This window comes from Trichococcus shcherbakoviae, from assembly GCF_963666195.1.
GTDB classification, from domain to species: domain Bacteria; phylum Bacillota; class Bacilli; order Lactobacillales; family Aerococcaceae; genus Trichococcus; species Trichococcus shcherbakoviae.
The window spans coordinates 115,343-230,685 of sequence record NZ_OY762653.1 but is presented as its reverse complement, the minus strand read 5'-3'; the positions used below and the strand labels follow the sequence as shown (position 1 = coordinate 230,685).

Below are 115,343 nucleotides of genomic sequence, written 5' to 3'. Positions count from 1 at the left end.
AGCCAAGCGTCTTTATGGCGAAGAACTCCCTGACCTGGTCGAAAAAAGGCTGGAGAAAGAGCTCAACTCGATCATCGGCAACGGCTTCTCGGTCATCTATCTGATTTCCCAAAAATTGGTGCTGAAAAGCAACCAAGACGGTTACCTGGTAGGTTCCCGGGGCTCGGTTGGCTCAAGTTTCGTAGCCACCATGACCGGGATCACGGAAGTCAATCCTTTGCCGCCGCATTACCGCTGTCCGGAATGCAAATATTCCTATTTCTATGAAGACGGATCGATCGGTTCCGGCTACGATTTGGAAAAAAAGGACTGCCCGAAATGCGGGGCGGACATGGACCGCGACGGACACGACATCCCGTTCGAAACCTTCCTGGGCTTCTACGGAGATAAAGTACCCGATATCGATTTGAACTTCTCAGGTGAATATCAAGCCCAGGCCCATGCCTACACGAAGGAGCTCTTCGGTGAGGAATATGTTTACCGTGCCGGAACGATCGGTACGGTAGCGGACAAGACGGCCTTTGGCTATGTGAAAGCCTATGAGCGGGACCACAACTTCAGATTCTCCTCTGCTGAAATTGATCGGTTGGCAAAAGGCTGCACTGGCGTCAAACGGACGACCGGACAGCATCCAGGTGGCATCATCGTTATTCCGGACTATATGGATGTCTATGATTTTACACCTATCCAATTCCCTGCAGATGCCCAGGATTCTGAATGGAAAACGACCCACTTCGACTTCCACTCCATCCATGATAATGTGCTGAAATTGGACATACTTGGACACGATGATCCGACTGTTATCCGGATGCTCCAGGATCTATCCGGGATTGATCCGCAAACGATCCCGCCCAATGATCCGGATGTCATGAAGATATTCAGCGGTACCGAAGTGCTGGGTATCACGCCGGAACAGATATTCAGCAAAACCGGAACACTCGGAATTCCAGAATTTGGGACGCGCTTTGTCCGGGGGATGCTGGAGCAGACAAGTCCTAACACTTTTGCGGAATTACTGCAAATTTCGGGCCTTTCCCACGGGACGGATGTCTATCTGGGCAATGCCGAAACGCTCATCCGCGAGAACAACATCCCGTTGGCTGACGTTATCGGCTGTCGTGACGACATCATGGTATATCTGATCCATCACGGTATGGATGACGGTCTGGCCTTCAAAATCATGGAGAGTGTCCGTAAAGGGAAAGGGATCCCTGATGATTGGCAGGTGGAGATGCGTGCGAAGGAAATTCCTGAATGGTACATCCAATCGTGCCTGAAGATCAAATATATGTTCCCGAAAGCCCATGCTGCCGCGTACGTATTGATGGCATTGCGCGTCGCTTATTTCAAAGTGCATCAGCCGATCCGTTATTACTGTGCCTTCTTCTCCGTGCGCGCGCAGGATTTCGATTTGGTCGCGATGACGCAAGGGAAAGAAATGATCAAGACCCGCATGAAAGAAATCATGGATAAGGGTTTGGAAGCTTCGGTCAAGGAAAAAAGTTTGCTGACCGTATTGGAATTGGCGAACGAAATGGTCGAGCGCGGCTTCAACTTCAAGATGGTAGATCTCGATAAATCGCACGCCAATAATTTCGTGATCGAAGGGGATACGCTGATTGCGCCATTCCGGGCCATCCCGGGATTGGGCGGCAACGTGGCGAACCAGATCGTTCAAGCGAGGGAAGCCCAACCGTTCCTGTCCAAAGAGGACTTGGCAACGAGAGGGAAGGTTTCGAAGACGATCATCGATTACATGAATGAAAATGGTGTATTGAAAAACTTACCTGACGAAAATCAACTTTCTTTATTTGATTTTTAAGGGAAGGCTATTCCAAAGCCATTAGATTGGTAAGTCCTTGCAATTACTGACACAATGGTGTATGATTATATAAGAATAAGTCGTCGGATGGAGTGAGCGGAAACGCTCACTCTTTTTACGCAGTCAGCCAATGTATGACAGTGGTGTAGGATTGATAAAGGAGGATTTCTGTGAGTCGTGTAGTAGATGAAGTTCGAGTAGTGGTTCAACCAATAGTTGATGAACAGAATTTAGAATTAGTGGATATGGAGTTTTTGAAGGAAGGGAAAAACTGGTTTCTTAGAATCTATATAGATAAGCCAGGCGGCATCGATATCGAAGAGTGTGCACTGATCAGCGAAAAAGTCAGTGAAGCATTGGATGCCATCGACCCGGATCCGATCCCGCAAGCGTATTTCCTGGAGGTATCCTCACCAGGAGCAGAGCGTCCATTAAAGACTGAAGCAGATATGCAGAATGCCATCGGTAAATACGTGCATCTGTCCTTCTATCAGGCGATTGATGGTGAGAAATTCTACGAGGGAACGTTGAAGGAATTAAATGACGAATCCGTCGTATTGACGATCAGAATCAAAACCAGAACCAAAGATATCGAAATCGAAAGAAAACAGATCGCAAACGCAAGATTGGCTATCCAATTTTAATCATTTTTTGAGATAGGAGTGAGGAAGTAATATGAGCAAAGAAATGTTAAGTGCTCTTGAAGTGTTGGAAAAAGACAAAGGTATTTCAAAAGAGATTGTCATCAGTGCGTTGGAAGCTGCGCTTGTGTCTGCATACAAACGTAATTATGGTCAGGCCCAAAACGTTGAAGTGGAATTCGATACTAAAAAAGGGGACATCCATGTCTACGCAGTTAAAGAAGTAGTGGATATGGTGTTTGATTCGACTTTGGAAGTAAGTCTGGAGGATGCTCTGCAGATCAACAAAGCATACGAATTAGGCGATAAAATCCGTTTTGAGGTCACCCCTAAAGATTTTGGACGGATTGCCGCTCAAACAGCCAAGCAAGTCATCATGCAACGTATCCGTGAAGCGGAACGCAGCATCGTGTACAATCAATTCATCGCCTATGAGAATGATATTTTGACGGGTGTCGTCGAAAGAATGGACAGCCGTTATATCTACGTGAGCCTTGGAAAAATTGAAGCGGTATTGTCCAAGCAGGAGCAGATTCCGAATGAAACGTTCCAGCCGCACGATCGTATCAAAGTGTACGTCACAAAAGTCGAAAACACTTCAAAAGGGCCGCAAGTTTTTGTCAGCCGCAGTCATCCGGACTTGCTGAAGCGATTGTTTGAACAAGAAGTTCCTGAAATCTTTGATGGCGTTGTCGAAATCGTTTCGATCGCCCGGGAAGCCGGAGACCGCTCAAAAGTAGCCGTGCGCTCCCGCGATAAGAACGTCGACCCTGTCGGCACCTGCGTAGGACCAAGAGGCCAGCGTGTCCAAGCAATCGTAAACGAATTACGCGGAGAAAACATGGATATCGTTGAATGGAACGAAGATCCATCGATCTATATCGGAAATGCATTGAATCCAGCACAAGTCGTGAATGTGGATTTCCATCAAGCAGACGGTAGCTGCACAGTCATCGTTCCTGATTACCAGCTATCATTGGCCATCGGTAAAAAAGGTCAAAATGCTCGCTTAGCGGCCAAATTGACAGGCTATAAAATCGATATCAAGTCCGAAACGGAGTATAATAAGTTATTGATGGAATCCGGTGCTCAAAAAGTTGCATCCGATGAAGAAGATGCTGATACCCTTCATTCCTTCGCTGGCTTGGATAAGATTTTTACGGCTGAAGAAGTCGCTGAAGATATCGCTATTCCAGCGGACGAAACGGATTATACGGAAGAATACGAAAATGATGAAAAAATCCTTGATCCTGAAGATGTAGAACAACTGATCTCGGAAGTCGAGACAGATCCGGAACAAAGCTATGATGAATTAGCAGAGGACTTTCAAGACTAATCAGTGAGGTGAAGGTTTATGAAGACAAGAAAAGTTCCGATGAGGAAATGTGTCGTCTCGAATGAGATGAAACCAAAAAAAGAATTAGTCCGCATCGTAAAAAATCAAGCAGGTGAAATCGCCATTGACCCTACCGGCCGCATGAATGGCCGAGGAGCCTATGTCTCGCTGGAACCTGCGTTGGTGCAGAAGGCTTGGAAGCAACACATTTTGGAAAAACACCTTGAGACCGCAATCAGTGATGCGTTCTATCAGGAGTTATTCGATTATGTCGAACACCAAAAAGCAAGGAGCTTATTATGACACCTGAAGATAAGATGTTGAATTTGCTGGGATTGGCATTGCGCGCCGGCAAACTGATCACAGGTGAAGAGATGACCATCAAGTCCATCCAAAAAAATGAAGCGGTCTTTGTCCTCTGTGCGACGGACTGCAGCGATAACACCAAAGAAAAATTAGAAAACAAATGCCGCTATTATGAAGTCCCGTTCCTGGTGCATTTCACTTCGGAACAAATCAGTCAAGCAATAGGCAAGTCCCGTTCCATTTGCGCTTTGACCGATAGAGGATTCGCCAAAAGTTTCATGCGGCTGAAAGGAACAAAGTAATGAGATAAGGGAAGGTGATGACATGGAAAAAAAACGTGTCTACGAGTATGCAAACGAACACAAGGTATCAAGCAAAACGGTGTTGGATAAAGCAAAACAATTGGGGATCGATTATCATAGCCATATGTCAACCATGGAAGACGGAGACATCAAAAAGTTGAACCAAGCCATCTCTTCCCCTGCTGGAAATCAGGTTGCCAAGCCAAGTGCACCGCAATCCAATGCGCCACAGAAGAAGCAACCAGCAGACATCAAAAAGGCGCCTGCAACCGGAACACATAAAACTACTGATAAGAGTGAACTGAGGAAAAACACAGACATGAAAAATAAACCATCGAATCCTTCTCTGAATCAAAAAAACGGTTCCGAAAATAAAGGACAAACAAGAAATACTGCAGAAAAGAATACAAATCGGCCGGCGCAAGCCACAAGCCAAGCTGGACAAAATCGTCCAAATACTAAAATGAATCGAGTTGACTCTGTTTCGCCAAACAAATCAAATGACAAACCAGTGCAGAAAACTGCAAACACGAATACTACCACCAATGCGCCAGCCAAATCAAACCGTCCATCATACGGTCAAAATTCAGGCGGTTCCAATCCACGCAGTCAAGGAAATCAAGGGAGAGGCAACAATCCCTACAATAAAAACAAGCGCTCAAAATTCAAAAAAGGCACGACCAAGCAGGGACCGGCAGTTCCTCCACGCAAATTCCGCGAGTTACCGGAAACATTCGTCTATACAGACGGCATGAATGTAATGGAAGTTGCCAAAAAGCTTCACCGTGAGCCAGCTGAAATCATCAAAAAATTATTCCTGATGGGTATCATGGTCACGCAAAACCAAGCATTAGGAAAAGACGCCTTGGAATTGTTGGCTACTGATTATGGCATCGAAGCCGAAGAAAAAATCGTTCAGGATATTTCCGATTTGGACAGCTATTTCGAAATGGAAGAAAATCCGGAAGACTTAGTTGCAAGACCACCTGTTGTCACTATCATGGGTCACGTCGATCACGGTAAAACGACGCTTTTGGATTCACTGCGCAACACGAACGTAATCCAAACCGAAGCGGGCGGAATCACGCAGCATATCGGCGCTTATCAGGTCAAAATCGATGGCAAACCGATCACGTTCTTGGACACACCAGGACATGCTGCCTTTACGACGATGCGTGCCCGCGGAGCGGACGTCACAGATATCACGATCATTGTTGTCGCAGCTGACGACGGTGTGATGCCACAGACAATCGAAGCTATCAGCCACGCAAAAGCGGCTGATGTTCCCATCATCGTTGCCGTAAACAAAATCGACAAACCGACAGCCAATCCAGATCGCGTCATGCAAGAACTGTCCGATCAAGGTTTGGTTCCGGAAGCATGGGGCGGCGAAACGATTTTCGTCAACATCTCGGCTAAGTTCGGACAAGGAATCGATGAATTGTTGGAAATGATCCTGTTGGTAGCTGAAGTACAGGAATTGAAAGCTAATCCGAATCGTTTAGCGATCGGTTCCGTAATCGAAGCCCGTTTGGATAAATCAAAAGGACCGATTGCTACCGTCTTGGTGCAGTCAGGTACTTTGAAAATCGGCGATCCGATCGTAGTCGGTAATACGCATGGCCGTGTCCGCGTAATGACCAACGATCAAGGCAGACGCGTTAAAACGGCTGGACCTGCAATGCCAGTCGAAATAACAGGTTTGAACGCAGCACCGCAAGCCGGGGATCACTTTGTTGTCTTTGAAGATGAGAAGACAGCGCGTCAAGCCGGTGAAGAACGTGCGAAACGTGCCCTTATGGAGCAACGTTCAACGCAGAATCGCGTGACTTTGGACAACTTGTTCTCCAGCTTGAAAGACGGAGAACTTAAAGACGTCAATGTCATCATCAAGGCTGACGTGCAGGGTTCGGTTGAAGCCTTGGCTGCCAGCTTACAAAAAATCGAGGTCGAAGGTGTCCGCGTTAAGATCGTCCACTCGGCAGCAGGCGCAATCAACGAGAGTGACGTTACCTTGGCGGCAGCCAGCAACGCGATCATGATCGGATTCAACGTCCGTCCGACTCCTCAAGCGAAGATCCAAGCGGATAACGAAAATGTGGACATCCGTCTACACCGTATCATCTACAACGCCATCGATGAAATCGAAACAGCGATGAAGGGCATGCTGGATCCTGAATTCGAAGAGCAAGTAACTGGTCAAGCACTTATCCGTGAGACCTATAAAGTTTCTAAAGTTGGCACAATCGGTGGAGCGTTCGTAACCGATGGCTACATTGGAAGAAGCAGCAGTATCCGTATCATCCGCGACAATATCGTCATTTTCGACGGCAAACTTGCCAGCTTGAAGCGATTCAAGGATGATGCCAAAGAAGTTAAAAAAGGCTTCGAATGTGGTGTAATGATTGAAGATTACAACGATATCCGCATCGATGATGTCATCGAAGCGTACCATATGGTTGAAATCAAGAAATAAAACGCCACAGCAATCGAAGTAGTGAGAGGTGAACCGAAATGGCTAATTTCAGAGCAGGAAGAATCAAACAAGAAATACAACGCGAAGTGAATGATATCCTGGCTAAGCGTGTAAAAGATCCGCGTGTTGCGAATGTGAACATCACTGATGTGGAAATCACCGGTGACTTGCAGCAAGCAACCATCTATTACAGCACATTGTCGGAACTTGCCAGCGATCGTGAAAAAACGCAACTTGGATTGGATAAGGCTACTGGCCTTGTCCGCAAGGAACTTGGAACGCGTTTGACACTTTACAAGACACCGGAATTGATCTTTAAACGAGATGAATCGGTGGCTTACGGCAGCAAGATCGATGAATTGATTCGCAAGATGCATGAGGATGAAAAAAAATAAATTCCGCTAGTATTGAAACAAACAAAAGAATAGGGTTCCGGGATAAAACCGGAATCCTATTCTTTTGTCTGCATTTCCGCCTGTCGACTTTCTGGTCCTTTTGGCCGTAGGGATTGTTTATGTAAAGACTATCGGCGTCGTACCCGACAACCACAACGCTGTGCATGATGTAGCTGATGTTGACCGGGCCTGTCGGAGTTTGCCACACTTCCAACGCATCATCGGGCAGGAAAGTGGTCGTAGTGACGACCCAAACAGGAAAGCCTCGATCAAGGGCAGAAATGACAGAAGTGAAGTCCTGTCCGCTGACATCCTCCACGCGAGCGGATGGTATGTATTCGGATGCCAATGCCGCGATGGGGCCATGGTAGACGCAAAAACCGTAATCCGAACCGGTGACATCGCCTACAAAACCCTCGTTCGGGTTCCCTTGCAGTCCGTTTTCATAGTAGATGGGAACCACTGGAAGCTTGTCAGCGAGTTCGTTTTTCGTTACCGTTATCCCGTTGTACTGCAGGATCATTGCTAGCGAGGTGACTTCGCAGCCGAGCAGCAGGGCCGGCGGATCTAGCTGATTCAGGAGCGGAACATCCAGCCGGACAGCAACCGAAGGAACGGATCGCAGAATCATGCCGGATTCTGCGGTCGCTACTTCGGTTTCATCGGAATCCCTGCGAATGAGACTCAGCGGCATCAGACTGATTAAAATGCAAGAAAAAAGCGATATGTGGTTAATCCTGCCCTTTATCATTTGGATTCTCCTTATCCGGCTTGCTTGGCTGTGCTTTTCCAATCCTCTATGCGCTTACATTTTAGCATATTCCGCGGGACAGGCCGATTAAAATGCCCTGATGCGACAGCGTAACGGTAAAACATCTGGGCAATGAAATCACCGGATGGCAAAAGCAAAAAAAGATGATTTACATGCCTGAAAGGCTTGACCTACCCTATCTTTGTTGTCCATAATGATAGAAGTCGGATTGAAGAATAAATGGACAACAATAAAGTTGTCTGATGGAGGGTATTATGATCTGGAGTAAGATGAAGCCGCTGTTGGAGAATTTCCTTGCGCCTGCGTTGGCTGGCAGAGTGGGGTACCTATCCACCAGTTACCGGTATTCACCCGATAAAAACGGCCAGTGCTGCATAGCCGTGGACAATAAAAAAATCTTCAACATGAAGGACGGGACGACTGGGATGAAGTGGTACCAGTCGGAACAGGATATCAAAAATGATGCTGCCGTCGTGATTCCGCTCAGCGATGCTGAAATAGAGCATATCCGGAAAGAAACCGGCGGAAAAGTACCGGAAGAACGCTTGGCAGTGATCGCTGGGGACCGCAAACTGTTGGCTTACGCGAAGGAAACGATGGCCGCCCAGGTAGCCTTAAGCAAATCCGATTTCTACAAAACGGCAGACGTGTTTCTGAGCCAACCCATCGAAAACAGCCTTGCGAGCAAGGATATTTTGTTGAATTGCTTGGCTTTGCTGGACAGGCGTGTCGGCAAAAAAAGGATCATGGACATGGAACAATCAGTGAAAATGAAGCATCCGATTGTGCAATACTTCTATGCACTGAGACGTGGCGCTATGTAGGGTCAGCTGTATTCGACAGGATCCGTGAACGCCACCGGGAAAACGGCTTTCGGACGCAAAAGGAACCGCTTAGGCCAATTGCCCTAGCGGTTCCTTTTGCGTTTTCAAGTATAATCTACAGATTATCTTCAAGTAAAAATTGTGTTCGTTTCTTTTCGAATCTTTGATAGATGCTGCTGCCGAGAAGTCCGAAGAGAATCGGTCCGATGATCAGCAACAGCGCTTGGACATATTCTCCGGTATGGAACGGCTGATAGACTTGGAAGGTGATGGCGATCAAGGTAGCCGTGCAGACGCTCAGCGAGCAAAGGTACCCTTGCCAGTGCGAAGCAATCAATGAATGCTTCAACAGCACAGGGTTCTTGATGCGATAGAACGGATAACTTGCGGCTACAACGAAATACGGAATGGCGCGGGCTACATTTGTCATATAGGTCAATTGGTTGAATAATGCGCCTAGAATGGTACTATTTAAAGATAAGCCTATGATGCACACAGAAACAACCGCGGCTTGGATCCAAAGTGCTGTCTGCGGCATTTCTTTTTGATTGATTTTTGTCAGGAATTGCGGCCAGATTTCCTTTGGCGTGCCCTGGATCAAACTTTTTAAAGGTGTATAGGTGATGGACGACAACAACCCGATATAGGCTACGAACAAGGTAAAGGCAGTATAGCGGATGAACGCTTGATAAAGGAACGTTTGAGCAGCTGCGGACAGACCGAAGGAAACGCTGATGTTATTGGCTAGGCTACCCATCAAGCCGTACATCAGATTTCCAAGGTGGAACTGATTAGTTTCCCGCAGCACATTCAGGTTATTTGCGCCGCTCCAGAGCATGATGCCACCAAAATAGAGGACGACGATGATCACAGCGCTGATGATCAGCGCTTTCGGAAATTTCTTTCTTTGTTCGCCGGATTTATCCACCAGGCTGGCGATGGTATCGAGCCCGCCGAATGCAGTGATGGCGAAAATAAAGAAAGGCAACTGCGAAAGGAAAGAATCACTGGTTCCTTTGAAAAAACTCGGGGCAGTCAAGCTTTGCTGCATGTTCTGCAGGATCAGCTGCGGATTGTTCACCATCAGCAACAGATTGCCGATCCCAGATATGAGGAGCAGACCAACCATTGCGTAGCTACTCGTCTTCAGAAATGAAAAGACGGCCTGGTGTCCGCGGTTGATCACCCATGTCATGCAAAATACTGCGAAAAGTGAGAGCACCATGATCCAGTAGGACGTGTCGATTCCGAACCATTGCTCGGCGGAAGTCAAGTCCTGTCCGAAAAGCATGATGGTGAAAGGAATCAATAATTTCATGAACAGGCTGATGATCCAGGTAAAGTAACTGCAGTACCACAGGAAAGCGGTAATGAAGGCAATCCGCGGCGAGAAAGCGTCCTTCAGCCAATCATAGATGCCTCCGGTGCGATTCGAATAGCTGCGCGTATATTCTGATACAATAAGGGCATAAGGGATAAAATAGAAAAAGGCGCTGATCAAAAACCAAGGGAAGGCTTTCAGGCCCATCATGAAAAAAGAAGACGACATGCTTGAAAAAGAGTAGACTGTCATGACGATGATCAGGATCAGATTGAAAAATGATAGACTTTTGATTTGTTTCATAATAAACTCCTTATTAAATAATTTGCTGCCATCAATAGGTATCATCATAGTTACTTTTAAGATAAAGGGCAACAGAAATCCATAGATTTCGAAAAATATAGGGAATTGGAGTAGTGAACTATGTCACAAATAGATTTGTGGTTGGAAGAGAGAAGAAAGGAATGGCAGGCAGATTTTTTAGGCTTGGCCCAGGATGTTGCTCCACCATTCCAACAGACCGAATTGCGGTGGACGAATGTAGCCGGAAACACGAGCGATCACTATAGATCCATCCGCTTGCGGGTAGGCAAAGGCATCGCCGGCGAAGTGTGGCGCACGGGCCGGGAACAACGTGCAACTAAAATTCAATCAGACAGTCAAAATCTTTTGAAGTATCCAATCGCAAGGCTTGAGCAGCTCGATATGACAATCGGTATTCCGCTGATGAAGAACGGCATCATCCGTGCAGTTTTGTTGCTGGGATACCGCAAACCGATCGCTACTGATGTTGCAGACGTGACTGCTGTCTACGCAGCTTTGCCAGACCTATCAGTCCTATTGGAAGAAGGGGGGCATAAAGATGACTGATTCAGCATCCATACACCATATTTTTCCCCAACCGACTTGGCTTATGGATACTGACTATACAGTAATCGACAAGAATTCACAGGCAGAAAAGTTTGAGAAAGATTACCTCATTTCAATGGAATATGCGGTACAGGTAGCCAAGGGCACTTGCTGCGCTTTCCGTGCGGATAAACAGACCTGCAAGAACTGTCCGCTCGAGAATAAATGGGCAGCTTCAGATGGTTTTCCGATCACTTTTATGGGCCGTGACGGAGTCTCTTATGAATTTTTCGGAAAACTAGTGAAAAAAGAACAAAACTGGATGCTGGAGATCCGCTATATCGATATACCCTTTGAATCTGAAGGGAAAAGCATGCTGACCTACTTGAACGAAGCCCGTGAGAGCGAGCAGAAAAGGATTGCGCGTGAACTCCATGATGGGATTGCGCAGAGCATCTACAGCTTGATGCTTGAAACGAGAGGGCTGAAGTGGACACCGGTTGAGGAGCAACAACAGAAGCTTCAGGCGATCGATCGACATTTTGCGGACGTACTTTTGGAAATCAAGAGTTTGGCTACCGAATTGCGGCCGAGCATTCTGGATGATGTCGGGCTTATCCCAGCGATAAATCAGTTTGTCGAACAGACAATGGAAATGACAGGATTTATCATCCATGTTATCGTAGACGGGGACAGTATTGATCTAAGTAGCCGTGGGAATGTCGTTATCTACCGCAGCATCCAGGAGGCAATCTCGAATTCTCTGAAATATTCCGGAGAGAATGAAGCGTCCATCATCCTTGATTTTGGACAAAAGGAACTGCGCGTCACGATTGCGGACGAAGGCAAAGGGTTCATCTATGATCCTTACCATCTCGGATTCGGCCTGCTGAATTTGCGGGAACGTACCCACTCTGTAGGCGGTAAAATGGAAGTCGAGACAGGTATAGAAAAAGGGACACGCATCATATTGATCGTGCCATATAAGGAGGGCTTGACATGAAAATCATAATTGCAGACGACCATGCGCTGGTGCGCAACGCGCTGACCTTCATGTTGAATGCGCAACCAGATATGGAGGTCGTCGGTGACGCCGCTGACGGCAACGAAGTTTTCATGAAGCTGGAAAATACGCAGGCGGATCTGGTGTTGATGGACATCAGCATGCCTCCAGGGGAAAACGGTTTGCATACGACGCGCCGGATCAAAGAAACGCATCCGGAGATCAAAGTGATCGTGTTGACGATGCATGATGAAGAAAGCTACGTGAGGGAAGCGTTGAATGCAGGAGCAGATGGTTTCATCCTCAAAAGCACAACCGACGACATCTTGCTGGAAGGCATCCGGAAAGTCCATGCCAACCAACGTTATTACAGTGGTTATCCAACCGACAAGCTTGATGAGCTGGACACTTTTCAGGGCGACAGCCTCTATGCCAGTCTTTCGAAACGGGAAAAAGAGGTCCTGCCGCTCGTCGCTTTGGGATACAACAACAGGGACATAGCCGAAAAACTGTTCATTTCCGTCAAAACGGTAGAAGTTCATAAAGCAAACATTAGAAAAAAACTGAAGGTCGACAGCTATGCTGATCTTTTGCGTTATAGTGTGAAAAATCATTTGGTCGATTTCTAGGAGGAATATGATGAAAATCGGAATTATGTACGTGCTGCACGGCAGAAAGACAAGTATCCCGCAAAAACTTTATGATATCGTCAAAGATTTCAGTGACACCTTGGATTTGCCCCAAGCGATCGGTATGCTGGAAGGGCAACAGCATACGTTGGAGGATGCTGTCAGGGAGCTGGAAAAACAAAAGGTGGACAAAATAATTGTCGTTCCAGTGCTGCTTTTCCCGGCTACGCACGCTCGGGAGGACATCCCGCAACGCATGCAGGCGTGCGCTGGGGTTCCGTTTGAAATCTGCGAGACACTGGGGACAACGAAAGCTGTATACGACTGGCTGAAAGACCGGTTGCAGGAAGCTGCAGAGACACACCCGACGTTTCCGATCATGTTGGTCGCTCACGGAACGACCCATTATCCTGAACCTGGCGAACAACTGGAAAGGATTGCTGCTGCCTTGAGATCAGATTTGGGGAGGGATGTCTTCGCTACGAATCATCTGGGGGAACCGCATTATCAGGCGATTTCCGGAGAACTCCCCTACATTGTGCAACGGCTGTTCTTTACAGATGGTTACTTGGCAAAAAAAATAGGTTTTTGGTTCGAAAAAAACCGGCCTCAGGATGTGTTGCTGGAACAGTTGCTTGATGCAGAAGCCGTCCATAAAGCCCTTAAGGAACGGTTGGAGGATGCCGGATGTATCCGATGATGGTCGACATCAGCAAACGAAAAGTAGTGGTGGTCGGCGGCGGCAGGATCGCTACGCGGAAATTGCAGGAATTGATCCGTTGCGGTGCCCAGCCGACTGTCGTCGCGCCTGCCGTCAGTCCGGAAATTTTGGAGTGGGCTGAAAGCAGCAAAGTATTGCTGGACAGGCGGGCATACAAATCCGGCGATCTTGATGATGCAACCTTCATCTTCATCTGCACGGATGATCCGGCTACAAATAAAGCAGTAAGGTCGGAAATCGGACCGAATCAGTTCCTGAACGACACGACCGACCGCAACAACAGTGACTTTATCAATCTTGCTACGCTGCGCCAGCATGACTACCTGGTGGCCGTCTCCACTTACGGGAACGATCCCCGGAAAGCCAAACAGATACTTCATGAAATAGCCGAAATAATAAATCCGACTCAAGCCTAGTGCTTGAGTTTTTTTGTTGCGGGGGAGTTGCGGAGCGTGGATGACCAAGGGGAAAACAGGTGGTTCGATACCGGCACTCCGACGAGCGCCCGTTCGCCGGAGGTAACGGCGCTTATACGTGCTGTCCTCGGGCGAAGACAGCTTAATCGGAGCTGAGCATGGTGAACGCGACAGTACCTCCGGCCGGCTTGCCTTTGACCGGAGGTAGGCAGCTCTTACCGGAGCCGGATTCTCCTTTGCTTTCCACGTTGCACCCGCACTCAACATTCTTTGTCCAAATTATGGCATTCTTTAAAACATAGGCGTTTCCCTAATATTAAATGATTCACAAATCCTTTATTGTGAATTTTATAACAACGAATAGAAGAGGGTGCGCAAATGAGAGAACATTTGGTCTTGATCGGAAACGGTATGGCAGGGGTTCGTTTGGTTGAAGAAATTCTGGAAAGGGATCCGGAACGCTATGATATCACGATCATCGGGAAGGAATGCTACCCGAATTACAATCGTATCATGCTGTCCAATGTGCTACAGAATAAAATGACGGTGGATGAAATCATCACCAATCCATATACATGGTACGAAGAGAACAATATCACGTTGATCAATGAGGATCCGGCGGTCGGCGTCGATACAGCGAACAAAACCGTAACATGCGAAAAAGGGCTGAAGATCCCTTACGATAAATTGGTTTTTGCCACAGGTTCCCATCCATTCATTTTGCCGATACCCGGTTCGCAGAAACACGGCGTAGTCGCTTTCCGCACTATCGATGATACGGCTGAAATGATGGAAGCTGCAGGCAAACACAAGAAAGCTGTCGTCATCGGCGGCGGTTTGCTTGGGCTGGAAGCCGCGAAAGGCCTTCAGCTGCAGGGAATGGATGTCACCATAGTCCATTTGGCCAAATGGTTGATGGAAACGCAATTGGACGAAAGAGCAGGGAAATTGTTGCAGGGGGACCTGGAGGCACAGGGACTGAAATTCCTGCTGGAATACGCTACAACCGAAATATTGGGTGACGAGCGCGTCACCGGACTGCGCTTCAAGGACGGCACCACGATTGATACGGATCTTGTCGTCATGTCGATCGGAATCCGACCAGCTGCCGAATTGGCGCGCGAAGCCGGGCTGGAAGTAAACCGCGGGATTGTCGTGAATGACTTCATGGAAACCAATCTGCCGGAGATCTACGCAATCGGTGAATGTGTCGAGCATGACGGAAAAACCTACGGATTGGTTGCCCCCTTGTTTGAACAAGGGAAAGTATTGGCCGACGTATTGACCGGCATCGAAGCCAAACCATACCAGGGATCCAAGACGTTCACTTCCTTGAAAGTTTCCGGATGCGATCTGTATTCGGCAGGGAACATCATGGACACTGAAGGGATGCAGAGCATCGAAGCATTCGATGGCGTCAACAGAAACTACAAAAAAGTGTTCATCAAGGACAACCGCATCGAGGGGATCGTCCTCTACGGCGAAACAGCGGACGGAAACCGATACTACAACATGATGAAAAAAGGCCAGGAAATCGCTGATCTGCAATCAATCGCGATCCTGCAGGCCGCAGGTGAAGAAGCAGGAAGCGACGATGTCGTTTCTTGGGATGATGACGAGACCGTCTGCGGCTGCAACGGCGTCACGAAAGGCGACATCATCAGAGGCATCCGCGACAAAGGCTTGACAAATGTAGCTGAAGTCGGAAAAGTCACCAAAGCCGGAACCAGTTGCGGAAAATGCAAGCCGCAAGTCCAGACTTTGTTGGAACACGAGCTTGGCGAGGGCGTCACAGCTTCAACAGGCATCTGTTCCTGCACGGATTTGAACAGGGACCAAGTCATGACGCAGATCTATGCGAAGCATCTGACGACAAGTTCGGATGTATTCAGGGAACTTCACTTTTCAAATCCTGAGGGCTGCGCGAAATGCAGACCGGCAGTCAATTTCTATTTGAATGTCGCCTTCCCGACTGAACACAAAGATGAGCGCCAATCACGCTATGTGAACGAGCGCATGCATGCCAATATCCAAAAGGACGGAACGTTCTCGGTCATTCCGAGAATGAGGGGAGGCCAAACGAATCCACAACAATTGCTGCAGATTGCCAAAGTAGCCGAAAAATACAGCGTGCCATTAGTGAAAGTCACAGGCAGCCAACGGATCGGACTTTACGGTGTCAAGAAGCAGGACCTTCCGGCCATCTGGAAAGAATTGGACATGGTTTCAGCACAGGCTTATGCGAAAGCTTTCCGCTCTGTCAAAACTTGCGTAGGGAAGAACTTCTGCAGATTTGGTACCCAGGATTCGATGGGGCTTGGCATCAAGTTGGAAGAACGCTTTGAGTTCATCGACACACCGCACAAATTCAAAGTTGGCGTATCGGCTTGTCCGCGCAGCTGCGTAGAATCCGGCGTGAAGGATTTCGGCATCATCTGTGTGGAGAACGGCTATCAGATCTATATCGGCGGAAATGGCGGTACTGAAGTCAAGGAAGCGCAGTTGCTTACGACCGTGGAAACGGAAGAAGAAGTTATCGAATATTGTGGCGCTTTGCTGCAGTATTATCGCGAAACAGGCATTTATGCCGAAAGGACTGCTCCATGGGTTGAACGTCTAGGATTTGAAGCAGTCAAGCATATCCTGAGCGATGCTGCAAAACGGAAAGACTTGATTGAAGCATTGGATGTCGCAACAGCAGTGAAACGGAAAGATCCATGGCATGAAATTGTCGGCGACCGCGACATCCAAGAAAAATTGTATTCGATAGACAGAAGAGAACTTGTGACGGTGGGTGATTAAGATGACAAAAAAAATATTTTTGACCACAGCAGATGCTTTGCTTCCGCAGATTGGACGATCCGTATCGATCGGGAACCAAAAGATTGCCCTTTTCCAACTATCAGACGGCCGCATCACGGCCATCGAAGATTATTGCCCATTGACTGGCGGACCTGTCCTGGAAGGGACCGTATCAGGTGAATACCTCTACGAACCGCTGCGGGATTATAAAATATCCTTGCTTGATGGACGCATCCAGGACCCCGACGAAGGCCAATTGAAGGTATATGAGCTGTTGCTTGAAGACGGGGACATTTACCTGAAGGGCGCTTCAATATGATCCATTTCGTAGGTGCCGGACCGGGTGATCCGGAATTGATGACTGCAAAAGGTGTGCGACTGTTGCAGCACGCCGATGCGGTCATCTATGATCGGTTGGTAAATCCATTGCTGCTCTTTCATTGCAAGGAGGATTGCCTTTTCATCTATGTCGGCAAAACACCTGATCGGAAATCGATCAAGCAAACAGAAATCAATGCGAAACTGATCGAAACCGCCGCATCCCATGATTCTGTCGTACGTCTGAAAGGCGGCGATCCAGCCATCTTCGGGCGCATGACTGAAGAATTGGAGGCTTGCCAAGCGGCAGGGGTCAATTTCGACATCACGCCGGGAATCACTGCCGCCAGCGGAACAGCCAGCTACAGCGGGATTTCGCTGACTCAAAGAGGCATAGCCACTTCGGTGACTTTCACGACAGGCAGATTGATCGATAACGAGAAAAACACTTTCCAGCAATTATTGAATGGCCAGACCGTATGCCTTTATATGGGTGTGGAGGCGCTCGATCGCTTCGTGGAGGCTGCCTTGGAACAAGGGCTGAAAGCGGAAATGCCCATCCTGATAACCCAATGGGGTACATACGGAAGACAGTCGAAAATACAAGGAACGCTTGCAGACATCAGGCAAAAAATCAGCGAAACCAAAATCGAGAATCCGGCCATGATCATCCTGGGTGAAGTCGTCCACGCCGGGGAACGCTTCGATTGGTTTTCTGACTTGCCTGAAAAAGGCGACTCTAAGCTGTACGTCTCAACCCGGAAACCAGTTATGGCAGCCTTGCTTGAACAGACGCAAAAGGGCGCGGATGTCTGGTGGATGCAAGTAGGCGAAGGGCGCGACCGTCGCTTTGATGCTGTAAACATCCACTACTTGGCGGAACAGCATTTCGATACCATCATCTTTGATGATGCAGCAGCAAAAAATATATATGAAGCGGAAAAGGTGAAGCCATTATGGGAGCATTGAGCCCGAAAGAATTATTAGAAGAAGCCATTCTAAGAGGCAAACATAAAGCCGATTACAGTATCATGACGATGGCTGCATTGGGTATCATGGCCGGTGTCTTCATCGGACTGGCGGGTGTTGCCATGATCCGCACGATGGGATCGATGCCGGCTGAGTGGGGCACGCTCGTCAACTTATTGGGGGCGATGGTTTTTCCGGTCGGACTCATCTGCCTGCTGTTGGTGGGCGGTGAATTGGTGACGGGGAATATGTTGTCCGTATCACTTGCGTTGTTCGCAAAAGAAATATCCGGAAAATCATGGCTGAAGAACATGGCGGTCGTCACACTGTTCAACTTGATCGGAGCCCTTTTTGTAGCCTACTTCTTTGGATACCTGTCCGGAACGCTGCAAGGAGCGTTTATCGATAGGACGATTGCTGTCGCCAGAGGCCGTATCGACGTGGCACCCGTTCAATTGTTCTTCTCTTCGGTTGCCTGCAACATCTTGGTCTGCACGGGCGTTTACATGAACTATGCAGCCAAGGATTTCATCGGGAAAATCTTCGGCACTTTTCTGCCGATCATGGCTTTTGTGATTGCTGGTTATCAGCATGTCGTCGCAAACATGTTCTTGATTCCGGCAGGGATTTTTGCCGGTGGGGCGACTTGGGCGGAATTTATGCTGAACATCAGCATCGTCTGGATCGGAAACCTGGTAGGAGGCGGTTTCTTCATGGGCGGGCTTTATTTCATGGCATACAGAATCGGTATGCAGAAGTAAAGATATCCGTTTGATTACAAGCGAAAGTCCTCTATAATAGTGAAAGAAGGGAGGTCGCTGCATGAAGACACTAAGAGTAGGGACACGCAGCAGTGCGTTGGCCCTGAAACAAACCGAACTGGTCATTGAGGCTCTGAAAAGAGTGGATCCCGCGGTGAATGTCGAAGTGGTCGGCATCACCACAAAAGGGGACAGGCTGGTTCATGTGCCCTTGACGCAAATCGGCGGGAAAGGCGTATTCGTGAAGGAAGTTGAGGCCCAATTGTTGGACAAGACAATCGATTTTGCTGTGCACAGCCTCAAGGATGTGCCAGCCCGGTTACCGGAAGGATTGACGATCGTCGCGACACCCAAGCGGGCGAATCCGCTCGATTGCTTGATCTGGAACGACGACAAACCCTTTTCAGGGACAACAGCGCCTTTGGTGATAGGCACCAGCAGTGTGCGCCGGATCAACCAATTGAAGACTGCATTTCCTAACATGTCGTTTGTGCCGATCCGCGGCAATATCGAGACTCGTCTCCGCAAGATGAAGGAAGAAGGCTTGGACGGCATCGTCCTGGCAGCAGCCGGGCTTGAAAGGATGGACTATCTGAAGGGGCTGCATACGCTCATGCTTGAACCGGAAGTCTGTGTTCCAGCGATCGGACAAGGGATTATGGCTGTCCAATGCCGTGAGGAGGACAAGCAACTGATTGAGCTGCTTAGTGGCATCAATGATGAAGCTGCTTCATTGGCTTGTCTTACGGAGCGTTCCTTCCTGCATCGCGCCAATGGCAATTGCGACTTGCCGATAGGCGGCTATGCGCATCGATTGGATGATGGGAAATGGGAATTTTTGGCGTTCTTGGCTGGTTCCATCGACGAACCTGGAGTCACGAAACGTTACACCGGAGAAAATCCGCTGAAACTGGCGGAAACGGCAGCTGACGAATTGTTGCCATGACGAAAGCGATACTGTTGACAAGGCCGCTAGCCATGAATGCCGCAGATCAGATCCGGTTCCGTCCGCAAGGGTTCGGACGGTTTTACGAGATTCCCTTATGTGAAATCAAACAATTGCCGATTACGGAAACCATCAAAAACAAAATCAACGCGGCCGAGTGGCTTTTCTTTACGAGTCAAGCGCCTGTAGCAAGTGTCTTGGCCGTCATCGAAAAGGGCCGGCGCCCGTTGATTGCCGTGATCGGCAAGAAAACCGGAGAAGTGGTCCGATCTTGCGGATTTGAAGTGGCTTTCGTCAGCCCGCAGGAAACAAAAAAACAGTTTGTTTCCGCTTGGCAGGAAAAATTTCCAACGGGAACATCGATTTTTTACCCGAAGAGCCAGCTCGCCGATGATTATATCGAAGAACTTTTGGGGAGCGAAAACGATGTAACTGGTTCGGTTCTGTACCACAATGTCTTCCTGGAGGAACGCAAAGCGGAATTGACGGAGCTGCTCAAAATGGACGAACTGTCCGCTGTTTACTTCGCCAGCCCATCGGCGTGGAAAAGATTTCTTTCGGTCTACAACAAAACCGAAAAAAAAACGCTCGTATTCTTTGCCATCGGCGATACGACAAAAAAAGCCATCAATGACAGCGGCTACGAGGCTGTTCTGTTCCGACCATAAGCAAGCAGGCGCAAAGATCACCCCGATCTCCGCGCCTGCTTTTTTGTCGACTCAGCTCGATATACGGATACCCTACCTTGAAAAAGTCCTTCATGCTATACGATGCGGTGAGGAAGTTGTAGAATGTATATGAAAGCTATGTTAGGCACCGTAGAGAATACGTTCTGCAGAAGGGAGAATCGAGATGGGGAATCTGTACAAGGATAAATTAAGCGGCAGCCGGATCGGCATCGTTTTCGGAGCCTTCGCCCCTTGCCATATCGGACATTTGGAAGTCATCTTGGAGGCTAAGAAGGAGAATGACGGTTGCGTCGTAATCGTTTGCGGCCAGGAGGGCGATTTCGGCGAGCCTTTCGGCCTGGATGTCTACAGAAGATTCCGCTATATGCGCGAATTATTTGCGGATGATAACCAGATTTATGTCGTGATGGCAGCCGGCCAAGGCATCCCGCAAAAAGAAACCGACTGGGAGTCCTGGTTGCAAATCATCAACCTCAAGATAGCTGATTCGCTTCAGCACAGCGATGCGCAAAAAATATGGTATACCGGAAAAACAGCGCAGGCTGAGGCATTGGGAAACGAGTCCACCGATGAAGTCCATTTGGTGGACACCAGCTTGTACCCGGTCACCGGCCTGAATATCCGCAATGATGCTTTGCGCTATTTTAATGCCATCGCTTTGCCTTTCCGGCGCGCATTCACGAAAAAGGTGCTGGTTTTGGGCGCTCCGAGCGGGGGGAAAACGACGCTGGTCAAGGATTTGGCAAAACTGTATTCCTGTCCCTACAGTTTCGAATATTCACGCCAGTATCAAGAGGAATCGAATGTGAATGATTTCGAACTTGATGGCATGGATTACCAGCGGTTGGTCACCGGACAGTTCCAGCTGAATCGAGACACGATCGCGGATCCCGCCAGCCAAGGGATGGCAATATTGGACACTGATGTGATGGTCACAAAAGTCTACGCACGCCTTGGCGTTGAGGACGTGGATTATGCGATCACTCCGGAAGAATATGCAATCGTGGAACAGTCAGCCAACGCCTTCATTGCGCGCCAGTTGTGGGATTTGATCCTGGTTGTGCCACCGACTCTGAAATATGTCCACGACGGCTACCGAAATATGGAATTTTCAGAGGATTCCTTTTTGACGACTATCCATGAGATGATGCTGGAGGAAATCGCAAGAAGCGGAAACCTGGATAAAGTCGTCATGTTGGATGCAAAAGGGATCGGCGAGAAGGACGAATTCAGTTATTATGCCCGTTACAAACAAGCAAAAGAAGCAATAGATGAACTGATGGGGCATAAATAATACAATAGCGATAATTGAATCCAAGGGGTGTTCGGAAAAACCGATCACCCTTGTTCGTTTATGTCTGATTTTCACAGAGGTTTTCCCGTGTTATGCTACCTTTATCAACTAAAATCAGAGAAGGAACATCATTCTCTGATTTTGGCACATAAAATCGTACATAAGAAAATTAATGGGGGAATTAACATGGCTAAAATCGTATCGTCAGTAGCAGAGTTGATCGGAGATACACCAATCATCAAATTAAGCAAAGTCGTTCCTGAAGGCTTCGCCGATGTCTATTTGAAATTGGAGGCTTTCAATGTAGGCGGCAGCATAAAGGATCGCATCGCCTTGAATATGATCGCAACAGCTGAAGCAGAGGGAATCTTGAAGCCTGGAGACACGATCGTTGAGCCGACCAGCGGCAACACAGGCGTAGGCTTGGCGATGTTGGCGGCAGCAAAAGGTTATAAAGCCGTCTTTGTGATGCCTGATACGATGAGCATCGAGCGACGTCTTTTGCTTTCGGCGTATGGTGCCGAACTCGTATTGACGCCCGGGGCTGAAGGGATGCCTACAGCTATCGCAAAAGCTAGAGAAATTGCAGCCCAACCTGGCCATTTTCTGCCTCTGCAGTTTGAAAACCTAGCCAATCCAGCTATCCATGAAACGACAACCGGACCGGAAATCATAGCGGCTTTCGACGGTGTCGGCCCTGATGCCTTCTTATCGGCTGTAGGAACAGGCGGCACGATCACAGGGGTGGGCAGAGCCTTAAGAAAAGAAAATCCGGCTGTCGGCATTTATGCCCTGGAACCTTCTGAATCCGCAGTGTTGAGCGGCGGTCAAAAAGGACCGCATAAGATCCAGGGAATCGGTACCGGCTTCATTCCGCAGGTATTGGACACAGCAGTATTCGATGGCGTGTTCCAGGTTTCCAGTGAAGAAGCTTTCAAAATGACGCGCAGACTTGCCAAAGAGGAAGGCATTCTTGTGGGCATCTCCAGCGGTGCGGCAGTGGCAGGAGCCATCGCCTTGGCCGGTCAACTCGGTGCAGGCAAGTCGATAGTGACCATTGCACCGGATAATGGCGAAAGATACCTTTCCACACCAGTGTTTCAGAATTAATCAATACCGAGTAATGATAGTGCCCCAACCACAGCAGGAGCGGTTCCTGTGGTTGGGGCACTTTTTTTGCGCGCCAGAATTGATGGCGGCTTTTATTTGTGTATGTTTCGCTACTTTTTTTCCGCAACTATTCGTATGGATTTCGAGGAAATGAGGGGGTGCGTTCTTTTAAAATGGAATCAGCACCAGAAAAGGAGCAACGGTTGGCCGTACTGAAAAATTAGGAGGCGTCAATATGAATCCAGTCGTAATCATTCCAGCTCTTAAGCCTGACGAAAAGTTGATTTTATTGGTTGAAGAGCTACAGAAAAAGGATCTGCACACTATCGTGGTGGACGATGGCAGCGGTGCGGAATATGCAGCAATTTTCGAACTTTTGAAAAGCAAATACGCATGCGATGTCTGCACGCATCCCAGCAATTGCGGAAAAGGACGGGCCTTGAAGACGGGCATCAGATTTCTTTTGGACAAGTATCCGGACAGCACTGGTTTTGTGACGGCGGATGCAGATGGGCAACACGCGGTCGCAAACATCGGGGAAATCGCCGGCGCGCTGGGCGGAAATCCGCATGCACTTGTGTTGGGCGTACGGAATTTCAAGGAGCAGGGCATTCCCTTCCGCAGCCGCTTCGGCAACAAAATGACTTCTTCGATTATCCGCGCTGCAACAGGTATCCGTTGCCAAGATACCCAGACCGGACTGCGGGGCGTTCCGATGAAGTACGCGGATCTGTGCCTCGGACTGACAGGGGAAAGATATGAGTATGAGATGAATATGCTCATGACATTTGCGGAAAATAAAATCCCTTTCAATCAAGTGCCGATCGAGACCATCTACATCGAGAATAATCGTGCCTCGCATTTTAACCCAATCAAGGACTCAGTCCGCATCTATTGGAATATCCTGAAATACAGTCTGTCTTCAGCGCTGTCTTCAGTAGTGGATCTCTCTTTGTTCGGAGTGTTCAGCACCTACCTGTTCCCATCCATGACAGCAAAAATAGGCCTGGCGACCTTGGTGGCCAGGTGCATATCCGGAGCCGTTAATTTTATGCTGAATAAGCATTGGGTATTCCAAAACTCTCTGACATTGGGAAGCCAAGAAATCAAATACGGCATCCTCTTCATCACGCAGTTGTTTTTGAGCGGACTGTTGGTGGAGCTTCTGAGCGGATTGCCGATCCCGTTGATTATACTAAAGGCATTGGTTGATGCATCGCTGTTTTTTGCCAGTTATGCTATCCAAAAAAAATACGTATTCAATACGGTCAAGAAGGGACATACCATTTTATGAAACAATTTTTTTCGAAGCCTTATCGTTGGGCTCTCATCTACTCGAGCCTGTTGAGTGCAGCTGCTGCATTCGTCCTGTTGGATGCCTTCGTCATCCCAAAGTCGCTGTCTGCCGTAGCCGCTACAGAGACAACGACCAGCACAGTCAGTGAGGAGACGGAGACGGATGAGTCCGAATCCGTAAGTGAACAAACGATCACCGAGGCCATGGTCACCGAAACTTCCTACGAAGATGAAAACATCAAAATAGCCATCGAGACGGGACGGAGCAACAATACTACCTATTATGCGGTGGATATCCAAGTTTCCGATGCTTCCTTTCTGAAAACCGCTTTGGCGCAGGACACCTACGGCAGGAACATCAAAGCTGTCACTTCAAGCATTGCTGTCAGCCATGAAGCGATTTTGGCCATCAACGGTGATTTTTATGGCTTCCGGGATGCCGGTTATGTCCTCAGGAATGGAACGCTCTACCGCGATACAGCGAGGGAAACCGAGGATGCGGAGGCGTTGGTCATCGACAAAGAGGGCGACTTCTCGATCATTTCCGAAAATGAAACGAGCCTGTCCTCTTTGGACACAACAAACATTGCGCAAATCATTTCTTTCGGTCCTTCCTTGATTGAAGATGGTGAAATTAGCGTGGATGCTTCAAGCGAAGTATCCCAATCGATGACCAGCAATCCGCGGACTGCCATTGGCCAAATCTCGCCGTTGCACTACATCATCATCGTATCGGATGGCCGGACCGAAGAAAGTGAAGGCATTTCTTTGCTTCAGTTGGCGGAAGAAATGCAGAGCAGAGGGGCAGTCACGGCCTACAATTTGGATGGCGGCGGTTCATCGACACTTTATTTCAACGGCGAGATCATCAATAATCCTACAAACGGCAACAGTACAGAGGAAAGGGAGGTGAGCGACATTGTCTATTTTGGATATGAATAACAAATTTTCGGCATCAAAGAAAACGAGCATCACCTATCTCATTTTGACGGTTGTCACGGTCATCATCGAAAAGATTTACAGGCTGTTCGGCCACGGCGTCACATCACCGGCAATGACTTGGATGTTCTTTTACCCTTTAGCAGGGGGCCTGCTCATTTATCTCGTAAGCCGCACAAAGATTGGTATCGTCGATGCTGAGCGGTTCCGCAGTTTTTCCAACCTCTACCATTCGGGGATCGCCACGCTCGCAGTCGCCAGTTTCCTGAAGGGGGTTCTGGAAATAGCCGGTACTGATTCAGTCTATCTACCTTATTTTTACATCGTTGGCTTCGGAATGGTCATCTTCGGCATCCTGCCGCTGCTGTCGGGGGCATCAAAGGGAGCATCCGAACCTAACTGAGTTGCAGAACTGGATTAGAGATTTCAGTGTACTCGCTGCTCCGCATCACTCTAAATAGTGGCGCTTCCGGCCTTGGAGAACTATAATATAGGTAATGGATTCAGTGAGATGAGGTGTAGTGCATGTTTACGGATAAACGACTGACAGAAGCCTACGAAAAAGCGAGGGTCGAATACATCGACGATACATCCAATTATGTTTTTTTGAGTGACTGTCACAGAGGCGATGGGAGCTTATCAGATGAATTCGCAAGGAACAAAAATATTTTTTTGTATGCGATGGAATACTATTATAAGAATGAGTTCATATACGTTGAAAACGGGGACGGTGATGAACTGTGGGAACACCACGAATTCAAGCACATCAAAAATGCCCATCCGGAAGTATTCGCTATCCTGAAACGTTTCTATGACGAAAAACGTCTTATCATGATTTACGGGAACCACAATATCTATCTGAAAAATCAATGGTATGTGGAACGAAATTACTTCCGGAACTATGATGAGTATACCGAGTTCTTCTATGATTTCCTCCCTGGGATCCGACCAATCGAAGCATTGGTTTTGAAGGACCGGAATACGAAACAGGAAATATTCGTCGTCCACGGCATGCAGGGCGATATGCCTAACGATCAACTCTGGTACCCGACGATGCTTTCCCTGAAGTATTTTTGGCGGTTCCTGCACGCATTCGGCGTCAAGAGCCCGACAAGTCCCGTGAAAAATATGAACAAACGGCATAAAATCGAAAAAAACTACGTGAAGTGGATCCAGAAGCATGAAAAAATGCTGATCTGCGGCCATACGCACCGCTTCAAATATCCGAAGACCAAAGATTTGCCTTACTTCAATTCGGGTTGCTGCATCTATCCAACAAGCATCACTGCCATCGAGATCACCGGTGGCCAGATCCAATTGGTCAGATGGAAAACGCGCGTGAATGAGGACGGCCTGCTCCAGATCAAACGGGAAGTCATGCGCGGGCCGGATCCGATCGAAAAATTCGATATCCGGGCGAGTGTCAAAAATGGACCTGCCACTGAATAATCTTGCCTTACCTACTCTTCTTGTAATTTAAGAAGAGTTTTTTTGTTCCCAAAATAAAAGCTGCTATGCTGAAGGGAACTGGTTCGATTGTTAACGGAAATCAGTTTGCACTCCCAATGATTGACTGATAAAATGAAGGAATGCTTTCAATTATTAACAGTGGGGGAAGAAATGGCAAAAAGAAAAACTTCAGGCAAGCACAAATTGTTGCGGCTGTTGGTATTGCTTACATGGTTTTGCATCCTTACCTGGATCGAGATACATGAAGGAGTCGATCCGACTTCAAACCAGGACAGTACAACCACTACTTCAGTAATCCTGTCCACGGATGATGTGCCTCAATATACAGGTGCGGATACAATCGAAATAAATGGTGGAAAGAGTACCTTTGATGATTCAGAATTGCACTTTGAAGGCGAAGGCTGGATCAGTTACGGTGATTTGGATGAGCTAAACCGCGTCACGACAATGGACGCCATGATTACGCCGGACATGTACCAGACGGGGACCGATGCAGACAGCAGCATCCTGCCGACTGGCTGGTCGAAGAGCAATCAGAATGATTCGAATCCCAAACAGCTGAACCGCGGGCATCTGCTGGCGGATGTGCTCGGCGGAAGCGGCGAGGATTGGCGCAATCTGGTGACTTTATACCGCAACGCGAACTATCCGGCCATGTATTTCGCCTCAGAGTTCGTTGTCAGTGAAGCGATCCAATCAGGCACAACAGTCCGCTATCGCGTAACACCTCTCTTCAAAGATGATGAATTGATCTGCGAAGGGCTGCACATCATGGCAAAAAGTGTCGGAGACGATTCTGTCGATCTGAACGTCTATGTCTTCAATGAGCCCAAAGACGCTGTCGATTAGCTCAGCGACTTGGCTTTTCCATAATTTTAAAACAGGCACCATCAAATAGATGGATGCCTGTTTATTTTTTGCAGAAGATCCGATTTTGCCTTTCCAGCATGCTCTGCTTCCATTCAAAAAGGATGATGCCGGTCAATCCTCCTGCGGTATCGATCAATACATCGGAAAATGCAGGACCTCTTCCCGGAATGAAGGATTGATGGAACTCGTCCGAGGAGGCGTACAGAAATACGAACAGCAACGCATACAAAGCTGATCTTCCCGATGATCCCCGCCCTTTCCGAGTACGCAAAAACAGGATAGCCAAAATCAAATATTCGGTGAAATGGCCTGCCTTACGCACTAAGTAACTGAGTACACCTTGAACGGAACTGCCGGGGCCAATCCCAAATAATTTCAGCAATTCCAAAAGGATTCCGCTTGTTTCGGATGAATCCTGACCATTTTGGTGCGACAGCAGAAAAATGACGCCCATCCATAGGTACAAAGCCGTTGATTTGGTGTTAAAAGTAAAACGCATGATGTATGTTTCCCTCCGTCCTATTAAATCAGTATAGCGCAGCAAGCCATGACTGAAAAGTGGATACTGACAATTTTAGCGTAATAATAACTTATGTAACTATAAAATTGAAAATGGATAAAATTCCACATCTCAGCAAAATTGTTATACAATAGAACTGAAGTATGATAGCGCTTACGTTTTGCGTCCGGAGATAGTTTTTGCCGGCGCAACCCGCGCAATCCATCAGTAAAGGAGTCCTTTGCATGTCACCTGAAGAAAAATACCGTATTCCTGTCGAGAAGCTGCGCTGGAGTTATCTGCATACCGGTGAACTGAATTTTTGCGAATCATCCAGGGAGGTCCCTCCCTTGCAGGGCATCATCGGTCAGGACCGGGCTGTGAAATCGATGGATTTCGGGCTGGGAATGGCGGTACCCGGCTACAATATTTTCGTTTCCGGACCACCTGGAACCGGAAAGAGCACCTACGTCCAAACGGTAGTATCCAGATTGGCCGAGCAAGGCAATACACCTGATGATTGGTGCTATATCTATAATTTTGCCGATCGGGATAAACCGATTGCGGTGTCTCTGCCTGCAGGGGAAGGCAAAGTATTCCGCAATGATATGACCGAATTCGTAGAGGACATGCGCAGCCTCATTCCGAAAACGTTCGAGAGCAGTGATTATGACCAACAGAAAGGCACCATCATCCAAGTGGTCCAGGAAAAGGTGGATGCTATTTTCCGGAGCATCGAACAGGAAGCTCTCAAAGCGGGATTCATCGTCAGACAAGCGCCTGGCCGCGTGGCTTTGATACCGATCAAGGATGGCAAGCAGCTTTCCCCGGAAGAATACAAAGCCCTTTCGGCGGAAGAACGCAAAATCATTGATGAAAATACCTACAAGCTTGAAAAAAGGCTGGATGAAATCATCCGCGGTTCCCGCGCACTCGAAAAAGAGGCCGACAAACAGCTCAAGGAATTGGACAGGCAGATCACCCAATTTGCGACGGAGCCTCCCATCGCCAGATTAAAAGAAAAGTACGCTTATTCAGAAAAGATCTTGGATTACCTTGACAAAGTACTGACGGACATCACTGAAAACAACCTTATTTTCCGGTTGGCTGATGCACCACAAGCGCAAAATCCTTTCCAGCTGTCGGAAAACGATGGTGACCCCTTCATAAAATACAAAGTCAATCTCTTTGTGAATAATGAAAACAGCAAAGGTGCCCCAGCGATCATCGAACCTTTTACAAACTATTACAATATCTTCGGGAAAATCGAATACAAAAACCAATTCATGTACACGACGACTGACTTCACAATGGTGAAAGCCGGCGCCATCCACCAGGCAAACGGCGGGTATTTGGTGCTGCAGGCTAAAGATGTCCTGTTCGATCCGTTCATGTGGGATGCCCTGAAAAAAGTACTGAAACATCAACAAGCACTGATCGAAAACATCGGTGAACAATATCGCTACGTGCCGACCCTGACGCTTAAACCGGAAACCATCCCCTTAAACGTCAAAATCATTCTGATCGGGAGCCCGATATTCTACAAAGTATTGACCTATGATGAAGATTTCAGGAAGCTATTCAAAGTAAAAGTCGATTTCGATATCAGTATGGAACGCAATGCAGAGAACATCAGGAAATATGTCTCATTCATCAGTTCGATCTGCGAAGAATCGGGAATTCTCCATTTCGACCGCAGCGGCTTAGGGAAAGTAATTGAATACGGATCACGGCTTGCGGGCAACCAGACCAAATTGTCCACCCAATTCAACGAAATTACGGAGATTGTCCATGAATCCAGCGCCATCGCCAATTACGAAGGTGCACCGATCGTTTCCGATACTCACGTGAAAAAAGCGTTGGCTGACAGGAAATACAGGGCCAATATGATTGAAGAAAAATTCCAGGAAATGTTATTGAAGGACAAAATCATGATCGATATTCAGGATTCGGTCGTGGGCCAAGTGAACGGCCTATCGGTCATTCAGACAGAGGAATACGCTTTTGGTCATCCGACGCGGATCACAGCCCGTACCTACATTGGTTCCAATGGTGTGACAAACATTGAGCGCGAAACCAAAATGAGCGGGAGCAGCCATTCAAAAGGGGTATTGACGTTGGCTGGCTATTTGGGGGGACAGTTTGCACAGGAAAAACCGTTGGCAGTAAGCGCCCAATTGACTTTTGAACAGAATTACGGCGGTGTCGATGGTGACAGTGCCTCCAGTGCAGAACTGTACGCGCTCCTATCAAGCCTTGCTGATGTGCCGCTGAAGCAAAATTTCGCTGTCACTGGTTCCATTAATCAGAAGGGTGAAATCCAGCCGATCGGCGGAGCCACCGAAAAAATCGAAAGCTTTTTTGATCTTTGTGAGGCTAAGGGCTTGAGCGGAGAACAGGGGGTCATCATTCCGGAACAGAATGTGGACGACCTCATGCTTAAGGAAGAAATCATCGCGGCTGTGAAGGAAGCTAAATTCCATATCTATTCCGTCAAAACAGTTGCGGATGGGATCGAGATATTGACCGGATTGAATTGCGGAAACCGTGAGCCAGACGGAAATTACACGGAAGGCAGTGTCTTCCGTAAAGTCCAGCAGAAGTTGGAAAAATACAACAAGAGCTTCGAAGCTGCACAAAATGCCAATGACCCTCACAGTAGGTACAGCAGTGACGACTACGATCCAGAATGATGCAGCCCTGCCAAAATGTACGCAACTACCTTAACGGAAAGGAAGAGTTGAGCAGGGACCCAAGCGGTTTCAGCTCGGCTCTTTTTGCCAATGGACCAATTTTCAAACATACGAAATAAATTAAAATAAAATATATTGATTATATAAAAATATATTGATATAATGAAAATATGAAGTGGGTACACGAGTCACTTTCATCACATACTTTGCATAATAACTAAGAGAACCTGATAATAATTGAACAGATTGGTGGGTTAGTCATGAAAAAAATGCGTAAAGTCAAATCTCAATGGTGTGCTGTTATGGTATGCGGTCTGTCCACAGCCGCGCTAATGATGGCACCGGCACCCTCAGTTTTTGCGGAAACTGCTGCAGAGAATGAAAGTAGCACCATCGGGAGCGAGTCGTCCCAAACAGAAACACCGGATATGCTTGAGCAATCATCCATCCTCTATGAGGATACAGACAAAGCAGCGGATGTTCCGCCAGAGGAGGCGGTGACTGGAACACCGGATCTTTCAGAGATTGCGCCTTCGGAAACCTCATCGGAAGAACCTGAAGCAGTGGTGCCTGCAAGCAACGAGGGTATCCCTCCGGTGACCGGATCGATACCAGCTGTCACCGAAGCCGAACCTCAACCAAGCACTGCCACTCCGCTTGATTCTGCCCCCGCAGTGGAAATTACTGCAGCGGATGTTCCAACACTACCCGAAGTGAAGGAAAGCTCTTCGGATGTTGCCGTTTCCTACAAAGCTGTCATTGCCAAAGGAGACTTTACGCTCGACAGTCTGCCTTGGGGCTATACCGGCTATGCTTTCCGCTACATGACGAACGATTTTGTGGGTCAAAAAATCGAGGTGATCAGAGAATCGCAGAACGGTCTTTACGCATTGGCAGTGCTGAACGGAGAAAAGTTGGGTTGGGTAGACAAGCGCGCCTTATCCGATATTGTCATCATACCTAAGGTACAAGACCTTGCTTCAGCGATTGCGGTTGATTACACTGCACGCATCAGCGGGAAAGATTTTTCAATCGATACTCTTCCTTGGGGGTACGCTGGCTACATGTACATGGGAACGAGCACAGCTTATTTGGATCAGAAAATAAAGGCTGAAAAAGAAACCGCAAATGGTCAGTACGTGCTGATTTCCCTCAATGGAGAAAAGTTGGGTTGGATCGACAAGCGTGCTCTGTCGGACATCTACAGTCAACCCAAAGTGCAAGATATTACCTCAGCGTTGACGGTGGACTATGCTGCCCGAATCGGAGCAGCCGGCTTTTCCATAGACAGTTTACCTTGGGGCTATGCCGGATATGCTCAAATGACAACAAGTTCGGCTTACTTGAATCAAAGCGTACAAGCAGTCAAGGAGACCGCCAACGGCCTCTTTGCGCTGATCACACAGAACGGCAACAGATTGGGCTGGATCGATAAACGGGCACTGACCGACATCTATGTCGAACCCAAAGTACAGGAGCTGGCAACGGGTATACCAGTGGATTATAAAGCAACTATCGCAGCAGCTGGCTTTTCTATCGATAGCTTGCCTTGGGGATATTCCGGATACGGGCAAATCGACACGACCAGCAACCATACTGGAGAGCGCATCCAAGCTGTCCAAGAATCGCCGAACGGCCTTTATGTTTTGATTTCTTCCAACGGGGCCCGATTGGGATGGGTTGATAAGCGGGCACTTACCGATATCGTGGTTCCGGCAAAAATCCAGGATGTAGCCTCTGCGGTCGTAGTTGCATACACGGCAGCCGTCACTTCACCGGGCTATTCGATAGACAGTCTGCCATGGGGTTACGCCGGCTATCAACTGATGGCCACTTCAACCGACTACCTGGAGCAGCGAGTTGAGGCTGTGAAAGAGACAGCAAACGGAGCGTATGTGCTGCTTTCACTGAACGGAAAAAAATTGGGTTGGATCGATAAAAAGGCATTGGGGGATTTCAATAACCGATCCCAGGCACAGAATATTTCCGGTGGAACCGTCGTGAACTATTCACCGACAATCGCGAAAGCCGGTTTTTCGGTCGACACGTTGCCTTGGGGCTATGCCGGTTACCAGTGGCGGACAAACACGGACAGTTATGTCGGACAAAAGGTCGATGCCATCAAGGAATCAGCGGATGGTCATTATGTCCTCATTTCCCTGAACGGCACCTACATCGGATGGGTGGACAAAGCCGCACTATCGGGATTGCCGACTTATGCTAAAGGTCCGGATTGGACAGTGATCAACGGGTATTTCCGCAGCAACTCGGGAGTCACTTACTACATCGGCAACAGCTACATCATCGTCAGCTTGAGCCACCAAAGCGTCTGGGCCTATAAAGGTGAGACGATGCTCGTTTCTGCTCCAGTCATCACTGGAAAACCATCGGCGAATAACGCCACACCGCGAGGTTTGTTCTACATCCAGCCATTTAAACAATCCCCATCTGTTCTGATCGGTGAGGACTATGCTTCGCCCGTAAGCTTCTGGATACCGTTTGTTGGCAACATGGTCGGCTTGCACGATTCGCCTTGGCAGACGCATGGCTATGGTGGCGATATCTACCTCTACTACGGTTCGCACGGTTGCGTCAACACACCGTATGAAGCGGTCCGGACCTTGTATTACAGTTATCCAGTCGGCACTCCGGTTGTAGTCTATTAAAATTGAGAAGCAGGGACGGCCACACTCAGGCGTCCCTGCTTTTTGTGACACTTAGGCAGTAAAACGTTATACTGATAAAAACGAATAGGAAGGTGATGGGATGAAAATAGCCTTGCTCCAGATGATGGTCACAGCGGATAAGGAAGCGAATCTAAAACGGGCAGAGGAATTGGTCAAGAGAGCGGCACATGGTGGAGCGGATCTGGCGGTGCTCCCGGAAATGTTCAATTGTCCTTATGATAACGCCTATTTCAGAGAATACGCTGAGCCGAAAGGCGGGGAAACCTACAGAAGGCTCTCGGAGATGGCGAAAGAAAATGCCATCTATGTGGTCGGCGGATCGATTCCCCAGATCAAGGAAAATAAAATATACAATACAAGCTATACGTTCGATCGCCAAGGAAAAGAGATCCATGACTACAGCAAAACCCATTTATTCGATATCCAAGTCGACGGCGGACAAGCGTTCAGAGAATCAGATACGCTGACGCCAGGGGACGGAATGGGCGTGTTTCAGACCGAATTCGGCCTCTTCGGCTTGGGCATCTGCTTTGACGTCCGATTCCAAAGCGACTGGGAGCTGCTTCAAAAACAAGGAGCCCTCGTCTGCATTGTGCCTGGTGCGTTCAATATGACGACCGGACCTGCTCATTGGGAATTGCTGTTCCGAGGGCGAGCAGTCGACAACCAACTCTTCATGGTGGGGGTCAGTCCTGCCCGCGATCTCGCTTTCAGTTACCATGCTTACGGCCATTCGCTTGTTGCGGATCCATGGGGAAGCGTCCTGACCCAACTTGGTTTTGAGGAAGAAGTGGCGGTTGTGACAGTGGATCTCGATCGTGTCGCCTCCGTCAGAAGGCAAATTCCTATCCTCACTCCGCCAGTTAAGGAGTGAAATGTTTTTTGCGACTATTCAAAATGAAATGGCTAATAATAGCATTAAGAACTTTTAAGCTTTTGGAAATTCAGGAATAAACGCCTTTCTTTGTGTACCGGAGCACTTACTTTTTTGCTATAATGAAATCACACGAATGCACCAGCTCGTCATTTTCTGCGACTCTTGGTCGAAAAACATCAGAAAAATAACCCGCTGTATGTGAACTATACGATTTGAGAGAAGGAATCCTTTATGTCCAACGAGAAAATGTATATGACTGTCGATGGCAATACGGCCGCAGCCTATACATCTTACGCTTTTACAGAAATTTCAGGGATTTATCCCATTACACCCTCTTCACCAATGGCAGATGCTGTCGATCATTGGGCGCAGGAGGGCCGCAAGAACATCTTTGGCCAAACCGTGAAAGTGACCCAGATGCAATCCGAGGCCGGAGCAGCAGGAACTGTTCACGGCGCGCTGCAAGCTGGCGCTTTGGCGTGTTCCTACACATCATCGCAGGGATTGTTGCTGATGATACCCGACCTATACAAAATGGCCGGGCAACTGTTGCCATCCGTCATCCATGTTGCCGCACGTGCGGTGGGGGGCCACGCGCTTTCCATCTTCGGCGACCACTCCGACGTGATGGCCTGCAGGCAAACGGGCTATGCTATGTTGGCATCCTCCAGCGTACAGGAAACGACCGACTTGGCAGCTGTTGCCCATTTGGCGGCAATCAAGGGACGCGTGCCGTTCTTGCATTTCTTCGACGGCTTCCGGACTTCGCATGAAATCCAAAAAATCGAGGTCCAAGCGTATGACGACCTCGCGGAAATGCTGGACCAGGATGCTTTGAAAGCTTTCCGTGACCGCAGCCTCAGCCCGAACCACCCGACATTGCGGGGAACGGCTCAGAATCCCGACGTCTTTTTCCAGACCAAAGAAGCCGCGAACAGATATTACGATGCTGTTCCGGAAATTGTCGAAGGATATATGGGAAAAATGAACCAGTTGACCGGCCGGGATTACCGCCTGTTCAATTATTACGGTGATGCGGATGCCGAGCGGGTCATCATCTGCATGGGCTCCGTGTATGAAACAGCCTGCGAGACGGCGGATTACCTGAATCGTTTAGGGGAAAAAGTAGGTGTCCTCAATGTGCATCTTTATCGTCCATTCAGCGTCAGTCACTTTTTGAAGGCTTTACCGGACTCCGTAAAACGGATCGCGGTACTTGACCGCACGAAAGAAGCCGGCTCCATCGGCGAACCGCTCTTTTTGGATGTCGTGGCTGCCTTCAACAATCGCCTTGATCGTCCGATGATCATCGGTGGCCGTTATGGCTTGGGTTCGAAGGACACAACACCGGAGCAACTGTTTGCAGTTTATAAAAACCTGAAAAAAGAGGAACCGAAACATCCCTTCACGATCGGCATCAATGATGACGTCACTCACCTTTCGCTTGCGATCGATGAACAGATCGACGTCCGTCAGGTAGGCACGTTTGAGGCACAATTCTGGGGATTCGGTTCTGACGGGACAGTCGGAGCCAACAAAAATTCGATCAAAATCATCGGAGATCACACCGATATGCACGTACAGGCTTATTTTTCCTACGATTCGAAAAAATCGGGCGGGGTCACCATTTCCGACCTGCGCTTCGGCAAAGAGCCGATCCATGAGCCATATCTGATCGAAAAGGCTGATTTCGTGGCTTGCCACAACCATGCCTACGTCAAAAAATACGACATGCTGAAGAACCTGAAGCCAGGCGGCGCTTTCCTGCTGAATACCAATTGGCGGGCCGAGGATCTCGAAATGCGTTTGCCCGCCAAAATGAAACGGTACATCGCCCAAAACGAAATCGCCTTCTATACGATCGACGCCATCAACCTCGCCAAGGAATTCGGGCTGGGCGGGCGGATCAACACGATCTGTCAAGCGGCCTTCTTCAAAATTCTGCCGGTCATACCCGCTGAAGAGGCGATGCAGTACATGAAGGAAGCGGCCCGCAAATCATACGGGCATAAAGGCGAAGCGATCATTTCCATGAACGAGAAAGCAATCGATGCCGGTATGGAAGCTGTCCAAAAAATCAGCATCCCGGATAGCTGGAAGGATGCGCAGGATGAGCCGGAAGTATTGAATGACCAACCGGATTTTGTCCGGAACATCGCCAGCATGATGGAGCGGATGGAAGGCAACCAATTGCCTGTCAGCGCCTTTTTGGACCGGGCTGACGGTACTTTCCCGCAAGGGACGACGCAATACGAGAAACGCGAAATCGCCGTCCAGATCCCGATCTGGAATCCTGAGGAATGCATCCAGTGCAATCAATGCTCATTCGTTTGTCCGCATGCCGCCATCCGACCATTCCTGGCCACCGAGGACGAGGCAGCCAATGCCCCTGAAGGTGTGGAATTCCTGGATGGGATGCGCCCATACAAAGACTACAAATACCGGATCCAAGTGTCCGCTGCCGACTGCACAGGCTGCGGCATCTGCGTCTTGACCTGTCCGGCGCGCAAAAAAGCGATCGAGATGAAAAACCGCGAGGACCATCTCGAGGAAAATAATAACTGGGATTACATGATCCGTCTGCCGCACAAGGAAAATCCTGTCGGCATCAACACGGTGAAAGGCAGCCAATTCGAAAAACCGTTGTTCGAATTTTCAGGTGCCTGCGCCGGCTGCGGCGAAACACCATACATCAAATTGGTCACCCAAGTGGTTGGCGATCGCATGCAGATCGCGAATGCGACAGGCTGCTCATCCATCTATGGCGGCTCGGCACCTTCCACACCGTATACGACAAATGAAGCAGGCTGCGGACCATCATGGGCAAATTCCTTATTGGAGGATAATGCGGAATTCGGCCTGGGGATGCACCACGCGACGAAACAACTGCGTCAACGGACACTGGAATTGACAGGAGAACTCTTGAACCTGCAGATCGACGATTCGCTCAGATCGGCCGCTACAGCCTGGACTGAGGGATTCAACGACAAAAACAGCGCCCGCAAATTAGCCGAAGCGTACATCCAGGCTTTGGAAACTGCGGACACAACGGATCAGAAAACCCAACAGCTGATCAACGATTTGGTCGGCTATAAAGACTATCTGATGAAGCGATCCACTTGGATGATCGGCGGAGATGGCTGGGCATATGACATCGGCTTCGGCGGTATCGACCATGTTCTCGCAAGCGGGGAAGATGTGAATATCCTCGTGCTTGATACGGAAGTCTATTCCAATACAGGCGGACAGGTTTCGAAATCATCCAACCTAGGCGCCATCGCCGAGTTCGCTTCCGGCGGCAAACCAGTCCGCAAGAAAGACTTGGGCATGATGATGATGAACTATGGCTACGTCTATGTCGCCCAGATTGCGATGGGCGCGAATCCGCGCCATACCCTGAAAGTCATCTCCGAGGCGGAAGCCTACGATGGTCCTTCGATCGTCATCGCCTACTCGCCATGCATCAGCCACGGCATCAAGTGCGGGTTGACCGTATCGCAGGAACACGAAAAAGATGCTGTGGATGTCGGTTATTGGCATCTTTACCGCTTCCACCCGGAAAACAAACTGAAAGGGAAAAACCCATTCAAGTTGGATTCTAAGGAACCGCAATTTGAACGTTTCCAGGATTTCCTGATGGAAGAGGTCCGCTATTCTTCACTGTATAACCAGTATGATGCTGAGCATGTACAGGCGATTTTTGACGAAAGCCTCCTTGCTGCAAAAGACCGTTATCAGTCCTATGCACGCTTGGAATCGTATACTGACTAGCTTTAAATCCGGACCAGTCGCCGTCTAATCGTGGTGACTGGTTTTTTTTGTTGCGTTCAGGCAGCATCCAAAGTTACTACCGCATCCTAATGTTTTGAGAAAAGGCATGGGGAAGGCTATAATGAAGGAAAGAAAGCGCTTTTGGGGAATGGGCTTGTAAAGAAAGCGAGGAACCGTTATGACGGCAGAAGTAGGGATATTGAACGCGAACGGAGTGGTGCTTGCAGCTGATTCCGCTCTGACGATGGGGAACAGCGAACAAATGAAAATATTCAATTCCGGAAATAAGATTTTTTCGCTGGGGCCGAGCCATTCGGTGGCCATCATGATGTTCGGGAATGTACAATTCATGGGGATTCCATGGGAGATTATCGTTACAGGGTTCCATCAGAAAATAGGGGCCAGACCGTTGGATACGGTCTCGGATTACTGCACCGAATTCTTCAATTATCTTGAGAGTGTGGATGAAATCTACTCCTCAATCTACACCGAAGTGCTCATCATCGGCTATGCGGAGAATGTCTGCAATATTTTGGAAAATACGACTTATATACCGTCTCCCGGTGCTTTCACTCTGGCGGATTACCAAAAAGCTGTCGAGGAAAAAATTCCCGCTTTGCTGAAAGAAAGCGAAAAGATGAAGAGCATCACCAAAAAGGCGCCGATCAAAGTTTTCACTGATCGTTACGGGGAGAAGCTGGATGAGGTTTTTAAGGAGCTATTCGATACGGTGTTCTTGGGCTTAAACCTCTACGATAAATTCAAGGCGGATCTATACAAGATTGTCAGGAATTACGTATACAGCGACAGTTACTATCCCGACACCTACTCCGGCCTGGTTATCGCTGGCTTCGGCTTCGATGAGCTGTTCCCCAGCATCTACCAGTACGACATATCCGGCGTCGTCGACAGGGTGATCAAAAAACGGCTGACTGTGCGCCAAATCGTAATGAATGATTTTGCCGAAGACAGATGTTCCTCGGCCATTGTCCCATTTGCGCAGCAGGATATGGTCCATACTGTCATAAACGGCATAGCGCCGGATCTGGAGGCCGACCTCGGGGAACTGCTCCGCGCCACACTGGAAAAATTTGTTTCGGAACTGACCGAGAAAAAGTTGCTGAAGGAAAGTGATGCCCCGGAAATCAACAAAGTGAAGGCAACGCTGGTCGAATCGGGCCTGAATGCCTTCGAAAACATGAAGCAAGAGAGGCATTTGACCCCCGTACTGATGACGATTGATTCGATGCCGAAAGAGGAACTCGCTTTGATAGCTGAAACTTTGGTCAACATCACCTCCTTCAAAGGGAAAATTTCCTTTTCGATGGAAACGGTCGGCGGACCGATCGATGTGCTCCTGATCACGAAAAGCGACGGTCCTGTCTGGGTCAAGCGGAAGAACTACTTCAATCCCGATATCAATCGCCTGCGCTGATGGGACAGAAAATTTCGCCCGAATTTTCCAGATTTGGTGTAAAATGAATGAAATGAGTTTTATGAAGGGTGTTATTATGTATTTGAATATTCAGGAAACGGCCGACTATCTGGAAGTTCCGGTCAGCGAAATCCATCGTTTGATCCGCGAGCGCCAAATCCGCACGATCAGAGTGGATGATGACATATTGCTGAACCGCGATCAGTTCAATTTTTTCATTGAACAAAGGGAAAAGTACAAACACGAATTGGAGGCCTATATGAACACGCCTCTGCCGGAAGATCCTGACATTAAGGATGAGGATTAAAAAAACAGCGCTCTCTTATGATGAGAGACCGCTGTTTTTGTCGTTTTGGAAGGTAATGATTTGCGCTGTTTACCTGTTTTGTTTGCATCTGTATTCAGACCGCGAGAGGCCGTTTGCTTCCGCGTTTTCGACGGCTGGCTGTTCCGGTGTGAAGACAGGTTTCGTTTGTTTGGTCGACTTTACAGAAGAGCGCTTCTTGCTTTTGAATTTGCCCGATTTGAACAGATCCAACGCCAAGAAGACTGCTGCTGCGATGAAGAGACCGGACGAGAGGGCGCCCATCCAACCGGAAACACCCAACAGGTCATCCAGTGTTGTCCGGAGATGGATATATCTTAATAATGCCCCCAAACCCGCGCACAGGATTGCCCGTTTGGTATTTCCGCTGGCCACTTTCAAGCGTTTGTTGCCCTCCATAAGAATGCTGAAGACGGAAATTCCATAGCTAGCAAGTGAGGCGTACTGAAGCAGGTTGTTCTGCCCGGTTATGTTCGCCAAAAAATCGCCGGCCACCGTTTGCCTGTCCAGGAAAAGGAAAACGGTGCCGAACAGGGCACCGAGCACACCGTTTCTGAAATGTGTGTCTTGCTTCTTCAGCAGCTTATTCAAGTTGGCCGAAAAGGACAGAAATGCCAGGGCGTAGCAACCGATAGCCACGTAGAGCGTCAAATCGGAAATGCCTGTTCTGCCAGCTATCAGTTGATCGGTGGCTGTTCGGGTGTGGAGATAGAGGAACCCGGTCCCCATGATCAAGCCGGATACGCCGCTGCGGAATCGGGCATTCGATTCGCGTTTCTGCTTGCTTTTTCCAAGCAGGACCTGCAACGTTGCGATACTGAAAAATCCCAATGAAATGTATAGGCCGAGATCCGGAATGCCGATGATGCTGCCGATAGCAGTAGCCTGATGCAGGTAGCCGAAAAGCATGCCGAGAATCACTGATGTGAACGGAAATCTGGATTCCTTGCCGTTGCGTTTTTTCATGATATGGATAAACGTCAGGATAAGAAGAAAAACGATGATGATCGGGTAGGTCATACCAAAGCCCCCTTGTATGTCAATTTGCTCTGAACAACAGAAGCACCAAAACTGTTTCCACTGTTCAGGAACATTCAAGGGACATCATAACACAGATTTATGATTCATTTGTTTCGGAATGACGATTATTTTGTTAAGAAAGTATGACCTGGGCCACCATATGACAAAAAACCTGAGCCGAAGCAACCAACAGTGAGGGTGCTATGTCAGGATGCACCAAAAAAGCATACCGCTAAATGAGCGGTATGCTTCGTAATTTGAAGGATGAATCAGAAATTTGGCGGCGAATCTTCCGTCTCATCAGGCAACGCATCATCCCAGCTTGTATCGATTGCATATTCTGATCCAAAGTCTTCATATTCCGTGTCGAAAATATCCGAGTCGCCCAACTGGGATAATGCAAAGTTGATCAAACGGACCAACTCTTTTGTGTCCGTCAGTTTCAATTTATCCCGATTCTGCAGAATCGTGGTGCGGTCTTCCATTTCGTCGGGACTGGCATTTTCCGCGGCTACGCAAATCGGATAGCTACAATCTTCTCGCGGCACAACCATCTCCGTGAGGTGGATATCCACTTCAATGACGGCATCCGTGAAATAGATGTAGGTCGCCGCATCATCGATATCTGTGAAAAATTTTTGCAGCGTTTGGTCTTCATTTTCCGCGCTGTCGTCTTCATCATAATAGTCGTAGTCATTTTCTTCGATTTCATCCACATCTTCACGTTCCTCATCGGAATATTCCCTGAGGTCGCTCTCGTCCGTATAATCTTCCAAGGTGTCCAACGGTGTCTCCTCGATGATGATGGGAAGGAGGTCTTTCCCCCCGGAGCGCGTAATTTCAAAACGGTGTTCGAAAAAACCGCTCCAACTGAATGCTGCTTGGATGATGCTGTTGAAGTCGTAGAAAGTCTCATCGCTGGTCACCTGGATATCCCGCCATATAGGCACGCCGATGTCTCGGACAGCAATCCTGAATTCATAAATCATCTTGAGCACCCCTGTTCTCTGCTTTACTCAAGTATAACGCTTTATTGAGGGTACGAGCAAAGAATAACGCATAGACTATGAATCGAAAGTCCAAAGGTCGAGTAATCAATATTCCATCATTAGAAATCTATGGTACACTGATATTGTCGTTTGAATCAGCCTTGATTTAATCAAATAACTAAATCATCATTAATTTTACTTTCAGAAACGGAGAGGATCAGTTGGAGAATTTTTCCATTGCAGTGAATGCAGTAATGCCTTTATTGTTGTACATGTTGATCGGCCAGGGGTTATTGCGGGCCAAACTATTGGATGGAACGACTTATCAAAAATTGAATAATGCCATTTTTCGGTTCTTTTTGCCGATCAATCTCCTTATGAACGTATACGAAGCGGATGTCAGAAGCACCTTCAGAGTGGATGTGCTCTTTTTCGCTGTCGGACTTACTTTAAGTTTCTTCTTGCTTTTTGCTTTATTCATTCCGCGGATCGAAAAGGACAATGCCAAACGCGGGGTGATGCTGCAAGGTACGTTCCGCTCAAATTTTGTGCTGTTCGGGTTGCCGATTGCCACTTCATTGTTGTCGGAAAGCCAATTGGGGATGACATCGATACTGATTGCGGTCATCGTTCCTTTGAATAATGTTCTGTCGGTCGTGGCACTTTCCATCTATTCGGATCATAAAATCCAACCCGGTCGCATCCTCTTGGATATCCTTAAGAACCCAATGTTCATCGGTACAATCATCGGGATACTGATCAGTCTTTCCGGATTGAAATTCCCTCTGTTCCTCGACGACACGCTGAGCGGAATCAAAGGCCTGGTCACACCATTGGCATTGATTGTTATGGGCGGCACTTTCCGCTTTGACGCCTTGAATAATGCACGGATCCAACTGGCGGTGACGGTATTATTCAAGTTGGTTCTGATCCCGATAATCGGGCTTACGCTGGCTGTCCTTTACGGATTGACGGGAGAAAATCTGGTGCCGATGATGACGATGCTGGGCGGTCCAACGGCCGTATCCAGCTACACGATGGCCCAACAGATGGGCGGGGACCCGGATTTGGCAAGTCAAATCGTCGTTTTCACTACCATCTTGTCGATGTTCAGTTTGGTTGTGTTCATAACGGTCCTCAAATCATTATTTTTGATTTGAATCCTATATACGGAAACAAGAATCTGCCGCTGAAGCAGATACTTGTTTCCTTTTTTGTCCGTTGGCGTTCGCCTATGGCCCAGTGAAAGCTTATAATGGATGTAGAAGGACCACAACCATCTTATGACAGGGGACGATAAAGATGATCATCATCGGGATTACCGGAGGATCGGGAGCCGGCAAAACAACCGTAGCAAAAACAATCGCGAAAAGACTGGGCAAGGGCAATGTCGTCTATGTATCGCAGGATTGGTACTACAAGGATCAAACGCATCTGAGCGCAATTGAACGCGAAAACCTGAATCTCGATCACCCAAATGCCTTCGATAACGAACTGCTGATAGCTGATTTGGCAAAACTCCGTTCTGGACAAGACATCGAGGCACCGATCTACGACTTCGGTCTGCAGGCGCGTTCGAAAAAGACGACCCCGATCGAGTCGAAGCCGGTCGTCATCCTAGAAGGGATCCTGATTTTGGCCATACCCAAATTGGTTTCCATGATCGACATCAAAATATTTGTCGATGCGGAACCGGATATCCGCTTGATCAGAAGAATCGAGAGGGATATCCGCGAAAGAAACAGCACGTATGAGAGTACGATCGCCCGCTATCTGACGACCGTCAAACCGATGCACGATGCCTTCATCGAGCCGTCCAAAATCCAAGCCGACATCATCGTGCCGCGCGGAGGCCAGAACGACATCGCCACCGATATGCTCGGGGACTTGGTTGAGCACTACAGCCATCACCATGTTTAAAAAGTTGTATGTTTCAAGCAAATAAATTCAAAAAAATATTACATGAAAAAAGCATTAGAAATAGACAAGAAAACGGAAATAGTATATAGTGTTCCTATGCAGTAATACTACTGTCAAAAAAGCAGAACACGCATTGAAATGAGAGGATCTATTCAGTGGATAACACAGAATTGTTGACGCGATTTAACCTGACCAGGCACGAAGCGACCATCTACCTGACCTTGCTTTCGGACGGGGACCTGAACGGCTATGAAGTATCGAAGATAACCGGCATTTCACGGTCGAACGCCTATGCATCATTGGCCTCGTTGGTTGAAAAAGGAGCGGCCTTCATCATCGAAGGGGAGACGACCCGTTATACCCCGGTACCTGTGGAGGAATTCTGTGGGAACAAAATCCGATCCCTACAGGAATCCAAGCAGGAATTGATCAAGAATATCCCCCAAAGAAGAGAAGATGCGGAGGGGTATATAACCATCACAGGCGAACAGCGCATAATGGACAAAATGCGCAATATGATTTCAGAATCGAAGTCTCGCGTCTACTTGTCCGTGTCCGGGAATATCCTGCCGGAACTTTTGACGGAAATGCAAGCAGCACATCAGCGCGGCATTAAAATGGTCGTCATAACCGATACGCCTTTCCCTCAGGAAGGCATGACTGTTCATGTTTTGGAGAAGCCGAAGAAGCAAGTACGAATCATCGTGGATTCCACGACCGTTCTGACTGGTGATATCGATGAGGGAGAGTTTTCCACTTGTCTGTATTCCGGGAAGAAAAATGTAGTTGATTTATTGAAAGAATCGTTGCAGAACGAAATCAAAGTAGTCGAAATGATGAGAGGATTTGAAGCGAAATGACAAAAAAAGTATTTGTTGAAAAAGAGCAATTGGAAGAAATTGTACAACAGTATCCGACTCCCTTCCATTTATATGATGAAAAAGGTATCCGTGAGAATGCGCGCAAATTGAATGCGGCTTTCTCCTGGAACAAAGGCTTCAAAGAATACTTCGCTGTGAAGGCAACACCGACACCGGCCATTCTGCAGATTCTGAAGGAAGAAGGCTGCGGCGTGGACTGTTCGACCTACACAGAGTTGATGATGGCCGATGCGCTCGGATTCAAAGGCGATGAAATCATGTTCTCTTCGAACGTGACACCTAAGGAAGACTTCCAATTCGCCCGCAAACTGAATGCGACCATCAATTTGGATGACATTACCCACATCGATTTCCTGGAAGAAGCAGCCGGATTGCCGGAAACGGTCAGCTGCCGATTCAATCCAGGCGGAGAGTTCACGATCAACAATGAAATCATGGACAAACCCGAAGACGCAAAATACGGCTTCACACGTCCACAATTGACTGAAGGTTTCAAAAAGTTGATGGCAAAAGGCGTGAAACACTTCGGCCTGCATTCGTTCCTAGCCAGCAATAACGTTGCGGATGAGTACTATCCGATCCTTGCGGGCATCCTGTTCCAGACTGCCGTCGAACTGAAGGAGGAAACAGGCGCAGATATCACTTTCATCAACCTTTCAGGCGGAATCGGCATCCCTTACCTGCCGGAACAAAAAGCTGCGGATGTAGCGAAAATCGGCGAAGGTGTGCGCAAGGCGTTCGAAGAAATCTTGGTGCCTGCCGGCTTGGGTGATGTTGCGATCTATACGGAGCTAGGCAGATACATGCTTGGGCCATACGGTTGCTTGGTGGCAACGGCCATCCACGAAAAGCACATCTACAAAGATTACATCGGTCTGGATGCCAGCGCAGTCAATTTGTTGCGTCCGGCAATGTACGGTGCTTATCACCACATCACCGTGATGGGTAAAGAAGATCAGCCAGCGGATCACCTGTATGATGTGACCGGGGGATTATGCGAAAATAACGACAAATTCGCCATCAACCGCATGCTGCCTAAAATCGACATCGGCGACTTGGTCGTGATCCATGACACAGGAGCGCACGGCTTCTCGATGGGTTACAACTACAACGGGAAATTGCGTTCGGCTGAAATCCTGTTGAAGGAAGACGGCGGCACGGAAATGATCCGTCGCCCGGAAACGCCAGCGGATTACTTTGCAACGTTCGACTTTACGGGTCTTTTCAAAGACGTGAAATAAACGGAATCAAATAAGAGGGGCCATCGAACAGTTTATGTGCTCGATGGCCCCTCTTTTTTTGTTTCGCTTCAAGAAATTGATCTGATTGCATGATATAATGTTCCCTGGACGAACAAGCGAGGAGTGAAAGATATGTTCCAAAAAGAAACAATCAAGGAAAGTGTTTCGGCGCTTCCGTTGAAGTCAGGTGACTATTGCGTCATCACCGGGACGGCACTGGTTATGCATGGCATAAAAGAGGAAACAAAGGATATAGACATCAGCTGCACCAGGGAAGCGTTCCGAGCTTTAGTTGCTCAGGGATACCCGATCAAACAAGGCGCTTTCGCCCGCAAGGTGATCTACAGCGATGATGTGGAAATTTTCGAGGATTGGCATAGAGGGGATATCACGATGATCGAGGGGGTTCCGGTCGCGAGCCTGGAATCAGTCATCGTTATGAAGAAGCAGCTGGGCCGGGAAAAAGATTTGATGGACATTGCCAAAATTGAAGCACATCTGGCCCAACGATAAAACCAGCAAAAAAAGCTGAAGAAATGCCATTATAGAGGCGTTTCTTCAGCTTTTTGGATTATCTGATTCAAACCAACAGTAGTTGCAGCCAAGAGGGGGCGAAATAGGCTCCGCCCATTGCAATGAGAAAGAGAACTTTCCAGATGATGGTAGGGATATATGTTTTTGTCGCCAAGGCTGTTCCGTCCCAATGGCTGTCATTTTTCAAAAGCAAAACAATGAAAAATTGATGGGCCAAACCAAGCATATACCAGACGACGAAACCGATTGTGATGACGTCCACTGACTGATAAATCCGCAAAAGGAAGCTGTAGTCGTTCCGGTAAAGCAGAATGGAACAACCAATCACAATCAGGATGATCAGGTTCTGCCAAAAACTTTTTTCCCGCGCCAACAAATTGGTAAGCAAATAGACGCCCAAAAAAAGCGGAATGATCCAAAGCAGCAGTCCCTGTAAATAGAGATAGGACATTACCACAAAGAACAACGCCTGTGATACATAACCACCGAGCAGGCTAAAGAACATACCCAACCCGCTGCGGTTTCCGATTTCGGCCAAACCGAGGATGCCGCCGCTTTTGACGATTGAGGGAAGGACATTGAATTTTATCGACTGGATGCTTCCGCCCCATAAGCGCGCTGTAAGAGCATGGCCGCACTCATGGATGATGACGTTGGGAAGATCCAGATAAATGCCGAACGTATACGCCAGCATGCCGCGGCTGGAAAAGGTGAAATAGGCCACCGCAACAAAAAGGGCAAGCAATAGGGGAAGGTCTATCATACGGGTATCCTCCTTTCAATAAATGCATCAGTACTCATTCAAGAGGATAACATGCAAATTTAATTTTTTTGTGAAGACGATAGGGAATTATCATGATTGATTCCAATTGAATCCCTAGATAGCAAGAAGCCTTCCTTTCGACGGATACAGAAAGGAAGGCTTCTTCATTATGTTGCTAGCGATGCTTCGGTTATTCGGTTTCAGTTGTAGTGCTGTCGTTGCCGCCGAAAAGGTTCGTGAAGAATTGGACGATGGATTCCCATATTCCCATGCTGTCTTCCTTCAGTTGTTCCTGATCAACATTGCTCCAGGCCGTTTTTGCCTGCTCGAACAATTCTCCGCCGGTTGCCTGCAGTTCTTCACCGAAAGCGGCAATCTGTTCTTTCTGCGCCGCAGTAAGATTGATGTCGCCGAAATTGATCATGAGGTTCTGGATGTTCGTGATGTTGTCCGAAGACAGGATGGTGTCAAGGTTGTAGTTCTTCAGCACATCCTCGACGATTTGACGGATGTCGTCAGCGCTGATGTTACCGTTGTTCGCATCCTTGGCTTCTTGGATGTCCTGTTTCATTTCCACGATCGCAGCGTTCATCAATTCATCCGAATAGCCGCTGTCGGCTTGGTTTTCCTCGGTTACTGCAGAAGTGACAGCCAGTTCTTCCTGGGCGACTTCCACGGCCGCTGCATCCAGTGTGTTTCCTGAATCAGCAAAAGCTTTGTAGACACCGGCCAAAGCGCCGGATCCGTCAACCTTGACAGCAGACGCTACCTTGATGTCCACATCCACTGCGCCCGCTGTGATGGCAGCATTTTTATACTGCGCCTCTGTGATCGCAGTAATGGTTTCAGGAGTCAGAATCTCCACTGAAACAGCACCATCGCTGTCGGCAGGCGTGATGTACGTGCTCGAATAGACTTGGCTATAAGGGTAATCATCCTGAAGCAAGCCGTTCAATTCATTGACTGCCACGACTAACTCGTTCGTTCCCTCGGCTACTCCCAGCGTTTCTCTGGTTTCCTCCAGTTGGGCGGCGTTCAGACTCTCGCCGTAAGTGAAGATCGGTTCGATTGCGACTTTATCGGCAAACGCTGCCGGAGCGGTAATTCCCAATAAGGTCAACGAAGCCAGACCTACTGTCATCATTTTTTTCAGTTTCATGGTTTAACCTTCTTTCTTTCGTAGCATGCTTGTATTGTATCAAAGATAAACAACGAAATGTATTATCATTTCTTTAAATAATTATGAAGCTTCTGCGACGCAAAGTCAAAGTATTCCCCAAAAGAGCCTGTCGTGTCGTTTCGTTTCGCGCATAGTTGGCCATAACCATGCGCGAAATCGTCTCAAAAGTCGTTTCTGCAGCCTGTCAAAAGTTGGGAATGAGACACCAAAAGGGGGAACACATGTATAATTGTGTTCCTCATAAAACGTTGATTTATCAATACCAAAATGGTATGCTTTTTTTATCGAAATCAACCGAAAAACCCCGGATATCGGAGGGCTAAAATAGAGGAAACAAGAGGACATTTCAGTGAATACCACTCATGCAATCAAAGACATCAGCCAAATTCAAACATTGATGGACGTTTATCCGCCATATTCGAAAAATCGCCTGTTGCTGGAGTATGCTATCCGGACAGGTCTGCGCATCAGCGACATCCTGAACGTGAAGGTGGGGCAAGTACTGGGGAAAGAGTCGTATCAGATCGTCGAGATGAAAACGGGCAAGAAGAAAGAGTTGGCCATCCATGACCGCTTGAAGCAATCCATTTCGGATTATGTTAAAAGGGAAGGGCTGGATGCGACAGATTATTTGTTCTATTCCAACGCCGACAAGAACAGCCATATCAAGCGTACGCAAGCACACCGCATCATCGCGCATGCCGGGGATATGATCGGCATCACCTTGAGCGCCCATTCGCTGCGAAAGAGCTTCGGCTATCATTCCTATAAGCAGGGCGTCGATATTTCCCTGCTCCAAACAATCTTTCAGCACTCTTCGCAGGCGGTCACGCTCCGTTATATCGACATCACCCAGGAGAACATCAACAACGTATACAAACGGGTCGATTTCGGATTTTAACACCCGTAAAAAAATAACGTGTTTTGAGAGAGTTTCGTGATGGTGGGTACACATTCCCGATTGAAATCGCCTCAAAATGCGTTTCCGCAAAATCAGCAAAAAAGTGCACCTTGCCATTCAAAATGGCAGGGTGCACTTTTTGTAAGTATGATATGGATTACACTCCCATATCTTTTTTCATTTGCTCAAGTTCCTCTTCTACAGATGCCGATCCTTGGCTTGCGTATTTTTCTTCCAGCGCTTTCGCTTCGTCGATCGGTGTCATGTTCAACTCGGACATCGCATTAGCCTGATCCAACATTTTGTCGGCTTTTTCTTCCATCCGTTCGAAGGAGCTCATGGCACCTTTTGTGCTCGCGATGGAATCCGTTGCTTTGTTGAGGGTTTCCTGGGTTTTGGCGACCGCTATCTTGGATTTAATCATTTCACGGCGGGATTTGAGCGTTTCGATGTCGGTTGCCAGTTTATCATGCATCTGGCGCATCTTGACGGCATTTTCATGAGCCGAGGCGTATGAAGTAGCCAATCCTGCACCGACATTTTCCAATTCCTGCTTTTTGGTCAGGAAAATGCGGGCATCGTTCTCATTGCCGGCTTCCAAGGCTTTTTTGGCATAATCGGTGTATTTGATGACTTCCGCCTGGTTTTCATCGACTAAACGCTTGGTCCGGGTCTCTTCCGCCATGACGCCGGCTGTGCTTCTTTTGACTTCAGCCAAATCTTCCATCATATCTCGCAGGTATTGGTCGATCATTTTTGCCGGATTTTCCATTTTGTCGATCAAAGCATTGATGTTCGCACTGATGATATCCGAAAATCTCTCCAGTATTGCCATTTCCGTTTCCTCCTTATGGGTTCGTGTCTTCCTTGGTTGCGTCTTCTGCCTGCGGGGTAGGGCTGGTATCGACTTGCTGCGGGACATCGGCATCATATTTTTTCGTAAGTTCCTCCGCCTCGGTATTACCGAACGTATCCAACGGCGTCTTCAGAATATCTTCCGTTTGCTGTGCTTCCAGATTCTTTTGTTTTTTGGCATGCCGCCACCAGAAGAACAGAAGGGCGAGCAGGATAATGACGCCGAAAACGATCAGAACCGCGATCCACGGGGAACGCGTCACTTCCATGATGCGATCCGCGGAATCCCGGAAAGCATCGCTGAAGAATTCTTCGTCCGTTCTGTTGTCATCATAGTAATAGGAATCGATGTAATCAAGCAGGACATCGCCGGCCTCTGTATCGATGACAGTGGCAGCCTGGGTACCGACTACATAATAATCCATGTACATGCTGGACTGATATTCGAAAAATACCAACAGCAGATGGGCCTCGTCGGCAAATAGTTCATCATATTTTTCGTTCGCGAAGCTTTCCAAATCCTCCATCGAGGGATTCGTCGAACCGTTGATGTCATCCGTCAAGTAAAGATAGGGTTGCACGCCGGTTTTCTCGTAGAAATGCTTCATCCCCGAGGTCAATTCAGAGCGGTTTCCGATCCAACCAATCGTGTCTGTGTAATAATCCGTTTCCGTGACCGAACCATCCGGAAGGGGCTCCCGTTCCACTGTAGAAAGGGTGATTTCGTTGTTCCCGCCCGAACCGGAAAGAGAAGATCCCGTATTGAAGGAGAAAATCAAACCGAAAACAATAGCCAAAATAATCACGACCAATGCGATCGTACCGCAGCCTAAACCGCAGCCCGGAGCACCTCTAGGGCTACCACCAGAATAATTGGGACCGCCGGAAGATGGGCCTCTGATAATGGGGCCACTCCGGAAAATCGGACCGCTTGAACCGGAAGAACGGGGGATATTAAACCCGCCGCCTCCAAAAGATCCACTACTTCCTTTGCTACCGCCACCACGACCGCTTTTGCTGCCGCCGAAGGATCCGCCTCCAAAAGAACTGCCGCGACCACCGCTGCTGCGGCCTCCGCCACCACGGCTGCCGCCGAAAGAACCACCACCTCCCCGTGATCCGCCACCGCCTCCTCTTGCCATACATACACCTCCTTGAGTACTTGTTTTCCTCATCAAAGTCAATCTATCACAGTGCGTAAGCGCTGTCAATTTAAAGCCATTGGATAAATATGACAACACTTACAGCCCTCAGAAAAATGCATGTCAGATTTTCTGACGATTAATGTAACAATATCATCGACAAAATCAGAAAGAACCGGTAAGATATTCTTACATGGAGTAAACAAATTGTGTTAATTGAACGCTAACTGCATCAGAAACAAACTGTTGCGGGGAAAATGCGGAAGGGGTGGGTCAAGTGAAGTTGACCGAAGGAACAGAAATAGAAGATTTTTTATTTTTGACGAAGAATGGGAATTGTGAAAGTTTCCGATCTCAGCTGAAACGCGATTTCACTGCGGTGATTTTCCTGAGACATCTGGGGTGCGGCATGAGTCAGCTGGATATGCTGAAATACCGCGATGCCTATCAATTCCTCAAAGAACAGGGGATCGAAATCATGATGGTGATACAAGGGACGGAAGCTGCTGTTGCCGAAAGAACGACGAAAATGAAAATTCCATTTACCGTCATAGCGGATCCAGAGCAATCCTTGTATGAACACTTTGATATCCCTTCATCTGACTCCATGCGCGATCTTGTTTACGGTGTTTCCGAAGAAAAACTGCTGGAATTTGAATACTACGGGATCGAATGTCAACGTTTTGAGGGGAATGAACTGCAACTGCAAGCGACAATCGTCGTCGACAGAAAAGGGCAAGTTGTTTTGAGCCATTACTCAGCAAACATAAGCGACGTGCCATCTCCATCAGAATTGTACCAAATGCTGCAGGCTGTGCCTGTAAGAAGCTGAAAATAGAAAAAAATAGCGAATGCGACCATTTTCCTAGAGAAGGAAAGGGCACATCCGCTTTTTTGTTGTCTATCCTCCAAACGCTATCATTCGTCCAATCAGCTCCCAAGGTGGTAATATATAGGTGTAAACGACACTGGTAGCCTGTCTGGAGCGAGGAGTGAATGGTACGATGAAAAACGTAACAGTCAACAGATTGAAATTGGAGCAGTTTCTGCTGATTCTGAAAGAAAGGGTGGCTCCGGAATACAAGAGTCAGACGGAACAAGATATCCTCACCTTCATGGAAGAAATCGTAACTGAGCAAAGAAAAAACGTGAATTATGATGATTTGATCAGGAAGGTTCAGTCCTGTTCAGGTTGTAATCGTGCTTATCTGGAAGCTGGGCTCGACATCCGTATGAATAAATTTCCCCATGGCTCTTTAGCCGAACTGGTCGTCAACAGCGTGGATACGGATGATTATCTCACATTGCTGGAAATCGAAAATCCTGTTGCATCAGATTTGGAATTTCTTGAGGAAGTCAAAGAAAAGCTTTTTGCGTATTTCGACTGATGATTATAATGTCTGATCAGGCTTATCTGTGATTCGGGCAGGATTTTATCCAGCTCATTCAGCTCAGATAAGCCGATTTTTATTTCAGTACAATACGAGGCCTGTTTATATGAAAAATTTCATTAGTCGCGTCAAATGACCCAACTACCAATGCAAAACTTCCTGTACCTTAAGATTCCTTCAATCGCAGCTCAATAACTTTAATCAGCTGACCTTTCAACGACAATCATCTGCTGCGGCCTGATTATGTTCATGTCAATCTAATCCATAAATGCTTGTAATGGCCGGCAATCCAACTAATTATTTTGTTGGATTGCCGGCTTTTATGGTTTGATTGGCCCTGAAGCAACGAATCCAACGGATGAACATGAAAAATAATGCCTTTGTTGCCAATAATTGTCAGTAGATAACCTGAGGCGATTTTGGACCTGCAAAAACCTGAAAAACGGGGGATTAAGGCCGCATCAAATCGGATCTGCAAAAATTCTATATTCTAGTTTACATAATATATATTATACAAAGTTTAATATAAAAGTTATCAGAAACAGCAATAATCATATTCATCCTATCCGCACCATACAAAAATAGCAAAATTGCGAAATAATCACTATTATCGCAATTTTGCTACATTATGTTATTTATTAGTCATTTTAACTTATTCCATGCCAACTTCATCATGCATCGAATCGATGGCTGCATACAAGATTTCTTCCGCGATCAAATCTTTTGACCGCACCGAAATTTGGATCGGTTCTTTATCCGCTTGGTAAATGATCACTTCGTTTGTATCTTTGTTGAATCCTGCATATTCCTTAGAAACGTCATTTGCTACGATCATATCCGCCTTTTTGCGTTTCAGCTTGTCTAGCGCATAATGTTCGACTTCATGCGTTTCAGCCGCAAAACCGATCAAAAATTGACCCGTTTTTCTTTTTCCGAGTTCAGCTAAGATATCCGTCGTTTTCTCCAAAACCAATGTCAAATCCTCGTTTGTTTTCTTGATTTTGACAGCTGCTTGCGTTTTGGGTCTGTAATCTGATACAGCCGCTGCCATGATGACCATATCGACATTGTGAAAGTTATCTAAAACTGCCGCTGCCATTTCTTCGGACGATTGCACGGATATCGCTTCGACCCCAAAAGGAATCGGCAACAGATTCGTCGCGGTGACCAATGTCACTTCAGCGCCTAAGTCACGGGCGGCTTTCGCCAAACTGTAGCCCATTTTGCCGGAAGAATCATTGGTGATGAATCTGACCGGGTCTATACGCTCTTTCGTTCCGCCTGCCGTGATGAGCACCTTTTTGCCTTTCAAAGGCAGTTCTTTGGCATTATTCAAAACGACTAGCTGCGCTGCCTCGACAATTTTATCCGGTTCAGGCATGCGCCCTTTGCCTTCGTATCCTTCAGCCAAGAAGCCTGTGTCAGGCTCCATGATTTCATAGCCGTAACTTTTCAGTGCTTCCATATTCCGGATTGTAGCCGGATTCTCCAGCATATGCTGGTTCATTGCAGGCACGATCAGGCGTGGAGCCGTCGTTGCCAATAGCGCAGTCGACACAAAATCATCGGCGATGCCGTTCGCCATCTTGGCGATGATGTTGGCTGTTGCCGGCGCTACGACAGCAAGCTCAGTCCAGTCAGCCAAATGGATATGGCTGACGAAATGCGCGTCTTTTTCATCGAAGGTGTCTGTGTAGACGTCGTGCTTGCTCAATACCTGGAATGTCAACGGCGTGACGAATTCCTGAGCCGAAGCGGTCATCGCGACTTTAACTTCGGCGCCCGCTTTGATGAATTTTCTGACGAGATCGGCTGCTTTGTACACTGCGATGCCGCCCGTTACATAGATGGTTACTTTCTTGTTTGTTAACAAATTATACGCCCCGCTTACATTCAACTATTTTTCTTGCTTCTTGCCCTCGTGGCTATCGATGAAGGCTCTTGCCCGGCTGATGAATTCTTCCAACACTTTGATCCGGGCATATTCTTTTTGGGTCCCTTCGACAATGATCCATGGAGCATCTTTCGTGTCCGTTCTGGCGACCATTTCGTTCATCGCTTCTTCGTATTGCTCGAATTTTTCGTGGTTCCGCCAATCTTCATCGGTCAGCTTGTAGTTTTTCTCCGGATCGTTTTCCCGGTCTTTGAAGCGCTGTTTTTGCTCTTCTTTGTCTATCACGATCAGGAATTTGATGATCAACAAGCCATCGTGGACCAAGTTGTGCTCCATTTCATTGATTTCTTCGTAGGCAGCTGCCCAGCGGTATTCCGGCGTGAATCCTTCCACCCGTTCCACCAACACGCGGCCGTACCAACTTCTGTCGTAGATGGTCATTTTCCCTTTTACCGGGAAAGTCTGATAGAAGCGCCAAAGATAATTAAAGCGGCTCTCGTTTTCCGTAGGTGCCGCAGTCGTGGCGACATCATAACTGCGGGGATCGATCAACCTTGTCAAGCGGCTGATTGCTCCGCCCTTACCTGCTGCATCAGTCCCTTCGAATACAAGGACACAAGGGATCTTTTTCAGCCACATTTCATAGACCAATTCCCCAGCTTCTTCCTGCAGTTTCTCCAGCTGTGCTTCATACTCTTCTTCCGTTATTGCAGCTTTCAAATCGATTTTGGCCAGTGGTTTTTCCTTCAGGCCGGAACGGATCGGCACCGGTGGTTTCTTTTCAGTTTGCTCGAGGTGTCTCTTTAAAGTGCTGTTGGCGATGCTAATCGCTTCGCGGGAAGCATCCTTCAGATCCTCCGAAGAAATCACGTGCCACGGAGATGAATCGAAATTTGTCATTGCCAATATTTTGTCGAAGTGCTTCAGATATTTAGAGTATTTTTTGAGTTGTTTTTCATCGTCTTTCGTGATGAGGAACTCTCTGTACGGATCGTTTTTCAGTTTCTCAATCCGTTTTTCCATCGTGTTTTGCGAGTGGTGAAGAAATAATTTCAGGACAATTGTATTGTCGGCAACCAGCATCCGCTCCAGAAAACTGATATAGCCAAGGTGATGTTCCAGTCGTTCATCATTCACTTTCAGATCGTTCATGAGTTCAGAATAGAAACTCCGATCAAAAAAAGCGATCCGGCCTTTACCGGGCAAATCCCGTGCGAAGCGCCACAAAAAGGGACGCTCTGCGTAATCGTCCAAGGCATCATCGAAGACACTTACTTCGAAATAACGCGGGTCCAACTCCCTCGTCAGATCCTTCAAAATATGCCCTTTGCCTGAGGATTCCCAGCCATCGACGATGATCAGCATGGATGAATCGCTGCTGACCAGTTTTCTTTGCAAAGCGGCCAATTCACTGCCGAGTTCGGACCTTTTTGTGCCGGATAATGTCGTGTCTTTTTTGTCAAAATCGAAATCTTTTAACATACGCTACGCCACCTTTTCTGCTTTTCACTATTTTATCACAAAACAGACTGTTGCAAAGTGATACGGATTAGCTGTTAATTGAAGCAGCCGATTTGAAGCTGTTATTCCGCGTACGGGACAACTTCCAAAGTGACGTGATTGTAGTCGCCGATGATTTTTGAAACAGGACAGCGTTTGTGGGCTGATTGCGCAAGTTTCTCGACGTCCGCCAATTCCATGCCTTCGACCGAAATAAAGGCCTTCAGATCGAAATAAAAGCCTTTTCCGTCTTCTTCCCTGCAGAAATCAACATGGACTTCCGCTTTGCTTCTCGCCTCGGCTTTCCTGGCTTTAAGCAAAGCCTCAATTGTAGCATTCAAGCAAGTCGCCCATGACAAGCCAAATAACTGTTCAGGATTGAAGCCGGCTAAATCCTTCAGTGGATCTGAAGTTTGCAGGGATTCCCCATCCGAAACAGATACGGTCCCGTTCAATCCCTCATCATTGATGATTTCCGTATGATATAAAGATTTTGTCATTTTAATTAGTCCCCTTTCTTACCGCAGTAATTGTAGTTTCTTTCCTCTATCTTAACATGGTTTACAACATTTGGCTGAAAAAAACAGCACCGGATATCCCCTGAAGGGAAATCTGGTGCTGCCGGATGTTGCGCGATTAAGCTGTGATCAACTGTTCAAGCAAATCAGGTCTGAAGCCGAAAAATGGCTCAACGCCATCAAAGACGACTACAGGCAAAGATTGGAAACCCAACTCTTTGACTTCCGCCAGGGCCACTTCGGATTCCTGGATATCTTTGATTTCATAACGGATGCTGTTATCATCCAAAAATTTCTTTGTAAAATTGCACTGCATGCAATTCGGTTTCGTGTATACTGTGACATTCTTGTTCGACATGATGGTTCCCTCCATTGATTATCCGATAAATATCCCCTTTTCGGATAAAGCTTATGGATACATCATACAGTATTATTAATCAAAAAACAAACCATATGTAGTGTTTTTATGCGGGATGAATCAGTCAAGATCGATTGAAAGCCCCTGCGCGGCGGCTGAAGATCTGATTTTTTCATAGACAAAATTCATGCTCGGCGGGAAGAGAAGCATGCTGATGATGGTACCTTCCCTTACCGTGATGGTAGTTTCCGTCGAGAAAGTGATCAACAAAGCGGCTGCGATCAACAACACATCGACTATTTGGCGCACTTTCCCGAAGTTGAAGCCGAATCGGTTACTGAAGGCCATACAAGCGCCCTCTAAAGGCATATTGATGTAATTCAAAGCCATCATCGATCCGACCCCGATTGAGGCTATGATGCCCCCTAAAATGACCATTGCGATTTTCACCCAGTACTGGTCGATCGTCAAACCGGAAAATACCGTATAAAGCATCAGGTTCATCACTTGACCAAGGATCAATGTGACAGGAATTTGAAACAATTGTCTGAGTGGAAAATCTTTTTTCATCAAAAGCCATTGTATCGCTACACATATGATATTCAATATGATCGCCAGCGTTCCGATTTTGATGCCGGAAAGTTGGTTGATGCTCATGTTAAGGGCTTCGTATGCACCCACGCCGACGTTGGCTTTCACCGTGAAGCTCGCCCCGATAGCGGTTATTGTGACCGCAACGATGACCAATAACATGTTCTTTAAATGTTTCGTCATTTTTTCACCTATCCATTCATAATTCTGCCTAGTCATTATAAAGAAATAAGCAACGAATTGCAATTCGCTGCTTACTCCGGGTCTTGCATTTATTTTGTGTAGACGACCTTGCCATCCACTAATGTATAAAGTGTTTCGCCTTTGACTTTCCAGCCGGTGAAAGGTGTATTTGTAGCTTTAGAAAGGAAATCTTCGCTGCGGATTTCGTATTCATTCTCCAGATCGAAGATGGCGATATCCGCTTGAGCGCCGATATCCAGAGTCCCGGATTCCATGCCGAACAACGCTGCAGGCTTGACGGTCATCCAATCGACCAGTTGTTTTAAGGTGAAGACCCCACCCAAAACGAAGTTGGAATACATCAATTGGAAAGCTGTCTCGATGCCGACGATGCCGAACGGAGCGCCGACCATGCTGCCTTGCTTTTCTTCTTCGCCATGCGGAGCGTGATCGGTTGCGATGCAGTCGATCGTGCCGTCCAACAAACCTTCGATCAAAGCTGCACGATCTTCAGCACCGCGTAATGGCGGGTTCATTTTGTAGATGGCAGTGTCCGTTGGGATCGACCCATCTATCAGAATCAAGTGATGCGGAGCGACTTCGGCAGTGACGTGGATCCCTGCACGTTTGGCATCCCGGATGACGCGTACGCTTTCTTTCGTGGAAACATGGCAGACATGGTAATGACAGCCTGTCGCTTCCGCCAAAAGCACATCGCGGGCGATTTGCGTCGATTCCGTCACGCTCAAGATGCCGGGCAGATCCAATTCGTCGGAACGGGTCCCTTTATGCATCACGCCTCCGAACAACAGGGAGTCGTCTTCGGTATGTGCAACAAGAGCGACGTTATTCTTTGCGGCTTCCTTCATTGCCAAATACATCGTTCCGGCAGTTTGGACACCGACACCGTCGTTAGTGAAGGCGAAAGCGCCGGCTTCCAACAATTGCTTCTGATCGGTCAGCACGTCGCTGCGCAAATTCTCGGTGATGGGCGCGTACTGTTTGACTTTAATGATGGCAGTATCTTTGATCAGCTGTTGGATATCAGCGAATTTATCTGCCGTATCCGGAACTGGATTCAGGTTTGGCATCGCGCAGACAGTAGTGAAGCCTCCGCGAGCGGCTGCCTGTGTTCCTGTTTCGATTGTCTCTTTATAGGTGAAGCCCGGTTCACGCAAGTGTACATGCACGTCGATCAATCCTGGAGTTACCAGACCGCCCTTGGCATCGATGACTGTCGCATCCTCAGCCGTTCCTTGCAGATCCTGGCCGATTGCGGCAATTTTATCGTCTTTCACATATATCTCAACAGGAATAAGTTCCTCTTTTTGACCCAACATTTTCGCATTTTTTATCCAAACTGACATGTTATCCCTCCACTGGTGAATTGTTATTGTTATACGTTTGTCGTTCTTCCGTTTGCGATGGCTTCCAATATGGCCATTCTGGCAAAGACGCCATTTTTCATTTGCGTCACGATTCGTGAGCGGCGGCATTCCACTAGGCTGTCCGCCAATTCCACATCTCGGTTTACCGGAGCGGGATGCATGATGATGGCTGTTTCCTTCATGCGTGCTTCCCGAGCGACGGTCAAGCCGAATTTATCTAGATACTCGGCTTTAGTGTAGCGCATCGCTTTGCCGCCATGGCGTTCTGTTTGGACGCGGAGCAGCATCATGACATCGACTACTCCGATGATGTCATCGATTTCCTTGTGCGTTCCGTATTGATCGAAAGTAGAATCGTACCACTCTTCCGGACCCGTGAAATAAATGGTCGCTCCGAGGCGCTGCAGCATCTGCATGTTTGTTTTCGCTACACGTGAGTGAGACAAGTCGCCGCATATGGCTACCTTAACTCCGCTGAAAGTATGGAATTCTTCGTAGATCGTCAATAGGTCCAACAAGCACTGGCTCGGATGCTGGCCGGCGCCATCTCCGCCGTTCACGATTGACGCGGTGATACCTGGGCTTTCGATCAATTCTTTGTAGTAGGCTTCCGCACTGTGGCGGATAACGACCACATCCACGCCGATCGCCGATAAGGTCAAAACCGTGTCATAAAGCGTCTCGCCTTTGCTGACGCTGCTGGTCGAAGTGTCAAAGCTGATGACTTTCATCCCCAACTTGTGTTCCGCCATTTCGAAACTTTTGTGTGTGCGTGTGCTGTTCTCGAAAAACAAGTTCGAAGCGTAGATGCCCTCAGTCAAATCCCGATCTGGTTGGACGCCGTTTTTGAATTCGGATGCCCGCAGGATCAGCGACATGATTTCCAGATTCGTGAGTTCCTCGACACTTACAAAGTTTTTTAATGCGATCTGATTTGTTGTCTGCATCATTTTAAAGCCCTCCAATTAGTTTTTTGTGAATGGAGGCAAAAAGAACCCGAAGAATTTGTAAGTTCTTCAGGTTCTAGGCCAGCCGCTCCCATATTTGGATACAGAGCGGCCATCTAGTGACCTTGCGGGCCTCACAGGACCCCCTTAAAGTCTCACATTCGCTATTAAATTGTGCGATAGGATAAATCTCCAGAAAAAAAGCCCATGGTCAAAGAGACAATGGGCATAAAGTCATGATGAAGGCGCAGTACGCCTGATATGCTCCTTAGTAGTCTCTCTGGACTCTCGTTAAAGGAAATTCATTCTGTTGCTAAAATAATAACGCGCATAGACACTTTTGTCAATGATGACTAAACGGATGTTGTGTTTTTTCGCAATCAAGCAAGATACAGTCCCCTCAGCCGATGCGGATCGGCTTGGAACGGTCATCATGTCCGATGAATGCAGTTTCCCACACAGGGAACCCGTACCGCGAAGCATAGTCCCTGCACACAGCCAGAAAAGCGGCCTTTTTTCCATCCAACTCGATTTGCGTGAATTGCCCGATGAGCATACCGTTGATTTTTTCGAACGCGCTCAATTGTTCCAGTTGCGCCAACCCGCTGCACATCGCTTCGTACCTGCCGCCTGCCGATTCGAGGACCAACACTTTGTTTTCCAATTCCGGCCAATAAGGGGTCCCTGCCAGCTTCAGGAAACAACGCAGATTCCCGCCTGCAAAAACTACCGAAGATTGCTCAGAGGCACTGTTTCCGCCTATTCCGAACGTGCTGGTCCAGTCTGCATCGTTAACGCTGGATAAATCACGGAGGGCTTGTGTTTGGAATGCTTCCTCCTGGCTCACGAGCACTTTTGGGTTATAGAGGATATTCTGGATGCCGGTCTTGGCTTGGATCGCATTCACGATCACAGAATTATCGCTGTAGCCGAAGTAGGGTTTCGGATTCTTTTTGATGATACCGAAATCGAGATAAGGCAATATTTCATTGGCTAAATCCCCGCCGGATAAGTCAAATATCGCTTTTACGCTCGCATCGGAATAAAGAGACAATAAAGCCCCTGCACGGGATGCAGGGGCCTCGGTTTGCTGTGTCTCTTTGTCCAGGAAGAGTACGTCACCCATTACGGTCTCAAGGCCAAAATCATCCTTGAGTTTCCGGCTGAGTGACGAAACCATTTCCAACGAGCGATCATTATTCGTCAATCCGTTCGAACAGCTGATGAAGCCGATCGCATTTCCCGGATGCCACATAAAGATCACTACCTTTCTGTCAGACCAAGATGTCTTGGATGGATAACTCCTGAAGTTCAGCAAATATTTTTTCGGGCGTCAATGATTTTTTCATTTCAGCGTCATAATCCTTCATGATTTGACCGTGATGCAACACCAGCATGCGATTACCGTACTGGATCGCGTCCTGCAGGTTGTGGGTGATCATGATGCTGGTCAGGTTGTTGTCGAGGACTTGTTGATTCGTCAATTCGAGAACCAATTTAGCCGTTTTCGGATCCAACGCTGCCGTATGTTCATCCAACAGCAAGATGTCCGGTCTTTTCATCGTTGCCATCAGCAGAGCGATGGCTTGTCTCTGACCACCGGACAACAGCCCGATGTCGGAGCCCATCCGGTTTTCAAGGCCTAAGCCCAATTTCTTCAGTTCCTCTTTGAAGAATGCTTTTTCTTCATGCGAAGTTCCGAAGCGCAGCGTCCGTTTTTGGCCTCTGCGGTATGCCAAGGATAAGTTTTCCTGCACCGTCATCCGTGGAGCGGTCCCCATTTTTGGATCCTGGAAGACCCGACTGATGTATGGCGCGCGCTTATCTTCTTTCAGGAATGTAACATTCTGTCCGTTCACGATGATGTCGCCTGTATCAGGCAGGAAGTTTCCGGAAATGGCATTCAACAAGGTTGATTTGCCGGCTCCGTTGCCTCCGACCAAGGTGATGAAATCGCCTTGTCTGACCGTCAGATTGACGTCCTGCAGTGCGTTGACCTGATTGGGTGAACCAGGGTAGAACGTTTTGGAGACATGTGACATCGTCAACATCGCTTCTTGATTAATCATTTCGCTTCACCTTCTTTCGCAAAGAGTACATGTAGTAGGTTTCCTTGATTTTCGGCAACGCCAAGAAGAAGGTCAACAATACAGCTGAAATCAACTTGAAGTCATTCGGGTTCATGCCTGCTTCCAATACCATCACCATAATCAGACGGTACAGAACCGAACCGAGCATCAGGCAAACCAAACGCATTTTGAAAGAAACATTAGTGAACAATACTTCGCCGATGATGATCGAAGCCAGACCGATGACGATCGTTCCGATACCCATGCTGATGTCGGCGTAGCCATTGTCCTGAGCGATGATGGATCCAGCCAATGCGACGATACCGTTCGAGATCATCAGGCCGACGATTTTCATCGTATTTGTGGAAATACCCAATGAGCGGGCCATCGCTTCATTGTCACCTGTCGCGATGACAGCTTGACCGAATTCCGTTTTGAAAAAGATGACGTAGAGCCCAATAATCAATACGACTACCAACAAGCCCAACGTAATCGTGTCGAAATGTCTTGGGAGATTCATGTTTTGGAAAACGGTGAAAATCGTATCCTTGCCCAACAGACTGATGTTTGCTCTACCCATCACGCGCAGGTTGATGGAATAGAGGCCAGTCATCGTCAGAATACCCGCCAAAAGGCTGGGAATCTGCAATTTTGTGATCAAAAAACCAGTTATCAATCCAGCTGAACTGCCGGCAATGATGGCAAATATAATAGCGATATAAGGATTGGCGCCTAAAGTGATGGCTTGAACAGCGACAGCCGCACCGAGGGGAAACGAACCCTCGGTAGTCATGTCAGCCAAATCCAATATACGGAAACTTACAAATAAACCCAGTGCCAGAATACTCCAAAGCAACCCTTGGGAGACGGCGGAAATAATCATGTTCATTAAATTTACTCTCCTTCACCTACAAAGATAGCATTCTGTGCGATATCATCAGGAATCGTGATGCCCAATTGATCGGCTTTAGCTCGATTGATGACCAGTTGAATACCGGTCGCGTATTGTACAGGGTAAGTAGCGGGATCGGCTCCAGCCAGAACATCGGCTGCCACAGCTCCGGTTTGGGTACCCAGCGCGTATTGATTCAAACCGATCGTCGCCAACCCGCCTTCTTCTACCATCGTATCAACAGCAGGGAACACCGGGATGTTGTAAGCATCCGCAACCGGGATCAATGTCGCTAAGCCGCTTGCGATGGTGTTGTCTGTCGGCACGTAGATGGCATCCACTTCAGAAGCAAGACTTTCAGCGACCTGTGCGATATCGTTCGTTGAAGTGACTGTTTTCGTGACTGTCTTCAAGCCTAATGAAGCAGCAATTTCTTCAGCCTCTTTAGCGGAACTGATTGAATTGTCCTCTGCGGATGAGTAAAGGATACCGATTGTTTTGGCATCAGGAAGCAACTGTTGAATCAAAATAAACTGGTCGCGGGCCGGAGTCTTGTCGCTGACGCCGGTGATGTTGCCGCCCGGTTTTTCCATTGAATCCACAAGACTGGCAGCCACCGGATCCGTGATGGCCCCCAAAATGATCGGAATATCGCTGGAAGCATTCGCCAAAGCTTGTGCTGCAGGGGTAGCGATGCCGATCATGATATCCGCATCATTCGAAACGAACCGCTCCGCTATCGACTGCATATTTGACTGGTCGCCCTGTGCATTCTGGAAATCGATCGTTGCCGTTTCGCCGTCCACATACCCGGCTTCTTCCAATTGGTCGATGATGCCTTCCCCGATCTGATCGAGTGCCGGATGGGTCGTCAATTGCATGATGCCGATGTAAGGCAAATCCGGATTGATGCTGTCGGTGGAGCTTGCAGCGGAACCGTCCGAAGAGGTGTCCGAATTATTGGCATCCGAATTGCCGCATGCCATCAATACTGTCGCTGCCATTAGGGTCAAGATACTTGCGCGTGCTCTGAATAATTTTTTCATTTCTGATTCCTCCAATTTTTCTGCTTCTTATTCTGTAAAAAGGTGATAAAAAAGCCGCCATCTGAACCAAGTATGGCGGCTGAATACAGAAAACGCCACACAGACCGATATTGTCTATGTGGCGGCTTAAATATCTTTAGTAATCCACATAGATACTGTTCAGATGTTTCATCTGAGGCTGTATCTACGGACAATCAATACGTCACAAAGAACAACCTACTCCACGTGGCTTTGCCAATCGAAAAAATTCAATTTGGAAACGCGAGTATATGCAGACATGCTTGATTGCTCCTTTTTGATTGATAATTTAATAGTAACCAATGGGAAAAACAAAGTCAAGAGTAGGATTAGAAAAAGATGAGGTATTCTCATATTACTTACCGTTTCCATTCCGCAAAACAAAAAGCATGATCAAGGAACTACCCTGTGATCATGCTTTTTTCCTTTGATTGACCCAAAAAACTTCGGGGGAAGTCCACATTGGCTTTCAAAATGATTTCACCTATTCTGCGTATACGTGTAATCGAAGGGTGCTGAATAAAGGATGGATATGCATTGAATAATGGCAGTATACGTTTGCTGATGAAGCTTATGAAAAATTGAGCAAAACACCATACTTTGCAATCTTGTTGATTCATCCATTACGTACTCCATCCCCCCAAGGTTATCCTCATCACCATGCCCAGCAATGAGATTTTTAATAAGCGACAAGTTCAGTTGTCGCGATGGATTCAGTTTGGATATCGCAATCCTTTTCTTCTGCAACACCGCATGAAGTAAAGTTGATGACTTACTGTTAGTGGTCATGAAGGAACAGCAGGCCCCCATTATGATGGGCTCCAATCACAGTGGTGCTGACATTCAAAAACACAAGATGACAAGTAAGTTGCAACCGCTTCCATGTTTCGATTACTTTCTTAGTATAAGTCACCTTCGTTTTAAAAGCAACATTTTTATGTAAAATTGTTATTTTATTTATTTCCGAGTGCAATGATCCATGTAATTCCCGTCCTAAAAAAAATTTCCAGTCGTGTAAATTGATGGAAAGAACTTCGCGAATCGTTCACCAATGACCCAGGCTAAAACACTAAAAATACCTATGTATAAGCATTTCATCATACTATCTTTACACTCTGTTCACTAAGGATTTACATTTTTCGAGTGAGATATCCGACACAAAATGCACTGTTGTTTATTAAAAATCGGCAAACTCTTAAAATCAAATATAATGTCACTATGTTGATTGTTCGCTTGGGAAACTAACAGTATTTTGTTTTCATCCACCCTCCCGAATTTTGAATGTCCAAAAACCGAATAACTCCCCTTGCCTTTCAGGATATCGGAACGTCTGCATGGTGCTCCGAAAGAAACTCGAAGGAGTAATCATCGAAGAGATTCACTAATTAGGAAATGACCGGATCATCATTTTCTCTTTTCGGAACTTCGATGAACTTAGCGCCCAGCAGCAACTGGAGCCCATCGTCGAATTGATACTATTCTTGTTTAAATACACTTTATAGTTGTTGTTTTTTTGAAACCGCTCGTTAGGAACATGTGTTTATCTCTAAATCTACTTCTTTTAGAAAAACAAAAGTAAAAACCCGAAAAATTTCGCATATTTCTTCTTTCTTCTGATGTAATTCAAATTACCGAAACTTATGTTTGTGTATTTTGTTCGTTGTTAGGGTTGAATGTTGCCTTCTTGCATGCCGTTTTGGATATCTGTCATCCGGTGAATGACAATACAGGTACATACCATGTGCGCCTTCCCTTTTGTTTTGCACTAAAATATGACACAAAGAAGAAACACGCCAGCCGCCGGAGATGATATGGTATAATGAAAGGTGTATATTGACATGTACTAGGAGGTGTTCTCATGTCTTTTGATGGTGTATTTACACGTGCCATGGTCAAGGAATTGAACCGCGACCTGGAAAACGGCAGGATCAGCAAGGTCTATCAGCCGTTTCAGCACGAAATTATTCTTACCATACGAGCCAATCGGAAAAACAAACGGGTATTGCTGTCAGCTCACCCATCCTACGCTCGGATACAAGTAATCAACGATAACTTATCCAACCCCGATTCCGCGCCCAATTTCTGTATGGTGCTGCGCAAAAATCTGGAGGGTGCCTACATCGAAGACATCAAACAATTGGGCAACGACCGGATCATCATTTTCTCGTTCCGGAATTTCGATGAACTCGGCGACCAACGCCAAATGGAATTGATCATCGAATTGATGGGTCGCCACAGCAACATCTTCCTGATCGATAAGCAAACCAGGATGATCATCGATTGCCTGAAGCATGTGCCGTTTTACCAAAACAGTTTCCGGCCGCTGCATCCAGGCGTCGCCTATCAGTTGCCGCCCCATCAGGACAAAGCGAACCCTTTTGAGATGGAAAAAGAGGAACTGGCATCAGTCGCAGCCACATTTAGCGATGAATTACCGCTGTTCAAATCATTGCAAGGAGCTTTTCAGGGCTTGGGCAGCGATTCCGCAATGGAAATCAGCTACTATACGGAGCAGGATGGATTGTCTGCAGCGGATGCGATTCTCGCGTTTAAACAACAGCTGGACACAGCTATCCCTACATTGACCGAGGAATCCGCAAAGAAACAACATTTTACCCCCTTCCCGTTCCGAAGTCTTCCGGGAGAAAAAAGGCATTACGACAGCCTCAGTGAATTGTTGGACGCCTACTATGATGAAAAAGCATCCCGGGACCGCATCAACCAAGTGGCTTCCGAGCTGCTCCATATCGTCAACACGGAACGCAAGAAGAATCAGCTGAAGCTGAAGAAGCTGGACCAGACGCTGTTGGAGACGGAAAAAGCTGATGTCTACCGGATCAAGGGAGAGATCTTGACGGCCTATCTGCATCAAATGAAAAAAGGCGATATGGAAGTGACGCTCAACAACTTCTACGATGATGAGAATCCGATCACGATTGCTTTGAATCCAGCACTGACCCCTTCCCAGAATGCCCAAAAATACTTTTCCAAATATCAGAAGCTCACCACTGCCGTCGCATACGTGAATGAGCAGGTCGAACATACCCATGCGGAGAACGAATATTTGGAATCCATCGAAACGCTGATCCAACTCTCCGACCCGCAGGACTTGGAGGACATAAAGGACGAGCTGCGCGAATCCGGATATTTGAAGAAAAAGTACAAAGGTAAACAGAAAAAGCACAAAACCAGCAAGCCCCACAAATTCTTGTCATCGGACGGCACGACCATCCTGATCGGAAAGAACAATGTGCAGAACGACCAGCTGACGCTGAAGACGGCAAAAAAATCGGATATTTGGCTGCATACGAAAAACATACCCGGTTCGCATGTCATCATCGAAAGCAATCACCCTTCCGAGGAGACACTCTTTGAAGCGGCGACATTGGCCGCCTATTATTCCAAGTTCCAGAATTCTTCGAACGTCCCTGTCGACTACGTTGCGGTCAAAAACATCCGCAAACCAAACGGCGCAAAACCCGGCTTCGTCATCTACGAAGGGCAAAAAACCCTTTATGTAACGCCGGATAAGGAACTGGTCCGGACGCTGAAGGCCGATTGAGAGCAGGTTACCGTTGCATCGCAAGATCGATAATTTAAAGTCCGCTTCTCCTAAAGCGTGCAAAGAGGAGGCTGTCTCGAAATGAGACAGCTTCTTCTCTGTGGTTTGTTGGTATGATTGTCTAGTCCCGGAGCAAGGGTTCGTACTTATGATTGTGAGTGAGATTAACCGCCAAAATGGATTTGACGGGGAATCTCGTGTTGTCCGCGGACGTTTTTCCCCGCCAAGGTGGTTTTGGCGGGTTTTATGACTGTGATTTGAACTTTTTTCCCCCGCCTAACCGCTTTTGGCGGGTTTTTTCTGAGCATAAATTCAATTCCAAAATAGAAGGGGGTGTATAAAACCAGAAAAGTACTTTCTGGTTTTATACACCCCCTTTTTCGTTGGCGAGATAATAAAAAAACGAAAACCGTAATGATTTCGCATCCGGTTTCCGTTCAGGGTGTGCTGACTCACCCATCGACATAATTATGTCCTTTTTCTTTTCGAACTGGAGGGTATTCCCAAGCCCATGCGGTATTTTGCCACCGTTCTGCGGGAGATGTCGATTCCTTGCGCGATGAAATGATCGGCAATCATCTGGTCGGAAACCGGTTTTACCTTTTCTTCGCGGCCGATTATTTCCTTTATTTCGGTTTCGATGACGATGGATGAGATGGCTACCTGATCCCCATCATCCTCTTTCATAAAACCGCTCCGGAAGAAAAAGCGCAATTCGAAGATGCCTTTCGGGGTCGCCATATATTTGTCGTTCACGACCCTGCTAACCGTCGAAATGCTTAAGTCCGTTATTTTGGCGATGTTTTTCATCGCCATAGGTTTCATCGATGAGGCTTTTTCCAAGAAATAATCCGCCTGCAGCTGCAGGATGGCTTCCGTTATTTTGATGACGTTCTGCGTCCGTTGGAGAACACACTGCTGGATCCAGGAAATTTCTTTCTTTTTTTCTTCCAGATAACGTTTCATATCTTTATCCGCCAACGCAAGCAATTCGCTGTAATAGTCTTCGTTGAACGCAACCGATGGCAGGCCGCTTTGATTGAACGAGACGTCTAGTGTGTTGTCCTCGGCTATGGCTACATAGATGTCCGGTTCGACGAAGACCGTTTCCTCGAATGTGGTCTCCCACTGCAGTTTCGTCTTCAGCTTGCTCATGTAGGTTATGATTTCGATCAGTTCGTCATGGTCGATCTCCTCGACGTCCCTAATCGACTCTAAGCGATAGGCAGACAGCTCCTTGAAATAATTTTCCAGTATGTAGTAGGCCAGCGGGGGCGATTGTTCGTCCCTTTCGGTCTGCAGCATCAGAAACTCCTGCAGGTCGCGGGCACCGACACCGGGAGGATCCAACTGTTGCAGGAGCGTCAAGGCATCCAACACTTCCGTTTCTTGGGCCGCAGTCGCCTCCGCAACCTCTTCCAGCTTGATATCCAAATAGCCGTCATCCGTCACGTAGCGGATGAGGAACAGGACCAGCTGCCTGAGCGGCGTGTTTTTCATATTCAGATAGATCTGTTCATGCAGAAAGTCATAGAGCGACTGATTTTTGCTTTCCATGCGTTCATACCAAGGCGTCTGATTATCCGCTGTGTATACATTAGAGACGGCCACCGCGCCCGTGTCCGACGCACGCTTTTTGATGTCCATCAACGGATTCCCCAATGCCTTGTCCTCTATGTAGGCGGAAAGTTCCGACATAGGCATCTGCAAAATGTGCAATGCCTGTCGCATCTGTTGCGTCATCCGGATCGATTGTTGCTGCGTTTGTTTCAGTTGAAATTCCTGCATTGCCATTGTCTGCTTACCTCCAAACGTTATCCTCTATATAAATCAATACAAGTAGTATACCATCTTTAGAGCGCTTACTTGTAAAAAATAAAGAGAAAACCCGGCAAACAAGATTCCAGATCTTGTTTGCCGGGTTTAACATGATAACTATTCGGAAGTGGGATTAGCCCTTGAACCAGTTTTCAGGGTCTTTACTCCAGTCTTTCAATAACTCCAACTCTTCTTCGGAGATGTAATTCGTTTCGTGGGCAACTTCCAGCAATGTGCTGTAGTTGGACAATGTGTCGATCGCAAGGCCGGCATCGGCGAAATTTTTCGTTCCTTTAGCCAATTCATAAGTGAAGATGGCGACGCAACCCAATACGTTTGCGCCTTCCAGTTCGGCTGCTTTTGACGCTTCGATGACGCTGCCGCCTGTTGAAATCAGATCTTCGACTACGACCATTTTTTGGCCTTCGGTGATTTTGCCTTCGATTTTGCGGCCTGTTCCATGGTCTTTCGCTTTGCTGCGGATGTAGACCATCGGCAAGTCCAAAATGTCAGCGATCCAAGCTGCGTGCGGAATGCCTGCAGTCGCAGTTCCAGCAATCACTTCTGCATCTGGGTATTTTTCTTTGATCAGATCAGCCAAGCCTTGCGCAATCTGTTTGCGCACAGCCGGGTAGCTCATGGTGACGCGGTTATCGCAATAGATAGGGCTTCTGATGCCTGATGCCCAAGTAAAAGGGTCCTGAGGGCTTAAGCTCACTGCTTTGATGTCCAATAATGATTTTGCTACTTCTTTTGCTATCGTCATTTTATTCCGCTCCATTCCATTGATTCTTGATTTCGTGATAGGCTGCAACCGGATCCGCTGCTTGAGTGATCGGACGACCGACTACGATGAAGGTTGAACCGATTTCTCTTGCGCGGCCTGGTGTCGCTACGCGCTTCTGGTCTCCAACCGCACTGCCGGCCGGGCGGATCCCCGGTGTCAAGCAGATGAAATCATCATTCGTGTGGTCCTTGATCATGCGCGCTTCCCATGCGGAACAGACGACGCCATCGAGTCCGGATTTGCAGGTCAGATCCGCGTAATGCAGGACGCTTTCCTGCAGGCTGACTTTGATCAGCTGTTCCGTCTGCATCGCTTCTTCGGAAGTCGAAGTCAATTGCGTGACCGCAATCAACTTTGGAACGGCGCTTCCTTCCGGTGTGCCGGCGATCAGGCCTTCTTTGGCGGCTTTCATCATTTCCGAACCGCCAGCCGCATGGACATTGACCATATCGATATCCAAAGCAGCCAAGCCTTTCATGGCGCGATGAACCGTGTTCGGGATGTCGTGCAACTTCAGATCCAAAAAGATCTCATGGCCCAAACTTTTGATCCATTTGACGATTTCCGCGCCATGTTGGTAATACAGTTCCATCCCCACTTTTACATAAAGCGGCTCATCTTTGAATAACAGTAAAAAATCTTTAATTTCTTCGCTCGTTGAAAAGTCCAATGCTATTATCGGTTTATCGTTCATTCTGGATGCCTTCTCTCACTTCATTGATCAATTCCTGCAGGCTATTGATGCCCAATTCGTCCATGCGTTGCGGAAGCTGTTCAATCAGTTTCGGGCAAACGAACGGATCGGTGAAATTGGCCATGCCGACGCCGACCGCGCTTGCTCCAGCCATGAACATTTCCAGCACATCATCCACCGTATAGACGCCGCCCATCCCGATGATCGGAATATTGACTGCGCGCGCCACTTGATAGATCATGCGGATCGCTACCGGTTTGATGGCAGGACCGGAAAGTCCGCCCGTCTTGTTGGCGATGATTGGTTTGCGCGTGTGCAAATCAATGCGCATGCCCACAAGCGTGTTGATCATCGAAATGCCATCCGCTCCGGCTGCTTCAACCGCCTTGGCGATCTCAACGATATCCGTAACGTTCGGTGATAATTTGACGTAAACCGGAACGGTTGCGCCTTCTTTGGCCGCACGCGTGACGGCAGCTGCCATCTCCGGATCGGTGCCGAACTGCAGCCCGCCTTTGTGGACGTTCGGGCAAGAAATATTCAATTCGATCGCTTTGACGTTCGGTGATTGGGAAACGGCTTTGCAGACTTGGTAATAATCATCGACTGTGTTTCCGGCAACGTTCGAAATCAAAGGCACATCGTATTTTTCAAGCGCCGTGTGCTTCTGTGCAACAACAACCTCAACACCTGGGTTCTGCAAGCCGATGGCATTCAGCATGCCGGATGGCGTTTCCGCCAAACGCGGCGTAGGATTGCCTCTGCGGGGCTCCAGCGTCGTCGCTTTCGTCATGATGGCGCCCAACAGGCTCAAGTCGTAGAACTTGCCGTAATCCTCGCCGAAACCGAAACATCCGCTTGCAGGGATGATCGGGTTTTTTAATTCCAAACCGGGTAAACTGACTGCTAATCGATTCATAATACTATCTCCTCTGCTCTGAAGACCGGTCCTTCGACACAGACTCTGTAATTATCGTAAGCTGATGTGCTGTTTTTCTTGTCGCAGACGCAACCATAGCAGGCTCCGATACCGCAGGCCATGCGCTCTTCCAGCGAAAGGTAAGTTTTGCTCGGGTCGAATGTCTTCGCTACCGCCACCAACAAGCCTTTCGGACCGCAAGCGAAGACTGCGTCCGGAACAAAGCCGTCCAGTTCATCGAAGTATTGCGTCACGAAGCCTTGCTTGCCGTAGCTGCCGTCATCCGTCGCGATGTTCACTTTGCCGAATGCCGCGAATTCTTCCTCATAGAAGACTTCCTCTTTGTTTTTGAAACCGAAGCAGCTCACCACATTGACGCCTTTCGCATGCAATTGTTTCGCCAATTCATAAAGCGGAGGAACGCCGATGCCGCCACCGATCAGCAGAGCATTCTGACCTTCTTCAAGCATGTCGATCGGATAACCGTTGCCCAAGGGCCCCAGGATATCCAATTCGTCGCCTGCTGTAAGCTGGCTGATGATGGTTGTGCCTTTTCCTTCGGTACGGTAGATAATGACGCATTCTTCCTTATCGGCATCGATTGAAGCGATGCTGATGGGGCGTCTCAAAAGCAGTTCATCCCCTGGGACACGGATATGCAAAAACTGATCCGGTGCTCCCATCTCATTCACTAATGCACCTTTCAGGCGCAATTCGAAGATATCTTTTGCGATTTCTGTCTGACTGACGACTGTCATCATAGCTTGACTCATAATTATTTTCCTCCTTAATTTTGACAAAATAAGGTGATCTAAAAAAATGCGATGGAGCAAGCTTCAAAGCAAATTCTTCTGTGTCTCTCGGGACACAGTTAAAGAATCACCGACCTATTTTTTATGCTCTGATCAATGTAACTTTTTCGATGCCGTCAACTTCATCCAAACGGACGGAAATCTGTTCTGCCTGGGATGTCGGAATGTTCTTGCCGACATAATCTGCTTTGATCGGCAGTTCCCGGTGTCCTCTGTCAATCAGGACTGCGACCGTGATCCGTTTCGCTCTCCCGAGATCCATCACTGCATCCATGCCTGCCCGGATCGTGCGGGCGGTGAACAGCACATCATCCACCAGCACGACATGCTTGCCGGTAACCGAAAACGGAATGTTCGTTTCGTGCAGCACCGGGTTGGCATTCGTATCGCGGTGTACATCATCGCGGTACAGCGTGATGTCCAATTCCCCCACCGGCACCTCGACACCTTCAAAATCTTTGATCCGTTCAGCGATGCGCTGGGCCAGGTAGATGCCGCGCGTCTTGATGCCAACCAAAATCAGGTTCTTTGTACCATCGTTCTTTTCCAATATCTCATGTGTGATGCGGGTCAGCGCGCGTTTCATCGTCTGGGCATCCATGATTTCAATTTCTTCTGCCATGTCCACTACTCCTTCATCGTCAAAATGAAAAAAAATACCCTTATGCATGTGGGCATAAGGGTACAGTCACGTGACGCTATACAAAATGTGATGCACCTTTTAGCCTCTCTGGACTATTTTAAAGGTTCCTTCAATATTACTGTAATGATAACCAATAGCGCCGTTGCTGTCAATCAGTTTTTGCGCAGTTCCGCCAATTTCTCGCTGTAGAAATCAGGCAAAGGTGCTTCGAAGCGCATTTCCTTGCCCGTCGTCGGGTGGATGAAGCCCAAAGTCGCCGCATGCAAATATTGTCCATGGCCGCTGAGCGTTTCAGCCGGTCCGTACATAGGGTCTCCGGCAACTGGATGGCCGATGTATTTCATATGGACACGGATTTGGTGCGTACGGCCGGTTTCAAGGTGCAATTTCAGCAAAGTGAAGTCACGGAAACGCTCGATGACATCAAAATGCGTCACTGCCTTTTTGCCGCCGTCAGCAACTGTGCGTTTTTTGCGGTCGATCATCATCCGGGCGATCGGCGCATCGATAGTGCCATCATCATGCGGAATCACACCATGGACCAAAGCAAGATAGGCACGCTCCATCGTGTGGTTCTCCAACTGCTCCGCCAATTTCTGGTGGGCTTCGTTCGTCTTAGCGACGACCAATAAACCGGATGTATCCATATCGATGCGGTGAACGATTCCCGGACGGATATTAGCCGTGCCATCGGACAGAGAGTTTACGTGAAACAACAAGCCGTTGACCAGGGTGCCGGAAAGATGCCCTTTGGATGGATGCACAACCATACCTGACGGCTTATTGACGACCAATAGCGCCTCGTCTTCGTAGATGACATCCAATGCAATATCCTCTGGCGTGACGTTGATCTGTTCCGGTTCCGGAATCGTCAATTCCAGAAGATCCCCTTCTTGGACCTTATAATTCGATTTGACGGGTTTGTCGTTCACCATCAGATTGCCGTCTTTGACCCATGCCTGAATCTGCGAGCGGCTTGTGCCGGTCATGAAATCCGCCAAGATCTTATCGATCCTACCGGTTTGACCATCAATATTAAAAACGATTTTTTCTGTCATTTGAATCCCACTTTACTTTAGCTTATTTTTTGAACTTATTTTTTCTTCTTCCTCTTCCATGAAAAGGATATAGATCGTCATCAGGATGACGCCTATCGTCAAACAGACATCCGCCACATTAAAAATCGGAAAATCAATGAAGTCCAGGCGGAACATATCCACCACGTATCCCAAACGCATCCGATCGATGAAATTGCCGAGAGCACCGCTCAAAAGGAAAGCGTAACTGATGCCCACGATTTTTTTGTCGAAGCCTTGCTTGTGTGCATTATAGACCATCGCGCCCACAACAACTACGGTAATGATGAAGAAAAAGAACATTCTTCCTTCAAAAATCCCCCAGGCAGCGCCCTCGTTCTGAATGTAGAACAGGGACAAAATGCCCGGCAGCACTTCCTTTACTTCGTGCAATGCAAAATTATTTACGATGGCCAGTTTGCTCCACTGGTCCAGGACCAACAGCAAGATGGCCAATATATAATAGATAATCATCCGATAGCCTCACTTATTCTGAAATTAACGTTTTTCCGTATCTTTTGCCTCTATCTATTGTAAACTAATTTTCAAAATTGTATAGTCATTGATTCCGGCATTTCCGATTGAAGCCTTATTTGCCTTACACATCAGGTAAGTTGTGACTATCATTTTAATGTATCTTTAACAATTTTCTGCATATAGCGCAATCGACCTTGATAAAGAATCCTCATTTTCGGTATAATGAAGATTGTATTGTTATATATCACGTAATAAAGGAGCTTGTTTATGTTGAGAGGTAAGAAGATTGCATTAGTTTTTACCAGTGCACTGGTATTGTCAGCCTGCGCTGATCAAGTGAAAGAAACGACAGAAACAATCACCCAGATCAGAACCGAAGAAACCGAAATTGTTGCCCAATTGAATGAGCTGCAACAATTGGAGACCGCATTACAGACAACATTTGACGAATCGCTGGCCAGCGATGAAGAATTGAAGACTTTCAAAGACGGATCGGCAGCCGTGTTCAGCAACCTGGAAGAACGCCGCACTTTAGCCGATTCGATTGAAAGCGCTTTGGAGGGATTGGCCGAAACGAAAGCCGACTTTGTTGCCTTCGACGAAGAGACCTTGCCGCTGGATCAGATGCAGGCAATCGGCGAAACGTTGGATTTGTTCAGCGAAAATTCGTTGGCTTACCTAGCTGCCTATCGAGACAGCTTGGATAAAGAAGAAGAACTGTTGACCGGCTTCGGAGCAGATGATGCCACTTTTGATACGTTCTTTGCAGGCATCGAAGCGATCAATCTTAGCGCCGAAACAAACCAAGCCAACCTCGCTCCAGTCGCTGAGAATTTGACGACATTGGATGCGCAATTGGTTGAATTGGAAGCAGCCATCGCCGCAATCGGTACGGAAGGAAGTGCAGAAGCCGATTCTTCTGCCGGCGCTGCGGAATCCTCTGAGGCTGCCGCTGCAGAAACGCCAGCAAAAAAAGCTGAGCCCGTCAGCTACGAATACCGCATCAATCCAGAGATTTCCACGGTCCAACCGATTGATGAGGACGGCAACACGCAGGTCGCTTTGTTGACTTTTGATGATGCGCCGCAGCAACCGAACAGCTACACCGTGGAAATTGCCGAAACCGTCAAATCGAAGGATGCCAATGCCATCTTCTTCGTAATGGGACAATTCCTCACGAACGAGCAAGCGCGAGAAGACATCAAGACCGTCTATGACATGGGCTTCGAAATCGGGAACCATTCCTATTCGCATCCCGATTTCCAAACTCTGACCTATGATGAACAACTGGAGGAAATCAAATCAACGAACGACCTGATCGAAGAAATCACCGGCGAGCGTCCACGCTTCCTGCGTGCCCCATACGGACAATATAATGAGGACACCATCGCGATCGCCGCAGCGGAAGGCATGACAATCATGAACTGGACCTACGGCTATGACTGGGTCGAAGAATTCATGGAAGGCACTGCTTTAGCCGATGTCATGGTCAATTCAAAATACTTGGGTGACGGCGCGAACTTGCTGATGCATGATCGTCCCTGGACAAACGACGCGATCGGCGCCATCATCGATGGCCTGCGCGCGAAAGATATCACCATCGTGGATCCGAATGTGATCGAATCGCCTGAACGGGAGGAAATGTAATGATGACTTATTTTAAACAGACACTCGCTGCCGCTAGTTTATTGTTTTTCCTATCCAGCACGACGGTTGCATCGGCCAGCGAAACCGAAAGCTCTGCTGAAACGACAGCAGCCACCAGCACGCTGACGCTGCGCCAAGGTGCCCTTTTGAAGACACCTACCGCCAAGGAACTACCGAAGAAATTCTTCTACGACAGTGGTGTCGAAATCGCCTATCCGACTGACGGCGTAAAAGGGATCTACGTGACGGCCTACTCGGTCGGCTATGAAGAAAAATTCAACAAACTAGTCGATTACGTCGATTCAAACAATCTGAACGCGATGGTCATCGACATCAAGGATGACATGGGCGTCGTGACTGCAGACTTCAACTCGAAGGATAGCCACATCCAGGAAAATACGGAAGAGTATATCCCGGATATCAAAGAGTTGATGGACGTGATGGAAGAGAAACAGATTTATCCGATTGCCCGCATCGTGACCTTCAAGGATACGCTGTTGGCCAACGAACAACCGGAGATGTCCTTCACCGAAAGCGATGGCTCCGTCTGGGTCGCTTCCAACGGCGAATCGTTCATCAACCCGTTCCTGAAGCAGACTTGGGATTATGCAGTCAATGTCGGGATTGAAGCAGCCAAAGTCGGATTCAAGGAAGTCCAGTTCGACTATGTCCGCTTCCCGGAAGGCTTCGAAGTCTGGGGCGATGACTTGAATTACGACATGGGCGAATACGCTGACTTGGAAATGACCGACGACGAAAAACGCGTGCAAGCCATCACAGACTTTACCGCTTATGCGAAAGAAAAATTGATGCCCTACGGCGTGGACGTATCCGTTGATATCTTCGGCTATACCGCTTCTGTCGTCGAAGCATCCGGCATCGGCCAGAACTTCCCACAGATTTCCGAGAATGTCGATGTCATCTCCTCGATGATCTACCCGAGCCACTGGGGCACCGATTACTTCGGCATCTACAAACCGGATCTTTATCCCTATGAACTGGTATCCGAATATATGATCGTCGAAAACGAGTTGCTTGCAACTTTGGAAACACCGCCTATCAGCCGACCGTGGCTACAGGATTTCACCGCTTCCTATCTGGGTTCCGGTTTCTACCAAACCTACGGCAAAGAACAAGTCGATGCCCAAGTGCAGGCACTGTACGATGCCGGCGTCAATGAGTTCCTTTTGTGGAACGCACTGAATAACTACACTTACTAAAAATGCCTAACGAAGGGGCTGTCTCGATGATGAGGCAGCCCCTTCTTTGCGGTTTGGCGGTGGGATTCCCCGCCAAATGGGTTTTGGAAGGGAATCTCTGCGCATAAAGGGGTAAGCCCATACAAAAGAGGCTGCATCAAAGCCAGAAAATCCTGTTCTGGTTCTGATACAGTCTCTTTTTTGCCTTTGATAGGATCCTACACAATTCGCGTCCCGTGTACTTCGGTGAATCCCAAAATTTTTTCAAGGTCTGCGAGATTGTCTTTCGTAATACCGCCGCCCGGCATGATCGTCATACCGGGACTGATTTTCGCAAGTTCGGCAATGTGCGCTGCGTTATCGAAAATCGTGTTTTCGGTAGGACCGCCATGCGTCAAAATCCGTGTAAAACCAATTTCTCCCAACCATAACAATGCGTCTTTTTGTTTACCTTCCGGCATGTGATCAAATGCCATATGGAAAGCAAGTTCTATTCCATTATCGATGGCTAACTTAGCGATTTCCTCCAAAAATGGTTTATCCAACTCGTTAGCCGCGGTTAAAGCCCCCACCGCTATACCATCGGAATGCAAGGAAATGATTTCTTCTAAATCCCGCATCATGATAGCTTTTTCCAGAATGGAATAAACAAAATCTCCACCCCGTGGTCGCAGTATTACGATAACGGGTACATCTTTGTCCGAGCAATAATCCGTTGTGATTTTGATGACGCCAACGCTTGGTGTTGTTCCCCCTACAGTTAAGTTGTCACACAGTTCAATCCGTTTAGCCCCGCGCGCGATGACCCCAGGGACATTCGTAAAATTTTCTACACATGCTTCTTTTAGCATTCCATCACCTCATACATACTATACCGCTCCGAATTAAAATAAAGAAGTCAGAAAGCTGTTACATTCGCTTTGTGACTTCTTTTATTGTGCGCTATAATAATCCTTCTTTTTTCAGCACTTGCATGAGATCCAATTTATTGTCAGCGACGACCTTCCGGATATCCAATTGGATACCCTTGAAATTCAGATACTCGAAAGCCTGAATATCACGTTTATCAACGGCTACTGCGTTGGTGATCATCTTTTTTCCATCAGAATAACTCATACTGCCGATATTGACATGATCAATTTGAACGCCTCTTTGCACGATTCGTGCGACATCGAGAGGATTCGTAAACAAGAGCATCGCCCGAAATTGGTTATGCGCATCATCGAAGTAAATATCGACAAACTTATCCACTGGAATCACATTGACCTTTACACCTGGTGGAGCGACTTGACGCAAGAGCGTCTTACGCAGATGATCCCGCGCCACCTCGTCACTGATGACAATAATCCGCTCTGCCTTGCTTAGCTTTGTCCACACGGTTGCCACCTGTCCATGAATCAAACGATCGTCGATTCGTACCAATCGAATATCCATCACCACGTTAGAACCTCCTTAAATCGCTCATCCAGCAACCACCAACCGTATGCACCTTGATTTCCAGCCGCAATTTAGGATGCTTTCTTTTTGAGCATATGCTTGAAGGCATTCTTCAAAACATCGAAGAAACCCAATGATTGAACCATATGATCTGGCTGTACATAGATGCGGATCGCACGTAAAACGTCCTTGGGATTTTTTGATGAAAAAGTATACGTACCGTCTTTCTTTGTCTGAAGCGCAAAACGAGGAATCCATTTTCCTTTGAACATCACCGATGCTAGGACATAATCAACCTCTTCCCAAGGAATTTGAATGAACTTTCGCGGATCACGATGATGATAAAATTCAAATGCCTGATCTCCAATCATAATTTTCCCATAGTCTGTTAACCCCATATAAGAAGTACCATCCACTACCATATCAACCTTTGCATTCAGGGATTCAACCATTACATATGCCCCTCTCTCTTTTTGTCTAATTTGAGTATAATATACTACCTTTGTTCTTTACAAGAAAAAAACAAGGCCCAGGCAGGTTTGCCTGAGCCTCACAATCATCATTTTTGATGCATCGGAAAATTATAGCAATCCGATCAAGCGTCCGCCGATACCGACAACGAACAGCCCAAGAATGATCACGATTGGAGAAACTTTCTTCTTCAATAACCACATGCAAAGGAATGTCAACAGCAATGCTGCCAAGCCAGGGATCAATTGATCCAAGTTGTTTTGCAAGGTCGTTACTTTTGTATCAGTCAGTGACAAGCCTGAAGTATATTGGCTCAGCGCTTGCTGGATACCAGCAGTGCCACTTGGCAGGTTTTCCCAATCGATAAATGCGCCTTCTGAAAGTTTCACTGAAGAAACGGTCGGAGCAAACGAGATGGATACCCAACGTTGCACCAAGGCAGCCAATACGAACATCCCAAGAATGGAAGCTCCTTTTGTCAAATCTTGCAGTATTCCGCCTGACAAATCCTCAGTGATTTTTGATCCAGCCTTATAACCGAATTCTTGGGTATACCACATGAATCCCCAACGGATAGCGTTCCATGCAACAAAGAATAAGATAGGTCCTAAGATGTTTCCTGTTAAGGCCAAGGATGCACCTAAAGCCCCCAGAATTGGACGGACTGTAAACCAGAACACAGGGTCACCAACACCGGCAAGAGGTCCCATCATTCCGACCTTCACACCTTGAATCGTAACATCATCTACTGGAGCTCCGTTTGCGCGTTCTTCTTCCAACGCTAGCGTTACTCCTAATACTGGAGAGGCCACATATGGATGTGTATTGAAGAATTCCAAGTGGCGTTTCAATGCTAGGACGCGATCTTCCTTTTCTGGATAAAGTTTCTTGATTGCTGGAATCATTGCGAAAGCCCAGCCACCGTTTTGCATCCGTTCATAGTTCCATGATCCTTGTATGAAGGTGGAACGCCAAGCAACCGCTAATCTATCTTTTTTAGTTAATACGAATTTTTTATTTGCCGTATTTTGTGCCATGTTTGCAGTCTCCTTTCCTAATAGTCGTTGAGTATCGAATCAAGTGGATCGCCAGTGTTACCAGAACCGCCATTACCAGAACCGCCCATTTTTGAAAGGTTCAAGTAGATCAAGGCCATTGCAACGCCTAGGGCTCCTAATGCGATCAACGTCAATTGAGATACAGCAGCAACAACGAAACCAATGATGAAGAATGGCCATACTTCTTTAGTAGCCATCATATTGATGACCATTGCATAACCAACGGCTACGACCATACCACCACCGATTGCCATTCCATCAGTCAACCAACCCGGCATTGCTTCCAAGCCAGAACGGACAGCGTCTGCAGGGATGAACAGTAGCAATGCAGCAGGAATTGCGATACGCAAACCTTGCATGGCAATTGCTCCAATTTGAAGCAATTCAATCTTACGATAGTCGCCTTGTTCTGCAGCTGCGTCCATCAAATGAACAACAGGAACTGCTAGAGTACGAACGAACATCGTCAAGACCAAACCAGCAACAGCCAGAGGGATCGCAATGGCAATAGCGGAAGATACGCCATCTACACCTTGACCACCTAATACCAAAATAATTGCAGATGCGACAGAAGCGAGTGCTGCGTCAGGTGCTACAGCGGCTCCGATGTTTGCCCAACCTAAGGCGATCATTTGTAATGATCCGCCAAGAATAATACCAGCTTCAAGATTTCCTGTGACCAGGCCGATCAGTGTACATGCAACGAGCGGTTGATGGAATTGGAACTCATCTAAAATACCTTCCATCCCGGCAAAGAATGCCACGATGATAACCAGAATAATTGAAATGACTGACATAATATACCTCCTCTTTTCTTGTTATGCCTTTGCTAATTCTTCTTTAGCTTTTTTCAGCAACGTATCCATTTTTTCCGATGAATCATTCGGAACTTTCCGGACATCAAATTTAACACCTTTTGTTTTCAATGCTTCAAATGCTTTCACATCTTCAGGCCCCATTGATAAGACCTTATTCACAACAACCTTGCCGACTGAGTGAGCCATTGACCCAACATTCAATTCCTCAATCTTCACGCCGCCTTCGATTACCCGAACGACATCTTGCACATTTTCAAAAAGCAAGAGAGCGTGAGTGTTTCCAAAACGAGGATCTTTCGCAATTTCAATCATTTTTTTGATTGGAATCACATTGGCTTTGACTCCTGGAGGAGCCGCTTGCACGATGAGGTTTTTACGCAATTCATCTCTTGAGACATCATCCGAAACTACGATGATTCGATCTGTTCCGGCTGATTTCGCCCACGTTGTTGCCACTTGTCCGTGAAGCAAACGTGAATCCAAACGAACTAAAGATAACTTGATTTTGCCATCGCCAACAACTGTCCCTGGGGGAAGGCTGCCTTTTAGCGGTTGTACCTTAGAAGCCGCTTCCACTTTCTTCGGCTCTAAACTTTCTGGCTTAGCTCTTACGCCATCCTTCGCTGCTGGAAGAATTTGAGCAGCAATCTTTTGTGCTGATTCCATGCTCAGACGTGCAGCATACGCTTCGATGACCATCGGAAGGTTCATTCCGGCGATAATCGCCCAAGTGTCTTTATGTGCTTCAAAAAGACTGTTGGCTTGGTTGAACGGTGTACCGCCCCATAAATCGACTAAGAACAGCACTTCATCTTGATTGTCAAAGGATGCGATAGCCTCTTGCATCTTTCTTTTGACATCGTCCGGTCCTTCGCTTGGCGCCAAGGTCACTGCTTTGACATTTTCTTGTTCGCCGAAAATCATCGAAGCAGATTGCAGAATGCCTTCAGCGAAATCTCCATGACTTGCTAGGATAATTCCTACCATTTGTATACCTCCTATTGAATATATTTTTGTGACTGTTTGGATAAATAGCTTGGCAGGCCATTTACCAGACACTATACTATATGCAAAAAGCGTGCCAACTTAGTGTATGGCCCGTTTCTTCGGAGAAAATAGCAGAAAAAATACACTAAAACACATAGTGTCTTAGTGTATCTATAATTATTTTTTGTTAGTGTATGCGATACTGTATCGTTATTCTTGATAGGCCAACAATTGTTGTAGATAGTATACTTCATCTTTCGGCATTTCAATTTGAAAAGTGCTGCTGAGGAGATTTAAAGATTGTTCCAGCTGCTTAAATGTATCGGACTGTTCTGTCATTTCCAGTTCTTCAAGCGGTGCAATCAATGTATCTTGGCGCAAGGACCGCTCAAACATTCCCGCGAGGTGCATCAGAAGATTGATTGTTTGGGAATAATTTTCTTCATTCTTCAATAAGGAAGAACTAAACTTCCACAAAGGTTCGATCAGCTTTTGCGGATTCAAGAAAGTAAAGCTTTGCGTCATGTATTCCACGCATATCTGCTTCGCCTTTTCCAATGTCAACTCGCTATCATCATAGGATTCGGCTTCTTCCACTAAATAGTCCAATACCTTTTCGGCATCTCCGTTGAAGAAATGTTCCATTGGAATGTAAACGGCATCGATTTTTGGTTTGACGATTCCTGTTGTCGCCAGGATTTCATACTCCTGTTGCAAGTTTGCCAATTGCTCATCCATTTCGATCACCGAAATCGGCAGTACCTCGATTTCCACATCAAAATATTTCTCTAAATGCTTGTCGATGATCTCCTTCATCTTTTGCGCGGTTCCTTCACCCGAAGCGCAGATCGCAATGATTGCCTTTTTGCGCTTCAGGGTGTGCCCGTTCTCCTCTCTGGTGGTCACGCTGCTTCCTGCATAACCACGGAAAGATTGGAGCGATCGATAAATTTCATCAAGTGTCGTTTCAACAAGATCTGTCTTGCGTACCGTTTCCAAAACGATTGGCGTTGTGACCATGTCGATCGTTTTGACCTCAATTCCGGTTTTTTCTGTGATTTTTTCGGAAAAAGTCGCCAGCGAGCCCATATCGACCAACAAAATGACTCCGCTCCCTCGATCGATTTCTTGAACACAATGAATAATTTTTTCGAGGGCCACTTGGGGCTTCATCTCAAGAGGCATATCTACAGCGCGAATATTGTCGACACCCAACAATGTCGTCACAACCTCGGCCATGCTCGTTGCTGTGCTCCTGCCATGGGCTGCAATCACAACACCCACGCGCCCTGTGGCTTTGTCTTGCTTTAATGAAACCAGCAACAAAGTCAGATAATAGGTCTCCACCTCGGGGATGTTGATGCTGTATTCTTTTTGCAGCTCTTGTTTCATCCATTTAGCGACCGTAAACTCTTGGGGATAATCTTCCACCATATTTTTGATGCTTGCATGGAGCGTCCGGCTGCTTTCGCCTAATTGGATCCGCTTTAAAAATGAGCTGATATGCAGACTCATCGCATAGACGAAGTTCCGTTGGAAGTGATAATCCAAATGATCTTGGGCATATTCGAACATATTTTTTGCAAAGCGAATAATGCGTTGATCAATGATTTCAGAAAGCTTTTTCTCCGTGTCAAAGGTCAAACCCGTATCACGATAGAAAGACTTCAGATGGACATTGATGTCGGTCGTAATATAATGATTTATGGATTCCTTATCAAGCCCATCTTCCCGCAGCAGCGCGGCCTTATTTCCGATAATTTCATACAGATTATAAGGAAGCTCATAGGAATCGCCTTTCAGCGGGCTTTCCGCTCCTTCATTCGGCACCAACGTCAGCACGGGCTCCAGCATCCGAGTAAGTTCATTCAAGCGCTCGCGATGATTATTCGCCAGATTGAGCAGGCCGTTTTGGATCTCTGGTGTAAGCTCATCCAACGTAATCGATATTTCACTTGAATTCATATAGTTCAAAAAGGCCCGCGCACAAACAAGCTGGACATTCGATTTCAACTGCCCGACATTTCCGTAGGTTACGCTGCCGATCAAAGCCTTCACTGCATCCTGTTTCACATGGATACTTTTTTGGATTCGATTGGCTTCGATCGAGACCATCCGCTTCAACAAGTCCACTTGTTCCGCAATCGGACGCTCCGAAAATTGCGGCAATTTAATAACGATTGGAATACGTCGCACAAAGGTCTGGAGCAAACTGGAAGCGGGATCTTCCGTCGTTGCACAAACAAGACGGACATTTACTTTGTTGGCTTTATCGGTTTCGCCTAATCGATTATAGGTGCCGTGATCCAGAAGATAAAAAATCATTTCTTGCCCTTCCGGCGGCAGGCGGTGCACTTCGTCCATAAACAGCATGCCGCCGTCTGCCCGTTGGATCAAGCCGTCCGTCGTTTCCGTCGCTCCTGTAAAAGCACCCTTACGATATCCGAACAAATGAGCCATCAATAATTCGGGATTGTGCGCATAGTCGGCACAATTGAATACAACCAGCTCCTTATCAGCTGCAAAAACTTGATTTGCTTGCGCGAAACGAAACATCGCATGAACAAAAAAGGTTTTCCCGCTCCCTGTTGGTCCAGTGATCAAGCAGCTTAACCCCTTAGGAGGATAGAGGATCGCCGCCTTTGCCTGATCAACTTGAGTCCGCATACTATCTTTTGAACCGATTACATTCGCAAATACCTCACTATTTGTTTCACGGCTACCCGTATTGTTTCCTTCCCGGGTTGTGAGGACACGAGAAATTTCAGAGGCAGACCCGCGTTTTTCGCTGCTTGCCCTTGCTGTTGGCTTGAGTGGGTCTTCTTTATATGAGTGCATCTTTTTTTGTGGTCGCTCATTCCATTTCAAAGAGTGATCCGCATATCTGACCGGCCGTCCAGAGGATTTGATCAGCTTTCCCAGACGCACGAGCTCATTTAAGTCGCTGCTTGCATTTGGCCGTTTGATATCGAGCTGCATCACGACTTCCTGAGTCGTCACACCATCGTTCTCTTGCTCAAAAGCAGCTTCAGTCCACTCCTCTGAGCGGATTTTGATATACTCGTAGATTCGATCAATTCGTTTCATCGAGATTCCTCCTTTTACTTCATCCCCATAAAAGTACCATAGTCCCGAAAAAAACGAAAGTGGAAGCTTACGAAAAGTGCCGTTCTTTATTTCGATGAAATGATGTCTTCTTAGATTAGACACTCATAATCTAGTCTAAGAAGACAGAAAAAGGGAGTAGGAAGATCATCCCCCTACTCCCTGTTCTGATGCTCACCTATATATTTCCTATCTTAAAACCGTTACGGCGTTTCTCCCAAGACTCGAGTATCTCTGCTTTTTTTGGTTCCCTCATGTGAGGACTTCTGTCCGGAAATTTGGTAGCTGTATAAAAATTAGAAGCCTTTGCCAACTCTTCCATTCGAGAAGTACGGGACGTTGTAACCTTCAATTTGACTCTCATTCAACTACCTCCTTTTCTAGAGCTTCCAAAATGGAAGAAAATGGCTCACCGTATCTAGCGCTGTACTTGATTAGTGTAGTAGCTACATCTGCATCTTCTTTTGATTCAAACTCTTCTTCGTCATCATTATATAACAGAATATCAATATGGGGTAGTAGGAGGAGACCGAAATAGCTGCCAAAGTGAGTCTTAGCATCCTCCTGTAAAGGGAATGCAAGGTACAGGTACTCTGACTCATCTCCTTCTCGCAATTCAGAGTAGGGAATTCCTTTCTGCTCTAAATATCTTTTCACCCGATACGCTTGTGCTTCAGGCAGATTATCATTCTGCAAGAGACGTATGTGATAGAGAAGAAGCTCATATTCTTCTTTCCCCTCTAAGTTTTGCTTTAGGTATTCCATATCTAATTTCTGGAGGTGGCTGTCAATCAACGCAAGCAGTTGCTCCCCGTAGTCCTTGTATTGCCAATGAGCAAGCCCTCTTACTCGATCCATCAAAATGTCATTAATATCCACGAAATTAACAGAAAAACCGTCTTTTGTAGCAGCTTTTAGTGTGGGCTTGTATACTCCATCAAAAGGTACACTTGCTACAACCTCTATAACAATTTCAAGAGGATCATGTACCCAATATTTCCCATCCCTCATAAACCCAAGATCCGTTAATATTATTTCTAATTCCCTTTGTGACTGTGTAATCATATCAATATCCTGGGTAGTATAACCACCGTCAGTATAGTATTCAACCGAAAGACCGCCTGTAACAATAACCTCGGCATGGTATTTTTTGGCGAGATAGTCTCGGATGATTCCTGCCACTCTTATATTTCTATCTCTCGTATTTGCAATTTTCTCTTCAAGCGGTTCTGACTGCCTCTGCTCAATCATTTCGTTTATCAAAGACATGTACCTATTATTATCAGCAACCATTGGTAAGGAATCCACCCTTCTCGGTAACAAGAAAACCTGTGCTAGTTCCGCTATTGATTTTTCAAACAAGGAAGCGCTGTAAGTTCTTATAAAAATATTTTAACATATGAAAACCTGAAACGGAAAGATTCTGAAAAGGAGCAGGTGGCAACACTTTTTTCATTTATTTAAAATAGTTGAATAGGAACACGCTTTGGATTACATTGAACATAAAGGAGTGGTAGAAATGGTCACGATATTATTGCGCATGGACGAAGAAGACGAAAAATTGATCAAACAATATGCGAAAGCCAAAAACATAACGGTCTCTGCCCTCCTAAGGAATGCTGTACTGGAAAAAATCGAAGATGAAATCGATCTGGAACTCTACCGTACTGCCATGGAACAACATACTGAGAACCCTCAAGTTGTTTCTTTTGATGAAATGATGAAGGAAATAGATTTCTGATAGTACCATTTAAAGGAGCCTTTATGAGCCAGGTTCAGAAGACACTTATGCAATAGCAATATACTGATTTTCAAAATATTTAAATTAATCCTGAAAATACTTCTTACACACATTCTATATTTGTGATACCATGGTTGACGTTGCACAAAAATAGAAGGAGTGTTTACATGCCCACAAACAAAAAAGAAGGAATTATTTTTACGACGATAATGTGCTCTATGATGGTGTTAGGAATGAGTATGTACAATCTGCTGTTACATGACAATTTAGCTCTTATACCGCTTGTCGCAGGCTTAGTGCCAGGTTTTGTTGTCGCCTTTATTTTGGACGTATTCATTGTAGGAGTGATTGCAAAGAAAATTGCTTTTCGACTACCCATCAAAAAAGAAAATAAGGTGCAGTTAATTTTGACAATCTCCAGTTTGATGGTTTTAGGGATGGTCACTTTCATGTCATTATTCGGTGTTCTGATTGAAGGCAGCATCCCCGATAATTTATGGGCTGCCTATAGCGAAGCGTGGAGAATGAATGTAATTGTCGCTTTGCCGTTGCAATTGTTGGTTGTCGGACCTATATCCCGGACAATTCTTGGTAATATCCAATCCAATAGTCAGCTTATTTTGGAATAAGCTTTAGCGCATAGTTGTTGAAAAATCAAAAAAAGGTGGAGTATCCTGGATTTAATCCTTGGATGCTCCACCTTTTTCAGTTTAATTTATACGGAAATATTCGTATGGTTCGAAAGCAGCGCAATATACGCCGCGCTGACGGGTTTCTGACGGATGGTCTCGAGGCCTTTCTTGTACAGGTTCATCTGGCCGCGGTATTTGTCGACGATGTTCTCGGGCAATACCGGAGCTTGATCGCCCACGAAATCGGTTTTGAAGTCGTAGAGGACGATGTGATCGTCGTACTCGATGAAGCCGTCGATGATACCGTGGATCAGCAGATTGTCGGTTGAGTCTTCCGGCATCTCAGCGAATATCCGGCTTGCCGGAATCAGCAACGAGAACGGCATTTCCCGTCTCACCCTGTCAGCGTTCGCCTGGATTTCCTGGCCCAATTCCGTCCGGAAGAACAACGCGATTTGTTCCGCATCGAGCTTCTCAGCAACAGCCTTCTCCAGCAGTCCATCACTTACCAATTCAAGCAACAGTTGCGCCACATAGGCTGCGGTGATTTCCTTTTCTAGATCCACGGACTGCATCACGAAATGGGTCGCGGTACCGATTTCGGCGCTGTTCGGCATTACCATCTCCTGCATGAAGCGCGGACGCGGGAACTCGGGCTCCACATAGCGGGAGACCCGTTTGGTGTCGGAAAGGTCCAGCTTCAGCATATGGCTTTCGTCCGGATCCTCGAACAGGCGCTTAATCTCCGAAACGGACTGGTAGCTGGTCGTCGTCATTGCCGCCTCGTAGGGGTATTTCGCTTCCATCAGGGCAACGGCCAGCTTCATTTCTTCCGCCAGCGAGTGTTCGTGCGCTTCGACTTTCGCCGACGCCATCTGCTCGATTTCGTCTTTCCACTGCGATTCGTTGATCTCCTCCATGGCGACCGGGATGTAGGACAACAGGTCTTCCTCGCGGAAAGTCTGGATGCTGAAGTGCACCGGGTAGTGCGTCAGTTCGCCGCGGTATTCCTTATGGAAATGATCGTTCTCTGCATCTTCATGCCGGTACAGACACATGCCGAGCCATTTCATCATCGAGCTGGCCTGCAGGCGCAGGTAATCCGGCAGCAGCTTCCCGCTTGTTCCGTCGGCCACTTGCCAATCGGCCCAAAGCTTTTCTTCGGATTTGTAGGACCCTACCAGGAACAGTTTCTGCTCGGCGCGGGTCAGAGCCACATAGAGCTTGCGCATCTCTTCCGCCAACAATTTCTTTTTCTTTTCGATCGCCAACGCTTGGCGCGCCAAGGACGGATACTGTACCCGCTGCTGGACGTCGAAATAATCGGTCCCGAGCCCATGCGTCTCGGAGAAGATGTATTTGCTTTGGGTATCGCTCAGGTTGAACCGTTTCGACAGATCCATCAGGAAGACGACAGGGAACTCCAGGCCTTTGCTGGCGTGGATGGTCATGACCCTGACGGCATCCTCGTCATCGCTGAAGGAAGTCGGTTCCGCCAAGTCTTTGTCGCGCTGTTGAATCTTCTCGATGAAGCGGATGAACTGGAACAGCCCTTTGTAGTTCGTTTCCTCATACTTCTTGGCCCGCTCATAGAGGGCGTGCAGATTGGCCGTCCGCTGTTTGCCGGCGACCATGCCGCCTACGTAGTCGAGGAAGTGGGTGTCGTTGTAGATGGTCCAGATCAGGGTGACGAGACTGCTCCGTCTGGCAATGTTGCGCCATTCGTGCAAGCGACCCATGAACAGCGCCAACTTGCTGTGCGCGTCCTTGATTTCCGCGGTCTGGTCAATCCCAGAACTTTCGCAAATTTTGATGAAATGCTGCACGGCTTCGTAGAAATCGCCGTTCTTCTGCTGGATGCGGATCAGCGCCAGCTGTTTCTCATCCAAACCGACGATCGGCGAACGCAGTACTGCCGCTAGCGGGATATCCTGGCGCGGGTTGTCAATCACCTTCAGCAAGGACAGGATGATCGAAACCTCGGTGCGCTGGAAATAGCTTTCCGTGTCATTCAGGATGACCGGAATCTGGAAATCTTTGAAGATCTCCAGGATGACAAGGTTGTTCTTCTTCGTCGGCGTCAACAGCACGATGTCCCGGTAGGATAGCGGCCGTTCTTCCTTGTTCTTTTTGTCGTAGATCAGGAACTTCTCATCGATCAGCGCCTTGATTTTCTGCGCCACCATCGTGACTTCCCCTGCTGTCTTGTCGTCGATCGTCAGGTCGGCTTCGAGATCGTTCTCCGGCGTGAGGGTTTCCTCATCGTTGTCGGCAATCTCCGACAGGTAGATCAGTAGCTCCGTCTGGTTGCGCTCGCTCTCCGGGAAGGATTTGTTACCGGCCTGGAGCTTCGCGGCTTCGTCGTAATCCATCTGGCCGACTTTTTCGTCCATCAGCTGTTCGAAGATGAAATTCGTGAAATGGATGACCTCTGCGCGCGATCGGAAGTTTTCGGCCAGAATGATCCGTTCTCCGCCGTTTTTGTCGGCAAAGGCCGCGTATTTGCGCAGGAACAGGCTCGGGTCGGCCAAGCGGAAGGCGTATATGGACTGTTTGACATCCCCAACCATGAACAGGTTCTCGGTTTCCGGCTGATGCCGCGTCACCCAGTAGAGGATGCTCTCCTGCAGCTGGTTCACGTCCTGATATTCGTCGATCAGCACTTCCTCGAATTTGCTACGGAAATAAGCGCTCGCGTCGCTCATCTTGCGTTCCCCATCCTCGGCAATCGGCGCCAGAATCTGCAGTGTCAGATGCTCCAGGTCATTGAAATCAAGCACATTGTCGTCCAATTTCCGTTCCCAATAGGCTTCGGAAAAGCGTTTCGTCACCCGGGCCATCTCCTCGGCGTATGGGTGGATGCCTTTCAGCACTTCCTCCTGTTCCGCAAGCGGCCGGTTGAGGTACTGCGCGCTCAATGAGGCGAAATCCTTCTTGTATTTGTCGCGCAGGTTTTTCAGCAGTGCTTTCTGATCCTTCACTTCATCCGGGTCGGCCTTCTTGCTGCTCGGCCAACGCGCAAACTGCAGCTGTTCGTTCGCAATCGTGTAGGCCGATTCGTAGTCATCCTGCTGGACAGCTTCCAACAGGCGGTCGGCATAGCCCTGCTCCGTTTCGAAAATTTCGCGCTGGGCAGCCGTTTTCACATCTTGCCCCGCCAGATGCCGTGCTTGTTCGATGTCGTAGCGGATGCCTTCGATCAGGCTCAGCAGCTGCGGCTTCAGCAATTCCTGATAGAGCACACTGTTCGTCAACCCGGCTTCGGTGTTGTACAAAGACGGCAAAGAATCCAGCCAGCGGTAAGGAATCGGGTTCGCGCGCGAAAAGTCGTAGAGCGAGAAGATCAGCTTCATCAGATCGTCGTCGCTGCGGTCCTTCGAATAAGCCTTGGCCAGATTCTTGAAGTGCGTATCCGGCTCCCCGTAAAGTTCCTCCTTGACCTCTTCCCAGACGTCCTCCTTCAGCAGCTCGACTTCGATCGTGTCCGCCAACAAGCGGAAGACCGGATCCAGATCGATCAGATAGAAATAGCGCTGAATGACCTTCAGGCAGAAGGCGTGGATCGTCGAGATGTTCGCCTGCGGCATCAGCGAAAGCTGCTTGATCAGGTGCAGGTATTGCTCCTGCGACTGGGCTTCGTTGATGGCGGTCTGGATGGCGCCCGTCATCCGCTCCTTCATTTCCTTGGCAGCTGATTCGGTGAAGGTGACGACAAGCAGTTCATCGACGTTCGTTCCGCCCTTCACTTTTTCGATGATCCGCTGAATCAGGACAGTCGTTTTGCCGGATCCTGCCGAGGCGGAGACGAGGATATTGTCCCCGGTCTGGTAGATCGATTGCCATTGCGTTTCCGTGAATTTTTCATTGGGTGTGCGTGCCGGTATGCCTGTCATCATTGCTCCTCCCCTTCCTCGTTGGATTCTTGATTATTCTCGTCGCGTTCTTGCTTGATCTTCGAAAGCACATCTTCCTTGCTCAGCTTGATGTATTTGCGGTAGCGGTTCTCCGGCAACGTGTTGTCGAACTGCGAGATGGCGCGGTAAGGTCCGCTGACTGTCGGCGTATACGGCCGTTCCTTGATTGGGTCGAGCTTCAGGTCGCCGGACAGGATCTTATCGCCGGCCTCCACCATGTTCGCCCGGTTCTTGGCGATCAGATTGTGGAAATCATCCAATGTAATCAATTCGTCCTTTTTGCCCAGATTGCCGGCCTTCAGTTTGTTGAAAGGGAAGATTTCCGAAGACTTACCGCTTTCGACAGACGGATCGATTGTGTCCAAAACGGCAGTGTCGTTCAGCAACAGCCCTTTCAGCTTGTAATCAGTGATGATCGTCTTCTGGTAATCCTCGAGCGTCATGAAACTGTTCTGCTTGATGAACGGGTTCTTGACGTGCAGATAGAAAGCTCCTGCCGGCAAGGTCTTCCCGGCCAGCAGCTTGTCAGCGTTCAGCAGGGCCACATCCAGATAGGTGATCATTTGCATCGCCAATCCGTAGTAGGCGTCGGAGAAATTGAAACTGTGCGCGCTCGATTTGTAGTCAAGGATGGTCAGATAATTCTCGTCCCCGGCGTTGACCAGATCGATCCGGTCGATCTTCCCGCGGATATGCAGGGTGCCGCCGTTGTTCAGCGGCATGTCCAATCCGTCCAGCATCTGTTCGCCGCCCATTTGCCCGAAGACGGCTTCGGTACGGATGTTCTTCAAGGCCGTCCGTCGGCTGTGTTGGTTGAGCACCCAAGCCATTTTCTGGATTGTTTCGCCCAGCTGGTCACGGATGAAGGCCATCCGGTTGGAGGTCCTCAGAATTTTGAATTTTTCGCTCCCATAGAGCTCATTTAGGACTGCATCGGCAATCTGTTTGACTGTCTCCTCACTCAGATCAGCGGTATCGATGAGCCTGCTCTTCAGCTGGTTGACGATCTGTTCCAAGGCTTCATGGAAAAATTCGCCGGTTCCGGCAGCGGACAGCTCGTATTTCGCCCGTTCCTTGAGCTTCAAGCCGTATTGCAGGAAATGGCTGTACGGATCTTCAAAATAGCGTTCCAGCTGTGAGACCGACAAATACAGGTCTTTTCCGTAGAGCTGCTCGGCAACCGGCGCCGTCAGCTTGCTCGGCACATTTTTGTGCCAGAGGCTGGCGAAGACCTGCTGCATGATCCGTTTGGCTTGCGGATCCTTGGATATGTAGGCCAAAATGTATTTCCATAGCGTCGGCACCGACTCATTCGTCGCGCGTTGGTGCCTCAGCAGATGAACCAGCTGGCTGATGTTCTGTTGTTTGCTGCCTAGGAAGGCAGTCGTATCCTCCGCATCGGCGATGTCCTGGTGCTTGATTTCGACAGGTATCTGCAGCGCATTGGCAACGCGCGACACATAAGGCGAAATTTTCGGTGATTTCTTGCTGTCGTCCGCACTCATCGGATAGCTGAAGATGACCTTTTCCGTCCCTGAAAGGAAGGCCTGGTAGGCCACATACGGTTCAGCGGCCATCGACTCGGCGGTCGTCGGGTGCAGATATTTTTCTTCATTATTCAACGAACCGCTGAGACGCGCGCGGTCCTCTTCCGTCAGCAATGATTTATTCTCTTTCTGCGCAGGCAAATGGTCCTGGGTCATCCCCATCAGGAAGACCACCTTCGCCGGCTCGAAGCGCGCTCCATCGATGCTCGAGAAGACGACTTGGTCGATACTTGGCGGCACCAGGCTGAAAGTCGCGTTCTGGAAACCGGTCAATAGGATTTCATGGAATGCTGCAGCCTGGAAAGGGCTGTCCCCCAGAATTTCGACGTACTCATCCAACAGGTTCAGGAAAACTTTCCAGATCTGCTCCTGCTGGCGCGCTTGGATCAGGTCCCCCTGCGCCAAGGCTTCATCGCGCCAGAACAGCATCTGTTTGTCGACTTTGGCGGCGATCAGGAAATTGTACAGGTTCCTTGCGGCTTCCCGGCCCGTCTTGGCCTTCGCCATCTTCTGGAAGAACGGCAGCAACAGATCCCTCAGATAATTGCGGACCTGGTTGGAGGTGTCCTGCATCCGTCTATCCTCGGGGCTCTGGTTGCTGTTGCCGTTCTCGTCCCTGAAGGTCGCAAAATACCAATCATCCTTCGAAAGCCAGCTGTTGCCTTCATAGCCGTATGCCAGCAAGACATTCTCGATCACATCGACCTGTTCGCGGAATCGCAGCACGGCTGCCGACGTTTCCTCAAGCCCTGCCGGATTGTCATGGTTGGCAGGCGTCAACAATTCCGTGCGCAGCAAGCGCATGATGTCCGGATAGCGCCAATGATGGCGGCGGATTCGAAACAGCGCGTCGATGAAATCCATGAACGGATGGTGCTTCATGGCGTCTGCCTTGTCATAGAAGACGTCCATCCCGTCTTTGTCGAATACCGGCTTCACCATCGTTTCGTATTCTTCGACCGTCCGCGCCAAAATCAGGATGTCTTTATAGCGGTAACCGTCCTCGGCGACCAGTTTTTTGATTTCATTGGCCACATGGAAGACTTCCGCCTGTTTCGTTTCGCAGCCCCAGACCCGGATAGCTTCCTTCTGGTCGACAGTAAGCTCAAACGAGCCTTGGACTTTGTTGGCGGTCGCATCCGTGGACGCGATCCAATAATTCTCAAGGGTCAACAAAGCATCCTTGTAGCCGTCCGTATCCTTCGCAACCCAATGGTCCTTCATGACCGGAACGCGCAGGCTGCGCGCCAAATGATAGAGCGTGTGATAGGTCGACCCAGCCGTATAAAACAGCTGATGCATGGCCGGTGGTTCGCTGACATAGGCTTTGTCCAGCGCCAATGTGATCGTGACTTGTTTTGCGGAGCGCAGCAGCGTCGTGACGATCTGCAGCTCGCGGGCTGTGAAACGGTAGAAACCGTCGATGAAGACATAGGTGTTCTGCATATCCAGCGTTTCGATGACGCCGGCCAGCGCCTCAAGGATGACCTCCTTTTCGAGGTATTTGTCCAGCAGCGCTTCGTTGAAGGCATGGTAAAGCTCCTTCAGTTCCGTCAACTTCAGCTGGAAATCGGCCTCGTTGCCGGATTCGGCCTGGCTCGCCAGAATCCCCTGCAGATCCTCCTCTTCGATGCGCCCGCTGCGCAGCTCCAGAAACAGATCGGTCAGTTGTTTGATGAAGCCTTCTTTGTTGGCTTCCCGGCGGAAAAGGATCAGCTCCTGCTCCTTCTCCATCAGAATCTTCCGCACCAGCATGCTGAGGCCGGCTTCCGACAATTGCTGCTGTTGGAAGATCGGCGATTTCTTCAGCAAATACCACGCCAAGCGGCTGAAACTGAACGTCTGCAGATTCATCGAGCCCATCATGTCCTGATCGCGGAAAACCTCGAATTGCCAAAGTTTCTCCAGGATCGACATCTCCGCCTCGAACTTCGCGTGCTCTGGAACCAGCACAAATACCTCCGCATCCGGCTCCTCCGTCATGATCCCCGAAATCCGCTCATATATCGCTTGTTTCTTGTCCGCCGATTCCTTGCCTAAAATAAACTGCAACCCCATCGGATCGCCTCCTGTTCGTGTAAGTCAATATGGTTATTTTACCATAAGGGGGTGGTGAAGCATTGGGATTATAGGTAAATAAAAAAGCGGAAATCAAGCAGATTTTCGCTTTTTTAACATTTTTATGAAAAACACGTCTTGCGGTATGAATGTGCGTTTCATTCTAAGAGACAATATTTTGATGTGAAAAATCATTTTTTCTCTTTATAAGCAATATAATCATCCAAAGATTTTTTCTTGATTTGGAAAAAAGTATAATCGCAATAAGAACAACTACATTCATGTTCATAGCCATCAGGTGCTGGATAATGTATCTTATATATGTACGAAGTTTTTCCACATTTTTCACAAATCTGTTCTTTATAGAATTGTTTTACCATAAGCCTGCTCCTTTTCATAAAAAAATCAACATTTAGTAAATATTCGTTTCTAAAATGCTAATCGATCAGATTCCAATCAGTATCTATTTTATTGTTTTGGACCACCCAACACCTATCAATTTCAAGCAACTTAAATTCCTTATGTTTATCCCTAGTATCATAATAAGATACTCTAACCTCATCAAAGTTATATTCAAAATCTTTCTTTTTAAGCATAAAATACAAATCGTATCTTTCTATACTTTCTGGCGAAACTAAAAAAGAATAAACACCGTTATCACCAAAAAATAGATTTTCACCATTAATGTTACCATGATTTAATTGTGTCATCATAGATACTTTTTCCCCGTTATTATATAATGCTAAATTGAAATTTCTAATTATTTCATTTTTATTTTTTGTATTATGAATTTCAATCCACATCGGTATCGAAAAATGTAAACCATCAGTGCTAGTTGAGAATCCCCAAGTTTGATTCTTGATAAACTTACTGTACACTATTTTACGATATATCTTAACTTTTCCTTGATTTTTTGAAAGTTGTTTATATGCTTCTTGCATTAGAAATGTAATTATTGATGAAATAAGAGAAATCATAGCACCCACAATCAATAGTTTAAAATTATTACTCACTCGTATATTCCTCCTGCATGCCATCAAAAGATATAACATTCTTTATTTTTTCATTTAACAATCCGACTTGCTCTTCAGTTTTTGATTCTAAATTAATATCCAAGGAATCCAACTCACCAAATTCTTGTTCTATATTAATAAGTATTTGAAGCAACTTAGTTTTAACATTACTGACTATCCCCTGATATGATATATTGCTATATTCTTGAATAATTTTAGTACATTGAACACCTGTATCTTTATAAATTAAACTGGCTAAATAGGTTAAATCGTTAGCTACTCTTTCTTTATTTTCTATCACTTTCTCAATTATTCGTATAGATTCTTTTGCATCAATAGAATCTATACTGTCTCTTAATTGTTTAGGTAACCACTCAATAGGTAATGGATTATTTGTAATTTGAAAGTTACCATTTATGCCTGAATATAATAATCTGTAACCTATATTTCTTCTGTATATCGGAATTTTTGATTTATCTCTGTAACCATTTAACTCTTCCGTAATCCAATTTTCTAATTCATAATTGCCTAAATACATAATAATTACCAATAATCTCTGCAATGTTTCTTCTAAACTAATTTTATTAGTTGCTAAATCTTTAATTACCTGACTTTTAGCCATCGAAACTACTCCTTTTGAATCCATGTTTTTTTGATGCATAATACTGTCAGCTGTCTCGTTTTTTTTAAGTCATGGATTAAACCAATTACTCCAAATATTTAAGGTTAGTAATTATCTTTCTGGTGTCAGATCTTTCTTTAAAATTTGTAGAAATTTTATTTTTTTTAGTAATTTTAGCTACTAAATTGTTAGCTACATAACTAACTATCGGAACAATAATATTGGATTCGATTGAACTATCAAGAGTTGCCATAGCAGTAACAATCAGCACAGGGCCAAGATCTCTTTTTATGAGACATTTTAATTCATTAGTACACTCATCTATCATTCTTAGACACGCCTTAATGTCTTCTTCCGAATGGTTAATGCTAATTATTTCATTTATCAACTTGTTATAGTTATCTATAGCATCAGCATAGCTACGTTTCTCTCTAAATCTTATTATCTGTAAATTAGAGTAATCATGAATATTCTGAGGCAAAAACTGAGAGATTATAAGCTGATGTGTCGTTTCAGCGTTTATATGCTTCTTGATATTATCAAAGTAATGTAAATTCTTCATTGTAGCCATTAGATAGTCATCTACATTAGAATCAGATGTAGGTATAAACCCATGCTTAGAAATCACAGTAGCAAAAGTATTCATATAAAAAAATGCTAAACTTCTGGAAAGTTTTATTTCACCAGCATTTTGACCTCTTTCAGCTAAGCCGTTACGAATTAAATATGCTAATGAAACAGAATTCATCTTCTCATCGTATAAGGTATAATTAAATATCGAGTTTTTATATACAGAATATAAAGTCGTGCTTTTTTCTCTTGATAACTGTGAATAATATAATGGTTCGGGAACAAGATAATCATTCTGATTATCTACAATGTCTTTTATAATTGGGAAAAAAATATTATGAGCCTCAGTTTTATCAGAATCAATTGGACTATAAATTTTTAGAAGGTCAGTATTCTTCCGTATATATCTATATGCTCCTGATGTATGTCTCTCAAAACCATCAGGTATAATTGTCGTAAGATTTTGTTTGTACAGAAGAGCATATTTTAACCAATTAGGATTGCCTACTTCAAATGATGGATAATATAGCTCTTTTAACATACAGTTACCAGCTCTCTATTTTATACGATTTTTTGGTATTTTGCGGGTGATATGGAGGCCTCTACACCATCTCGGAATGCTCGACTATAAAAGGAATAATTGTTTCTTTTATAGTCGAGCATTCTTGATTTCCTTGATTAGGAGTTCTTTACAGTCCTCGCTTATCGAAAACATGGTCAGTCTAAAATTAAAGCCCTGATTAGCAACCTTTTTCATCTCAGGAGCCGTTAATGGAATTCGAAGCTCTTGGAATTTATCGAGTTTCATATAATACTCGTAGTTAGCATGTCCATCACAATCCTGCTCTTACAATTTACCAGTAGCAGTGCCGTATGCAATAATACCCACACCGCTTTTATAAAGAAATACAGTATCGCCCTTCTGGAGTTTTGTGATTTTTTCTCTCCATCCCGGATAATATGCCGCAGCTTTATGGTCTCTCAGCATATCTTCTGTATGCTGTTCATTATTTGAGTAGTTTGTATTAAGAATATACGTATTGCTTTCGTATTCAAGTAAACCTTCTACTGGAGAGTACATATTAAATTCGATGAAGTATTCACCATTAATTTCAAAAACCCAATAAACGACTGCATCGATGTTTAAGCCATTTTTCTTCCAGTACGCAATTGCTTCAACTGTTTTCTGATCTAGTCCATTTGTCACTACAAGAAAATGTTGTTTAAGATTAAATTCCTTTTTGCTAATTCTGGAACTATCAGCAAGATCGAAATACTGTTGATGTATCTCGTATAACTCAGCTCTGGAATCTTTATCCTTTAGATATTTATTAAACAAATCATTCAACTCATCATAGCTACTGTTACCGTAAAGTTGCCCATATCTTAACACTTGCAATAAGTTTTCTTGATGCGAACTCCAACGCTTGAGTTCAAATATGTATAAATCACCATTCTTATCCAGAGCTAATATGTCTGGTTCTTCTTGGCGTGGTCGTTCATTGAAGATAGTCATTAGTTCATTCGTTGATATCAAATCCTGGATGTGATTAGATAATAGATTTTGTAAGTCGAGCTCCGTCCAACCAACTGAACCCAAAGAAACTCTATTTACCTTTGCATAACCTTTTGCTTTCGTATTCAATTTATATAACATAGTATCCTCCTTTAATCATAAGACCCATTTCATACTTTATGAGTCCTTGAATTTCTTCTCAAATAAATTCGCCAAAACCAGTAAACCTAGCCATGAATAACATTTCAAAGCTAGGTCTAATCATTCTTTCAAAATGTTATTTCCACAAGTCATCCAGTGTATTTGCCTCCAACAACTTTGCAAAGGTAGTGTATCTTGGGGCCTGGGGCGCTTTTCCTTTTGTTTGCCCCGAAAGAGACACCTTCTTAATTTGTTTTGCTTCCTCTTTAAAGTACAAGATATACTTATCAGTGTCCTTGTATTTTTCTATCCGCTCAACCTCTGCAACGTGAGTTATTGCAGACATTGGTGCAACCTGATATGCAGCAATATATTTAATTTTACCAAGCATAGCTGCGGAGATTCGGATTTGATACCAGCATTTTTCGCCAATAAAAACATCTTTAAAACCTTCTTCTTTTGCCGGAACAACTATAGTATCTAAATCATCCAAATCTGTAGATGGGAGTACTGCCTCTAAAACATCATCTTGAAATGGTGTAAAACGATGTAGTAGTTTACCATTGTCGACAAAACTTTGAGCCTCAATTATATCTGCTGAGATTTTAATTTTTGATAAAACTCTAGACAGCTGTTCACTTTTTTCATTGATAACAATAATCACTGCAACGTCTTCATCAAAAATTAGCCTGTCTAGGAGTTCGTTGATATTGTTGAACTTTGAGGATACCTTAAAAAAGTCTTCAATCTTCTTACTCTTGGCAGGGTCTGTGTTAATATCGTCAATAAGTATGGTTTTTATTTTATGCTTGCTCATTTCGGAAGAAATCGCGAATCGTAATACCTGTTCGCCAATATGGCCATAAACATCATGGTCACTTAGTTCTATCTCAACAAAATACAGAATGGGTTCATCATGAAACTTCAAATCCAAGTAGTAGCCATCTGGTATTGCTGCACCTTCTTTAGATTTGCCGATTTTCTTTTTAATATCGAAGTATATACCTTGGGTACCAAATATCATTTCAGAATTGGCAACAATTATTTTTTCATATTCTGCTTCATCAGCATATTGATATTCCTTGTAGAGAACGCCTTTATCATCGAGTATTTTATACATAACGAATCTCCTTATTTTCATATTATGAAAGAACTTATACCCTGGATTCCCGATAAAATTTTAACGTGGATCGTTAAAAGCTTGATAAATCAATGTTTACCTGTTGAACCTCGTTATAAACTGTTGTAGAGATTTATAACGAGGTTTGAGGGGAAAGGCCGTAGGTACGAGCTTTTTCAGTACCAAGTAATAATAATCCGGGAATGAAGGTTATACTATTATATCAAAATTTCACCTTATTAAATTCTTCAACTACACATTTTGCAACCTCATTCATATCACTTTCTTGTTCTTCTCTTTTGAAATAATAGATCCAATCCCATATCATAATAGCATTGCTCCTGTAATTAAAAATGCTATCTTGTAATTTTCTCGATGACACAGCCAAATCAGCATCTGTAGAATCACTTTTCATTACCTGTTCCCAAACAACCTCCAACCTACCATGCAATTTCGCACTGCTTATAATCGTGTCATTGTTCTCACAATACCTTCTGAAAATGTAGTATCCAATCGGAAATAGTGGAATAATAATGGATATTAAAGTATCCGGAAAACTATTATTTTCAATAATTGAATACAGAATAATAAAAATCGAACTGGTTGATAAAACGATTATAAGAAAATATTTGTACACAGTCCTCACTTCATTTTCCCACGAAACATTTACTTTTTGACACATAATCCTGGCAGCAGAAATAGCTACATTAGAATATTCTAGTGGATACCAATTCGATAGATTATCTACAGTTTTATTTCTTTTCTTGTACTTCTCAGCTTTGATTTTCAAACCGTTGTGTAAAACTTCTTTAGACCCACAAAGTTGACTATTCCAGCTGATCTCAAGCACGTCAGTATCAAATAACTCTTGAATTTTAGCAGCTTTATCCCTTTGAATTTTCACTTGTTTTTCAAAATAGAAATTATTAATAACCAGAATCAAAATGGCAAATACTGAAATAAATGACAGCCTGCTAATATCATCAGAACAATTTTTTTTTAAAACTGGCAATGTTACCGGAATTAAAACGCTTAGAACAAATTGATAAAAAGTCATTCGTTTAGCTTCAAAATATAATTGCCTTTGCGCTGCTAAGAGGTCAATATTTTTATCTTCATTTTGTCTTTTTGAAATTCCACTATCTATCATCACCTATTTAACCCGTATAACTCGGAAATTCACTCCCGAATATTTCCTTCCATTTATTTATAGCTGCTTTTTGATCTCCTGCTTCTTCCTTATTCCTAGCCGCAACCGCTGTTTCATAATCCGTTCGCGCTCTTCTCGAAATTTTTAATTTTTCCGCATAAGGCAGGATATTTAAGTCTCCCTGTATATTTTTAGGATCGTAAATAGGTCTATATATTGCACCTGCTAAATGACCAAGTAAAGCTTTCACTTCCATATCAATCCACTTTGAGCAACTACCCTTTGTTTCGTAATATTCTAAAATCAAACACTCCAGGGAATACGATCCCATTGAGGGCATAGTTGGCCTTCTATTCCAATATTTAATTGCTCTGATCACATTAAGTACATTGCCATCAAGTGATTGGTTTATCCTTGATATTCTTTGCCCATCTATTCGTGGATCTGTTTTTTTCCAATTGCCTTCACCATCAGGAATGCAATAATATGTCTTCCCGTTAATTTCCGGTTTTGAAAAAAAACAAGGCACAATATCAAAGTTCCAAGGATACGACAGCAGTTTAAGAGTTGCAGCTTCACTTCTTCTATTTATTTCAGCATTTTCGTACTGTGCTATGTTTTTTAAATTAGAAACAAATTTATTGATAACCTTTCTTGAATTTAATTTATTTGTATCATCATGGCACAGGCGGAGAAGGTCTAGGGCTGTTTCCGGTACAGTTAACTCAATTTTGCCACAAGATTCTATGTAAGTACTTCCTTGAGCATTTAAACCGATCATGATATCAATGTCATCGAGTTCACGAATTTTAGTTTTTCTTGAAAATGAACCAAAATATGTGTCGATGTCTGTATATACTTTTGGGAAACCTTCGTTACCCTCAAATGTATGGATTTTCTCTTTTAGCCAGTCTCGGCTACCCCTTGCTTGGACAGTTTTACTTTGGTCAAGATTTACTTTATCTTTCATGAATTCATTAAATGCATTATCAATAGTTATTGCTATTATAATCTCCTCCTTCTCCTATCCGATTGGTGGACCAAAAAGATTTAGTCCACCAATCGGGTAGGAGTTTTTCCTTCTTACCTATTCACAAAATGATACTTGATTTTTGTTAGAGTTCCATTCGGTATCCTTCAATAAGTATTGCTTCGTTAATTGCTTAACTCTTAGAGACTCTCATTCTGACACATCAACTTAGTCTGCTCCATCACGATATCTACTGCTTTTGCAGTCTTATCTGGCGGATATCCATATTTCTTCAATAACCGTTTTATTATCATTTTCATTTTGGCTTGGACGCTGTCACGGATGGCCCAGTCTACGCTGATGTTGTTTTTTATCGACATGGTAAGATCTCTGGCGATTTGTTTCAAAATATCTTCACCCATAATTTCTTTTGCAGATTCATTATCTGACAATGCATCGTAGAAAGCCAATTCATCTGGGGTTAAACCTGTGCTCTCGCCGCGTTTTTCTGCCTCACTTATCTGTTTAGCAAGTTCAATGAGTTCCATAATTACTTGAGTTGTTTCAATGGCTCTGTTCTGATATTTTCTAATTGCACCTTCCAAAAGTTCAGAAAACTTCTTAGACTGCACAAGATTGCGCCTTGAGAAAGTTTTAATGCTTCCTTGAAGTAAGCGATTCAAAAGTTCTACAGCCAGATTTTTTTGTTTCATTCCTTTGACTTCTTCAAGAAACTCATCAGAAAGTATTGCAATATTAGGTTTTGAAAGCCCCACTGATTCCAATATATCAATGACTTCATTTGAAGAAATAGATTTTGATATTAACTGGTTCAATTCACTGTCCAGCTGGGAAGTTGTTTTCTTCTTGTTCTCATCATTAATAATTTTTACAAGACTTGCTTTAACAGCTTTATGGAATCCAATCTCAACATTGAGTCTTTCAGCAATATCGGTCGTTGCGCAGAGAGAATAAGCCCTAGACATTTCGGTTACTAGCCGGATGTAATCGTTCTTTCTTTCCTCACGAAGACCGATGATGTAATCCATCGTTTCAACAATAGCTTGCATTTTCTCACTTGGCTTACCAGTGAAGAACTTGTTGTAGTCGTGGCCATGCAGCAACTCTTTGATCAAATCATGCTTTTCAAGCAGAATCATGGATGCAACTTCTGTATCAACACCCGTAGTGTTTTTATCACTTTCAGTGTATCGAGAAAGCGCTTCTTTTAAATTCTCTGCTATTCCAATATAGTCAACAATAAGCCCACCTTGCTTATCTTTGAATACTCTGTTAACCCTTGCAATGGCCTGCATTAAATTGTGACCTTTCATAGGTTTATCAATATACATGGTGTGCATGCTCGGGACGTCAAAACCAGTGAGCCACATATCTCTAACGATGACAAGTTTCAACTCATCTTTCTTGTCTTTCATACGTTTAGCTAAAGTTTCTCTATTGGCCTTAGTTCCGATATACGCTTGCCAGTCAGCCGGGTCAGAGGAGCTGCCTGTCATTACAATCTTTATTTTTCCGCTCATTAATTCATCGCTATGCCAGTCCGGACGAATCGCTATTATCTCTTTGTATAGATCAATTGCAATTCTTCTGCTCATGGCAACAATCATTGCTTTGCCACCTTCATTTTCTTGTGCCTGCTCACGCTTTTCAAAGTGCTCAACAATATCTTTTGCTATTTGTTTTACACGTGAATTGGTCCCGACAATAGCCTCGAGTCTAGCCCATTTGCTCTTGAGTTTTTCTTTTTGGTTATATTCTTGGAACTCAGTTATTTCGTCATATTCGGAATCGATCTTGGGCTTCAAGTCTTCCGGGAGATCCAGTTTTGCGATTCTGCTTTCATAGAATATCTTAACTGTAGTTCCATCTTCAACTGCTCTGGTCATATCATAGACGTCTATGTAGTCACCAAATACCGCTCTGGTATTTTTGTCGGTCAATTCAACTGGCGTACCAGTAAAACCGATATAAGACGCGTTTGGAAGACTGTCCCGCATATATTTTGCGTAACCATATTTTACATCGACTTCATCGTTATTCTTAACTATATCAGCACCAAATCCATATTGACTGCGATGAGCTTCATCTGCCATGACTATCACGTTTTTACGGTCAGTAAGAACCATGCTCTTCCCATACTCGACTGGATTTTCAGCAACCTTATCCAAGTGCGAATAATTATCGATGCTTTCTTTTAATTCATTTGCAACAGGAGCAAACTTGTGAATGGTCGTAAAAATAATGCCACCACTAGAACGATTATTAAGTAATTCTCGCAAATGCGTTCTATCTGATGCTTGAACTGGGGTACTTCGGAGAATATCCTTACTCTTCAGAAATGTTCCGAATAACTGGTCATCCAGATCATTTCGGTCTGTAATAACTATAATTGTCGGATTTTCAAGTTCCTCGCTGATTACAAGTTTCCCAGCGTAGAATGCCATAGATAGACTTTTTCCGCTGCCTTGCGTATGCCAAACAACACCAATACGTCTATCCCCAGATTCCAAAGTAGCACGTTCTGTACTCTCAACCGCTTTGTTAACTGCGTGATATTGATGGTATCCGGCAAGGATTTTTATTGTATCCGCACCATCACTCTGGAACAGTACAAAATGCTTAATAATATCAAGGAACCGATCAGTTTGAAACATCCCTTTAATTAATACTTCAAGCTGAGGTATGGACAGAGATGCTACATTGTCACCATCTATCGTACGCCATGCCATGAATCTGTCTTCATCAGATGACAGGGTACCAGCTCTGGCATTAACACCGTCACTGGTCACCATAAATGAATTATAGGTGAATAGTGAAGGAATAGTCATTTTATATGTCTGAAGCTGGTTAAAAGCATCAGTAATATCAACATTTTCATCACTGACACTTTTTAGTTCAATAACTACTAGAGGAATACCATTTACAAAAGCTATAACATCCGGCCTTTTTTCTACCCCATGTTCAACAATTGTGAACTGGTTAGCAACCATGAATTCGTTGTTTAACGGTTTTTCTAAGTCAAATAAATATACCTTTTCAGTTCTATAACTAGCATCTGTCTGCCTCACCTGAACATCAATGCCATCGGTTATCATTTTTTGAAAAGCTTTGTTGTTCATAATAAGGCTAGGGCTCTGAGGAATAACTATCTGCCTAAATGCATCATCAATTGCACTGCTTGGCATCTTTGGATTTATCCTTGTGAGAGCCTCTTTAAGCCTGTCACTTAGAATAACGTCACTATAATCTTCACGTTCAGGATACTCTCCATCTGGTGCAATATCAGGACCGAAAACAATCTCATAACCTAGCTCATCAAACCATTCAATGGTGGCTTCTTCTAAGTGGGATTCACAGAAATTTTTGGGCATCTATTACAACTCCTCAATTGGTACCAGGATTTCTCCGGACATTAGTTTAGGCAATAATGAATCACGTATATCAGTTAATATTCTAATTTGATTATTATTGAATTCAATCTTATTATTTAAGGTCTCAAAAGTTGAGACAATTTCAAAGTCTTCAACTGTTGATGGCATAGCAATTTTAAAATTTTCTATGCTACCTTTTGTTATAAACTTAATAACCGAGCCCCTATGTCCCGATGTAATTTTATCAAGACTAAATTTTATAGCAGCAAACAATAACCCTGTTAATCTTTCGTTATATGGAATCAGTACATAGGTTCTCTGATATGCTTCAAATTTTCCTTTGTACCATTTAACATTAAAATCGCCGTTTCCCGCAACAAGAATAGCGTTGCCTTCAAAAGAATAATCATCTGTCCAAGCAACATCTTGTGAGCAACTGAAAAATGGATATTTCCCGATTTCTGAAGAAACATTTGCATTCTTCTTTCCTGTAATGACAGGGAAGAACTCACCTAATTCTACTACCCTCCAGCCCTTTGGGATTCTGCCTAATTCACTGTCTTCAAATTCTCCTTCCTGAAAAGGATCAAAATTCACAAACCAACTTTTGAAAATAGTCTGAGCCATTTCTTCAAGGTTTTCGTTGATGCGATTGTTGATTTTAATTTTATCGTCTAGGCAGGAAAGAGTGCTTGCTATAAACTTTTGTTCTATAATTGGTGGGATCGATAGTTTTAATTTTTCTATCATGCCTTTTGTAAGAGCTTTTCTTGTTGCTCCTGTAGAAGCAAGAGATAGCAATAATTCTTTTGTTATAGAATTATTAATCCAATAAAGTAAATATCTTGGATCAACCAAATCGGAATTTGGTCGTATGATAGATACATGCTGATTAACCCGTGCGGGTAATATACCATTTGGGACGATGCAACATCGAGCAACTGAATCTCCAGTAATATTCAGAAGTATGTCATCTGGCATGACTTCTACATTTTTCATTTTTTTTGCTTGTTCTTCATCTATATACACAAGACCTTTATACTCAAATGAATAATCATATATATTTTGACTCCTTATTAAAGATATACCGTCTTGTTTATACACATTTCCTCCACCTCTTGGAGTTACTCCACTACCTATTTTTATACACAGATCACCCAAATCAATTTCCTGAAATCCCCTAGAATCCATAACCAATCGCCCCCAGTCTCTGCTTAATATCCTCTTCAAGATGGTGTGATTTAGCAAACATTTCAGCTAATTCTTCTGTAAGTTTCGTCATTTTTTCATCAAAAGGCTCTCCATCATCTTTCACTTCTTCGATTCCAACGTATCTTCCAGGCGTTAGTATATATTCATGATTTCTTACCTCTTCAATGTTGGCAGATTTGCAGAACCCTTGAACGTCCTCATATTCTTCTTTTCCATCACGCCAATTATGGTAAGTGTCATATATCTGTTTGATTTCTTTATCAGTCAGCTCTCTATGTTTACGAGTTTCCATATACCCCATATTCCGGGCATCAATAAATAAAATTTTATCTTTCCTGTTTTCTTTCTTTTTAGATATGAACCAGAGACAAACCGGTATCGTAACATTATAGAATAAATTCGGCGGCATGGTTACGATACAGTCTACAAGCCCTGCTTCAATAATATTTTTTCTAATTTCGGCTTCAGTCTTTGTCGATGTACTCATAGAGCCATTAGCTAAAACAAAACCGGCAACCCCTTTAGGAGATAATTTACTGATCATATGCTCTATCCAGGCATAGTTAGCATTATTTTGAGGTGGAATACCATATTTCCAACGGACATCATCTTGGATTAAAGTATAATCACTTACATTGAAGGGTGGGTTGGCGAGAATATAATCTGCTCTTAAATTTTTGTGCAAGTCATTACCAAATGTATCAGCGTCTCTTTCACCCAAATTACCGTCAATTCCACGAATAGCCAGATTCATTTTGCAAAGTCTCCATGTTGTGGCCGTATATTCTTGACCATAAATATGAATGTTATCCTTTTTACCTTGATGTTCTTCAACGAATTTGGCTGATTGGACGAACATCCCCCCTGATCCGCAGCAAGGATCATATACTCTGCCCTCATATGGTTCAATCATCCCAACGAGGAGTTTAACTATGGTTGGAGGTGTGTAGAATTCACCTTCACTCGAGCCAAATTTCCCTAAGAAGTACTCATACACTCTGCCTAATAAATCCTGTGCTTTTGATTCCTTGCTTCCCAGATTAAATGAGAACAAGTCGATTAATTCTCCTAGTTTAGTTTTATCAAGTTCTGGTCTTGCATAGTTTTTAGGCAATACACCTTTTAAATGCTTATTTTCTCTTTCTATAGCAATCATTGCTTCATCAATGATTTGTCCAATAGTGCTCAGCTTAGCACTTTTTTTGATAAACTCCCATCTAGCACTTGGAGGTACAAAAAATATATTCTCCTCTACATAGGCATCTCTATCCTCTTCAAAATCGTCACCCTCTGCCACAAGCTCATTAAACTTATCTTCAAAACTATCTGAAATATATTTCAAGAAAATGAGACCTAATATAACATCCTTGTAATCTGAAGGCTGAAGGTTTCCTCTTAATTTATCTGCCATTTCCCAAAGTTTATTTTCAAATTCTAAATTCACAGCCATCGTATAAACCCTCCTAAGTTAATTTGTTATATAGATTGTCTTTGATATTTGTCCATCTGCGCTCTGCGTCACTGATGGTTTTTTTATAAATATCGAGTTCTTTATGATACAGATTGATCATGTCCTTTTGCTCACTGATTGGAATTATAGGAATTTCCATTTCCATGATATCCGAATGATTGATATTCATAATCGTTGTTCCACGTTGGAAACTCTTAATAATTGCCAATCCAATAGGACTCTCAAAGAATATTTTGATGTATTCACCGATCAGTCTTTCCTTTGGCCTAATTACAATCAGATTGGCTGATGCGATAATCGTGTTATTTTGATTTTCAAACACTGCTGACTTTATAGCAGTTCCTCTACAAGACAAAACGACATCACCACTTAACAGCTCATATCTTTTTATTTTTCGTTCATCTTCTTCTATTGTGTCCATATCAACATATCTAATCTCACCATTTTCAATATTTGAGATATTTAACACACTAATTTTCCCTAAAACTGTATCCTTTTTTAAGATAGATTTACCTCTAAAGACTTCTGCAACTTCTTTGAGTTTCACTTTTTCTAAGTTAGAATTTTTAAACCGTTGCATGTTCTCATCGTCTTCAGCTAATAATAATTCTATTCGCCAATCTTCATGAGATAAAAAATCACTAGTCGATAATATTTTTCTATCCGTTACATCAAAAATGCCTCTAATTAAAGCGAACGTCCCAATTTCAATGTTTTGCTGAGGCTGGGTTGTGATTGTAAGAAAATACGTCTTGATCGCTGTTGCAGGTCTGAAAGTGCCTTCCGGTAATATATATATGCTTTTAACATTAAAGTTATCAGTAATGTATGTCCTTAATTTTTTATATCCCATGCTTGCGAATGTAATTTTTGCAGGTACGATAATATCTAGCATTCCATGCTCATTTAAGTGCTCAAGCATGTTTTGAGTTGCAACCCCATCGCTTTCTCTAGTGATAAACGTTTTCCCTAGCTCCTCAGCCTTATATCCAAAAGCTGGAATTGAATATATATAATCAAATTTTTCATTCAACAAACAATCTGTATAGATTGATTCAAATCTGATTGAAACATTCGGCATCTCTCCAAAGGCCAATTTCAGTAAAATATTCATTGATTTTAGTTGCGTTGTCAAGAATATTTCTAAATTTTGGTTATTCTTTATAATTTCTCTAAGCCCGGATAAATGCTTTTCAGCCTCCGTGATAAGAATCTTTCTTGGCTTAATTTTCTGGATCTTCTCATTGATATATTCATTTATGTATTTTGGCGAGATAATTGTACCCATGCGATCATTCTTATATATTTCAAGGGTAAAATCTATTAAATCAACATCTTTTAAAGATTCAAAAATATCTAAAAAGTCGTCTCTGTCGGCAGGGAAGAAACCTAAATCATCTTCAGTTGTTTTTTTCATGAACTGAAATAATTTCTCTTTATCATTTAATACATTTGAGTTGTCCAGTATATTCTTCAAAGTTAGTTTAACGCGTAGCATTTCATTCAATAATTGTTCCCTGGTAGAAAGTTGCCTTTGATATAATATGTTTAAGGCTAACTCTATATTTGTATTCACTTTAGTCCTCCTTCCTATACTCACTTCACTATCTTATTATACTTCTTACAATTTTAGTATGTCAATACTAAAAATATATATTCCCTTTATTGATAAGATAGATGAAAAGAGCAATCCGATTTAAGAAGATTTCAATCTTGGAATTTTATTTGATTTCAATTCATACCTGATGCTAAATCTCAACGAACGATATATTGAACAACAACTAAATAATCAAAAATAAGGCCGGAACCGAAGTCCTGACCTTATTTCTGATTATTTATAGGTTATTAAGCCTTATTTAGCTCACGTTTTCTCAACGTTACAGCGAAGAAGAACGAAACCAGACACACAACCATGAAGGCGATGCTGACGATGATTGTCGTGTTGTAGCTGCCGGTTGCGTCATAGAAGTAACCCAGCAGAGGGCCGCCCAAAGCTAGACCCAGGCTGCCTGCTGTCGACAAGATGCCCCAAATAGCGGTGAATTCTTTTTTCCCTAAAACCTCAAACGTCACTAATTGGTTCATTACGGCCGGTACACCGGTACTCACTGCATAGATCATCGCTGCGCCGATCAGGATCGTGATGTTATCCGTTGCGGCAAAGATGCAGAAGGCAAGGATGTAGATGGTCGTGAAGATGTACAAAGCTTTTGTTGCACCCAGCTTGTCGGTGACAATGCCCATGATGATTTTGGACGCGATCATAACGATGGACGCCATCGATAAAACCATGCCGGCCTGTACATCAGTGGCACCTTTTGTCGTAAAGAAGATCGGAATCTGTTGGGTGAATGTAGAAATCATCGCGAAACACACGAATGACAAGGCCAATAAGTAGAATATCGGTGAACGCAATGCTTGCGCATAGGTCATATCCGTATCTCTATGGTTGGTGACGACCGACGAAGAATCATTCGTTGCTTGTTCAGCTTCTGCTGCAAGTGAATCTTCCGTCACGCCATAAGGCAACATGCCTACATCAGCGGGCTTTTCGATCAACAGAAACGCTCCCAAGAACAAAGCAACAGCGTACATGCCGCCCAATAATAAGAACCCTTTTTCCCAACCGTAATTTTGGATGAAGGACGGGACAATTGCGCTTGTGATCGCGGCGCTTAAGCCGATCGATGCAGCCCAGATAGCGGCCGACGACATCATGAGTAATCCGATGACGATAGCCGCCAAGTAGAATCCAAACTAGGTTTTTACGTTGTCCAAAAGAAAGAATCCCACTGCTACGAAAATTCTTAAACTTATTGATTTATCAGGACGGATGCAGGATCAATATCGGAGCTGAATGCTGGGGCTAATGTCTTTTCGTATGCTTCTGCGATAAAGCCACTTTCATTCAACGTATCAATCTCTGCATTCACCCATTCCAACAACGCGGTGTTGCCTTTAGCTACTGCTGGCGCGATGGTATCTTCGTTCCCGATGGCTTCAACGCCTGCCACAAAGCCAGGATTGTCTTTGATCCAACCGAAGATCAAGGTATTGTCGTGTGCCAAAGCGGCGGCACGGCCATCCAATAAGGCTTGGAAAGTTTCTGTATTTTGTTCATAGACCAATAGCTCGATGTCAGGGTAATTTTCTCTGAAGTATGCTTCAGCTGTTGTTCCTTTGTTGACGATCAATTGTTTGCCTTCCAATTGAGAAACATCTGTGATGACATCCCCTTCTGGAGAAACGATTCCAATGGATACTTTCATATATGGGTTGGCGAAGTCCACTACTTCTGCACGTTCCGGTGTGACGGTGAAGTTGGCCATCATCAGGTCAACCTTGCCTGTTTCCAGATACTCCACTCGGTTTGCTGCTTCTGTGATGACCCATTCGATTTTTGAAGAGTCCCCTAGCAGATCTTCTGCGATTTTTTTGGAAATCTCAACGTCGAAGCCTTGGTTGTCTCCGTTCGCATCCACATAACTGAACGGCGGTTTGTCGCCGAAAACACCGATGCGGATGACGTCATTTTCTTTGATTGTGTCCACTGTTGTTTTATCTTCAATATTGGCAACGGAGCCTTCTGAAGAATCATTTGTTGCACCCGCGCCGCAAGCCGCTAGCCCCACTGTCGCTGATAATATAGCCAATGATTTGATAAATTTGTTTTTCATTCTTCATTCCTCCATTGTTTTTTCCTATATATTGTCTTTCTATTGAAACCTGAATGTGTTGATGAATTCGTTAGCCCTTTGCGATTGTGGCTGCGTGAAAAAAGCTTTCGGATCCTCAGAAATTTCAACAATGTTCCCTTTTTCCATAAAGACGATTTTATCGCTGACTGCCTCCGCAAAAGCCATTTCATGGGTGACGATCAGCATCGTCATGCCGTCTTTTGCCAGATCGAGGAGGACGTTCAGGACTTCCCTGATCATCTCGGGATCGAGCGCCGCCGTCACTTCATCGAAGAGCATGATTTCCGGGTGCGTCATCAACGCACGCACGATTGCAACCCGTTGCTGCTGCCCGCCGGACAACTGCCTCGGGAAGCTATGCGCTTTATCTTCCAGACCAACCCGTTTCAGCAACGCAATGGCTTCTTCGGCTGCCTCCTCTTTCTTGCGTTTTTGAACTTTTAAAGGAGCCAATAGGACATTATCAAGAACTGTCATGTGCGGAAACAGATCATACTTTTGAAAGACCATTCCGATTTTCTGCCTGACTTCTTTCCAATTCATCCCTGCTGCGGCTATCTCTTTTCCATCCAGCAAGATGCTGCCGGACTGAATTTTCTCCAGACCATTGATGCAGCGCAGGGCAGTCGATTTGCCGCAACCTGATTGTCCGATGATGGTCACAACTTCTCCTTTGGCTACATCCAATTGGATATCAGCCAAGGCCTGAGTTTCTCCGTAATATTTATTTACATGTTTCAGCTTTAATATTGGACTTCCCAATGTTTCTTCACCCCTTCTCACTCTTGCCATTTCAATTCCAATTTTTTGGATAATTTCGATAACGGGTAACAGACGATGAAGTACAGGAAGAAGATCAACCCATAGATCCAGAAGGAAGCACTCGGATAGTCCTTCACGGATACTTCAATCACTTGCTGTCCGACCTTGATGACTTCAATAATCCCTATCAACGGCAACAGCGCTGTCGTTTTCACCATCCTGGTAGCCAAGTTGATGGCCGGTGGAACGATGCGCCGTACTGTCTGGGGAATAATGACGTACAAGTAGAGTTGACCGCTAGCCAATCCCAATGCTTGGCCGCTTTCCCATTGGATTTTAGGGATGGAAGTGACAGATGCTCTGACGATGTCGGCCATTTCAGCTGTTCCCCAAAACGTAAACACGAAAATGGCAATCACCCTGTTATCGATATGAATCCCTGTCCAACGCGTAAGGCCGAAGTACAGGATGTACAGCATCACCAATACGGGTACAATCCGAACGACTTCAAGATAGAATCTTGTGACGAACCGAACAACGATATTTCTGCTTGTCATGAGCATTCCAACCAAGAGTCCCAATGCGAATGACAGCATGACTGCCATGATTGCCACAAAAATTGTTTGCCCAAGTCCTTCCAAGATACGTTGCAGATTTTGACCTTCGAATAAAATGTTAATTCCCGAATCCTGCAAAACGCAACCTCCTTTCGATGAAGTGGATCAAAAGGGATATCGGCAATAAAAACACCAGGTAAGTTGTGACCATCAAGAACAGCGCTTCATTGGTCTTGTAATACAATCCCATGATATCTTTCGCGACAAAAACTAGGTCAGCTAATGCGATTGCGCTGAACACGGAGGTTTCTTTCAGCAAAAATATGATGTTCGCGCCAATACTGGGAAAGGAATTTGCGATTGCCTGTGGGAAAATAACGTACAGGAAAGTTTGCGTGTTTGACAATCCCAGACTGGACGCTGATTCCATCTGTATATTCGGGACGGATTCCAAACCACCTCTTATCGCTTCCGCGAAATAGCTGCCTCCCAAAAAGGTCAACCCCAATATGCCGCAGACTTCAGCGCTTAAATGGATACCCACTTGCGGCAAGCCAAAATACAGAACAAACAACTGGATCATCAATGGGGTGTTGCGTGATAATTCGATGTATCCTTCAAAAACCTGCGACAACACAGGCAGTTTATAATAGCGCACGATGCTGACAATTAGGCCGATGATAAAGGCAAAGATGATCCCAATCCCACCCAAGCGCAACACAAGGAAGGCTGCTTCCTGGTACATGGGGATAGCCTTTCTTATAAAATCCAAGTCCATTATTTACCTCCAATCCTTTCTTGCTTTTTTAACAGTTTCTGATTATCACCTCATAAATAAAAAACTTCCCGATATTTTAAGAAGCAACGATTACTTTAGCGCCTTTGTCAGCTTTTACTGTTTGTTTGTTTCAATATACCAAGACATTATTTCTGTAAAAAGATGATTAAACCAGCAATTTTCTGTCGTATTTTTTACATTGAGTTTCTATTCACATATGGTATCATGACTGCCAATAAATGAATATTACGCAGAAACGAACACAGGTGATAGGTTTTACCGAACAGCCAAATGCTACTCTGGTCATCTTTTTGGGTAAAGTGAGTTGGCTGAACGAAGCAAAAAAGACTTGAATCCTCTGCAAGTAAAGGTTCAAGTCTTTTGATTAGCTTTGTTGCCATGAATGTCCAGCTATTCCCCATCAAGGATGGCTGGATGTTGTATCATTTCATTATCGAATTTGTCGTCTGACCGCTAAGAGTACAGTTGACATCTCCTATAACGACATTATCGACAACAAAAGTGAATGTTTGTTGTTCAGTCGACTGGATTAATTTTTCGGAAGTGAAGGATACCGTCCCGTTTTTTCCAGTGCTCCCGGAATCAGGACCTGTAGTTGTTTCTTCCCAATGGCCGGTGACAGTTGCATCAGCTACTTGGGCACCGGCTTCCAGGACCTTCACTTTGGCTGTAGCCCATACATAATTTATTTTGTTAATTTTTCTGGTTACAGCGCTCATCTCGACAACCAAATCAACTGTCCTTGTAGGCGTAACTGTAGGTTCAACATTTACGGTTACTGTTGCAGTGGCAGTAGAGCCTGCGCCGTCTGTTACTTCATACGCGAAGGTATCCGCGCCTGTGAAGTCGGCGTTCGGTGTATAGGTGATATCTGGTCCTGTACCACTCACAATTCCATTTGCCGGAGCTGACGCAATCGTATAGGTCAGTGGATCACCGTCTGGATCTGCAGCGATGAGCGTGATTGCTACAGAGGTGTTTTGCGTGGTATCAACAGTTTGGCCATAAGCGACGGGGGGATTATTAGCGACAACCCCAATACCTAGCGCTGAGGAAGCGTCCACCATTCCGTAACCGTATAATTTATCCTTACCGATTCCCCCCAAATCCAAAGCTGTGCCATTCATTTTATTGCGGACTGCCTCCGCAGTATAGTTCGCATC

At 46.0% G+C, this 115,343-nt stretch carries 101 protein-coding genes (2 of these 101 running past the window's edge); 45 read left to right on the top strand and 56 right to left on the bottom strand.

Annotated elements, in window-relative coordinates; all coding sequences use genetic code 11:
* The 7 genes from ACKPBX_RS00975 to rbfA all read left to right on the top strand — a co-directional run.
* Positions 1–1,822: the final stretch of a PolC-type DNA polymerase III gene (locus ACKPBX_RS00975; protein ID WP_319995765.1), read on the top strand. The gene continues 2,513 nt to the left of window position 1, outside the view; only the last 1,822 of its 4,335 coding nucleotides appear in the window; its start codon lies off the left edge, out of view; the stop codon is at positions 1,820–1,822.
* A gap of 170 nt (positions 1,823–1,992) precedes the next feature.
* Positions 1,993–2,466 (top strand): ribosome maturation factor RimP, encoded by a 474-nt coding sequence (gene rimP / locus ACKPBX_RS00970; protein WP_106449472.1) that lies wholly within the window; start codon positions 1,993–1,995, stop codon positions 2,464–2,466.
* A gap of 31 nt (positions 2,467–2,497) precedes the next feature.
* A complete protein-coding gene (gene nusA / locus ACKPBX_RS00965; RefSeq protein ID WP_140185711.1) occupies positions 2,498–3,799 on the top strand; it encodes a transcription termination factor NusA in 1,302 nt (433 codons plus the stop codon).
* 18 nt (positions 3,800–3,817) lie between these two features.
* The gene (gene rnpM / locus ACKPBX_RS00960; protein ID WP_086627877.1) at positions 3,818–4,102 is read left to right on the top strand and encodes an RNase P modulator RnpM; all 285 of its coding nucleotides are present in this window, start codon (positions 3,818–3,820) and stop codon (positions 4,100–4,102) included.
* Positions 4,099–4,407 (top strand): L7Ae/L30e/S12e/Gadd45 family ribosomal protein, encoded by a 309-nt coding sequence (locus tag ACKPBX_RS00955; protein ID WP_086627878.1) that lies wholly within the window; start codon positions 4,099–4,101, stop codon positions 4,405–4,407. Before rnpM ends, ACKPBX_RS00955 begins: the two co-directional genes overlap by 4 nt.
* Before the next feature lie 22 nt (positions 4,408–4,429).
* On the top strand, positions 4,430–6,883 hold the full coding sequence (infB, locus tag ACKPBX_RS00950) for a translation initiation factor IF-2 (RefSeq protein ID WP_319995764.1): 2,454 nt from the start codon (positions 4,430–4,432) through the stop codon (positions 6,881–6,883).
* A 38-nt stretch (positions 6,884–6,921) separates the two neighbouring features.
* Entirely contained in the window at positions 6,922–7,278 is a 357-nt protein-coding gene (gene rbfA / locus ACKPBX_RS00945; protein WP_086627880.1) for a 30S ribosome-binding factor RbfA, read from the top strand.
* Here the strand turns inward: rbfA and ACKPBX_RS00940 are convergent.
* Positions 7,199–8,029 (bottom strand): C39 family peptidase, encoded by an 831-nt coding sequence (locus ACKPBX_RS00940; protein ID WP_319995763.1) that lies wholly within the window; start codon positions 8,027–8,029, stop codon positions 7,199–7,201. The two genes, rbfA and ACKPBX_RS00940, sit on opposite strands and share 80 nt — an antisense overlap.
* 275 nt (positions 8,030–8,304) lie before the next feature.
* On the opposite strand from ACKPBX_RS00940, the gene ACKPBX_RS00935 reads away from it, so the two are divergent.
* Positions 8,305–8,874 (top strand): SF0329 family protein, encoded by a 570-nt coding sequence (locus ACKPBX_RS00935; RefSeq protein ID WP_140185713.1) that lies wholly within the window; start codon positions 8,305–8,307, stop codon positions 8,872–8,874.
* A 115-nt stretch (positions 8,875–8,989) separates the two neighbouring features.
* Here ACKPBX_RS00935 and ACKPBX_RS00930 read toward each other — a convergent pair whose 3' ends face one another.
* Positions 8,990–10,498: an amino acid permease gene (locus ACKPBX_RS00930; RefSeq protein WP_319995762.1), complete on the bottom strand. Its 1,509-nt coding sequence runs from the start codon at positions 10,496–10,498 to the stop codon at positions 8,990–8,992.
* A gap of 120 nt (positions 10,499–10,618) precedes the next feature.
* Here ACKPBX_RS00930 and ACKPBX_RS00925 point away from each other — a divergent pair, with 120 nt between their 5' ends.
* The 18 genes from ACKPBX_RS00925 to ACKPBX_RS00840 all read left to right on the top strand — a co-directional run bounded on the left by ACKPBX_RS00925 (position 10,619) and on the right by ACKPBX_RS00840 (position 27,256).
* Entirely contained in the window at positions 10,619–11,065 is a 447-nt protein-coding gene (locus ACKPBX_RS00925) for a GAF domain-containing protein (protein ID WP_119093651.1), read from the top strand.
* On the top strand, positions 11,058–12,047 hold the full coding sequence (locus tag ACKPBX_RS00920) for a sensor histidine kinase (protein WP_319995761.1): 990 nt from the start codon (positions 11,058–11,060) through the stop codon (positions 12,045–12,047). Before ACKPBX_RS00925 ends, ACKPBX_RS00920 begins: the two co-directional genes overlap by 8 nt.
* Positions 12,044–12,676 carry a response regulator gene (locus ACKPBX_RS00915; RefSeq protein ID WP_086627886.1) on the top strand — a complete coding sequence of 211 codons (633 nt, stop codon included), beginning with the start codon at positions 12,044–12,046 and terminating at the stop codon, positions 12,674–12,676. The genes ACKPBX_RS00920 and ACKPBX_RS00915 overlap by 4 nt, the downstream gene beginning before the upstream one ends.
* Positions 12,677–12,686: 10 nt before the next feature.
* A complete protein-coding gene (locus ACKPBX_RS00910; RefSeq protein WP_168173162.1) occupies positions 12,687–13,376 on the top strand; it encodes a sirohydrochlorin chelatase in 690 nt (229 codons plus the stop codon).
* Positions 13,364–13,813, top strand: a complete 450-nt coding sequence (locus ACKPBX_RS00905) for a precorrin-2 dehydrogenase/sirohydrochlorin ferrochelatase family protein (RefSeq protein ID WP_086627888.1) — start codon at positions 13,364–13,366, stop codon at positions 13,811–13,813. Before ACKPBX_RS00910 ends, ACKPBX_RS00905 begins: the two co-directional genes overlap by 13 nt.
* A gap of 378 nt (positions 13,814–14,191) precedes the next feature.
* Positions 14,192–16,615, top strand: coding sequence for a nitrite reductase large subunit NirB (gene nirB, locus ACKPBX_RS00900; RefSeq protein ID WP_140185715.1), 2,424 nt, complete (start codon positions 14,192–14,194; stop codon positions 16,613–16,615).
* Between the two features lies 1 nt (position 16,616).
* Positions 16,617–16,934 (top strand): nitrite reductase (NAD(P)H) small subunit, encoded by a 318-nt coding sequence (locus ACKPBX_RS00895; RefSeq protein WP_119093645.1) that lies wholly within the window; start codon positions 16,617–16,619, stop codon positions 16,932–16,934.
* Positions 16,931–17,902 carry a uroporphyrinogen-III C-methyltransferase gene (gene cobA / locus ACKPBX_RS00890; RefSeq protein ID WP_319995760.1) on the top strand — a complete coding sequence of 324 codons (972 nt, stop codon included), beginning with the start codon at positions 16,931–16,933 and terminating at the stop codon, positions 17,900–17,902. Before ACKPBX_RS00895 ends, cobA begins: the two co-directional genes overlap by 4 nt.
* A complete protein-coding gene (locus tag ACKPBX_RS00885) occupies positions 17,890–18,663 on the top strand; it encodes a formate/nitrite transporter family protein (RefSeq protein WP_119093643.1) in 774 nt (257 codons plus the stop codon). The genes cobA and ACKPBX_RS00885 overlap by 13 nt, the downstream gene beginning before the upstream one ends.
* A 61-nt stretch (positions 18,664–18,724) precedes the next feature.
* The gene (gene hemC / locus ACKPBX_RS00880) at positions 18,725–19,609 is read left to right on the top strand and encodes a hydroxymethylbilane synthase (RefSeq protein ID WP_319995759.1); all 885 of its coding nucleotides are present in this window, start codon (positions 18,725–18,727) and stop codon (positions 19,607–19,609) included.
* The gene (locus ACKPBX_RS00875; protein ID WP_319995758.1) at positions 19,606–20,277 is read left to right on the top strand and encodes a uroporphyrinogen-III synthase; all 672 of its coding nucleotides are present in this window, start codon (positions 19,606–19,608) and stop codon (positions 20,275–20,277) included. Before hemC ends, ACKPBX_RS00875 begins: the two co-directional genes overlap by 4 nt.
* A gap of 184 nt (positions 20,278–20,461) precedes the next feature.
* Positions 20,462–21,592, top strand: coding sequence for an AAA family ATPase (locus ACKPBX_RS00870; protein WP_319995757.1), 1,131 nt, complete (start codon positions 20,462–20,464; stop codon positions 21,590–21,592).
* A gap of 186 nt (positions 21,593–21,778) precedes the next feature.
* Positions 21,779–22,702 (top strand): cysteine synthase A, encoded by a 924-nt coding sequence (cysK, locus tag ACKPBX_RS00865; RefSeq protein WP_319995756.1) that lies wholly within the window; start codon positions 21,779–21,781, stop codon positions 22,700–22,702.
* Positions 22,703–22,937: 235 nt separating this feature from the next.
* Positions 22,938–23,996 carry a bifunctional glycosyltransferase family 2/GtrA family protein gene (locus ACKPBX_RS00860; protein WP_319995755.1) on the top strand — a complete coding sequence of 353 codons (1,059 nt, stop codon included), beginning with the start codon at positions 22,938–22,940 and terminating at the stop codon, positions 23,994–23,996.
* The gene (locus ACKPBX_RS00855) at positions 23,993–24,940 is read left to right on the top strand and encodes a phosphodiester glycosidase family protein (protein WP_319995754.1); all 948 of its coding nucleotides are present in this window, start codon (positions 23,993–23,995) and stop codon (positions 24,938–24,940) included. Before ACKPBX_RS00860 ends, ACKPBX_RS00855 begins: the two co-directional genes overlap by 4 nt.
* Complete coding sequence (locus ACKPBX_RS00850) at positions 24,918–25,340, top strand: hypothetical protein (RefSeq protein WP_319995753.1); 423 nt, start codon at positions 24,918–24,920, stop codon at positions 25,338–25,340. Before ACKPBX_RS00855 ends, ACKPBX_RS00850 begins: the two co-directional genes overlap by 23 nt.
* A gap of 122 nt (positions 25,341–25,462) precedes the next feature.
* Complete coding sequence (locus tag ACKPBX_RS00845; RefSeq protein ID WP_319995752.1) at positions 25,463–26,386, top strand: metallophosphoesterase; 924 nt, start codon at positions 25,463–25,465, stop codon at positions 26,384–26,386.
* 171 nt (positions 26,387–26,557) lie between these two features.
* A complete protein-coding gene (locus ACKPBX_RS00840; protein ID WP_319995751.1) occupies positions 26,558–27,256 on the top strand; it encodes a DNA/RNA non-specific endonuclease in 699 nt (232 codons plus the stop codon).
* A gap of 61 nt (positions 27,257–27,317) precedes the next feature.
* On the opposite strand, the gene ACKPBX_RS00835 is transcribed toward ACKPBX_RS00840, so the two are convergent.
* The gene (locus ACKPBX_RS00835) at positions 27,318–27,776 is read right to left on the bottom strand and encodes a VanZ family protein (RefSeq protein ID WP_319995750.1); all 459 of its coding nucleotides are present in this window, start codon (positions 27,774–27,776) and stop codon (positions 27,318–27,320) included.
* A gap of 245 nt (positions 27,777–28,021) precedes the next feature.
* Here ACKPBX_RS00835 and ACKPBX_RS00830 point away from each other — a divergent pair, with 245 nt between their 5' ends.
* The 6 genes from ACKPBX_RS00830 (at position 28,022) to ACKPBX_RS00805 (ending at position 39,546) form a co-directional block, all read left to right on the top strand.
* A complete protein-coding gene (locus ACKPBX_RS00830) occupies positions 28,022–30,469 on the top strand; it encodes an AAA family ATPase (RefSeq protein ID WP_319995749.1) in 2,448 nt (815 codons plus the stop codon).
* Positions 30,470–30,729: 260 nt separating this feature from the next.
* Entirely contained in the window at positions 30,730–33,135 is a 2,406-nt protein-coding gene (locus ACKPBX_RS00825; protein WP_319995748.1) for a GW dipeptide domain-containing protein, read from the top strand.
* Positions 33,136–33,235: 100 nt separating this feature from the next.
* A complete protein-coding gene (locus tag ACKPBX_RS00820; RefSeq protein WP_319995747.1) occupies positions 33,236–34,030 on the top strand; it encodes a carbon-nitrogen hydrolase family protein in 795 nt (264 codons plus the stop codon).
* Positions 34,031–34,264: 234 nt separating this feature from the next.
* Positions 34,265–37,804, top strand: coding sequence for a pyruvate:ferredoxin (flavodoxin) oxidoreductase (gene nifJ / locus ACKPBX_RS00815; protein WP_319995746.1), 3,540 nt, complete (start codon positions 34,265–34,267; stop codon positions 37,802–37,804).
* A 178-nt stretch (positions 37,805–37,982) separates the two neighbouring features.
* Positions 37,983–39,239: a hypothetical protein gene (locus tag ACKPBX_RS00810; protein ID WP_086627904.1), complete on the top strand. Its 1,257-nt coding sequence runs from the start codon at positions 37,983–37,985 to the stop codon at positions 39,237–39,239.
* A gap of 76 nt (positions 39,240–39,315) precedes the next feature.
* On the top strand, positions 39,316–39,546 hold the full coding sequence (locus tag ACKPBX_RS00805; RefSeq protein ID WP_086627905.1) for a helix-turn-helix domain-containing protein: 231 nt from the start codon (positions 39,316–39,318) through the stop codon (positions 39,544–39,546).
* 69 nt (positions 39,547–39,615) lie between these two features.
* On the opposite strand, the gene ACKPBX_RS00800 is transcribed toward ACKPBX_RS00805, so the two are convergent.
* The gene (locus ACKPBX_RS00800) at positions 39,616–40,584 is read right to left on the bottom strand and encodes a hypothetical protein (RefSeq protein ID WP_319995745.1); all 969 of its coding nucleotides are present in this window, start codon (positions 40,582–40,584) and stop codon (positions 39,616–39,618) included.
* 269 nt (positions 40,585–40,853) lie between these two features.
* Positions 40,854–41,573 carry an IS1096 element passenger TnpR family protein gene (locus ACKPBX_RS00795; protein ID WP_319995744.1) on the bottom strand — a complete coding sequence of 240 codons (720 nt, stop codon included), beginning with the start codon at positions 41,571–41,573 and terminating at the stop codon, positions 40,854–40,856.
* 221 nt (positions 41,574–41,794) lie between these two features.
* Here ACKPBX_RS00795 and ACKPBX_RS00790 point away from each other — a divergent pair, with 221 nt between their 5' ends.
* The 5 genes from ACKPBX_RS00790 to ACKPBX_RS00770 all read left to right on the top strand — a co-directional run bounded on the left by ACKPBX_RS00790 (position 41,795) and on the right by ACKPBX_RS00770 (position 46,128).
* Positions 41,795–42,733, top strand: a complete 939-nt coding sequence (locus tag ACKPBX_RS00790) for an AEC family transporter (RefSeq protein WP_319995743.1) — start codon at positions 41,795–41,797, stop codon at positions 42,731–42,733.
* Positions 42,734–42,875: 142 nt separating this feature from the next.
* Positions 42,876–43,493 carry a uridine kinase gene (udk, locus tag ACKPBX_RS00785; protein WP_086627909.1) on the top strand — a complete coding sequence of 206 codons (618 nt, stop codon included), beginning with the start codon at positions 42,876–42,878 and terminating at the stop codon, positions 43,491–43,493.
* A gap of 155 nt (positions 43,494–43,648) precedes the next feature.
* The gene (locus tag ACKPBX_RS00780; protein ID WP_319995742.1) at positions 43,649–44,353 is read left to right on the top strand and encodes a TrmB family transcriptional regulator; all 705 of its coding nucleotides are present in this window, start codon (positions 43,649–43,651) and stop codon (positions 44,351–44,353) included.
* Positions 44,350–45,615 carry a diaminopimelate decarboxylase family protein gene (locus ACKPBX_RS00775; protein WP_119093625.1) on the top strand — a complete coding sequence of 422 codons (1,266 nt, stop codon included), beginning with the start codon at positions 44,350–44,352 and terminating at the stop codon, positions 45,613–45,615. The genes ACKPBX_RS00780 and ACKPBX_RS00775 overlap by 4 nt, the downstream gene beginning before the upstream one ends.
* Positions 45,616–45,747: 132 nt before the next feature.
* A complete protein-coding gene (locus ACKPBX_RS00770; RefSeq protein WP_119093624.1) occupies positions 45,748–46,128 on the top strand; it encodes a hypothetical protein in 381 nt (126 codons plus the stop codon).
* Between the two features lie 67 nt (positions 46,129–46,195).
* Here ACKPBX_RS00770 and ACKPBX_RS00765 read toward each other — a convergent pair whose 3' ends face one another.
* Entirely contained in the window at positions 46,196–46,912 is a 717-nt protein-coding gene (locus tag ACKPBX_RS00765) for a M50 family metallopeptidase (protein ID WP_319995741.1), read from the bottom strand.
* A gap of 190 nt (positions 46,913–47,102) precedes the next feature.
* Positions 47,103–48,071 carry a DUF1002 domain-containing protein gene (locus ACKPBX_RS00760; RefSeq protein WP_168173163.1) on the bottom strand — a complete coding sequence of 323 codons (969 nt, stop codon included), beginning with the start codon at positions 48,069–48,071 and terminating at the stop codon, positions 47,103–47,105.
* 370 nt (positions 48,072–48,441) lie between these two features.
* On the opposite strand from ACKPBX_RS00760, the gene ACKPBX_RS00755 reads away from it, so the two are divergent.
* Entirely contained in the window at positions 48,442–48,993 is a 552-nt protein-coding gene (locus ACKPBX_RS00755) for a tyrosine-type recombinase/integrase (RefSeq protein ID WP_086627914.1), read from the top strand.
* 157 nt (positions 48,994–49,150) lie between these two features.
* On the opposite strand, the gene ACKPBX_RS00750 is transcribed toward ACKPBX_RS00755, so the two are convergent.
* Both ACKPBX_RS00750 and ACKPBX_RS00745 read right to left on the bottom strand, forming a co-directional pair.
* On the bottom strand, positions 49,151–49,828 hold the full coding sequence (locus tag ACKPBX_RS00750) for a PspA/IM30 family protein (protein WP_319995740.1): 678 nt from the start codon (positions 49,826–49,828) through the stop codon (positions 49,151–49,153).
* Between the two features lie 13 nt (positions 49,829–49,841).
* A complete protein-coding gene (locus ACKPBX_RS00745) occupies positions 49,842–50,990 on the bottom strand; it encodes a hypothetical protein (RefSeq protein WP_180687933.1) in 1,149 nt (382 codons plus the stop codon).
* 277 nt (positions 50,991–51,267) lie between these two features.
* Between ACKPBX_RS00745 and ACKPBX_RS00740 the strand changes: the two genes are divergently transcribed.
* Positions 51,268–51,822 (top strand): redoxin domain-containing protein, encoded by a 555-nt coding sequence (locus ACKPBX_RS00740; RefSeq protein ID WP_180687934.1) that lies wholly within the window; start codon positions 51,268–51,270, stop codon positions 51,820–51,822.
* Between the two features lie 172 nt (positions 51,823–51,994).
* Positions 51,995–52,378 (top strand): hypothetical protein, encoded by a 384-nt coding sequence (locus ACKPBX_RS00735; protein WP_319995739.1) that lies wholly within the window; start codon positions 51,995–51,997, stop codon positions 52,376–52,378.
* Between the two features lie 655 nt (positions 52,379–53,033).
* On the opposite strand, the gene coaBC is transcribed toward ACKPBX_RS00735, so the two are convergent.
* From coaBC to trpX, 11 genes are all read right to left on the bottom strand, one after another.
* Entirely contained in the window at positions 53,034–54,254 is a 1,221-nt protein-coding gene (gene coaBC, locus ACKPBX_RS00730) for a bifunctional phosphopantothenoylcysteine decarboxylase/phosphopantothenate--cysteine ligase CoaBC (RefSeq protein ID WP_319995738.1), read from the bottom strand.
* Positions 54,255–54,278: 24 nt separating this feature from the next.
* Positions 54,279–55,757 carry a phosphate:AMP phosphotransferase gene (locus tag ACKPBX_RS00725; RefSeq protein WP_319995737.1) on the bottom strand — a complete coding sequence of 493 codons (1,479 nt, stop codon included), beginning with the start codon at positions 55,755–55,757 and terminating at the stop codon, positions 54,279–54,281.
* Positions 55,758–55,858: 101 nt separating this feature from the next.
* Complete coding sequence (locus tag ACKPBX_RS00720; RefSeq protein WP_086627920.1) at positions 55,859–56,275, bottom strand: OsmC family protein; 417 nt, start codon at positions 56,273–56,275, stop codon at positions 55,859–55,861.
* Between the two features lie 136 nt (positions 56,276–56,411).
* On the bottom strand, positions 56,412–56,651 hold the full coding sequence (gene nrdH / locus ACKPBX_RS00715; RefSeq protein WP_068559518.1) for a glutaredoxin-like protein NrdH: 240 nt from the start codon (positions 56,649–56,651) through the stop codon (positions 56,412–56,414).
* A gap of 120 nt (positions 56,652–56,771) precedes the next feature.
* On the bottom strand, positions 56,772–57,425 hold the full coding sequence (locus tag ACKPBX_RS00710) for a YczE/YyaS/YitT family protein (protein WP_140185740.1): 654 nt from the start codon (positions 57,423–57,425) through the stop codon (positions 56,772–56,774).
* Between the two features lie 89 nt (positions 57,426–57,514).
* Positions 57,515–58,792, bottom strand: a complete 1,278-nt coding sequence (locus ACKPBX_RS00705; protein WP_086627922.1) for a dihydroorotase — start codon at positions 58,790–58,792, stop codon at positions 57,515–57,517.
* A 29-nt stretch (positions 58,793–58,821) separates the two neighbouring features.
* Positions 58,822–59,763: an aspartate carbamoyltransferase catalytic subunit gene (locus ACKPBX_RS00700; RefSeq protein WP_319995736.1), complete on the bottom strand. Its 942-nt coding sequence runs from the start codon at positions 59,761–59,763 to the stop codon at positions 58,822–58,824.
* A gap of 397 nt (positions 59,764–60,160) precedes the next feature.
* A complete protein-coding gene (locus ACKPBX_RS00695; RefSeq protein ID WP_319995735.1) occupies positions 60,161–61,015 on the bottom strand; it encodes an LD-carboxypeptidase in 855 nt (284 codons plus the stop codon).
* A gap of 19 nt (positions 61,016–61,034) precedes the next feature.
* Positions 61,035–61,829 (bottom strand): ABC transporter ATP-binding protein, encoded by a 795-nt coding sequence (locus tag ACKPBX_RS00690; RefSeq protein ID WP_319995734.1) that lies wholly within the window; start codon positions 61,827–61,829, stop codon positions 61,035–61,037.
* Entirely contained in the window at positions 61,822–62,718 is an 897-nt protein-coding gene (locus ACKPBX_RS00685) for an ABC transporter permease (protein WP_068559506.1), read from the bottom strand. Before ACKPBX_RS00685 ends, ACKPBX_RS00690 begins: the two co-directional genes overlap by 8 nt.
* Before the next feature lie 5 nt (positions 62,719–62,723).
* Positions 62,724–63,767 (bottom strand): tryptophan ABC transporter substrate-binding protein, encoded by a 1,044-nt coding sequence (gene trpX / locus ACKPBX_RS00680; RefSeq protein ID WP_319995733.1) that lies wholly within the window; start codon positions 63,765–63,767, stop codon positions 62,724–62,726.
* A 1,876-nt stretch (positions 63,768–65,643) separates the two neighbouring features.
* Here trpX and ACKPBX_RS00675 point away from each other — a divergent pair.
* Positions 65,644–67,347, top strand: a complete 1,704-nt coding sequence (locus ACKPBX_RS00675; protein WP_319995732.1) for an NFACT RNA binding domain-containing protein — start codon at positions 65,644–65,646, stop codon at positions 67,345–67,347.
* Positions 67,348–67,815: 468 nt separating this feature from the next.
* Here the strand turns inward: ACKPBX_RS00675 and rpoN are convergent, their stop codons facing one another.
* From rpoN to lspA, 8 genes are all read right to left on the bottom strand, one after another.
* Entirely contained in the window at positions 67,816–69,141 is a 1,326-nt protein-coding gene (gene rpoN / locus ACKPBX_RS00670) for an RNA polymerase factor sigma-54 (RefSeq protein WP_319995731.1), read from the bottom strand.
* Between the two features lie 157 nt (positions 69,142–69,298).
* Positions 69,299–69,931, bottom strand: coding sequence for an orotate phosphoribosyltransferase (pyrE, locus tag ACKPBX_RS00665; protein WP_319995730.1), 633 nt, complete (start codon positions 69,929–69,931; stop codon positions 69,299–69,301).
* 1 nt (position 69,932) lies between these two features.
* A complete protein-coding gene (gene pyrF / locus ACKPBX_RS00660) occupies positions 69,933–70,646 on the bottom strand; it encodes an orotidine-5'-phosphate decarboxylase (protein WP_086627930.1) in 714 nt (237 codons plus the stop codon).
* Positions 70,636–71,565 carry a dihydroorotate dehydrogenase gene (locus tag ACKPBX_RS00655; RefSeq protein ID WP_140185745.1) on the bottom strand — a complete coding sequence of 310 codons (930 nt, stop codon included), beginning with the start codon at positions 71,563–71,565 and terminating at the stop codon, positions 70,636–70,638. The genes pyrF and ACKPBX_RS00655 overlap by 11 nt, the downstream gene beginning before the upstream one ends.
* Complete coding sequence (locus tag ACKPBX_RS00650; RefSeq protein ID WP_319995729.1) at positions 71,562–72,338, bottom strand: dihydroorotate dehydrogenase electron transfer subunit; 777 nt, start codon at positions 72,336–72,338, stop codon at positions 71,562–71,564. Before ACKPBX_RS00650 ends, ACKPBX_RS00655 begins: the two co-directional genes overlap by 4 nt.
* Positions 72,339–72,459: 121 nt before the next feature.
* A complete protein-coding gene (gene pyrR / locus ACKPBX_RS00645) occupies positions 72,460–72,999 on the bottom strand; it encodes a bifunctional pyr operon transcriptional regulator/uracil phosphoribosyltransferase PyrR (protein ID WP_086627932.1) in 540 nt (179 codons plus the stop codon).
* A gap of 173 nt (positions 73,000–73,172) precedes the next feature.
* The gene (locus ACKPBX_RS00640; protein ID WP_086627933.1) at positions 73,173–74,078 is read right to left on the bottom strand and encodes an RluA family pseudouridine synthase; all 906 of its coding nucleotides are present in this window, start codon (positions 74,076–74,078) and stop codon (positions 73,173–73,175) included.
* A 12-nt stretch (positions 74,079–74,090) separates the two neighbouring features.
* Positions 74,091–74,570: a signal peptidase II gene (gene lspA, locus ACKPBX_RS00635; protein ID WP_086627934.1), complete on the bottom strand. Its 480-nt coding sequence runs from the start codon at positions 74,568–74,570 to the stop codon at positions 74,091–74,093.
* A 270-nt stretch (positions 74,571–74,840) separates the two neighbouring features.
* Here lspA and ACKPBX_RS00630 point away from each other — a divergent pair, with 270 nt between their 5' ends.
* Positions 74,841–76,220 (top strand): polysaccharide deacetylase family protein, encoded by a 1,380-nt coding sequence (locus ACKPBX_RS00630; protein WP_319995728.1) that lies wholly within the window; start codon positions 74,841–74,843, stop codon positions 76,218–76,220.
* A complete protein-coding gene (locus tag ACKPBX_RS00625) occupies positions 76,220–77,440 on the top strand; it encodes a putative glycoside hydrolase (protein ID WP_319995727.1) in 1,221 nt (406 codons plus the stop codon). Before ACKPBX_RS00630 ends, ACKPBX_RS00625 begins: the two co-directional genes overlap by 1 nt.
* A 197-nt stretch (positions 77,441–77,637) precedes the next feature.
* Here ACKPBX_RS00625 and ACKPBX_RS00620 read toward each other — a convergent pair whose 3' ends face one another.
* The 8 genes from ACKPBX_RS00620 to ACKPBX_RS00585 form a co-directional block, all read right to left on the bottom strand.
* Positions 77,638–78,270 carry a copper homeostasis protein CutC gene (locus tag ACKPBX_RS00620; protein ID WP_319995726.1) on the bottom strand — a complete coding sequence of 211 codons (633 nt, stop codon included), beginning with the start codon at positions 78,268–78,270 and terminating at the stop codon, positions 77,638–77,640.
* Between the two features lie 91 nt (positions 78,271–78,361).
* Complete coding sequence (locus ACKPBX_RS00615) at positions 78,362–78,859, bottom strand: mannose/fructose/sorbose PTS transporter subunit IIB (RefSeq protein WP_180687935.1); 498 nt, start codon at positions 78,857–78,859, stop codon at positions 78,362–78,364.
* A gap of 68 nt (positions 78,860–78,927) precedes the next feature.
* Positions 78,928–79,308, bottom strand: coding sequence for a DUF956 family protein (locus ACKPBX_RS00610; RefSeq protein WP_086627937.1), 381 nt, complete (start codon positions 79,306–79,308; stop codon positions 78,928–78,930).
* Positions 79,309–79,437: 129 nt separating this feature from the next.
* On the bottom strand, positions 79,438–80,364 hold the full coding sequence (locus ACKPBX_RS00605; RefSeq protein WP_319995725.1) for a PTS system mannose/fructose/sorbose family transporter subunit IID: 927 nt from the start codon (positions 80,362–80,364) through the stop codon (positions 79,438–79,440).
* A gap of 17 nt (positions 80,365–80,381) precedes the next feature.
* Positions 80,382–81,182 (bottom strand): PTS mannose/fructose/sorbose transporter subunit IIC, encoded by an 801-nt coding sequence (locus ACKPBX_RS00600; RefSeq protein WP_086627939.1) that lies wholly within the window; start codon positions 81,180–81,182, stop codon positions 80,382–80,384.
* A gap of 21 nt (positions 81,183–81,203) precedes the next feature.
* Positions 81,204–82,190 (bottom strand): mannose/fructose/sorbose PTS transporter subunit IIA, encoded by a 987-nt coding sequence (locus ACKPBX_RS00595; protein ID WP_086627940.1) that lies wholly within the window; start codon positions 82,188–82,190, stop codon positions 81,204–81,206.
* Positions 82,191–82,400: 210 nt separating this feature from the next.
* Positions 82,401–85,277 carry a sigma-54-dependent transcriptional regulator gene (locus ACKPBX_RS00590; protein WP_319995724.1) on the bottom strand — a complete coding sequence of 959 codons (2,877 nt, stop codon included), beginning with the start codon at positions 85,275–85,277 and terminating at the stop codon, positions 82,401–82,403.
* Positions 85,278–85,655: 378 nt separating this feature from the next.
* A complete protein-coding gene (locus ACKPBX_RS00585) occupies positions 85,656–86,588 on the bottom strand; it encodes a hypothetical protein (RefSeq protein ID WP_319995723.1) in 933 nt (310 codons plus the stop codon).
* Positions 86,589–86,814: 226 nt separating this feature from the next.
* Between ACKPBX_RS00585 and relB the strand changes: the two genes are divergently transcribed.
* Together relB and ACKPBX_RS00575 are read left to right on the top strand one after the other, a co-directional pair.
* The gene (gene relB / locus ACKPBX_RS00580; RefSeq protein ID WP_319995722.1) at positions 86,815–87,036 is read left to right on the top strand and encodes a type II toxin-antitoxin system RelB family antitoxin; all 222 of its coding nucleotides are present in this window, start codon (positions 86,815–86,817) and stop codon (positions 87,034–87,036) included.
* 167 nt (positions 87,037–87,203) lie between these two features.
* Positions 87,204–87,665, top strand: a complete 462-nt coding sequence (locus ACKPBX_RS00575; RefSeq protein ID WP_319995721.1) for a DUF2798 domain-containing protein — start codon at positions 87,204–87,206, stop codon at positions 87,663–87,665.
* Positions 87,666–87,751: 86 nt separating this feature from the next.
* Here the strand turns inward: ACKPBX_RS00575 and addA are convergent, their stop codons facing one another.
* The 20 genes from addA to ACKPBX_RS00475 all read right to left on the bottom strand — a co-directional run.
* Positions 87,752–91,564 carry a helicase-exonuclease AddAB subunit AddA gene (gene addA, locus ACKPBX_RS00570; RefSeq protein ID WP_319995720.1) on the bottom strand — a complete coding sequence of 1,271 codons (3,813 nt, stop codon included), beginning with the start codon at positions 91,562–91,564 and terminating at the stop codon, positions 87,752–87,754.
* On the bottom strand, positions 91,561–95,187 hold the full coding sequence (locus tag ACKPBX_RS00565) for a PD-(D/E)XK nuclease family protein (protein WP_319995719.1): 3,627 nt from the start codon (positions 95,185–95,187) through the stop codon (positions 91,561–91,563). The genes addA and ACKPBX_RS00565 overlap by 4 nt, the downstream gene beginning before the upstream one ends.
* Positions 95,188–95,378: 191 nt before the next feature.
* Complete coding sequence (locus ACKPBX_RS00560; protein ID WP_319995718.1) at positions 95,379–95,567, bottom strand: hypothetical protein; 189 nt, start codon at positions 95,565–95,567, stop codon at positions 95,379–95,381.
* Positions 95,568–95,624: 57 nt separating this feature from the next.
* Positions 95,625–96,200 (bottom strand): hypothetical protein, encoded by a 576-nt coding sequence (locus tag ACKPBX_RS00555; protein WP_319995717.1) that lies wholly within the window; start codon positions 96,198–96,200, stop codon positions 95,625–95,627.
* Complete coding sequence (locus ACKPBX_RS00550; protein WP_319995716.1) at positions 96,193–96,822, bottom strand: AbiTii domain-containing protein; 630 nt, start codon at positions 96,820–96,822, stop codon at positions 96,193–96,195. Before ACKPBX_RS00550 ends, ACKPBX_RS00555 begins: the two co-directional genes overlap by 8 nt.
* Positions 96,823–96,907: 85 nt before the next feature.
* The gene (locus ACKPBX_RS00545; protein ID WP_319995715.1) at positions 96,908–97,933 is read right to left on the bottom strand and encodes a hypothetical protein; all 1,026 of its coding nucleotides are present in this window, start codon (positions 97,931–97,933) and stop codon (positions 96,908–96,910) included.
* A gap of 306 nt (positions 97,934–98,239) precedes the next feature.
* Positions 98,240–99,049: a hypothetical protein gene (locus tag ACKPBX_RS00540; RefSeq protein ID WP_319995714.1), complete on the bottom strand. Its 810-nt coding sequence runs from the start codon at positions 99,047–99,049 to the stop codon at positions 98,240–98,242.
* A gap of 136 nt (positions 99,050–99,185) precedes the next feature.
* Positions 99,186–100,169 (bottom strand): DUF8743 domain-containing protein, encoded by a 984-nt coding sequence (locus tag ACKPBX_RS00535; protein ID WP_319995713.1) that lies wholly within the window; start codon positions 100,167–100,169, stop codon positions 99,186–99,188.
* 223 nt (positions 100,170–100,392) lie between these two features.
* A complete protein-coding gene (locus tag ACKPBX_RS00530; RefSeq protein ID WP_319996444.1) occupies positions 100,393–101,319 on the bottom strand; it encodes an S-4TM family putative pore-forming effector in 927 nt (308 codons plus the stop codon).
* A gap of 7 nt (positions 101,320–101,326) precedes the next feature.
* Positions 101,327–102,289 (bottom strand): hypothetical protein, encoded by a 963-nt coding sequence (locus tag ACKPBX_RS00525; RefSeq protein WP_319995712.1) that lies wholly within the window; start codon positions 102,287–102,289, stop codon positions 101,327–101,329.
* A gap of 200 nt (positions 102,290–102,489) precedes the next feature.
* The gene (locus ACKPBX_RS00520) at positions 102,490–105,681 is read right to left on the bottom strand and encodes a type I restriction endonuclease subunit R (RefSeq protein ID WP_319995711.1); all 3,192 of its coding nucleotides are present in this window, start codon (positions 105,679–105,681) and stop codon (positions 102,490–102,492) included.
* 3 nt (positions 105,682–105,684) lie between these two features.
* Entirely contained in the window at positions 105,685–106,872 is a 1,188-nt protein-coding gene (locus ACKPBX_RS00515; RefSeq protein WP_319995710.1) for a restriction endonuclease subunit S, read from the bottom strand.
* A complete protein-coding gene (locus ACKPBX_RS00510; protein WP_319995709.1) occupies positions 106,862–108,343 on the bottom strand; it encodes a type I restriction-modification system subunit M in 1,482 nt (493 codons plus the stop codon). Before ACKPBX_RS00510 ends, ACKPBX_RS00515 begins: the two co-directional genes overlap by 11 nt.
* Before the next feature lie 13 nt (positions 108,344–108,356).
* Positions 108,357–109,940: a restriction endonuclease subunit S gene (locus ACKPBX_RS00505; RefSeq protein ID WP_319995708.1), complete on the bottom strand. Its 1,584-nt coding sequence runs from the start codon at positions 109,938–109,940 to the stop codon at positions 108,357–108,359.
* 269 nt (positions 109,941–110,209) lie between these two features.
* Positions 110,210–111,109, bottom strand: a complete 900-nt coding sequence (locus ACKPBX_RS00500; protein ID WP_319995707.1) for an MFS transporter — start codon at positions 111,107–111,109, stop codon at positions 110,210–110,212.
* A 68-nt stretch (positions 111,110–111,177) separates the two neighbouring features.
* The gene (locus tag ACKPBX_RS00495; protein ID WP_319995706.1) at positions 111,178–112,041 is read right to left on the bottom strand and encodes a cysteine ABC transporter substrate-binding protein; all 864 of its coding nucleotides are present in this window, start codon (positions 112,039–112,041) and stop codon (positions 111,178–111,180) included.
* 39 nt (positions 112,042–112,080) lie between these two features.
* Positions 112,081–112,824, bottom strand: a complete 744-nt coding sequence (locus ACKPBX_RS00490) for an amino acid ABC transporter ATP-binding protein (RefSeq protein ID WP_319995705.1) — start codon at positions 112,822–112,824, stop codon at positions 112,081–112,083.
* Between the two features lie 17 nt (positions 112,825–112,841).
* Entirely contained in the window at positions 112,842–113,519 is a 678-nt protein-coding gene (locus tag ACKPBX_RS00485; RefSeq protein ID WP_119092946.1) for an amino acid ABC transporter permease, read from the bottom strand.
* Complete coding sequence (locus ACKPBX_RS00480; protein ID WP_319995704.1) at positions 113,500–114,159, bottom strand: amino acid ABC transporter permease; 660 nt, start codon at positions 114,157–114,159, stop codon at positions 113,500–113,502. The genes ACKPBX_RS00485 and ACKPBX_RS00480 overlap by 20 nt, the downstream gene beginning before the upstream one ends.
* A 443-nt stretch (positions 114,160–114,602) precedes the next feature.
* Positions 114,603–115,343 carry the 3' portion of a S8 family peptidase gene (locus ACKPBX_RS00475; protein WP_319995703.1) on the bottom strand. 1,155 nt of this gene lie beyond the right edge of the window, so 741 of the gene's 1,896 nt are visible here — the last part of the coding sequence; its start codon lies off the right edge, out of view; it ends in the stop codon at positions 114,603–114,605.

Coding starts and splice junctions, on each gene's coding strand:
- hemC (WP_319995759.1), top strand. CDS start 18,725: ATGAAGACACTAAGAGTAGGGACACGCAGCAGTGCGTTGGCCCTGAAA.
- ACKPBX_RS00525 (WP_319995712.1), bottom strand. CDS start 102,289: ATGAAAGATAAAGTAAATCTTGACCAAAGTAAAACTGTCCAAGCAAGG.
- rpoN (WP_319995731.1), bottom strand. CDS start 69,141: ATGGCAATGCAGGAATTTCAACTGAAACAAACGCAGCAACAATCGATC.
- ACKPBX_RS00650 (WP_319995729.1), bottom strand. CDS start 72,338: ATGAGTCAAGCTATGATGACAGTCGTCAGTCAGACAGAAATCGCAAAA.
- pyrE (WP_319995730.1), bottom strand. CDS start 69,931: ATGACGATAGCAAAAGAAGTAGCAAAATCATTATTGGACATCAAAGCA.
- ACKPBX_RS00735 (WP_319995739.1), top strand. CDS start 51,995: ATGAAAAACGTAACAGTCAACAGATTGAAATTGGAGCAGTTTCTGCTG.
- ACKPBX_RS00905 (WP_086627888.1), top strand. CDS start 13,364: ATGTATCCGATGATGGTCGACATCAGCAAACGAAAAGTAGTGGTGGTC.
- ACKPBX_RS00590 (WP_319995724.1), bottom strand. CDS start 85,277: ATGAAACGAATTGATCGAATCTACGAGTATATCAAAATCCGCTCAGAG.
- ACKPBX_RS00800 (WP_319995745.1), bottom strand. CDS start 40,584: ATGACCTACCCGATCATCATCGTTTTTCTTCTTATCCTGACGTTTATC.
- ACKPBX_RS00690 (WP_319995734.1), bottom strand. CDS start 61,829: ATGATTAATCAAGAAGCGATGTTGACGATGTCACATGTCTCCAAAACG.
- ACKPBX_RS00915 (WP_086627886.1), top strand. CDS start 12,044: ATGAAAATCATAATTGCAGACGACCATGCGCTGGTGCGCAACGCGCTG.
- ACKPBX_RS00520 (WP_319995711.1), bottom strand. CDS start 105,681: ATGCCCAAAAATTTCTGTGAATCCCACTTAGAAGAAGCCACCATTGAA.
- ACKPBX_RS00775 (WP_119093625.1), top strand. CDS start 44,350: ATGACAAAAAAAGTATTTGTTGAAAAAGAGCAATTGGAAGAAATTGTA.
- ACKPBX_RS00595 (WP_086627940.1), bottom strand. CDS start 82,190: ATGGTAGGAATTATCCTAGCAAGTCATGGAGATTTCGCTGAAGGCATT.
- ACKPBX_RS00845 (WP_319995752.1), top strand. CDS start 25,463: ATGTTTACGGATAAACGACTGACAGAAGCCTACGAAAAAGCGAGGGTC.
- lspA (WP_086627934.1), bottom strand. CDS start 74,570: ATGATTATCTATTATATATTGGCCATCTTGCTGTTGGTCCTGGACCAG.
- ACKPBX_RS00510 (WP_319995709.1), bottom strand. CDS start 108,343: ATGGCTGTGAATTTAGAATTTGAAAATAAACTTTGGGAAATGGCAGAT.
- ACKPBX_RS00830 (WP_319995749.1), top strand. CDS start 28,022: ATGTCACCTGAAGAAAAATACCGTATTCCTGTCGAGAAGCTGCGCTGG.
- ACKPBX_RS00655 (WP_140185745.1), bottom strand. CDS start 71,565: ATGAATCGATTAGCAGTCAGTTTACCCGGTTTGGAATTAAAAAACCCG.
- pyrR (WP_086627932.1), bottom strand. CDS start 72,999: ATGGCAGAAGAAATTGAAATCATGGATGCCCAGACGATGAAACGCGCG.
- ACKPBX_RS00925 (WP_119093651.1), top strand. CDS start 10,619: ATGTCACAAATAGATTTGTGGTTGGAAGAGAGAAGAAAGGAATGGCAG.
- ACKPBX_RS00720 (WP_086627920.1), bottom strand. CDS start 56,275: ATGACAAAATCTTTATATCATACGGAAATCATCAATGATGAGGGATTG.
- ACKPBX_RS00955 (WP_086627878.1), top strand. CDS start 4,099: ATGACACCTGAAGATAAGATGTTGAATTTGCTGGGATTGGCATTGCGC.
- ACKPBX_RS00750 (WP_319995740.1), bottom strand. CDS start 49,828: ATGGCAATACTGGAGAGATTTTCGGATATCATCAGTGCGAACATCAAT.
- ACKPBX_RS00535 (WP_319995713.1), bottom strand. CDS start 100,169: ATGTATAAAATACTCGATGATAAAGGCGTTCTCTACAAGGAATATCAA.
- infB (WP_319995764.1), top strand. CDS start 4,430: ATGGAAAAAAAACGTGTCTACGAGTATGCAAACGAACACAAGGTATCA.
- ACKPBX_RS00610 (WP_086627937.1), bottom strand. CDS start 79,308: ATGGTTGAATCCCTGAATGCAAAGGTTGATATGGTAGTGGATGGTACT.
- cobA (WP_319995760.1), top strand. CDS start 16,931: ATGATCCATTTCGTAGGTGCCGGACCGGGTGATCCGGAATTGATGACT.
- ACKPBX_RS00540 (WP_319995714.1), bottom strand. CDS start 99,049: ATGTTATATAAATTGAATACGAAAGCAAAAGGTTATGCAAAGGTAAAT.
- ACKPBX_RS00620 (WP_319995726.1), bottom strand. CDS start 78,270: ATGCTAAAAGAAGCATGTGTAGAAAATTTTACGAATGTCCCTGGGGTC.
- relB (WP_319995722.1), top strand. CDS start 86,815: ATGGTCACGATATTATTGCGCATGGACGAAGAAGACGAAAAATTGATC.
- ACKPBX_RS00530 (WP_319996444.1), bottom strand. CDS start 101,319: ATGATAGATAGTGGAATTTCAAAAAGACAAAATGAAGATAAAAATATT.
- ACKPBX_RS00625 (WP_319995727.1), top strand. CDS start 76,220: ATGATGACTTATTTTAAACAGACACTCGCTGCCGCTAGTTTATTGTTT.
- nirB (WP_140185715.1), top strand. CDS start 14,192: ATGAGAGAACATTTGGTCTTGATCGGAAACGGTATGGCAGGGGTTCGT.
- ACKPBX_RS00705 (WP_086627922.1), bottom strand. CDS start 58,792: ATGTCAGTTTGGATAAAAAATGCGAAAATGTTGGGTCAAAAAGAGGAA.
- ACKPBX_RS00810 (WP_086627904.1), top strand. CDS start 37,983: ATGACGGCAGAAGTAGGGATATTGAACGCGAACGGAGTGGTGCTTGCA.
- nrdH (WP_068559518.1), bottom strand. CDS start 56,651: ATGTCGAACAAGAATGTCACAGTATACACGAAACCGAATTGCATGCAG.
- pyrF (WP_086627930.1), bottom strand. CDS start 70,646: ATGAACGATAAACCGATAATAGCATTGGACTTTTCAACGAGCGAAGAA.
- ACKPBX_RS00630 (WP_319995728.1), top strand. CDS start 74,841: ATGTTGAGAGGTAAGAAGATTGCATTAGTTTTTACCAGTGCACTGGTA.
- ACKPBX_RS00935 (WP_140185713.1), top strand. CDS start 8,305: ATGATCTGGAGTAAGATGAAGCCGCTGTTGGAGAATTTCCTTGCGCCT.
- ACKPBX_RS00605 (WP_319995725.1), bottom strand. CDS start 80,364: ATGGCACAAAATACGGCAAATAAAAAATTCGTATTAACTAAAAAAGAT.
- ACKPBX_RS00835 (WP_319995750.1), bottom strand. CDS start 27,776: ATGCGTTTTACTTTTAACACCAAATCAACGGCTTTGTACCTATGGATG.
- ACKPBX_RS00565 (WP_319995719.1), bottom strand. CDS start 95,187: ATGGGGTTGCAGTTTATTTTAGGCAAGGAATCGGCGGACAAGAAACAA.
- ACKPBX_RS00480 (WP_319995704.1), bottom strand. CDS start 114,159: ATGGACTTGGATTTTATAAGAAAGGCTATCCCCATGTACCAGGAAGCA.
- ACKPBX_RS00855 (WP_319995754.1), top strand. CDS start 23,993: ATGAAACAATTTTTTTCGAAGCCTTATCGTTGGGCTCTCATCTACTCG.
- trpX (WP_319995733.1), bottom strand. CDS start 63,767: ATGAAAAAATTATTCAGAGCACGCGCAAGTATCTTGACCCTAATGGCA.
- ACKPBX_RS00805 (WP_086627905.1), top strand. CDS start 39,316: ATGTATTTGAATATTCAGGAAACGGCCGACTATCTGGAAGTTCCGGTC.
- ACKPBX_RS00770 (WP_119093624.1), top strand. CDS start 45,748: ATGTTCCAAAAAGAAACAATCAAGGAAAGTGTTTCGGCGCTTCCGTTG.
- cysK (WP_319995756.1), top strand. CDS start 21,779: ATGGCTAAAATCGTATCGTCAGTAGCAGAGTTGATCGGAGATACACCA.
- ACKPBX_RS00550 (WP_319995716.1), bottom strand. CDS start 96,822: ATGGCTAAAAGTCAGGTAATTAAAGATTTAGCAACTAATAAAATTAGT.
- ACKPBX_RS00920 (WP_319995761.1), top strand. CDS start 11,058: ATGACTGATTCAGCATCCATACACCATATTTTTCCCCAACCGACTTGG.
- ACKPBX_RS00875 (WP_319995758.1), top strand. CDS start 19,606: ATGACGAAAGCGATACTGTTGACAAGGCCGCTAGCCATGAATGCCGCA.
- ACKPBX_RS00860 (WP_319995755.1), top strand. CDS start 22,938: ATGAATCCAGTCGTAATCATTCCAGCTCTTAAGCCTGACGAAAAGTTG.
- ACKPBX_RS00795 (WP_319995744.1), bottom strand. CDS start 41,573: ATGATTTATGAATTCAGGATTGCTGTCCGAGACATCGGCGTGCCTATA.
- ACKPBX_RS00870 (WP_319995757.1), top strand. CDS start 20,462: ATGGGGAATCTGTACAAGGATAAATTAAGCGGCAGCCGGATCGGCATC.
- ACKPBX_RS00495 (WP_319995706.1), bottom strand. CDS start 112,041: ATGAAAAACAAATTTATCAAATCATTGGCTATATTATCAGCGACAGTG.
- ACKPBX_RS00695 (WP_319995735.1), bottom strand. CDS start 61,015: ATGTGGCATCCGGGAAATGCGATCGGCTTCATCAGCTGTTCGAACGGA.
- ACKPBX_RS00930 (WP_319995762.1), bottom strand. CDS start 10,498: ATGAAACAAATCAAAAGTCTATCATTTTTCAATCTGATCCTGATCATC.
- rnpM (WP_086627877.1), top strand. CDS start 3,818: ATGAAGACAAGAAAAGTTCCGATGAGGAAATGTGTCGTCTCGAATGAG.
- ACKPBX_RS00760 (WP_168173163.1), bottom strand. CDS start 48,071: ATGAAACTGAAAAAAATGATGACAGTAGGTCTGGCTTCGTTGACCTTA.
- nusA (WP_140185711.1), top strand. CDS start 2,498: ATGAGCAAAGAAATGTTAAGTGCTCTTGAAGTGTTGGAAAAAGACAAA.
- ACKPBX_RS00575 (WP_319995721.1), top strand. CDS start 87,204: ATGCCCACAAACAAAAAAGAAGGAATTATTTTTACGACGATAATGTGC.
- ACKPBX_RS00725 (WP_319995737.1), bottom strand. CDS start 55,757: ATGTTAAAAGATTTCGATTTTGACAAAAAAGACACGACATTATCCGGC.
- ACKPBX_RS00585 (WP_319995723.1), bottom strand. CDS start 86,588: ATGGTTGCTGATAATAATAGGTACATGTCTTTGATAAACGAAATGATT.
- ACKPBX_RS00675 (WP_319995732.1), top strand. CDS start 65,644: ATGTCTTTTGATGGTGTATTTACACGTGCCATGGTCAAGGAATTGAAC.
- ACKPBX_RS00895 (WP_119093645.1), top strand. CDS start 16,617: ATGACAAAAAAAATATTTTTGACCACAGCAGATGCTTTGCTTCCGCAG.
- ACKPBX_RS00885 (WP_119093643.1), top strand. CDS start 17,890: ATGGGAGCATTGAGCCCGAAAGAATTATTAGAAGAAGCCATTCTAAGA.
- addA (WP_319995720.1), bottom strand. CDS start 91,564: ATGATGACAGGCATACCGGCACGCACACCCAATGAAAAATTCACGGAA.
- ACKPBX_RS00840 (WP_319995751.1), top strand. CDS start 26,558: ATGGCAAAAAGAAAAACTTCAGGCAAGCACAAATTGTTGCGGCTGTTG.
- ACKPBX_RS00515 (WP_319995710.1), bottom strand. CDS start 106,872: ATGGATTCTAGGGGATTTCAGGAAATTGATTTGGGTGATCTGTGTATA.
- ACKPBX_RS00700 (WP_319995736.1), bottom strand. CDS start 59,763: ATGATGCAGACAACAAATCAGATCGCATTAAAAAACTTTGTAAGTGTC.
- ACKPBX_RS00640 (WP_086627933.1), bottom strand. CDS start 74,078: ATGACAGAAAAAATCGTTTTTAATATTGATGGTCAAACCGGTAGGATC.
- ACKPBX_RS00940 (WP_319995763.1), bottom strand. CDS start 8,029: ATGATAAAGGGCAGGATTAACCACATATCGCTTTTTTCTTGCATTTTA.
- ACKPBX_RS00765 (WP_319995741.1), bottom strand. CDS start 46,912: ATGATAGACCTTCCCCTATTGCTTGCCCTTTTTGTTGCGGTGGCCTAT.
- ACKPBX_RS00710 (WP_140185740.1), bottom strand. CDS start 57,425: ATGACGAAACATTTAAAGAACATGTTATTGGTCATCGTTGCGGTCACA.
- ACKPBX_RS00825 (WP_319995748.1), top strand. CDS start 30,730: ATGAAAAAAATGCGTAAAGTCAAATCTCAATGGTGTGCTGTTATGGTA.
- nifJ (WP_319995746.1), top strand. CDS start 34,265: ATGTCCAACGAGAAAATGTATATGACTGTCGATGGCAATACGGCCGCA.
- ACKPBX_RS00600 (WP_086627939.1), bottom strand. CDS start 81,182: ATGTCAGTCATTTCAATTATTCTGGTTATCATCGTGGCATTCTTTGCC.
- ACKPBX_RS00910 (WP_168173162.1), top strand. CDS start 12,687: ATGAAAATCGGAATTATGTACGTGCTGCACGGCAGAAAGACAAGTATC.
- ACKPBX_RS00820 (WP_319995747.1), top strand. CDS start 33,236: ATGAAAATAGCCTTGCTCCAGATGATGGTCACAGCGGATAAGGAAGCG.
- ACKPBX_RS00560 (WP_319995718.1), bottom strand. CDS start 95,567: ATGGTAAAACAATTCTATAAAGAACAGATTTGTGAAAAATGTGGAAAA.
- ACKPBX_RS00745 (WP_180687933.1), bottom strand. CDS start 50,990: ATGGCAAGAGGAGGCGGTGGCGGATCACGGGGAGGTGGTGGTTCTTTC.
- udk (WP_086627909.1), top strand. CDS start 42,876: ATGATCATCATCGGGATTACCGGAGGATCGGGAGCCGGCAAAACAACC.
- rbfA (WP_086627880.1), top strand. CDS start 6,922: ATGGCTAATTTCAGAGCAGGAAGAATCAAACAAGAAATACAACGCGAA.
- ACKPBX_RS00685 (WP_068559506.1), bottom strand. CDS start 62,718: ATGAACATGATTATTTCCGCCGTCTCCCAAGGGTTGCTTTGGAGTATT.
- ACKPBX_RS00545 (WP_319995715.1), bottom strand. CDS start 97,933: ATGTTAAAAGAGCTATATTATCCATCATTTGAAGTAGGCAATCCTAAT.